This is a genomic window from Bradyrhizobium sp. A5, from assembly GCF_042076515.1.
GTDB classification, from domain to species: Bacteria; Pseudomonadota; Alphaproteobacteria; order Rhizobiales; family Xanthobacteraceae; genus Bradyrhizobium; species Bradyrhizobium cosmicum.
In genome coordinates this window covers 3,838,093-3,947,397 of sequence record NZ_CP148990.1, presented here as the reverse complement: position 1 = coordinate 3,947,397, position 109,305 = coordinate 3,838,093, and the positions used below count along the sequence as shown (strand labels likewise).

Genomic DNA, 109,305 nt, shown 5'->3' with positions numbered 1-109,305 from the left:
GAATTTCCCGCGTCAATCGTTGATCTCAAACATCCGCTGGACAATTTCCGAACCGCGCTGGCCGGAACGGGGCCCGTACGCATCATGGCGATGGGATCGTCTTCGACGGCCGGACTCGACAATGTCGTTGCCTATCCCGCGCGGCTCGAACTGTATTTGAGAAAACACTTCAAGGAACACGATCAGCGCCCGAACATCCGGATCGACGTACTCAACCGGGGCAAGGGCGGCGAAGAGGCGAACCTGGAAGTGCCTCGGTTCAACGACGACATCTTTGCTGACAATCCATCGCTGGTGCTTTGGCAAGTTGGGACCAACGCCGTTTTCCGCCAGAAGGAGTTCGACTTCGACGAGGTGGTCCGCAAAATCGCGGAGGGATTGAACCTCCTTCACGCTCATCCGACCATCGATGTCGTGCTGATCGATCCGCAATACACGACGGCCATGCTGTTCGGCGACAACGCCGAGCTGGCCGAAAAGATGGTTTCTGCGATCCGAGCCGCCGCGCAAGACGCCGAGGTCAACCTGTTCCAGCGCTGGGCGCTGATGCGGCACTGGCACGTCTACAACCAGGCGTCGTTCGAGCAGCTCGTTGCCCCGGACGATGGGCTGCTGCTGCACCAGAGTGACTGGAGCACAGTGCACGTCGCCCGTGCCCTTCGTTCGGCGATCCTCAAGGCAACTGGAGCCACGCAAAAATGCGGGTGCTGGATTACGACTGCAGATAACGCGCCTGCAGCGCCTCTCGCTCTTGCGGACCAATCTTGAGCCCGTCGCGCAAGTAGGTGTCGAGATCGCCATACTCGCCGTCGACGGCTGCGAAGGCCGCCTCAAGGTAGGAGGTCTCGACGCTGCCGATGGCACTGCGCACATCGTCCGGCAGATCGGTGGCAGCCGTCGCATCGCGCCGGTAAAACTGGTTGGTGAGGAGATAGTCCTCAGCAATGATCTCGTCGGGCACGCCCAGCGCATGCAGGATCAGCGCGCTGGCAAAGCCGGTGCGGTCCTTGCCGGCGGTACAGTGGATCACGAGCGGGGCACGATCTTCCAGCAGATGACTGAACAGCGCGCGGAAGCTATGCGTGTTGTGCCGGACGTAGTTGCGATAGGATTCGCGCATGATATCGAGCGCGACCGGCGCCGTCAGCCTGCCTGCGACGAGCTCGGCGCGCAACGCGGCCACGACCGTGGGCTCGATCGGCAGCGAATGCACGGCGATCTCGTTCACGACGCAGACCCCGGCCGCGCGCTCCTCGACGCCGCGAAAGTCGAATGCGCTGCGCACGCCCAGTGCACGGACGACCTCGATGTCTTCGGCGGTGAGCTGGCCGAGATGGTTGGAGCGGAAGATGTGCCGCCAGCGTGTGGTGCGGCCGTCGGCGGTCGGATAGCCGCCGAGGTCGCGAAAATTGCTGGCGCCTTGCAGGCTGAGATGGCGGGCAGGGGAGTCTGACATGGGTTCAGCTTGGGCTATGTTTCCACCGGACGCGCTTGATAGGCGTCCTTGAGTTCTATTACAGGGGGCGATCATGGGCCGGCACAAGGCCATTCTTTTGGCGATCACCATGCTTGCGGGGGGAGTTCTCAGTGCGCGCCAGGCGGACGCGCAGACGTTCCGGACCTACCGCTGCGCTGATGGTACGCAGTTCATCGTCGGATTTTATGACGACGACAAGCGCGCCTTCGTCCAGATCGACGGCGAGCCGGCGACTCGCGCTAAGCGGCTGACGGTCTCGGGCGCGCGCTATTCGGGGTCTGGGATCACGTTGAGAATCCCCAACAGCGGGGCGACCACGGTCAAGCATCTCAAGCGGCCCGTGACGGCCTGCGCGGTGATCGAAAAGGCCGGCCTGTAGGCGGGAGGGCTGCAAGAATCAAAAAGGGTCGAAACCTCGTTGTTTCGACCCTTTTTCAAACTGCCGCCGGGCGCTTGCGAGAGCGCGGCGGTATCTTACCAAACACTGGCATTAGCGTTCCCATTTGGGCTTGGCTTCATCGACCGCGTCCTGGTGGTACCAGCTGTCGCTGCAGATCGAGACGTTCGCGGGAAGCGAAGCGTGATCGGCGGGGAAGCGGGAATCGCCATAGCGGTGCCCGGCGAGAGCCGCGCGGCCCCCGACGGGGAATTGATAGATCTTCGCAGATCCGTGACTCAGTCCGTTGTTCATCATTTCAATTGCTCCTGGGTCGAAGCGCCTTGGCCTCCATGGTGCGCCCGACTCGTTCGATTGTGGTTACTGGAATCCCCATATCGGCCGCGCATCCGGGATTTGAAAGTGCTGAAAAGGAAATCAGTTTCAGCTCATTTTGTAGGCAGCTCGCCTTCTGCATCCACCAGGGCAGGCGATGGGTGACCAACGCTTGGGCCATTCCAAAGGTTGCTGAGCACGGTCGGAGACTTCGCGAAAATTGCTGGACGTTGATGCGCGTTTCATCGGCAACCTCCGGCGCCGGACCGGCTGCTCCGGAATCGGGCGTTTTCCTCGGGGTTTTTGCAGTGCAGCTTCACGCAACGGTGCGCGGCTATGACGCATGCCACTGTGGACGGTTTGCCGCCTCTGGGGACATCCCGGGCGCCGTGGAAAACCCAGCGCGCTGCGGCCTTTTGGCACGTTAAATGCTTGTAAAGGGCCGGCCGATGGTGGCCGGGTAAACAATCGTGCGGGGGCCCCCGGGCCCCCACCTTTCGCATCATCTACAGAGAGGCTCAATGACCAAGTATAAGCTCGAGTACATCTGGCTCGACGGATATACGCCGACTCCGAACTTGCGCGGCAAAACACAGATCAAGGAATTCGCGTCGTTCCCGACGCTCGAGCAGCTTCCGCTCTGGGGCTTCGATGGCTCCTCCACCCAGCAGGCCGAAGGCCACAGCTCCGATTGCGTGCTGAAGCCGGTCGCCGTCTTCCCGGACGCCGCGCGCACCAACGGCGTGCTCGTGATGTGCGAAGTCATGATGCCCGATGGCAAGACCCCGCACGCGACCAACAAGCGCGCCACCATTCTCGACGATGCCGGCGCCTGGTTCGGCTTCGAGCAGGAATATTTCTTCTACAAGGACGGGCGTCCGCTCGGCTTCCCGGTCTCCGGCTATCCGGCGCCGCAGGGCCCGTACTACACCGGTGTCGGCTTCTCGAACGTCGGCGACGTCGCCCGCAAGATCGTCGAAGAGCATCTCGACCTCTGCCTGGCTGCCGGAATCAACCATGAAGGCATCAACGCGGAAGTCGCGAAGGGCCAGTGGGAATTCCAGATCTTCGGCAAGGGCTCCAAGAAGGCCGCCGACGAAATGTGGATGGCCCGCTACCTGATGCTGCGCCTGACCGAGAAGTACGGCATCGACATCGAGTTCCACTGCAAGCCGCTCGGCGACACCGACTGGAACGGCTCCGGCATGCACGCCAACTTCTCGACCGAGTACATGCGTACGGTCGGCGGCAAGGAGTACTTCGAGGCGCTGATGGCGGCCTTCGACAAGAACCTGATGGACCACATCGCCGTCTACGGCCCGGACAATGACAAGCGTCTGACCGGCAAGCACGAGACCGCGCCGTGGAACAAGTTCAGCTACGGCATCGCCGATCGCGGCGCCTCGATCCGCGTTCCGCACTCCTTCGTCAACAACGGCTACAAGGGCTATCTGGAAGACCGCCGTCCGAACTCGCAGGGCGACCCATACCAGATCGCTTCGCAGATCCTGAAGACGATCGCGTCCGTCCCGGTCGACAAGAAGGCGGCCGCCTAAGATCCTCCCGGCCCGGGCTGGGGGGCTGGCCCGGGTTGGCTCTCAATCCGCCGGAGCGACAAGCTCCGGCGGATTTTTTGCATCCTGATGACAACCGTTGTTGTGGGTCTGCCGGCCATGCCGGCTTGAAATCTGTCCATCACCTCTGAAAGCAGGATAGACTGGCGCCGGATGCGCGCGGGGCCGGGGACACGGCTGGTGTTTGAAGGCTTCTACAAGGTCAGATTTCAGCTCGGCGACGCGGTCGGCCGGAGCGTGATGCATGCCGGCAACGGCAAGATGCTCGGTGGCAACTCGGCCTTCGCCCATATCGGCAGCTACGAGAAGACCGACGGCGGCGTCGAAATCGTCATCAAGACCGTGCGCCACAATCCCGACCCGGCCTATCGCGCCATGGCAGGCACCGACGACGCCACGTTGCTGGCGAAGGGTTTTGCCGACGGCGATCTCTATCATTTCAAGGGCGAGCTCAAGGAGCTGCCGGGCGTGCCGTTTCAGTCGGTGATGACACCGATCACGGAAGACGAGGTGCCGATCGCCGGCGGCGTCGGCGAGGCCGGCATTGCCGACGGCCTCTATTCGATCCACCTGCGCATGCTCGACGGCGTCGATGGCGGCCTCACCGGCGTGATGCTGCTGAATGGGGGGCGCATCCTCGGCGGGGATGCCTCGTTCTACTATCTCGGCAGCTACACCGCCGCGAACGGGCGCTGGAAGGGCCAGCTTCTCAACCAGGAGCACACGCCGGCCAAGGACGATCCGATCTTCGGCGGCCACGAGGTCGGCATCGGCTTCTCAGGCACATATGATGCGGAGCGGGCCGTACTCGAGGCCACCGCACTTGCCGGCAAGCGCAGCCTGCGCCTCACCGCCGCGCTCAAGCTGATGCACCGCGCCTGATCGCGCCAGGAAATGCACATGGACAAAATTCGCATGCTCTCGACGCTCGGCCTGATGGGCGCGATGCGCAGCCTGTCCTCCGCCTTCGAGAGCGCGACAGGCATTCATGTCGATGCCGACTTCGCGCCGACGCTGGCGCTGCTCAAGCGGCTGCGTGACGGCGAGGCCGCCGATCTCGTGATCCTCACGCGCGAGGGACTTGACGAGATGATCGGCGAGGGCCGCGTGGTCGCGGGCAGCGCGGCGGATCTCGCGCGCTCCTTCGTCGGCATCGCCGTGCAGGCGGGGCAGGCGCATCCCGATATCTCGACCGAGGCCGCGCTGCGCAGGACGCTGCTCGCGGCGCGGTCCGTCGCCTATTCGCGGCTGGGCGCCAGCGGGGTCTATTTCACCCAGTTGATCCAGCGCTGGGGCATCGCGGCCGAGATCAACGCCACAGCCACCATCGTGCAGCAGGGCTTCACGGCCGAGCGGCTCGTCAGCGGTGAGGCCGACCTCGCCGTGCAGCAGATCAGCGAGCTGAAGCAGGTCGAGGGCATCGAGGTGGTCGAGGCGATCCCGCACGATCTGCAAACCCCGGCCGTGTTCTCCGTCGGCCTCATGGCGAACGCGAAGCATGCCGAAGCCGCCGACCGGTTGCTGCGCTATCTGGCTTCGCCCGAAGTCGTTCCGGTTCTGCGCCAATCGGGACTCGAGCCTTGAATTTGCCGATGCGCGGAAGCAACGTGGTGCCCATGCGGACTTATCTCCTTGCCATCCTCTTCGCGCTTGCCGCGCCCCTTGCGGCGCAGGCGCAATCGGCCGACCTCGTGCTGTGCGACCGCCTCGCCGCCGATCCCAGCGATCCCGACAAGCCGGCCGATGTGAGGGGCGTGGCGGAACTCGCCGCCTCCGACGTCGCGACCGCGATCAAGTTCTGCAAGCAGGCCGCATCGTCGTCGCGGCGGGCGATGTTCGCGCTCGGCCGTGCCTATGCGGCCAACCGGCAGACCGGCGAGGCGATCACCGCCTGGCGCAAGGCCGCCGACAAGGGCTCGAGCGCCGCGATGGTCGAGCTTGGCGTCGCCTACGGAACGGGCGTGGGCGTCGCCAGGGACGAGGCGCAGGCGCGAAAACTGTTCGAGAAGGCGGCGCAATCAGGCAACCCCCGCGGCGTCAGCAATCTGGCCGCGCTCGGCGGCACTGGCGGCGGCGCGCCCGCCGATCCCGCGCAGGCGCGCGCCTTGCTCGGCCGGGCCGCCGAGACGAACGCCGAGGCGCAGTATCAGCTCGGCCTGATGCTAGCCAACGGCACCGGGGGCCAGCAGGACGATGTCGCGGCGCGCGCGCTGTTCGAGAAGGCGGCCGCGCAAAACCATCCCGGCGCGCTGGAGCGGATGGGCGCCTTCGCGCAGGATGGCCGCGGCGGGCCGAAGGACAAGGATGCCGCCAAGGCCTATTACGAGCGCGCTGCCGCGCTCGGCGACGACGACGCCAAGAAGGCGCTGGAGCGTATTCGCTGTCCCTATGCCATCAAGGACAAGGCGGGCAAGCTCGTCACCACGCTGTGCTTCTAGTTCACCTCACGTGACAGCCGTTTGCGTCGGCGAGGTCGACGCGGCCTTGATCGAGCGCAAGGCCGCCGGGCCGTGCAGGCCTACACTCCCTTTCTTGGGAATGGAGACTTGCAATGAAGCTTCGAGCATGGATGCTGGCGCTGGCCGCTGTGGGAGCGGCAACCGCCGTGGCGGCGCAGGATCTGAAGACGCCATCCTCGGACCAGTACGTGCCGCGCCTCGGCGATATCATGGGCGCCGCGCAGACCCGCCACCAGAAGCTCTGGATGGCCGGCAAGGCGCAGAACTGGGAGCTGGCTGCCTTCGAGCTGCGCCAGCTCAAGGCGAGCCTGGTCGAGGCGGCCGTATTCTATTCCGGCATTCCCATCGGCAATGTCGCGACGCTGGAGCCATCGCTGCAATCGCTGTCCGACGCGATCGATGCGAAGGACGGCCGCAAATTCGCAAAAGGCCTCGGCGAGCTGACTGAAGGCTGCAATGCCTGCCACCGGTCGCTGCAGCGCAGCTTCGTCGTCATCAAGGTTCCCAGCGAGCAGCAGCCGTTCGCCAATCAGCAGTTTGCGCCGACCGGCAAACCGTGACGACGCCGCGCGCGACGAAAAACGTCGAAAACAACCCCATGCACAGTAGCCAAGCCGTTGAAATCGCTTGTTTCGTATTTTACGAAATATCGATTGACCCGTCGGGCAAAACAGGGGCATGATGGCATCGTGCAATGACCGGCTTTCGCGAATGGCCCTGCGCGGAAAAGCCGGATGGCCTTGGTGCGGCGAGGGTGCTAGGTAGTCCGCAATTCCCTCTGATGTTGCGGGTCGACTGCGTTGCTGGACGGGCTCTACAAGGTTGAATACGGAATCCACGATGCGTTCGGCCGCAGCATCATGTGCCTGCACGACGGCAAGATGCTCGGCGGCAATTCGGCGTTCGCCCACCTTGGAACGTATCAGGAGCGCGACGGCGAGATCGTCGCCGAGGTGATCACCGAGCGGCATAATGACGACCCCCACTACAAGCCGCTGATGGGCGCCGATGTCGCCACGATCAGCGCACGCGGCCGACTGATCGGCGACCAGATCCGCCTCGAGGGCAGCGCGGACACCATGCCGGGCGGCAACTTCTGGGCGATCCTCACCCGGCTCGACGACGGGGCTCTGCCGCCGCGCGGCACGATCGGGCAGGGCGGCATCGCCAACGGGCTCTACGGCATGAGCCTGCGCGCGCTCGACGGCGTCGATGCCGGGCTGTCCGGCGTGATGCTGCTGATCGACGGCCGCATCCTCGGGGGCGATGCGTTCTTCTACTATCTCGGCTCCTATTCCTCGGTGGACGGCCGTTGGAAGGGCGAGATGCTCAACCAGGAGCACACGCCGGCGAAGGGTGAAAATCCCGTGTTCGGCGGCTACGAGGTCGGGATCGGTTTCTCCGGGAACTGCACGGCCGACAGCGGCGAACTCGAAGGCATCGCGCTCGCCGGCAAGCGCAGTTTGCGGCTGGCGGCTTCGCTCAAGCTGATGCGGCGGGCGTAGAAGGGCCCCTATTATTCGAGCATGATCTTTACGGAAAACCGCTTCACAATTTTCCCGATCATGCTCGAGGCGCTTGGCGGACGCCCGAGCGGCAGCGCTGCGGCTGCCGCTCAGACTCCAACACTCTCCTGATGCCGAAAATCAGGACTTCTTCATGAGCGGACACTTGCTCTGGTCGCGCGGAATGTTGGCGTCGTCGGCCGAAATGGTCGAGACGACGTCGTAGAAGTCCCACGGCCCCTTGGACTCCTCAAGCGTCTTTGCATGCAGCAGATAATAGTCGTGGATGTGCATGCCGTCCTCGCGGACATGGCCATTCTCGGAGAAGAAATCCTTCACCGGCATCGATCTGAACTTCGCCAGCACGGCAGCCGTGTCGAGCGTTCCGGCCGCTTCGACGGCCTTCAGATAGTGCAGGGTGGCCGAGTACATGCCGGCCTGGACCATCGTCGGCATGCGGCCGACCTTCTCGAAGAATCGCTTGCCGAATGCGCGCGAGGCGTCGTTGCGATTCCAATAGAAAGCTTCCGACGTGTACAGGCCCTGCATGTTTTTCAGACCGACCGACTTGGCATCCGTGATCTGGAACAGCAGCGCCGCCACCTTCATCTTGCTCTTGAGGCCGAGCAAGCCGAACTCATGAGCCTGCATCAGCGAGTTGGAGGTGTCACCGCTGGCATTGGCGAGCGCCAGCACGTTGGCGCCTGAGCTCTGGGCCTGCAGCAGGAACGACGAGAAGTCGCTGGTATTGAAGGGGTGCCTGACCGCCCCCACGACCTTGCCGCCGTTCGCCTTGACCACGGCCGACGCATCGGCTTCGAACGCGTGACCGAAGGCATAATCGGCGGTCAGGAAGAACCATTCGTTGCCGCCCTGGCCCAGCAACGCCTTCGCCGTGCTGCGCGCCAGCGTCGCGGTATTGTAGGTCCACTGGAAGGTGTTGGGAGAGCACTTCTCGTTGGTGATCGTCGAGGCGCCGGCCGACGACACGATCATCATCTTGTTCTTGTCGCGGACCAGATCGGACAGCGCGAGTGCGACCGCGGAGTTTCCAATGTCGAGAATGACGTCGACGTTCTCGGTGTCGATCCAGCGCCTGGCGATGCCCGAGGCGATGTCCGTCTTGTTCTGGTGATCGGCGACAACCAGCTCGATCGGCTGCCCCAGCAGCTTGCCGCCGAAATCGGCGATCGCCATCTTGGCGACCTCGACCGACGCAGGCCCCGCGGCATCCGCGTATTGGCCCGACTGATCGTTGAGCACGCCGAGCTTGACCGGCTTCGACGCAGGCGCCTGCGCGTGAGCCGAAGCAAGGCTCAGGAAAACCATCGACGCTGCCAGCACATGTCTCATTTTCTTTAAACTCCCCATGAAATTTCTTATCGATGCTCGAGGTTACGATTGATGTTGCGACGTCACGGCGCGATCCGAAAATTCTATTCGGCCGCCTCGCGATAGCGCTCCAACCCGTCCAGACTTTCTCCATTGGCGCGAAGGGCACCGCCCCACTTGGCAAGCCACCACGCGTATTGTTCGGGCCATTTTTCGAAATTGCCGGTCAATCCGAAATGCTCTGCGGCGTGGAGCGCCCAGAACGGATCGAACAGCATCTGGCGGGCCATGAAGATCATGTCGGCACGGCCGTCCTGCAGGATCTTCTCCGCAAAATCCGGGGTCCGGATCATGCCGACCGCGCCGGTCGCGATGTCGGCCTCGTGGCGAATGCGTTCGGCAAACGGCACCTGGTAGCCTGGACCGCGACCGAGATTGGCATTGGTCGACCCGGCGCGGAGATTGCCGCCCGTCGAACAGTCGACCAGATCGACGCCGAGTTCCTTCAGCCTGCGGGAGAAGACGATGCTGTCTTCGATTTCCCAGCCACCGTCGATCCAGTCCGTGGCAGAGATGCGCACGAAGAGTGGCGCGGCCGAAGGAAGTGCGGCCCTCACGGCACGCGTCACTTCGAGCGGGAATCGCATTCGGTTTTCGAGGCTGCCGCCATATTCGTCGGTGCGGAAATTGGCGAGCGGCGACAGGAACGATTGCAGGAGATAGCCGTGAGCCATGTGAAGCTCGATGACGTCGAAACCCGCGAGCACGGCCCGGCGCGCCGTCGCGACGAAGGCATCGCGCACGCCGGTGAGTCCGTCCTTGCTGAGAGGAATGGGAGTCTGGAAGCCATCGGAGAATGCGACATCGGACGGTCCCGTGGGCACCCAGGTTTCCTCTCCCATCTCGATATCGCGGTCCGTCAAATGGCTATTGCCCCGGAACGCGCGCTGCTGGCTCGATTTGCGTCCGCCGTGATTGATCTGGATCGCGGCTTTTGAGCCGTGCGACTTGATGACATGAACGATCTGGCGCATGCCGTCGATCTGGCCGTCCTCCCACAGCCCGGGATCACCGTTGGTGATGCGTCCCTTTCGGCTGACCGACGTCTGCTCGACGAAGACGAGCCCGGCCCCACCCATGGCGAACTTGCCATAGTGAACCAGGTGGAACGGCGTAACGTAGCCGTTCTCGGCCGAATACATTCCCATCGGCGAGACGACGATGCGGTTGCCGAGTTCGACGCCGCGGAATGCAATGCTTTCAAACAGCTTGACCATTGTGATCTTCCCCTGAATTGGCGGACCAGGACATTCGCCGCTCGACGTTCGTCATGCTTGTGCAATGGCGCCGGAGCGGCGTAGCGCATCGATCTCGCCGCTGGACAGGCCGAGATATTCCGACAGGACCTCGCCATTGTGCTGACCGAGACGCGCGGACGGAACGTACTCGGGCGTCGCCGTGTCGTGCAGCACCAGCGGACTGCGATGAACGAGGATGTCGCCATATTCCGGATGCGCGATCTCGCGCAGCATGCCGCGGGCGTTGAGGTGCTTGTCCTCGGTTACCTCACGCAGGTCGCGAACGGCGGCGCAGGGCACTCTGTTGACGCGGCAAAGCTCGACGATCTCATCGCGCGTAAGTCGAGAGGACCACTCGGACACGACCCGGTCCGTCAGATCGATGTGCTTCAAACGATCGAGCACCGTTTTGAACCTGACATCGTCGGCCAGCTCCGGCCGCCCCATCGCGCGCGTCAGTCCGGTCCAATGCGATTCGTTGACGCTGATGATCGCGACATAGCCGTCGGATGCGGGATAGACATTGTAGGGCGCCTCCGCGAGCCCGCCGTGACGGTTGCCGGTGCGGGGCGCCGCGGCCTTGCGGTTGAAGACATCGGCCAGATTCGAAGCCATCGCCGGATAGACGGTTTCGACCATGGCGATCTCGACCAGCCGGCCGCGGCCGCTCTTTTCGCGATCGTAGAGCGCGGTGAGGATGCCGGCATAGAGATGAACGCCGCTGATGAAGTCGGTGATGGCCGGACCCGCCTTGACGGGGGGACCATCGGCAAAGCCTGTTACGCTCATGATGCCCGACACGGCCTGGACGGTCAGGTCCATCGCCAGATTGTCCCGATCGGGACCCGACAGGCCGTAGCCGGTGGCCGAGCCATAGATCAGCCGTGGATTGATGGCGCTGAGTGCAGCGTAGCCGACGCCCAATCGATCGAGCACGCCCGGCGCGTAGTTCTCGATCAGCACGTCGGCCTTTGCCGCGAGCTCCTTCAGGACCTTGACCCCGTCCGGCGACTTCAGGTTCAGGCTGATGTTGCGCTTGTTGGCATTGAGCATCGCGAACGGGACCGCGTTGCCCTTGCTGATGCGGGCGCGGTGACGCACCGGCTCGCCATTGGGCGGCTCGACCTTGATGACGGTCGCGCCGGCCTGCGCCATCAGGAATCCGCAATACGGTCCCTGATAGACTTGGCCGAGATCGATGACGGTCACGCCGTCGAGCGGCAACCTTTTGTCGTTGTCCAATGTGTCCTCGGCTCAGGTCAGAAGTTGTAGAGGCGCGCCGGATTGGCGATCAGGATCTTGCGGCGGATGGCTTCGTCGGGGACGCATTCGTGCAGCAGGCGAAGCAGGTCCTGAAGATCAGGCATCGTCTCGGCGCTGTGGCCGACATGGGGCCAATCGCTGCCCCACACGACCTGATCGGGCGCAGCCTGAACGATGGCGCGCATGAAAGGTGCCGTATCGGCATAGGGACGGCCGACACGCGTGTTGCGGTCGGCGCCCGAGATCTTGGTCCAGTAGCGGCCCGTCTTCAGCCGGTCGGTGAAGGCGCGAAAATCCGGATGCTCGTGTCCCTTGTCGGCCATGGTCCGCGACATGTGGTCGATCACGTAGTTCAGTGGCAGCTTCTCGAGTTCGGCTGCGGCAGCCGCAAGATCCGAACTCTCGATCCAGAGCTGCGCATGCCAGCCTCGCTCGGCGATACGGGGAGCGAGCCTGACCAGATCGTCGTAGCTGGTGCCGAGCGTCGAAACCGGCTTGCCGTCCTGCCGGATCATGGTGACGCGCACCGCCTTGAAGCCAGCGTCGGTGAGTTCATCGAGCCGCCGATCCGAGACGTCGGGACGCAGGATCGCGACGGCACGAAGCCTGTCGGGGTAGCGACGCAGCGCGTCGTAAGTGACGGCGTTATCGTCTCCAGATCCCACCGCATGGACGATGACACCGCGCGTGATGCCGAGCTTGTCCCAGATGGCAAAGGCGTCTTCGATCGTGAACGGCCGCGCGGCGGTGAAGCGTCCCTCGTTTCCGGCCGGAAAGCGATCGAAGGGGCCGTAGATGTGAAAATGACAATCGCAGCTGCCTTCGGGTAATCGATAGTCCATGCAAGCAACTTCCTGTTGTTTTTCGGTGATGGCCGAGGAGGAGGCGCCAGATCTCGTTGTCGCTCTGCGAGCCTGGCCAAGATCGCAGATCACTCGTGATTGCGCTTGTTGATCTTCAAAAGAAGGATCGGGAGGGGCTCAGTTCAGCTGCGGTCGCCCGAGCAGCGCGCGGGTCGAACCGAGCACATCAGCCGGTCGTGGCAGACAGATGGAATCCTGGCCTCATGACGCCTCCCTGTAAGCGCGCGTCACCTTTGGTGGGGCGCCTTTTGTTTTTTGGACGGCTATGCGCCGCGGCCTTGCGGCCGCCGGGAAGAATAAAGGGGGGGCGATGGGGTGTCCATAGTTTACATATATGTAGTTCTATTTCTATATATGTGTAAAAGATGGGGCGTTGATGCCGGGCCTGCAGACTGCCTCCCGCCTGAAGTCGGGCGTATCAAACCGATCCCTCGCGATACTCTTTCCAGATGTGTGAAAATGACGAATGCCACCATCAAGTCCGCGCAGCGGATTTTCGAAGTCCTCGAGTACTTTGAGGAAGTGAAACGACCGATTTCGCTGAAGGAAGTTGCGGCGAAGTGCGACTACCCGACGTCCAGTGCCGCGGCCTTGCTGAAGAGCATGGCGATGCTGGGTTACCTGTTCTACGACAGCTACAATCGCACCTACATGCCGACGATGCGCATCGCCCAGATGGGCCGGTGGTTGGATGCCGGGCTGTTCGGCGACAGCGCAATTCTTGCGCTCGTCAACTTCGTCCATGAGGAGCTGGACGAACTCGTCAGCATCAGCACGCAGTCCGATCTGCATGCGCAATACATTCACTGTCTGCAAACCAGCAAGCGTCTGCGGTTCGAAGTCAGGTCTGGCGACGTCCGGCCGCTTGCGATCAGCGGCATCGGGCGCACGTTGCTCAGCGGTCACACCGACGTCGAGATTGCCCGGCTCCTGCGCCGCATCAATGCCGTCTGCCCGCCGGAAGAACACTTCGAACTGAAGGCCTTGATGAAGATCATCAACGGCATTCGTCGCAACGGCTACATGTTCTCCAAGCACATCATCGTCCAGGACGCCGGGGTGATTGCGGCTTTGCTGCCAAAACGCGATTTCGGACGCCAACTGGTCCTTGGCGTCGGCGGGCCGGTCTCCCGTCTCGAAGAGCGGCAGGGCGAAATCCTGGCCTGTATTCGCGAAGGCATCGCGCGGTTCCTGATGTGACGCCTGTCGCGGCCGAACCCCGCCCAATAGCGAGACTTTGAGCCGAGTCCCCGTCGGGTCCTGCACGAAATCCGTACCCCGCCGGGCTTCCCCTTAGGGGCGGCATGGCCTATTACGCTGCAACGCAAAAATCCCCCTGAAAAGACCCCATGATCCGCCTCGACAACGTCAGCAAGCAAGCCGGCCACCAGATCCTGTTCATCGAAGCCTCCGCCGCCCTCAACAAGGGCGAGAAGATCGGGCTTGTCGGCCCGAACGGCGCGGGCAAGACCACGCTGTTCCGGATGATCGCCGGTGAGGAACTGCCCGACGAGGGGCAGGTCTCGACCGATCGCGGCATCACCATCGGCTATTTCAACCAGGACGTCGGCGAGATGAGCGGCCGCAGCGCCGTGGCCGAGGTCATGGACGGGGCGGGGCCTGTGAGTGCGGTGGCAGCCGAACTGCACGAACTCGAGACCGCGATGGCCGACCCTGACAAGGCCGACCAGATGGACGAGATCATCGCGCGCTATGGCGAGGTCCAGCACGCGTTCGAGGAGCTCGACGGCTATGCGCTCGACGGCCGGGCGCGCGAGGCGCTCTCCGGCCTCGGCTTCAGCCAGGAGATGATGGACGGCGACGTCGGCAAGCTCTCGGGCGGCTGGAAGATGCGCGTGGCGCTGGCGCGCATTCTCCTGATGCGGCCTGACGTCATGCTGCTCGACGAGCCGAGCAACCATCTCGATCTCGAAAGCCTGATCTGGCTCGAGAAGTTCCTGCACGACTACGAAGGCACGCTGCTGATGACCTCGCATGACCGCGAGTTCATCAACCGCGTGATCTCCAAGGTGATCGAGATCGATAGCGGCTCGCTCACCACCTACACCGGCGATTACGAGTTCTACGAGCAGCAGCGCGCGCAGAACGAGAAGCAGCAGCAGGCGCAGTTCGAGCGCCAGCAGGCCATGCTCGCCAAGGAGATCAAGTTCATCGAGCGCTTCAAGGCGCGCGCCTCGCACGCAGCCCAGGTGCAGAGCCGGGTGAAGAAGCTCGACAAGATCGAGCGGGTCGAGCCGCCGCGCCGCCGCCAGACGGTGGCGTTCGACTTCCCGCCGGCGCCGCGCTCCGGCGAGGACGTCGTCGCGCTCAAGAACGTCTACAAGGGTTACGGCAGCAAGCGCATCTATGACGGTCTCGATTTCATTATCCGCCGCAGGGAGCGCTGGGCGGTGATGGGCGTCAACGGCGCCGGCAAATCGACGCTGCTCAAGCTGATCGCCGGTGCGAGCGAGCCGGATCAGGGCACCGTGGCGGTCGGCGGCAGCGTCAAGATGGGCTATTTCGCCCAGCACGCGATGGACCTGCTCGACGGCGAGCAGACTGTGTTCGAGTCGCTCGAATATGCGTTTCCGACCGCGGGGCAGGGAAGCCTGCGCGCGCTCGCCGGCTGCTTCGGCTTCTCCGGCGACGACGTCGAGAAGCGCTGCCGCGTATTGTCGGGCGGCGAGAAGGCGCGTCTGGTGATGGCGAAGATGCTGTTCGATCCGCCGAACTTCCTGGTGCTGGACGAGCCGACCAACCATCTCGACCTCGCCACCAAGGAAATGCTGATCGCGGCGCTGGCGGATTTCGAGGGCACCATGCTGTTCGTCTCGCATGACCGCCACTTCCTGGCGACGCTGTCGAACCGCGTGCTGGAGCTGACGCCGGACGGTATCCACCAGTTCGGCGGCGGCTACACGGAGTATGTCGCGCGGACCGGGCAGGAAGCGCCGGGGTTGCGGAGCTAGCATTCCGCGGCGTGCCTTGACGCGCTGACGTCTCTCGTTACGCTCCCTGAAAAAGGGAGCGAGACAACCATGAAGCAGCTGCGGATCGGCGACATCACCATCGATGCGGTGATCGAGCGGGAGGGGCCGTGGCGGCGGCCGCAGGATTTTTTCCCGGCTTATGACGAGGGCGTGTTCAAGCGCCATCTGCTCACCATGGAGCCGGAGGTGTTCGATGCCGCGCGCGGCATGATGGTGATCACCTACCAGACCTTCGTGGTGCGTACGCCGCGCTACACCATCTTGGTCGACACCTGCACCGGCGAGGACAAGGGGCATCCGCCGCCGTTCGACTTTCCCGGCAAGGAGCGCTGGCGCAACGAGCTGTTCGCGGTCGGCATCTCTTTCGAGCAGATCGACTATGTGTTCTGCACGCACCTGCATATCGATCACACCGGCTGGAATACGAGCTTGCGCGACGGACGCTGGGTGCCGACGTTTCCGAATGCGAAATACGTCTTCCACAAGGGCGAGTACGCAGCGTGGGAGGCTGAGAACGCCAAGGGCAATAACCCACCCGGGACCGTGTTTCGCGACAATTGCCTGCCGATCGTCGAGGCCGGACAGGCGCTGCTGGTGGATGACGATTACGCGCTCGACGACACCGTCACGCTGACGCCGACGCCGGGGCATTCGCCGTGCCATTGCTGCGTGAACATTTTTTCGAAGGGGCAGCGCGCGGTGGTCGCGGGCGACCTCATGCATCACCAGATCCAGTGCCGCGAGCCGGACTGGTCGGCCAAGCCCGATTGGGACCCGAAGCTATCGGCGGTGTCGCGGCGGAAGTTCTTCGCCTCGGTGGCCGACACCGACACGCTGATCCTGCCGATCCATTTCCCGGCGCCGACGGTCGGGCTGATCAAGCCGCTGGACGGGGCGTTCGATTATCGGTTCAGGCGGGGGTGATTCTTGCTTTCACCTCGCCCCGCGTGCGGGGAGAGGTCGAAGTTGCGCGAAGCGCAAATTCGGGTGAGGGGGACTCTCCGCGAGTCTAACTATCTCCGTCCCCGCGGAGAGTCCCCCTCACCCCAACCCTCTCCCCGCACGCGGGGCGAGGGAGTAGATCACAGCGCCTTACGCGCCGACTTCGCACTTCTTCATGAAGCTGTTCTTGGCGGCGCCCGCGAGCGGTTTGCCGTCGGCGCTGACGGCCTTCGGCGTGCAGGCGTCTTCCTTGCACTTCTTCATGAACGACGTCTTGGCCGCGCCAGCGAGCGGCTTGCCGTCCTTGCCGACCGCTTTGCTCGCGCAGGTGTCGTCCGCGAGGGCCGAGCCCGCTGCAAAGGTGGCGACGATCGCTGCGAGAATAATCCGCTTCATCATGGGTGTCTCCCTGGAAAAAAATTCGCGAGCGGATAGGAGCCGCGAATCGTGGCGCAATCAAGCAGGATCGCGATCCGCCATCAGGCCGATCGCAGATTTTTCCATTCAGCCGCAGTTCAGATTCCGCGCGCCAGCAACGCCTTGAAATCGGCCCGCGCGCGCTGCGCCTCGGCGCGCGCCACCTCGGACGCATCGCCAAGGCCGAAATAGCCGTGGATCAGGCCGGCGCCCTCATGATGCTTGACCTGCACGCCGGCCGCCTCCAGCGCCTTCGCATAGGCGGCGCCCTCGTCGCGCAGGGGATCGAACCAGGCGGTGGTCACGATCGCAGGCGCGACGCCTTCGAGCGATGCGGCGCGGAGCGGCGAGACGCGCCAGTCGGCGGCATGGCCGGGATCGGCGAGATAGTGGCCGGAAAACCACTCCATCACCGCGCGCGACAGGAAGTAGCCATCGGCATTCTCGCTGCGCGATGGAAAGCGCGCATTCTGGGCGGTGTCCGCGTAGCTGCCGACGACGTCGGTCACGGGATAGACCAGCAGTTGCGCGGCGAGCTTGATGCCGGCATCGCGGCAGGCGATCGCGGTGGTGGCCGCAAGATTGCCGCCGGCGCTGTCGCCGCCCACTCCAAGCCGTTTGGCATCGCCGCCAAATTCCGCGACGCGGGTGAAGACGTCACGCGTTGCAGCGAAGGCGTCCTCGAAGGCGCCGGGAAAGCGTGTTTCCGGCGGACGGCGATAATCGACGGAGACGACGACGGCGCCGGTCTCGATCGCAAGGTTGCGCGCCTGCCGGTCATGGGTTTCGAGATCGCCCGCGACCCAGCCGCCGCCATGGAAGAACACCACAGTCGGCGCGGGTGTGGTGCCGACCCGGTAGACGCGCGCATCGAGCGGCCCGGCGCCGCCTTTGACCTTGATATCCGCGATCGCGTTGACGGGCGGCGGCGGCACGGCGGCGCGCGAGGCAGCCAGTGCGCGCAAGGCATCGCGCGCGCTCTGTGGCGTCATCGTGGTGGGATCGCGCAGCGGCAGCAGCGGGATGATCTGGGCAATGACGGGATCGAGCGGCGCGGGCATGGGTCAAGTTCTCCCCGGGGGTTCTTGGTCTTGCTTGGGGGTTAGCATAGATTTTGCGCGTCGCATCGGCAACCGGCGGTCTGTCGCGGTGTCGCCGGGTGAACAGGCAGGGAGGTCTTGAAGTGGAATTCGAAACGCTGGTCCAGTCGCGCCGCAGCGTGCGCGGTTTCAAGCAGCAGCAGGTATCCCGCGACGTGGTCGAGGCGATCATCGAAAGCGGCAAGCGCGCGCCGTCGTCGATGAACACCCAGCCCTGGCATGTGCATGTGCTCACGGGCGGCCCGCTGGAGGAACTGCGCCGCCGCAACATGGAGGAGATGGTGGGCGGCGCCAAGGTCAAGCGCGACATCGTCAGCCATGGCGAATACCAGGGCGTCCACCGCAACAGGCAGGTCGACATCGCCAAGAAATTGTTTGGCGCGATGGGAATCGCGCGTGACGACAAGCCGATGCGGCAGGATTGGGTGCTGCGCGGTTTCCGCCAGTTCGACGCGCCGGTCTCGCTGGTGCTGACCTATGACCGCGTGCTCGATCCCGGCGCGGTGTGCCATTTCGATCTCGGCGCGCTCTGCTACGGAATCGTGCTGGCCGCCTGGGACCGCGGTCTCGGTTCCGTCATCAACGGGCAGGGCATCATGCGCTCCGACATCGTGCGCGAGGTCGCCAACATTCCGGAAGACGAGGTCATCATGACCTGCGTCGCGATGGGTTATCCCGACGACGGCTTCGCCGCGAACGCGGTGCGCTCGGATCGCGAGGGCAATGACGCGTTTGTGCGCTATGTCGGCTTCGCCGACTAGCAGATCATTCTCTCGCGAAAATTTTTGCTGCGGCAGAGTGGCAGCCTCTTGCAATCTCGGTCGCGCGGGAGGAACAATATGCAGAGTGAAAGGTTTGTTGCTGGCGCGAGGGAATTGACATGCGGCGGCTGGCTGGCCTGGTTCGACGGTTGTTCGGTCCGCGACTGCGGCACACGATTGATGATGATCCAAGTCTTCCCTTCACAGCTGAAGAGTTCGGCAGGCTGGTCCGCAGCGGCAGACGCGAGGACATGAAGCTGCTCGCGGAAGGCCTGGCCTGCCGGTCGATGCCGCGCCGCGCAAAATTCCGGGCGACGCATTAGGTCGTGTCGAGAGGGACGGCGTTCGAGATGTGCTGGCACGCTCACCGCGTGAGCGCGACCTGCTTGAACGAGGCAACCAGCGCCTTCTCCAGCTTTCCGTTCATTCCGCAGAGGATGTTGTAGGCCTCCGCGCGCGGCAGGGTCGGCTTGTAGTGCCGGTACTCGATCAGCGCGGCGAAAATGTCCGAGATGGTGAGAATGCGGACGATGTCGCCGATGCTCTCGGCACAGAGCGCATCCGGATAGCCGCTGCCGTCGAGATATTCGTGATGGTGGCGCACGGCGTCGAGGATCTCCGGCGAGATCTTGTCGTGGCCTTTCAGGAAATCGTAGCCCGCGGTGGGATGAGTCTCGATCATGGCGCGCTCCTCGGGATCGAGGCGGCCGGGCTTGTCGAGGATGGCGAGCGGAATCTGCGCCTTGCCGATGTCGTGGAACATGGCCGCGGAGTAGAGGCGCTCCAGGTCGGCGCGTCCGACGCCCAGGCTGAGGCCGAAGTCGATGGCGACGCCGGTCACCAGCAGGCAGTGTTGATAGGTTCCCTCATGGTGGCGCCGTACCGTCGTCAGCCACTCCGACAGGCCATGCTGGGTGATGCGATCGGCGATCTGGCGGCCGGCTTCTTTGGTGCCATCGACATCGAGCGGCTGGCCGAGGGTGACGGACGTGAACATCGAAGCGATCGCGGTTGCCGCGGTCTCGACGGCGTTGTCCGGCGGCGTTCCGCCCGACGGAGCGGAGGCCTCGTTGGGCGTATCGCTCAGCGCCGCCAGCAATTTGATCCGGTTGATGACGCCGGGCAGGACCAGCGTCGCGCCGAGCGCATAGGCCTGCGAGATGCCGACGTGAGAGGTGTGCTCGAGGATGAAGATGCGTTTCCCGGCCTTCGCCAGCCTGCCGGCCCGCTTCTTGATGGCCGCGATGTTGTCGACATCGCGCAGCTCCGCGCGGATGACGATCGCCGACGGCACCTGCGTGAGCCTGGCGTCGGCGTCGAGCCGCTCCCCCGCGACGGTGAATTTCTCTTCGAGGATCGAGCGGACGCCGGACAGCCGTTCGGACGTGTCGGCCAGCACTTGCACGAGGGGGCGGGCCGCTTCGGCTTCACGGATGCCGCCGTCGCGATTGGCGGGGCGGAGGATGGTTCGCGCGTTCTGCACGGTCTGACCTGGAGGTTAGTCTGCTGGACTTTCGATGCGTGGGTCGAATGTTCGGACCTACCTGCTCTGAACGGAGTTCTAGGCCGACGCGGCTTTTCCGCTCGCGGGCTTTTTCTTGCCGTCCGCGCTGATGAAGTGGACCCCGGCCATGGTGCCGTCGATCCAGACAAGCTCGCAGCGCCGGTAAGCGAGCCCGGTCGAGGACAGCAGCATGAAGAATTCCTTGGCCTGGAGCACGTCGAGCGTGCCTTCGACCTCGATCTTGGCGCCGCTCTGCGAGACGTCGAGCAGCACGCAGCTGCGGCGCCAGGTGCCGTCCGAGCCCATCAGATTGACGGACTGCTTGTGATCCATCCGCACGCGAAGCGCCTTGCGACCGTCGAACTTCATCGGTTAACCCCCATGTTGGCGCCGCGATGTCCTTGAACGCTTGTGTTGGCGCTTGCTGCGATTTCCCCCCAGCGCACTGTCCATTGGCTGGTCGACAGAAGCAGTGTCTCGAACATGTGCTGCGCGCGTTCGCGCTCGGCAAAGGAAAGACGGGCGCCGCTGCGGTTGCTCAGGATCGCGAGCGTGGTCGCCCAGTTCAGGCGCGAGGCCCGGCAGGCCATCACCAGGCCCTCGCAATCGTCGTCGATCATGACGTGCTCGACGATTTCGATAGGGGCTCCTGACAGCACCGACAGCGCCGTGAACAGATTGGCGGTCTCGCCGCGGATCGCGAAGCGGTTCACCGTGGAGTCGTTGAGCTTGCCGACGCGGCTGAGCGCGACGATCTCCGGCCGTGCGCTCGCATAGGCGGCCGGGGAGGGCGGCTTGGGAGGAGCCGGTGCGGGCGGCACGGCCGATGCGGTCGCCTTGGCCGGCGTCGTCTGGCCGGGCGAGGCGGTGAGCAGCTTCCGCACGACCAGGTCGGGCGTTCCGGGCCGCAGCACCAGCGCTTTGGCAATCTCGCCATCCCCGTCGGCCCTGGCGATCAGCGCGGCGTAGGCCGCCTCGGAGAATCTGGTTCCCGGGTTCTTGATCAGTGCAAGACAGACGGCAGGGGTGCCACTCTCGATCAGCACTTCGCTCACGGTCGGCTCGATGCAGGTGCGGGCACTGATGGCGAGTTGATGCCGCTCGCTGCACGAGGCCGCGACCGCGGCCAGATCGGCTGCGGAGAGTGCCTGTGACTTGAGCAGAACAGCACGTGCCACTTCCGGGTCGTCGTGCGAGGCGAGACGCCGCAATGTCTCAGGCGGCGCGACCTTGAGTTCAGCTACCGTCCTGCCGAGCTGAACCAGCGCACTGGGCTCGACCCGCCCCGTCAATCGCAGCAGAACGCCGTCGACGACACCGGCGAGCAATTCCTGGGATCTGTCGCGGTTGCCACTGAGCAACTGCACAATGCCGGACAGGATGCGCGTGCAGCGGTCCAACGGACACGTTGCGACCGCTTCCTCCAACTCAATCAGAACATCAGCAGGCGAATTTGCCATCATGGCAGGGGCCTGTACTCAAAATGAATTTCGACTATCCAACGACCTTCATTGCGCACCACAGACGTTAATTTGGATTTTACACTTCAGTCCACCGGGTATTATTGTACCGTTTAGTGCGCTGAAAACGGTATCGAAATCTGGCAGGGCACGATCCGCCGCTTGTCCTTTGCGCTCGACCCTCGCCAACTGTTTGGACGAGCGAGATTTGAGTCTTTCGGTCTGACGCGAAGCCGAAAGGGGGAATTGAAATCGGCATATCGCCGGACGAGCGTCGTTTCCCGACGCGGTTTTTCATTTGTCATGAACAGCACTGATCATGCGCCAGCGCTGGCGCCAAAGATATTTCGCTTCTCGGACGTCGACGAATTTCGAAATGCCATACGAGGCCTGGATTTCGAGTTCACGCCTTTCGTACGGAAGATTTCGGCTGAGCAGGTCATTCTGTCGCTGCCCGGCTGCGACGTGAATTTGACGCAGGCGTTTCCGCGCGTCGTTGACGCCCAGCTCGTCGAGAATTGCACGGCGATCGGGTTCACGATGGATGACCTCGATGTCCCCGTCCGGTTCAACGGCACGCAGCGCACGCGTCCTGTCGTCGTCATCGGCAGCGGCGGCGCGGCTTACACGACGATCGAGGAAGTCCAGCGGCAGATCGCCTCGGTGGTCTTCAGGCCGGAGGTGACGGACCGCGGCTGGCCGCGAGCTGCCCTGAGCTTCAAGATTTTTGAGACGACCGCCGCGGGCCTGGACCAGCTCCGCAGCGTGGTTCGGGAGGTGCTGGCGGCGGCATCGGAGCCGGTCGACCCGTTGGACGTGCCGTTGAAGGCTGCGGCCATGAAGGAAAGCCTGCTCGGAGCCGTCGACGACGCCTTCCAAAGCGTCGTTCCGGCACGATGGACCCTGCGCCCCAACGACGAGCGGAACTTCAGGATATTCCAGGACATCCACGCGCTTTTGTCCGACGACCTCTCGCAGCCGATCTACAGCGAGGAGATCGCGCGCAAGCTCGGCCTGTCCGTCCGCACCATGCATGATGTCGTGCGCCGCTATCGCGGCATGAGCCTGCATCGCTATCTGCGCCTGCGCCGGCTGTGGCTGGTGCGCAAGCGGCTGCTGGCCGGCGCCGACAGCGTGAAGGCCGTCGCGCTGACCTTCGGATTCTGGCATCTCAGCGATTTCTCCAGAAGCTATCGCGACCAGTTCGGCGAAGCGCCGTCGCAGACGTTGGAGCACGGCCGGCGACGATAGCGCGGCAGAATCGGTTGGGGCCGGCGGCGTCGATTTGTGCTAGGCTCTGCGGCATGAGCAATCGCATCCTCGTCCTCTACGGTTCCTACCGGTCCGACCGCATGGGTATCCGCCTTGCGAATTTCGTCATCGATCGCCTGCGCGCCCGCGGCGAGGACGTCGAGTTCATCGACGCCAAGGCCATCGGCCTGCCGATGCTCGACCGCATGTACAAGGAATATCCCAAGGGCGCCGCGCCGGAGGCGCTGGAGAAGCTCGCCGGGCAGATCCGCGGTGCCGACGGTTTCGTCTTCGTCACCGGGGAATACAATTGGGGCATTCAGCCCGGCCTGAAGAACCTCACCGACCATTTTCTCGAAGAGTGGTTCTGGCGCCCCGCCGCGATCGTGAGCTATTCCGCCGGCCGCCTGTCAGGCGCGCGCGCGTCCACCGCTTGGCACGGCACGCTGTCGGAGATGGGCATGGTGGTGGTGTCGAGCACGATCGGCGTCGGTCCGATCGCGCAGACGCTCTCGGCCGAGAGCGAGCCGATCGGCGAGGGCGGCAAGGCATTGGAGCGATCGTTCCCGCGCTTTGCCGATGATCTCTCGTGGTGGATCGAGGCCGCCAAGGCGCAGCGGGCGCGCAAGGCGCCGCCGTATTGATGTCCTTTTCTACGCCGCCCGGACCTCGCCGAGGAAGCGGTCGAACTGGCCGGCGAGATCGCGTGACTGCGTCGAGAGCTGCTCGGCTGCGCCCAGCACCTCGCGGGCGGCCGCACCGGTATCGTCGGCAGCGCGCTGCACGCCCGATATGTTGGTGTTGACCTCCTGGGTGCCGCGGGCGGCCTCCTGGACGCTGCGGGAAATCTCCTTGGTCGCCGAGCCCTGTTCCTCGATCGCAGCCGCAATGGCGGTGCCGATCTGGTCGATCTCGGCGATGACGTCGGCGACGTTGCGGATCGCGGTCACGGTCTCGTCGCTCGCGGCCTGGATCGCCGTGATCTGCTCGGAGATTTCGGTGGTGGCCTTGGCGGTCTGACCGGCCAGCGACTTCACTTCGGACGCCACCACGGCAAAGCCGCGGCCGGCTTCGCCGGCGCGGGCGGCTTCGATGGTCGCGTTCAGTGCGAGCAGATTGGTCTGCTCGGCGATGCTCTGGATCAGCGTGACGACGTCTCCGATCTTCTGTGCGCCTTCGGCGAGGGCGCGCGCGGTGTCGCCGGTGCGGCGGGCATTGTCGACGGCGCGGGCCGCGATCTCGGTGCTCTGCGCGACCTGACGGCCGATCTCCGAGATCGAGGAGGTCAGCTCTTCGGTCGCGCTGGCGACCGTCTGCACGTTGGTCGAGGTCTGCTGCGAGGCGGCGGCAACGATCGCGGCCTGGCTGTTGGTCTGGGCCGCCGTCGAGGTCATCGACTGCGCCGTGCTCTCCATGGTGGACGATGCGCGGGACAGGCCGCCGACCAGTTCGGTGACCTTGGCTTCGAAGGCGCGGGTGAGGCCGTCGAGCGCCTGGGCGCGGCGCATCTTGCCGTCATTCTCGGCCTGCTTCTCGGCCGCAAGCCGGTCGGCCCGGATCATGTTGTCCTTGAACACCTTCACGGCGGCAGCCATCGCCCCGATCTCGTCGGAGCGCTCGGCGCCGGGGATCTCTTCGGCGACGTCCCCGTCGGCAAGCCGCGACATCCGGGTCGTCAGGCTAACGATCGGAGCGCAGACACGGCGGCGAACCATCACGATAAGGCCGGCGCTGGCGACCAGTACGGCAAGGAGGCCGGCCAGCGCGATGGTGAAGCTGGTGCGCGCGGCGGCGGAGGCACCCGTGAGGATCTGCTCGGCGTTGTCGTAGAGCGCGTCGCGGACTCCGATGATCGAGCCGAGGCCCTTTTGCGACGCCGCGTAGTAGGCCTCGACGTCGTGGTCGTATTTGCCGCTGACGGCGCCGTCCTTGACCATCTTGAGCTCGCGGCCGAATTCGTCGACATAGACCGAGTTCATGTTCTCGAGCGCCGCCGCGACGTTGGCGGGCGTTGCCGGATTGCCGCGCAATTCCATCAGCGACATCACGATCTGATCGTTGCGGCCCTGCATACGGGCGACGTCGGCCTTCTCGGCATCGGTCGCGATCTTCTTGCCGCCGACGAGGTTCTTGTGCACGCTGGCATTGAGGCCGCCGATGTCGCGCAGCGTCATGGCGATGTTGGCGTAGTTGGCCTGGCGATAGGCATCGCCGTTCAGGATAGCCATGCGGCGGACCTGCTCGTTGAGCAGCGCAGTGACGCCGGCGTTGAGCACGGCATTGTCGGCAACAACCTTCCTGGCGGCGTCCTTGCGCGCATCCGCGGGTCCCGCGATCGCCTTGTCGATAGCGTCGCGAAGTGCGGTGAATTTCGAATTGATGGCGTCGATGTTGCTGCCGATGGTGTTGCCGTCATCGAAGGAGCCGGGCAGCTCCTTGCGCAGCGCGTTCATCTTGTCGCGGGCGCCGTCGGTCTGCTTGCGCAGCTTGTCATGCCCGGTGAGCTGGGCAGGGTCGACGGTTGCAGGTCCGTAGAGGATGTTGGTGGCAAAACCGCGCTCGGGGTTGAGATAGCGCGGGATGTCGCTGGCGGCGCGGACGATCGCGAGCCGGCCTTGCGCTTCGGCGATCCTGTCCATCGTCTGATATTTCGTCACGGCGACGTAGACGGCGAGGCCACCACCCACGGTCGAGAGCGAGACGATGGCGGTGGTCAGGAGCGTACCGATTTTCATGATCTGTCCGGCAATTGCGCTGGGAAGAAAGATATTCTCCGGACGATAGGGGGACCGTATTAATCGCGGGTTTACGCTGCCTGCCGCGACAGGCGCGGCCGCTAGGTCTTTCGATCAAGCGCAGCGAGGATCTCCAGCGTGGCGCCGTCGCGCTCGCCTGCGAAATACCGGGCGAGCGCCTCGCCAAAGATCGGATCATCGGACACCGCGCCGAACAGCGTCATCGCCGAGTGGAATTTGGCGTCGTCCGGCGCGCCAAGGATCGCGTTGATGGTTCGTCCCTCGACGGCGAGCACGAGCCGGGTGCATTCGATCAGTCGCGGGCCGAGGACGGGGTGGGCGAGGTAGGCCATGGCCTCCGCGCGCGAGGCGATGGCGTAGCGTTGGGACATGGCGCTGAAGCCGAGGCCTGCGATTTGCGGGAAGACGAACCACATCCAATGGCTTTGCTTCCGTCCCCGGGCCAGTTCCTCCCGGACGTCGCGATAGACCGGATTCTGGGCTTGGACGAAGCGCTCCAGATCGAAAGGGGTGGTCATTGGATACCTCCTGGTGCCTCGCCGGCCCCGATTATGCCTAACTTTTGGCTCCCAATGTGGTAGCTGGTATAGAGTCTTCGGGTGGGGGTGGGTCCCCCCGGGGGTCGATTTGGGGATCTGATGGTTTCCGACGCCGCACAAGCCGAGAGGCTGTTGTCGCGCCGCCGTATCGGGCGAGCCGAGACGATATTGCTGTCTTTGGCTGCCGTCGCGCTGGCGCTTGGCGCAGCTGCCTGGGTCGCGGACCTCGGCGGTTTGAATTTGGGTGATTCGAGTTTGGGCACTTCGAGCTCGCTGGTGTCTGCCGCGTTGCCGCCCGCCAATGCCCCTTCGTTCGACGACCGTTTTGCGTCGCTGTCGGGCAACCCACCCGCCCGCGATCTCGGCTTGCGAACGCTGGAGCGCTCCGCCCTGAATGCGGTCCAGCTCAAGCTGCGCGACGCCAAGGCGATGCTTGCCCAGAAGCTCCAGGGTGATGACTGGCGTTCGAGCCTGACCGATGGCGACCGGCCCGCGGTCGACGAGACGAGACCCTCGCAGCGTGCCGACGGCATCCCGATGCCGCGCTCGCGTCCGCCCCAGGCCGATCTCTCCGCCCAGATCGCCTCCAGCCAGGCCTATGCGGAGACCAACCCGAGGGTCGACAACCGCAACTTCTTCGAAAAATTCACCGACAAGATCAGGCTGGCCTCGCTGACGCCGGACAGCGGCTTGTTCGGCAAGGCGCCGGATCTGGCCGCCCTCGGCTACGATTCGCGGACGGCCGTTTATGACATCTCGGCCAAGGCCCTCTACCTGCCGAGCGGCGTCGCGTTGGAAGCACATTCGGGCATGGGCGCGCTGATGGACGACCCGGAGCATGTCGACCAGCGCATGGTGGGCGCGACCCCGCCTGCGACCTACGATCTGAAGCCGCGCGAAAGACTGTTTCACGGCGTCCGGGCGCTGCGCCTGACGCCGACTGAGGGCACCAGCGCGCTCGGCCGCGTCGGCCTTCTCACCCACAACTACATGCTGGGGCCGCGCGGCGATTCCAACGGCTGCGTTTCGATCAAGGACTATGATCGTTTCCTCAAGGCCTGGGACAACGGCGAATTCAACCGTCTGGTCGTAGTGCCGAGCCTGGGCAGATCGTCGATTGCCGCGCAGCGCGCGAGCACCGACTCCTGATATTCGCCGAACGGCGGGGCTGCCGTTTCCCCTTCGTTAAGCCGTCGTCGTCCAGAAGCAGCCCATGAGTGATCCCCAGAGTTCCGAGACCCCGCTGCGTACGACGTTCAAGATCAAGTTGAACGGTGACACGCTGGCGATCGCGACCGTCGGCCAGGCCTATCAATTTCTCACCAACTTCAAGTCGGTCGAGTGGATGGAATTCCGCTCCCTGCATCAAGACGCGGTCGCGGCGCTCGAAGGCGCCGCCGGTAACGCGATGCTCGCGGTGCAGGCGACCAACGCCGTGCGCGCGCTGCTCGTGAGCGCGAAGCTGCTCTGAAGCGGCTTTCTGCCAGCTTGAACTCCGCTATAGGAACAGGCAAACGGTCTCCGAAGACCGTGGCCCGAGGCCGGCTACAAGGCCGTTCATTTGAAACTTACTTCAAGGGAGAGACCCCATCATGAAACGCCGTACATTCCTCAAGGGCGGCGCGGTTGCCGGCGCGACGACGCTGGTTGCTGCACCTGCGATCGCGCAATCGGCGCCCGAGATAAAATGGCGCCTGACCTCGAGCTTCCCGAAGTCGCTCGACACCATCTACGGCACGGCGCAGACCTTCGCGAAATATGTCGCCGAGGCCACCGACAACAAATTCCAGATCCAGACCTTTGCGGCCGGCGAACTCGTCCCCGGCCTGCAGGCGCTCGATGCCGTCAGCGTCGCCACCGTCGAGATGGCGCAGACGCCGCTCTATTTCTACATCGGCAAGGAGCCGGCGCTGGCCTATGCCACCGGTGCGCCGTTCGGCATGAACCATCGCCATCAGGAATCCTGGTGGTATTTCGGCGGCGGCGCCGACCTTACCAACGAGGCGCTGAAGCCGTTCAAGACGCACGCCATCCTGTGCGGCAATTCCGGCACCCAGATGGGCGGCTGGTTCCGCAAGGAGATCAAGACGGTCGACGATCTCAAGGGCCTCAAATTCCGCATCGCCGGCATGGGCGGCCACGTTCTGGCGCGGCTCGGTGTGGTGCCGCAGCAACTCGCGGGCGGCGACATCTATGCGGCGCTGGAGAAAGGCTCGCTCGACGCGGTCGAGTTCGTCGGCCCGTATGACGACGAGAAGCTCGGTTTCCAGAAGGTCGCCAAGTACTATTACTTCCCCGGCTGGTGGGAGGGCGGCGCCATGCTGCACATGATCGTCAATGACGAGAAGTGGGCGAGCCTGCCAAAGCAATATCAGGCGGTCGTCAACCAGGCTGCGTCTGCGGCGGGCGCCTGGATGCTCGAGAAATACGACAGCGTGAACCCGGCGGCGCTGAAGCGGCTGATCGCCAACGGTGCGGAGCTGAAGGCGTTCCCGCAGCCGGTGATGGAAGCCTGCTACAACGCGACCCAGGAGCATCTGAACGAGCTCGCCGCCAAGAGCGACCTGTTCAAGCGCACCAAGGAAAGCCACGACGCCTATATGAAGGAACTGCTGTTCTACACGCAGATCGCGGAGAACTATTACGACAACTATCTTCTCAGCAAGATGCGCAAGGGCTGATCTCAGGCGACCATGGCGGGCGGCCGGATTGCTGTGAGCCAGCGTCCGGCCGCCCGTCATCGCGTCAGACTTATGACGATGCATTTCAGCAACATACCGTCGAAAACCGAAGGCGGGATGATGCCGTCCATGCGTCTTCAACCGAACGGTTGATGTGGGATTTTGGCCGTTCCTCCAGACCTTGCTGAAGCAGGGAATGGAGTCGAAAATGACCTTACCGAACGGCATCGGCGGAACCGCTGGCAGCAGGAAGCTTCGCCCGATCGCGTCCTGCCTGGCTATCCTCCTTGCGACCACATTCCTCCACGCCGGATCCGCGCTGGCCGCCGACTACGCAGCCGGCGATGGCGTGAACAACGCGCCATCCGGATTTGCGACAGCGGTGGGGCCGAGCGCGACGACAGAGGGGACCTTCGCCGCTGCCTATGGCTACTCAGCCACCGCAACCGGTGAGAACGCGGTGTCGATGGGCGCCTTGTCCACCGCGACCGGAAATAACGCAACCGCGATCGGCATTGGTACCACCGCAGCCGGATTATCGGCCAGCGCGTTTGGCGACAACGCCACAGCAACCGGCGCAACCGCCACGGCGGCTGGTACGCACTCCACCGCTTCTGGCGCCAGTGCATCCGCGTTCGGCGCAAATGCCTTCGCGAGCGGAGCGACCGCCACCGCAACGGGCGCAGGGAGTAGCGCATTCGGCGCCTCGGCAACTGCAACGGGCGCGAGCAGCAGCGCCCTTGGCAACAACGCGACCGCCACCGGCGCTAACAGCCTGGCGAACGGTGACTTTGCGACCGCGACAGGCCAGAACAGCAACGCCAGCGGCCAGTTTGCAACCGCGACCGGCGTCGGCAGCCACGCCAACGGAGCTGCCGCGACCGTCTACGGTCAGGGCAGCAACGCGACCGGCACCAACGCCGCGGCGATCGGCGCCAGCAGCACCGCCACAGGCAATTTCGCGACCGCGCTCGGCAACAACAGCAATGCCATTGGCAACGTCGCGGTGGCGGTCGGTGCTTTCAGCTCCGCCAACGGCGAGGGGACGGTCGCGGTCGGAAATTCGAGCAATGCAGGTGCGACCAACGCCACCGCGCTCGGCTCGGGTGCCACCGTATCGGGAGCCAATTCCGTCGCGATCGGCGCCGGCTCGGTCGCAACGCTCGCCAACACCGTGTCGTTCGGCACGGCCGGCAACGAGCGGCGTCTGACCAATGTCGCCGCCGGCGTCAACCCGACCGACGCCGTCAACGTGAGCCAGCTCTCCGGCATCACCTCCGGATTCCAGTCGCAGATCGGCTCGCTCCAGGCGCAGATCGGCAACAACCTGACCGAGGCGCGGCGTGGCATCGCCGCAGCGGTTGCCGCTGCCAGTGCGCCGATGCCGTCCGCGCCGGGCAAGACCACCTGGCAGGTGCGCGGCTCGGCGTTTCACGGCGAAGGCGGCTTCGGTGTCGGTTTCGCGCATCGGCTCAAGACCGCGATGCCTCTCACCGTCGTGGGCGGCTACGGCAATGGCGGCGGCACCGAACACACCGCCTATGTCGGCGTCGGCGGAGAGTTTTGAGAGGGCGCCTCAGGCCGCGCCCAGTCCGAGCTTCGCATAGATGCGCCGTGCATAGGCGCCGAACGCGTCGGTCGTCTTCAGCGGCAGGTCGCGCGGAAAGGGCAGGTCGATCGGGAAGTAGTCGGCCATCTTCGCAGGGCCCGCCGTCAGCACCGCGCAATGTGACGACAGGAACACCGCTTCCTGGATCGAGTGCGTGACGAAGATGATGGTCTTGCCGCTCTCGCGCCAGATCCGCAGCATCTCCAGATTCATCTGCTCGCGCGTCAGCGCATCCAGCGCGCCGAACGGCTCGTCCATCAGGATCAGCTTGGGGTCGTGAATGAAGGCGCGCGCGATCGCGGTGCGTTGCTGCATGCCGCCGGAGAGCTGCTGCGGATATTTCTGCTCGTAGCCGGCTAAGCCAACCAGGTTGAGCAGGTCGCGCGCCCGCTCGCGCGCGGCCTTCATCGGCAGGCCGACGATCTCGGCCGGCAGCAGCACGTTGTCCAGGATGGTGCGCCACTTCAAGAGCAGCGCCTGCTGGAACACCATGCCGATGTCGCGGGTGGGATCGAACGGACTTTCGGCGTTGCCGATCTTCACCGTGCCGCCGTCGGCGCCGTGCAGGCCGGCCAGGATCTTCATCACCGTGGTCTTGCCACAGCCGGACGGGCCGACCAGCGAGACCAGCTCACCTTCCTGCACGTCCATGGTGACGTCGGACACCGCCAGAAACTCGGCGCCGCCGCTGCGGTAGACCTTTCGGACGCCTTGCAGGCTGATGAAGGGTTTTGAGCTCATGCCAGCCATTTGTTCAAATTGGCGGCGACGAAGGAATCGTCGCTGAGGTCGGCGTGCTCGCGCGTGACACGGTCGATCTCCTCTCGCTGGCCGGGGCTGAGGCCTTCGTCCGGATCGAGGCACCACAGACCCTTCATCAGGCCCTGGCGCCGCAATACCTCGTGGCAGCCGGCGATGCAGCCGTGAAAGTTGTTGGCGACGTCGAAGAAGGCGCTGTTGCAATCGGTGACGCGGGCATCGAGCGCGAGCAGATCGGCCGGCACACTGTCCTGGTGCCGCGCCGCCTTGCAGCGCTCGAACTGCTTTATGGCACTCGCGGTCCAAACCGACCAATGGCCGAGCAGACCGCCCTTGAAGTAGGTGCGCGTCGTCACGCCTCTATCACGGAGATCGAACGGCAACATCAGGTCGAGCAGGATGTGGTCGTCATTGCCGGTGTAGAGCGCGACGCGGTCGAGCGCACCGGCAGCTGCGACGCCGCGCAACACATCGAGCGTCCGATAGCGGTTGAACGGTGCGATCTTGATTGCGATGACGTTGTCGATCGATGCGAAGCGCTGCCAGAACCGGCTGGACAGGATGACGCCGCCGACGGCCGGCTGGAGGTAGAAGCCGATCAGCGGAATCTCGGCGGCGACCGCCGTGCAATGCGCGATGATCTCGTCTTCGGACGCGCTCTTCATCGCGGCGAGGCTGAGCAGGCCGGCATGATAGCCGATGTCGCGGGCGGTGCGGGCTTCAGCCGCCGCCTGCCGGGTCGGGCCGGCAAGACCTGCGACCATCGCCAGCGGACGTTTGGTCCAGTTGGCCGCGGTCTCCGCGGCGAGCTCCAGCACCGGACGGTAGAGGCCGACATCCCGGATCGCGAACTGCGTGGTGTGGACGCCGACCGCAAGGCCGCCGGAACCTGCATCGATGTAGTAGCGCGTCAGCGCGCGCTGATGCGTCTTGTCGAGCTGGCGTTCGGGGGTGAGCGCGAGGGGATGCGCCGGCATCACAGTGCCCTCGGCAATCAGCTTGCGGATGTCGGCGTTGATCTGGCTGTGGTGCATGATGTTCTATCCGAATTCCGGGCCGGCGACGGCGAATGGCATTTCCTCGCCGGTAGTGGTGGCGGGGCCGAACCGCATGCGCTGGAACGGCCGTTCGATAGTCCAGCCAGATGCGGTCAATCCTTCCAGGAACGCGCCTTGCGAGGCGACCGCGTCGATCAGCAGCGGGCGGGTCTCGGATCGCGCGATCGCATGAACCAGCGCCAGCGCTTCGGCGGCGTTGTCGGCGAACACCGGGCCGATATGGCGCGCGGTTCGGCCGTCGCGGACCAGCGCGATGCATCCATGTGCCGCGACGATGCGCGAGCCGGAGCGCTGCGCGAAGGCGGTCAGGAGAGCGGTACGGTCGAAGCCGGTGGCCCGCCGGTCCCGCGCGCAAAGCGCGTCGAGGGTTGCGACCGCGGGTGGTCCCGAAGTTTCCTGTGCGGGGTTCGCCAGCTTCAGCCGGCGTAGTTGCAGCGTCGGCGTGAACCCGAGCGGGCCATAGACGGCGGCGCCGTCGGGCGTTGCGTCGAGCCAGCTCGTCAGGCCGTTCTTGCGTGCCGTCTCCAGGCAGGCATCGACGAGGCGCGTGGCAAGGCCGCGGCGGCGATGTGTGGCCGACACCAGCACCATGCTGATCCAGGCGTTGTTTCCGGAGTAGGGCAGCAAAGCGGCGGTGGCGACCAGGCGAGCGCCGTCGCGGATGCCGAACACGATGCCGTCGTGCAGGAAGACGTGCCAGTCCTCCTCGGTCTGGTTCCAGTGCGCTTCACTCGAGAGCACGAGTCCCGCGATCGCATCCTCGACGCCCAGCTTGATGACGGTCGGGCCGTCAGTAGCGTCCATCGCGCACCTCGTATTTGGTGGGCTTGCCGAGGCTCGGCATGGCACGGGACACCCAGTCCGCGGTCCAGGCGATCAGCTGCTCGGTGTCCACGACCGGCAGGCCGAACAGCTCGACCGCTTTCGATGTGTCGGTGAGCCACGCTGTCGGCTCTTCCTTGCCGGTCAGCACCGGAGCCCGGCCGAACCTGGCGCCGAACCTTGCCGCGAGATCGCGCACCGCGAGAATCTCGTGGCCGCTGACATTGATCGGCGAGGTCGGCGCCGTGCAATGCGCAAGACACCGCAGCGCCTGCGCGGAGGCATCGCCCTGCCAGATGAAATTGACGTGGCCGAGGCTGACGTCGATCGGCGTGCCCGTGAGCACTTTCGTGGCGATGTCGTGCAGCACGCCGTAGCGCATGTCGATCGCGTAGTTGAGGCGGAACAGCCGGCCCGGTGTTTCGAACTTGCGGGAGAAATATTCGAACATGCGTTCGCGGCCGACGCAGGACTGCGCGTATTCGCCGGGCGGGTTCGGCGCCATGTCCTCGGTCGAGCCTTTGCCGTCGACGGGTACGAACGGATAGATGCAGCCGGTCGAGAACGCCACGATTCGCGACGACGGGAAGGCCTGCGCGACCAGAGCGGGCACATGCGCGTTCATCGCCCATGTCAGGGACAGATCGCCCTCGGCGCCGAACTTGCGGCCGGCCATGAAGACGATGTTGGGCGCCTTCGGCAGTGCGTGAATCGCGCGCTCGTCCATCAAATCGCAGTTGGTGGTTTCGACGCCGCGCGCCTGCAGCCAGTCCTTGACGCCTGCATCGCTGAAGCGGGCGACGCCCATGACGCGGCGATCCGGCGCGGCAGCTTTCGCAAGCCCCGCCAGCGTCGGCCCCATCTTGCCGGCGACGCCGAGGATCATGATGTCGCCTTCCACCTTGGCGAGGTCGTCGATCAGCGCCTGGGTCGGCCGGCACAGGAGATCGTCGAGCGCCGCGATGTCAGGAATCGTCTTCGGCAGCGTCTGGCGGGTGAGCAGCATGGTTCTATCCTTCAAATCTGCCGTTCTCAGGTCTGTCTTGCATCGCCGACCACGAACATGCGTTCGAGGACGAGCACCAGGCCATAGAGGGCGACCCCGAGCAGGGTCAGCAGCACGACGGCCATCACCATCGCCGGCGTGTCGAGCGAGGACTGTACCTGGATCATGAGGTAGCCGAGCCCGCGCTCGGAAGCGATGAACTCGCCGACGATGGCGCCGGCGACCGCGAGGATGGCGCCGACCTTCATGCCGGAGAACACGTAAGGCAGCGATCCCGGCAGCTGGATCTTGCGGAACAGAATCCAGCGCGAACCGCGCAGCGATTTGACGAGATCGAGCAGGTCAGGCTCGACTTCGCGCAAGCCGCGCGCCGTGGTGAGCAGAATCGGGAAGAAGCAGATGCTGAACGCGATCAGGATGTTCGGCACGATGCCGTAGGAAAACCAGACGATCAGGAGCGGGCCGAGCGCGACCTTCGGAATCATGTTCAGCGTCACGAACAGTGGCAGCAGCACCATGCTGAGCAGTGGTGCCCAACTGAAGATCACCGCCAGCGCCACCCCGACGAAGGCGCCGAGCGCGAAGCCGCCGAGGATCTCGATCGCCGTCACCAGCGTGTTGGCGCCCCAGGCATAGCTCGCGGTTCCCAGCGTCTGAATTGTCGCGAGCGGAGAGGGCAGGATGAATTTCGGCACGTGGAAGGCATCGACCGCGACCTGCCACAGCACGAGCACGGCGAGGTGAACGACCAGGATGATCGCAAAGCTGCGCGTGGTGCGTGCTCCGTCTCCCGTCACCGAGTGCTCCCTGTTGCCGGCGGTCACCTTGCCGCTGGTCGCCAGCCTAACCGTCCCCGCGGCAAGTTTCAACCAATTGGTTGATTAGGGCCGGAGCGAATGCAGCACGAGGTCGGCGACGTGCCGGCGGCGGGCGCGCCGCTGCGCCCGGCTCGACAGGTCCTTGCCGAAGATCGCCGACAGCGTCGGCGTGTTGGAGAAGAAGAAATAGCTGAGGCCCGCAATCGAGATATAGAGCTGGACCGGGTCGATGCCCTTGCGGAACACGCCCGAGCGCACCCCCTCGTTGAGGATGTGGGAGACGCTCTTGACCAGTGGGGAATGCATCGCCTCCAGCCGCGTCGAGCCGCGGACGTGGCGGGCGCCGCCGCGGTTCTCGTCGTTCAGAAGCACGATGAAATCAGGATTTGCTGCCAGGTGATCGAACGAGGCCTCGATCAGCTTGCGGATCGCCTTTTCCGGCGGCAGGCCTTCGAGATTGAGCCTGCGCTCCTGATCGCGGATATCCTCATAGACCACTTCGAGCACGGCGAGGTAGAGCGCGTCCTTGTCGCCGAAATAGTGGTAGACCAGCTGCTTGTTGACGCCGGCGCGCATCGCGATCTCGTCGACGCGGGCGCCCGCAAAGCCGTGCCGGGCGAACTCCTGGCGCGCCGCGGTGAGCAGCTTCTTGCGGGTGGCGACGGGGTCGCGCCGCTGCGGCACGGTGTCGCCTGAACGTTTTGCGGGCATTTCCAACCAAACAGTTGACAAGTTGAGGGCGGCCTTGTTGCATTGGTATCCTCACAAGGGGAGAGCGACAAGCCGGGTCGCGGCAACGAGGAGAGATGCGATGAAGCGTTTGCAGGCGGCGGTCGTGACCCTGATGCTCGGCTTGCCGGCGGTGCCCGCCAACGCGGGCGAAGCGGTCAATCTGATCCTGAACTGGACGCCGACGGCCGACCATTCGCCGTTCTATTACGCCAAGGCGCAGGGCTGGTACGAAAAGGCCGGCATCGACCTGACCATCGAGGTCGGCAAGGGCTCCGGTGTCTCCGCCGCCAAGGTCGGCGCGGGCGGCTCGGCCTTCGGCATCGCCGATCTCGCCACGATGCTGGTCGCCAAGAGCAAGGGCGCCGACGACGTCGCGCTGATGAGCATCTACGCCAACACCGGGCAGACGTTCTATTGGCTGAAAAGCTACGGCGTGAACGGGGTGAAGGATTTTCCTGGCCATAAGATCGGCAACCCGCCCGGCGACGCCTCGCGCGTGATGTGGCCGGCCTTCGCCAAGGCCGCCGGCATCGCGCCGGATGCCGTCAGCTTCGTCAATATCGGGCCGACCGCGAAGATCGCGGGCCTCAAGAGCCACACGGTCGACATCATCAGCGACTTCTACAACGAGCACGATTTGAAGGTGATCGAGTTCGGCCCCGACCTCGGCTACGTCAACTGGAAGGACATCGGGCTCAACCCCTATGGCAATTCGCTGATCGTCAACGGCGCCTATCTGCAGAAAAATCCAAAGCTCGTCGAAGAGTTCGTGCGCATCTCGCAGAAGGCTTTTGCGACGTGCGTCGCCGACGTCGAACCCTGCCTGAAGGCGCTGCTCGACCAGGTCTCCGGCCTCGACAAGGCGAACCAGGAGCGCCAGTGGGAGCGCATCAAATATCTGATGACGGACGAGTTCACGACTACCAAGGGTCTCGGCTGGATCGACGGCGAGCGGATGAAGAAGGACTACGAACTGGTCCAGACCTATCTCGGCATGGAGAAGCCGTTCGACGTGACCACGGCGTTCACGACCAAGATGCTGGATCCGAGCGTCAAGATGGATGCGAGCAAGGTGAAAAAGTAGGGGGGGCGATCTCTCCTCGTCATTGCGCGCTACTCTATCCCCGTCACCCTGAGGCGGCCGCTTCTTCAGCGGCCCTCGAAGGGCGACGGCCCGGCTGCAGCTCGGCCGTGCATCCTTCGAGGCTTCCCATGCGCCGCTTCGCGTCGCATGGCGCGCACCTCAGGATGACGGTGCGGTCAATCATGCCGGCGGCCTGGGCCCATCCCCACCCATGTAACCCCACGGAGAAATTAACCGGCCGTTAACCATATCTGCCGCATCGTTAACCATTCAATAACAGGGAACGAGTCGGCCGCTATGGAGGCTGCAGCAAAAGTCCAACGCCAAATGGTACGCCTGCGCGGGCGCTCCTACGTGGCTTTCGTGTTCGTGCCGACGGTTCCGATCCAGGACTGGCTCCAGGAGATCGACGCTACCATCGCCCGCTCGCCCGGCTTCTTCGCCGGCCGGCCCGTCGTGATCGACCTGTCCTCGGTCGATCTCAGCCAGTCCGGCATCAGCCATCTGCTCACCAGCCTCCAGGACCGCAACATCCGCGTGCTCGGCATCGAGGGCGTGGAGGAGGCGCGGTTGACGCCGGCGATGCCGCCGCTGCTTTCGGGCGGGCGCGGCTGCGTGGTCGAGCCGAGCGCGCCGAAGAAGCCCGAGACGAAGGCCGAGGCCAAGCCGACCTCGCTGCTGCTTGAGAACCCCGTGCGCTCGGGCCAGACCGTGATCTTCCCCGACGGCGACGTCACCATTCTCGGCTCCGTCGGCTCCGGCGCGGAAGTCGTTGCCGGCGGCTCTATCCACATCTACGGCGCGCTGCGCGGCCGCGCCATGGCGGGCGTGAACGGTCACACGAGCGCGCGCATCTACTGCCAGAAGATCGAGGCCGAACTGCTTGCAATCGATGGGTTTTACCAGACCGCTGACGATATCGACGAGGCCCTGCGTGGCAAGCCGGCGCAAGCCTGGCTGCAAGGCAACACCATGCGAATTACCGCGCTGAACTGACCAGAAGGAGATTTTCGAGATGGCCAAGGTACTGGTCGTGACATCAGGCAAGGGCGGCGTCGGCAAGACGACCACGACCGCCGCACTGGGGGCTGCGCTGGCGCAACGCGGCGAAAAGGTCGTCGTCGTCGATTTCGACGTCGGCCTGCGCAACCTCGACCTCGTAATGGGCGCCGAACGCCGCGTCGTGTTCGACCTCATCAACGTGGTGCAGGGCGTCGCGAAACTCCCGCAGGCGCTGATCAAGGACAAGCGGCTGGAGAATCTATGGCTGCTGCCGGCCTCGCAGACCCGCGACAAGGACGCGCTGACGGAAGAGGGCGTCGGCAAGGTCATCGCCGATCTGCGCAGCCGCTTCGACTGGGTGATCTGCGACAGCCCGGCCGGCATCGAGCGCGGCGCCTCCATGGCGATGCGCTTTGCCGACGAGGCCGTGATCGTCACCAATCCGGAAGTGTCCTCGGTGCGCGATTCCGACCGCATCATCGGCATGCTCGATTCCAAGACGGTGCGGGCCGAGAAGGGCGAGCGCGTCGAGAAGCACATTCTCATCACGCGTTACGATCCCTCCCGCGCCGCGCGCGGCGAGATGCTGACCATCGAGGACATCCTCGAAATTCTCGCGACGCCTCTGCTCGGCATCATCCCGGAGAGCCAGGACGTGCTGCGCGCCTCCAATGTCGGCACGCCGGTGACGCTGTCGAACGCCGAAGGCGCACCCGCGCGGGCCTATATCGACGCGGCGCGGCGGCTATGCGGCGAGACCGTCGCCATGCAGGTGCCGACCGAGCGCAAGGGTTTCATGGATCGGCTGCTGCGACGGAGGGCTGCATGAGCATGGGTCTGCTCCGGCTTCTCCGCGGCAACAAGGCCTCTGCACCGGTCGCTCGCGAACGTTTGCAGATCCTGCTTGCCCATGAACGCGGACTGCGCGGCCAGCCCGATCTGCTCGGCGTGCTGCGTGAGGAAATTCTCGCCGTCGTATCCAGGCACGTGACGCTGGATCCGACCAAGGTCATCGTCCGGCTCGAGCGCGGCGACGAGGTGTCGACCCTGGAGGTCGATATCGAGGTGCCCAACGACTTCGAGCGCAAGAACAAGAAAGTGGCGGTCGCGTAAGGGAACGCGGCTGCATAACATCCGGTTTGGGGTGGGTGAAAAGGCGGTCCGCTGGGCACAGCGGGCCGCCTTTGTTTTTGTGGGGGTGCGGCGGCACCGGGCTCGATCTCGATCGATGTGATCGGCGAAGGACGGAACGGGAGTTGCGGCGAAACCGTTGTCGGAGGTCCGCGGACCGCCGAGCCGGGCGCCGCGGTTTCCTCAAGCGGGAGAGCGCCCATGATGTCCGAGGTCCAGGTCCACACCGTCGCGCGGCAGATGCTGGAACAGCATGGTCTTGGTGCAATCGCGAAAGCCGCAGAACAGGCGCAGGCCTGCGAGGGCCGCGGCGAGGCCGACGAGGCCAGGGAATGGCGTCATATCGTCGATGCCATGAAGGTCATGCGCGGGCCGCACCAGAGCTGATCGGTATCAGTTGCGCCCGGTTCCATCCTTGATCATGTCGAGGCTGCGGCTCGCCGGCGCCTCGACGACGAACGGCTTTGTCAGCACCTGCATATCAGGGGCGAGGTGGCCGTTGCCGATGATGGCGTTCTCAGCGCGGCCTATCGTTCGCCCTGATCGCCGCCTTGCGTGCCGGACTTGTGCTGGGTCCGCGGCTGGCTGCGCTCACCGGTCTCCTTGCAGGGAAGCGGCTCCCACGATCCGTCCGGCGCCTGCTGATAGGCGCTGCAGGACGAGGACGAGGCCGACTTGTCCTCGCTCTTCTGGGCGTCGGAATTCTTTGCCAGCACAGGGGCGGTCAGCGCTGCGCTGGCCACGAGCGCACCGGCGAAAACGAAATGGGCAATCCGCATGGGGGTCTCCTGTTCAAGAGCCCGCATGCTGGCGAGGAATGTGACGATTATTTGCCGCGGCGGCGGTTCCGTCGCGGCGTGCTTGACCGCGATAGGAACTAGCCGCCCTTGGCGCGGATCAGGCCGGCGAGGTTGGTCTTCTGGGCCTCGCACCAGCTGGGCATGCCGAGGCGGCGCTGGTTGAGATCGGTCGCCTGCGTGGCCACCGCGACCTCGGCCATCAGATCGTCGTCCTGCTTCTCGCCCATCTTGCCGCCGGTGTGCATCCAGGCAATCGCCTTGCGCACCTTCTCGGTGGTGCCATCGGGCAGGTGCATCTGCTCCGCCTTCTGCACCAGGTCCTGGTAGACCACATCCGTGCCCGGGCATTCGACCTTGGCCGCGAAGGCCTGCAAGACCAGCGTCACATAGGTCGAGCGTGCATGGTCGTCGGCCGCTTGGGTCGGCGCGGCGATCAGCAACAGGCCCGCGATCAGGAAACCGGTGCGCATCCTTAGGTCCTCCTCCATTTTTTTGAGAGGCTAGCGTCCGGCGGGCTACTCCGCAATGGTGCCGGGGCGCATTTGTCGCTTCGCGCTGCGATGCGCTATCGTGGCCGCCATCCCTGTTACGGAGAGCGAGATGAGCCTGTTCAGCACGCCGTTCGATCCTGCACGCGACACGGCGCTCGTCACCGGCGCCGGCAATGGCATCGGCCGCGCGATCGCACAGGCGCTGATCGGCGAGGGGGTGCGGACCGTGTTCGCCGATGTCAATGCGGAGCGCGTGAGGGCCGCGATCAGCGCGAGCAGCAAGCCTGAATTGGCGGTGCCGTGGGTTGGCGATCTGGCGAGGCTCGAGGCATGCGATGAGCTGCTGGTTGCCGCACATGCCGCGCTGGGCGAGGTCTCGCATTTCGTGCACAGCGCGTCTCCGCCGCGGCGCGAAGCCGATCACGCGCTCGCGGTGGATCGCAAGACCTGGCAGGAGATGCACGCCGTCAATCTCGAGGCCGGCTTTCACCTGGCGCGCGAGATCGCAAAACGGCTGATCGCGGCAAAGCAGCCCGGCTCGTTCCTGTTTCTCACCTCGCTGCATGCGGGCACGCCGCGCAACCTGCCGCATTATTCGACGGCGAAGGCGGCAATGGCGATGCTGGTGAAGGAGCTCGCGAAGACGTTTGGTCGTCACGGCATTCGCGTCAACGCGCTGGTGCCGGGTGCGATCGCGGCGGGCGGGTTCGTTGCGGACGCTTCGCTGGCGCGGCACATTCCGCTCGGACGCCTCGGCGCGGCCGGTGATCTCGCGCCGATGGCGCTCACGGTGCTGTCAAACAAGCTCTCGGCTTACGTCACCGGCGCGGCGTTCGTGGTCGACGGCGGCCTGTCGCTGACGAACTGGTTCGAAGCGCCTACGCTAGACTGGTAGTTAGCGCTGCCAGGCCGGCACGGGATCGAGCGGCGTGCGATAGACCTCGTTGTGATCGCGATCGGTGACGCGCACCGCGCAGCCCTTCCGCTGCAACTCCGGCTTCACCTGCGACAGCTCGTTGGCCAGCTGGATAGCACGATCGGAGGCGACCTCGATGTCTTCGAGGATGATTTCGCCCTGGTTCTTGAACTCTTCACCGACCACGAGATCGAAGGAATAGTAAGGCATCCGAATTCTCCGGTGTGACGACCAAAATTTCCAAGAGAAGCCTGCAACGGAAGGCTTTAAAACATGCTGGATCGTACCACTGAGTCGATGTCTATCGGGTGAACGGACCGCGCAATCTCTGTGCGTATGGCGCAGAAATGATGTGCAGTGCGCCCGTGCATTAAGATTTTATTAAACATATCGGCGCGATCATTAGGCATGGAATTGCAGCAGAACCGGCTCCAGGAACCGGCAGCTGCAAGAGAAGGCCGCCGGCATAGATCCCGACGGCCTTTTCTCTTGCGAAGACGATCGAAGCATCGCGTCCCGTAGTAATCCGGATTCAACGCATCACACCGACCAGGACAGCGTGCGCGAGGTCGCGACAGCGCCGTTCTGTCGTTGCTCTAGCGCAGCGGCATCGGCGGCCGCACGACAGGGCCGTCGTCATCTGCGACGGCTTGCGTCGTGGCGACGGGTGCGACCGGCGGCGCGGCCACAGCTGCCTGCGAAGGCGGCGGAGGCGCGAGCGGTGCGGGCGGGTAAGCCGGCGTGTAGGTGCGCGACACGACCGGCTTCGGCTTGCGAACCGGCGGCGGTGTCGGGGCCGGAACTCGCGGCGGGAGCGCAGACAAGCGCGCACGCGGATCGATCGGCGGTCTGGCCTCGGTCACGGGCTTTGCTGCAGGCGGTTTTGCCATCTCGCGTGCCATCTGCTCCTGTCCGGCCTTCAACTCGGCGATGCTGGCCTTGAGCGCTTCGATCTGCTGCGCCATCAAGCCGAGATCACGCGTCATCGCTTGCACAGACTGCGTTGGATCGGGCTGCGTCGCCGCGGGCGCGGCTGCTGCAATTTGAGCTGCGGGTGCGGGCGCCGTAGATTGATCGCCGGTTTGATCGGTCGCCGCGGCTTGCGCTGCGGCGACCGGCGCGGTCTGCGATGTCGCAGGCAGCAGCGCTGCCAGGGCCGGCGTCCATTGCGCGAGCATCGGCTTGACGGTGTCGCCGTGTTTCTCCCAGGCGATGGTGGCGGCCGCGCTGCCGCCCGCAAACAGAAACGTGAGGAACGCGCCGCGCAGCCATTTGCTCGCGGCGGATCGCTTGCGCGGGCCGTGACCATCGCTCGCCGCGACGCGCACGGCGGTGTCGACGGAGGGAACGGCCGCTTGGGGCTCGGCCGCAGGACTGAACTTCGGCTCCGGATTGATTTTTGGTTCCGGTGTGAATGTCGGCTCCGGACGGCTCACGATCTCCGGTGCCAGCGAAGGAGCGACGCTGACGGGACGCGAGGCCCGCACGATGTCGGGCGAAATCTGCACGGCGTCGTGCGGGTCGTTGTCCCTGACCGCGTCCTTCACGATCGCATCGACGATTTGACTGCTGTTCAGCGTCGCGAGCATCGCAGCTCCTTGCACTTTGGTCGTCCGCATTGGCGCGAGCCGATCTGTTGACGTGGCCCATCCCAAGCCCAGGGGGCACGAGTCCAGCCGGGTTTGACCAAAGCAAGGCGAGGGGATGGAGACTGTGCGACGCTTGTCTGCCGTTTGTGGTGATGGAACCCGTTCCGCCCAACACGCGGAATTGTTCCGGATTGCCTTGCATTCAGCACGATTTGGGCAACATGTTGCGTTGCTGGGGGTTGCCATTCGCTATCGGGGGCCGGTGGTGCCAAGATCTTTATTCGCCTTGTTCGTCCTTGCCGTGCTGCCGCTCGGCGGCTGCATGCAGACGACGCTTTCGCCATCGACGGATGCGAGCATGACGGCCCGCGACCGTCAGTTGCTTGCGCACGCGCCTTACGCGAAGGCCGATGTGCCCGAGCAGTTTCTCCGCCACGTCGTCGATTATCCGCGCAAGGAGCAGCCGGGCACGATCCTGGTCGATACCGATGCGCGCTATCTGTATTTCGTGCTGCCGGACGGCAAGGCGATCCGCTACGGCGTCGCGGTCGGCGAGGAGGCGATGGCCTTCTCGGGCGTCGCGCGCGTCGGTCGCCTGGCGGAATGGCCGGACTGGGTTCCGACCGCGGACATCCAGGCGCGGCTCGGACCGTATCCAGCGCGCGTTGCCGGTGGCCCGGCCAATCCGCTGGGCGCGCGGGGCATCTATCTCTATGCTGGCAACAAGGACACGCTCTACCGCATCCACGGCACCAACCAGCCCGAATATATCGGGCAGGCGATCTCGTCCGGCTGTATCCGCATGCGCAACGAGGACGTGATCGATCTCTACGACCGGGTGAAGCTCAACTCGATGGTGGTGGTGCTGCCGCCCGGGCAGAACGCACGGGTCGAAACCGGCACCAGCTGGCGCGGGTAAGCGCTTCGCGCGCTACTCCACGGGCCGCGCGATGCGCCATTGCAGCGTCGTGGCGATACCGTTGACGTCGCCCGGTGCCTTGTCAGCGGGCGAGGTGTAGAGCGGGCGATAGCGGTATGCCCACATCTTGCTGCCGTCGTCGCGGTTGATCACGGTGAAGTCGCCGACGGCCCTGGCGTCTGCCGTTGCGGGAAGCGGTACCCAGCTTTCAGCGCATTTGTCGTTGCAGGTGGACGTCCTGCCGGTGGTGTCGCGCTCGTAATGGTACAGCGTCATGCCCTTGAGATCGACGAGCTTGGGGCCCTGTTTGGTCAGGATCACCTTTGCCGGTACGGGCGGCGATTCGGCCTTTGGCGTAGGCGGAGGGGAACCACCGCCGCCGCCATGGCCGCTGTTTGCGAGCGCATGGCCGGCCGAAAGCGCAATGGCCGCGGCCGCAATGAAACACCTGAACATCGGAAAGCTCCCGAACGGCAAAGTTAATCGCGCGTTAAGCGCCGAATGGGGCAGACCGTAGCAGCCGAAAGTTAGCTCCGGGTTTCATGGCGCTGCGACATTTGCGGACAGGAGTACCGCCTATACCTGCGCCTCGCGCAGGGGCGCGCGGCTGAGCTCATTGCCGGCGGCAATCGCCTTGCGCAACAACCGCATCAGTTCATCGCCTTCCCTCGCGCTCAGGCCACGCAACATGATGCGCTGGGCGGATTCCACCGCGGGCGTGATCTTGCGCAGCGTGCGTTTGCCTGCATCGGTAATCTCGAGCTCGCGCGCGCGGCGGTCCCGGCTCGAGGCGCGGCGCTCAATGAGGCCCTTCTGCACGAGGCGGTCGATCACGCCGGTGATGGTGGTGCGGTCGTAGGCGATCAGTCCCGCGAGCGTGACCTGGTCGAGCGCCGGATTGGCCTTGATGGTCGCGAGCGCCGCGTATTGCACCGGCGTCAGGTCGAAGCCGGTTTCGCCGACCTCGGCCAGAAACACCGCGACCGCGATCTGCTGGAACCGGCGCGCCAGATGTCCGGGCATGTCGTTGTTGTCTTTCACCGAATTCTCCTCGGGGCAGAGAGGCGTGCCATTATTGACAAGTATACTGATAGTCAGCATACTGAGCAATATCGAAGAAGACGTCGACGGGAGAGGTGCGCATGCAATTCCATCTCAATGGATTTCTGCCGGGCGATCCCGAGATCGCCGATCCCGCCGACCGCATTCAGGCGTCCGGCGCAGCGGGCGCCGTGCCCGAAGAGGTCGATGTCCTCATCGTCGGCTGTGGCCCCGCGGGCCTGACGCTCGCCGCGCAGCTTGCGCAGTTCCCCGACATCAAGACCTCCATCGTCGAGCAGAAGCCGGACCGCCTGCTGGTCGGGCAGGCCGATGGCGTTGCCTGCCGCACCATGGAGATGTTCCACGCCTACGGCTTCAGCGAGCGCGTGCTGAAGGAGGCCTATTGGGTCAACGAGACGACGTTCTGGAAGCCCGACGAGCGCGCGCCGGAGACGATCGTCCGCAGCGGACGGGTGCAGGACGTCGAGGACGGGCTGTCCGAATTCCCGCACGTGATTCTCAACCAGGCGCGAATCCATGACGGCTTTCTCGACGTCATGCGCAAATCGCCGGCGAGGCTCGAGCCTTATTACAGTCGCCACCTGGTCGACATACAGGCCGATCCGACCGCAGGTCCCGCCGATCACGCCGTGACCGTGCGTCTCGAGCGCGTCGATGCCGGAAGCGAGGGCAAGGTCGAGACCATCAAGGCGCGCTATGTGGTCGGCTGCGACGGTGCGCGCAGCATCGTGCGCAAATCAATCGGCCGCGAGCTGCACGGCGATTCCGCCAACCATGCCTGGGGTGTGATGGACGTGCTGGCGGTGACCGATTTTCCGGACATCCGGTTCAAGTCGCTGATCCAGTCGGCCAAGAACGGCAGCCTGCTCATCATTCCCCGCGAAGGCGGCTACATGGTCCGCCTCTATGTCGAGCTTGCAAAACTCGACGTCGGCGAGCGCGTTGCCAACCGCAACATCAGCGCCGATGACGTGATTGCGAAGGCGCGGCGGATCCTGAAGCCGCATACGCTCGAGGTGAAGGAGATTGCGTGGTGGTCGGTCTACGAGATCGGCCAGCGCCTAACCGACAAGTTCGACGACGTGCCGGAGGCCGAGATCGCCACGCGTCTGCCGCGCATCTTCATCGCCGGCGATGCCTGCCATACCCACAGCCCGAAGGCGGGGCAGGGCATGAACGTATCGATGCAGGATGCTTTCAATCTCGGCTGGAAACTCGCCGCCGTGCTGCGCAAGCAGTGCGGGCCGAGCCTTTTGCATTCCTATTCGGCCGAGCGGCAGGCGGTTGCGAAGGAGCTGATCGATTTCGACCGCGAATGGGCGGGGATTTTGGCGTCCGCAGCGAAAGCGGGCGGCGCTGATTCTGCCAAGACGCAGGACTATTTTGTCAGGCACGGCCGCTATACGGCGGGCACGGCGACGCATTACCGGCCGTCGGTCCTTACGGGCGCTGCGTCGCATCAGCATCTCGCAGAAGGTTTTGTGATCGGAAAGCGCTTCCATTCCGCGCCGGTTATTCGGCTTGGCGATGCCAAGCCGGTCCATCTTGGCCATGCAGGGCAGGCGGACGGCCGCTTCCGGGTTTATGCGTTTTCGCCTGCAGAAGATCCTGCGGCTGCCGGCTCGGCGATTCGCGCCTTGTGCAGTTTTCTGAGCGAAGCCCGGGAATCGCCCGTGAGGCGCTACACGCCTGCGGGCGCAGACATAGACAGCGTGATCGACCTGCGCACTGTCTTCCAGCAGGAACATCGCGAGCTCACCCTCGAGTCAATGCCGGCACTGCTGCTCCCCCGCAAGGGCCGCTATGGTTTGCTCGACTACGAGAAGATGTTCTGTCCCGACCTCAAGAACGGCCATGACGTTTTCGCCATACGCGGGATCGATCGCAAGGCCGGATGCATGGTCGTCGTACGGCCGGATCAGTATGTGGGACACGTGCTGCCGCTCGACGACTTTGCCGGGCTCGCCGCATATTTCGACGGGATCATGCTGCCTGCACGCTGAGGCGATTACAATTTAAGATAGATCGTCACAGGCGGATTTCATCGATCGTAATATCTGTACCGAAAGCTGTAAGCATCCACTCGGGGCAGCGGGGCAACGGGAGGATGACGATGAGACAGAGCCAGGCGGAGACGCGTCGCCAGAGTGTCGCGAAGCGGTCGATGACCAAAGAGGCCAAGCAACTGACTAGCCTGATCGACGGGTTGCGCAAATCCCTCGATGACATTCACAAGCAGCGTGTGAGCATGAAGCTCTCCGGTGCCGAGATGGGCGTGCTCGACGAGCGCCGCAACAATCTGCTGCTCACCATCGCAGCCCTGGACGATCGCCTCTCGGCGGTGCAGGGACTGATTGATCTCGGCCGCCCGCACGTCATTCGCGTGCACTGAGCGGATCACGGGCGCTAGCGGTTCCGTCGCGGCGGCGATGGACCCAGGCCCGGCTGGCGGCCCTGCACGGCATAGGGATTGGCGTAGCACTGCGCGGATTGCCCGGAGGCGGTCGCAGCGCACTGCGCGATCGACGTGAAGCTGCAATCGATGCTGCTGCCGTCGATGGTGTAGACCTCCATGCAAACTGGATAGCGCGGATCGTAGGTTTGCGCGGCTGCCGGCCCGGTGCCAATCAAGGCCACGCCAGGCAAGCCCGCGACAAGCAGAATCGCATTCATGATGGGTCGCACGATCAACCTCCGGCGCTCGGTTGGAACCAAGCACAATGCTGCCGCGGATGGCACCAAATTGCCATGCTCCCGGCAAATTGCCGCCAACTCCCGCTGCCACGAGAGGAACGGGTGCAGGGCAACGCCAGGGGACGCGAATTGGCCTACAAGATGGTCGCAGAACGCGACAATGAGAAGTGCAGTTTCGACCGCGAGAGCCGATTGCTCATCGTGGCGAAGGCGAAGGTGTGGGCGAGCGAGGGATGGCGGGTGGTCATCACCGACCAGGATGGCAAGGCCTACGCGCCGCCCGAATTCGACCAGCTATCGGCGGCGTGACCGCGCGAGGGAACGACATTTGACGACGCTGTTTCGGCCGGGGCGCGATATCTTCTATCCGCGCCGACGGGTCTGCGCGATCAGCCGGTCGCGCACGGCGCGGAAATCCGCGCTCATGCGTGTCTGCCCCGTCGTGACATAGGACAGCCAGGCGCCGTCGGCGGTGAGGCGGACGATCTGCAGATCGGGCGTGCCGTCGGTCGCGCGGTGCCGCTTCAGGCGTGCCTTCAGCCAGTCGTTCCAGAGCCGGCGGAGAGACGGATCGGTGACGACGACCATGCTCAGCGCCGCCCATGGCGTCGCAAAGCCGAAGGCCTTGCCGGTGAACACCGCATTGACATAAGCGCGCGTAAAGCTGCCATGCGGCCTGGGGTCGGCCTCGATGGCGGCGTCGATCTCGGCATCGACGCGGACCAGCAGATCGGCGAACAGGCCCTCAATCAGCGCCTGCTTGCTGCCGAAATGATGAAACAGTCCGCCCTTGGTGACACCGGCCGCCGCTGCGACCGCCTGCACCGTGACGCCGGAGACGCCGTGGTCCATGGCGATCGACGCGGCGTGGTCGAGCAGGGCGCGCCGCACCTGCTCGGGCTGCTTGGTGCGGGTGTAGGCGCTCGCCGGCATCACTGCGCCGTCGTCTGCGAGAACAGGTTGATGATCACGACCCCGGATACGATCAGGGCGATACCGACGAAGGCTGCGGCGTCCAGCATCTGGCGGAACAGCACGAAGGAGACCGTGGCGGTCAGGATAATGCCGACCCCGCCCCAGATCGCATAGGCGATGCTTAGCGGGATGACCCGGATCGCGACCGACAGTGCATAGAACGAGGCGACGTAGAACAGCACCATGGCCAGCGTCGGCCACGGCCGGGTGAACTGGGCGGATTGCTGGAGGAAGGCGGATGCCGTCACCTCGAGGACGATGGCGAGGGCGAGCGCTGCGTAGGCGTTGAAGGCGGACGTCATGGCGGACCCGGAAGAGCGCGAAAGATACCGCTCGGTAGGTATGTTCAGAACGTGGCTTTTGCCAGACGCTGCTATCACGCGTGCGTGACGAGCCTGCGACAGGAAGGAACTCTCATGAAGCCGCCGTGCGATGGATCGCGCAGCGGCTCCGGAGTGGCGCGGTTCCGAGTTGCGCTAGTTGATCCGCACGGAGAGCTCGACGTCTTCAGCGAAGGGCGTGGACATGTAGCCACTTCCGGGCTTGCGGACGCGTGCGAGATAGTCGGGGCTGTCGTCGGCGTTGTCCGCGATGATGATCGCGCCCGGTTTGAGATGGCTTTCGACCAGATCCAGGATCTCCGGGTAGAGCGCCTTGGCGCCGTCGAGCAGCACGAGATCGATCGTATCGGGCAGATCAGCGCCGAGCGTCTTCAGCGCATCGCCCTCGCGGATCTCGACGAGATCGAGCAGCCCGCCGGCCGAGAGATTCTCCCGCGCACGCGCCGCCTTGGACGGCTCGAACTCGCTGGTGATGAGACGCCCGCCGCCATTGTCGCGCAAGCCTGCGGCGAGATGCAGAGTCGAGATGCCGAACGAGGTACCGAACTCGACGATCGCTTTGGCGCGGGAGCTGCGCGCGAGCATGTAAAGCAGCGCGCCGGTCTCGCGGGATACCGCGAGCGGAGCGTCCTTCAGCCGTCCATAGAGGTTGCGGTAATCGGTCTTGCTCCGCATCATCCGCACGCGGTCGGCGTCGGTCACATCGGCAAAGGCAGCTCGCGTTGCGCCGCGTGCTGCTTCGTCCTGGTCGAACAGGCGATCCAGCAAGGGCGCTAGCAAGGTGATCGTTGGGCTGGTCATTTTGTGTCTCCAGAGGTCGCCGCAAAGCGCGTGCTTGCGTGGAGACCGAAATACGACTATTTCGTCGCATTCGCTATTCGCGTTGCACGGGGGCGCCATGGCCGACCGCCGAAGCCGTTCAGTTTCCTCACGAAAACAGCCGCAGCAGGCACGTTCCAGCGGCTTGGTGGCGGCCATTTTGGATGCCGCTGTTCAGGTCCTGGCGAAGGAGGGCGCACAGCGTTTCACCACGGCGCGGGTGGCCGAGCGGGCTGGTGTGAGCGTGGGATCGCTCTACCAATATTTTCCGAACAAGGCCGCGATCCTGTTCCGCCTCCAGAGCGACGAATGGCGGCGTACGAGCGAGCTGTTGCGCGACATTCTTGCGGACCGGGTAAAGCCGCCGCTGGAGCGGCTGCGTGCGCTTGTCCATGCGTTCATTCGGTCCGAATGCGAGGAGGCTGTGATCCGTGGCGCGCTCGATGACGCCGCGCCGCTCTATCGCGATGCGCCCGAGGCGCGGGACGCGCGGTCGGCCGGCGAAGGCATCGTTGCGGCCTTCATGCGGGAGGCGCTGCCAAAAGCCTCGGATGCGACGCGAGAGCTCGCCGGCGAATTGATCAAGACGACGTTGAGCGAGGTCGGCAAGCGGTTCTCGGAGAAGCCGCGCAGCGAGGTGGAGATCGTACGTCATGCCGACGCGCTTGCCGACATGTTCTGCGCCTATCTCGGGGAGCTTGCGCGTCGTCGAGATCATTCCTGACATCTGCGTTTGCGGCCCAATATCGCTTCGGGTTTCGCCCGATGATGGGGTAGCTTCGAATCGTCCTTTATCCAGATCGAGTGTCGCGCCATGCATGTCCTTCGCCCGCAGTTTCGCATCGACGAGCAGCGTGCGCTGGAGTTTGCCAGGCAACGCGGCTTCGGCATGATAGTGGCGGCCGACGAGCGCGGGCCGCGCGCCTCGCATGTGCCGTTCGTGCTGGATCAACGCGACGGCCGAACGATCGTGCAGATCCATTTCACAGCGAGGAATCCGCTCGTTCCGCTGGCGGACGGCACGCGGCGCTTCCTGCTGATCGTCGCCGGCGACGATGCTTACATCTCCAACGACTGGTATTCGTCGCTCGACAACGTCTCGACCTGGCTGTATGAGGCCGTTCACCTGTCCGGGGTGGCGCATCTGCGCGAGCTCGACGAGAATCGCGGCCATGGCGATTCACTGCTCGCCGTCTCCGAGGCGCGGCTGACGAAACAGCCCTGGGACCTCGCGCAGATGGAGCCGGCCAAGCGGGAGAGCATGCTGGCGGCGATCCGCGTCGTCGATCTCGTGGTGGATCAAGTCGAGGGGCAGGCCAAGCTCAATCAGCACAAGAGCGATGCGGACCATATCGCGGTGGCGGGCCGTCTGGCGCAGTCGGAGGAGAGCGGACACCGGCGGCTGGCGCGGAAGATGCAGGCGCTACGACCGGGGCTTGGATACGATTTCTTGTGATCCGGGCGACGCTTGCCTTGCATCGCGATTGATCCTACGGACCTCTGCATGCTCGTCATCTCCATTCAAAGCCAGGTCGTTCACGGCCATGTCGGCAACAGCGCCGCCGCCTATGCGATGCAGGCGGAAGGCGTGAACGTCGCGGCGGTGCCGACGACGCTGCTGTCGAACCATCCGCGCTATCCGACCTTGCGTGGACGTGTGCTGGAGACCGAGCTCGTCGCCGATCTCTTGAGAGGCGTGGAGGAGCGCGATCTCGTCGACGAGGCCGCAGTGCTCGTCACCGGGTATCTCGGCTCGCCCGGCAACGCCGAGGCGATCGCCGATTTCTCCGAGCGGGCGCTGACGCGCAATTCGAAGCTGGTCTATGTCTGCGACCCCGTGATCGGCGACGACGGCCGCGTCTATGTTGCCGATGGCATTCTGGACGTGGTTCGCCATCGCCTGCTGCCGGCAGCGAATCTGATCACACCGAACCAGTTCGAACTCGAGCTGCTCTCGGGCACCACCATCTCGGACGCGCAAGGCTTGCGCGCGGCGTGCGCGGCGCTTGAGGGCCAGCGCCGCATCGACGTCGTCGCCACCGGCTGCACGCTCGCGGACACACCAGTCGGACAGGTGGAGACGATCCTGTGCGCGGACGGGCAATTGTCGCGCTTTGCGACGCCGCACCTGCCGATCCGTCCCTCAGGCACCGGCGACCTGCTGACCGGCCTGATCGCGGCGCATCTGGCCAAGGGCAGGGCGATGGAGGCGGCAGTCCGGCTTGCGGTCGAGACCGTCTTTGCGGTGCTGGTGCGCACGCAGGAAGCCGGCACCACCGAGATGCGCCTGGTGCCGCTGCCGACGCCGGGGCGGGCGTAACCGCTCAGGTCGCGCGCTTGGCGGCCGATTGCGCCGATTTCTGCGGCTTGGCCAAAACCTTCTGCTCGCGCGCGGCCTGCGCCTTCGGCGGCCTGACACTGGCAACCGCCCGCACCTTCTTCGACTTGATGCTGGCGGCTTCCTTGCGGTCCGCGGAGCCACGCTTGGAGATGTATTCCAGACCGTCGACGGGGCCGACATGCGGCGGATCGCGGCCCAGATAGGGCCGGCCGATGCCGAGCGCCTTGCCGTTGGCGTCGACCCACTTCCACAGGATTTCGGTCGAAACCCAGCGTTGGGCGCGGTTGTTGCCCTGGGTGCTGACGATGTCGGCCGCCATGCCGTGGCCGTAGCCGCCGCGCGTGCTGCCGCCGTGATAGGAACGGTCCGAGGCGGCCTTTAGACCGCTTGCGATCGACTGGCGATAGTCGTCGCGGAACGCGCTGGTGATGCCCGGCGAGAGGCCGGCGGCCTCAGCCGCGAGCAGCGTGCGGAACAGCTTCCGCTTGAAGCTCTTGTCCATGCCGCCGATCACGTAATCCATCATCGCCATGCCGGCGTGCTCGGCCGCCTTCGGATCCTTCCAGCCGAAATCCTCGTCGACCAGCTTGGTGAAGCTGCGCATCACCGTGACCATCTTGCCCTTGCGCTTGACGGTGACGGCACGGCGCTCCTCGACCTTGACCGAGTCTTCCTTGGGGGTGCGCTGATAGAGCGCCCAGAGATAGCGGTCGATGCAGGCGTCCATGACGAAGCATTCGTCGAGCACGGCGACGGTGTCGGCGGGCGGTGATGCCTTGCTCGCGGCGGGCGCAGGACCCGTCGCGATCGCTGCCGCCGACAGCGCGTCCGTCGTCACGATCTCGGTGGGATCGGCGGATGCGAGCTTGATCGCGGGCTCCTGCGCCGGCGCCGTTTCGCTGACGACGGGGGCAAGGTCCGGCAAAATCTGCGGTGCGGGCGGCGCTTCCATCGGCAAGACCAATGCCGGATCGGCCGAGGCGAGCTTGATGGCGGGGGCGGGCGCTTCGAGCGGTGCGGCCTCGGCGATCGCGAGGACGGGCGTCGCTGCGACAGCGGCCGCGATGTCGGCGGTCAACGCGATGCCATCCTCGATCGTCGCAGCGCGCGGGACGTCGGCGAGCTCGAGCCGGCTAACGTCTTTCGCGCGGGAGACGGCCGCCGCATTGGCGCCGCTGTTCTCGATGAGGGCAGGTGCGTAGGCAGACAAAGAGAGTGCCAGCCAGCCGGCCATCACGGCCGAAGGGCACGAGACTGCCACCAGAAGAGACCGCCGATCGTTCATGATCCCTGCCTCCAGAAGGTCCTGTCGAACCTTCGTTGTCGGAACAGATTTGCACAGCCAGGCACGCGGTACGTCAATTGTTCGGAGGACGGTGTGGCGGCGCAATGGCGCAATTCGTCGAGACCCGGGCTTTTCGCGCAGGTGTTGCGTATCTGCAACGTGAGTTCCCAGCAGTTCCGTGGCGCTCCAGGGGCCAGGAAGGCCTGGAAAAGCGGTGCTGATTGTCGTCAAATTGAGGAATCCGAATTAACTCAATCTTGGATTGCGCCGTGGCATTTCTCGTGCGCCGGCAACGTCCGGTAGAGTTGGGAAGGACACGGACTGTGAAATTGAAATGCCTGTTGGCCGAATTTGCCGCCGATGAATCCGGCGCCACCGCGATCGAATACGGCCTGATTGCAGCGGCGATCGCGCTTGCGATCATCGAAGTGATCTATGCGCTCGGCACCAATCTCGTCGCCAAGCTGCAAGCGCTGGCGACGGCGCTGAAGTAGGGCGGCTCCGCTCGCCTGCTTGGGGCGCGAGAGGCGGGACACGCTCCCGCGCAACTCGTTGTGAAAGTTAACGATTACCCCATGCGCGGGACGCGTTGTTGCGATGCAGCAATGCATGTCGCAATGCAGCAAATCAGGATTACATTTGCTCCGAGCTATTCCTTTGGAGCATCACCAATGAACAAGAAGATCCTTTCGATCGCAGCCGCCGCCCTCGTCATCGCGGGCACGACTGCCACCTTCGCCGCCGAGCTGCCGGCTTATGAGGCCAACGGCATCACTGCTTCGCCCCTGCAGGTCCGCGTGCTCGGTGCCAACGGTGTCGAGCAGCAGGTGACGGCGCCGGCCGCCAGCGTGACGGCGCTGCAGGCCAGCGTTCTGACGCCGCGCAAGCTGAAGACCGCGACGGTCACCACGGGCTCCGCCCGCTAAACCCAAGCGACAGGCACGGTGCAGGCGTATCGTGCCTACCGCAAGATTCGGGTTTTTAGAAGGCGCTGTTTCCGCATCAGACCGCGTTCCCTTCGGGGAGCGCGGTTTTTTGTTGCCGGTGCGCGGATCGAGAAGCCGGTGCTGAAAAAGATCAGCTTGGAGCCTTCATTGTGTACGGCGGTTCAAGACCAGTGTGATCTCTTTAATAGTTGCTTTGCAGATCGCCGCGCCTGATGCGGGCGCCGCTGATTGGCGGCCAAGAATCGTTTTCATAATGGAGGCCGTCATGCCCGTTGCGCAAAGAGTCGTTGTTGCAACCACCCCGCTGCGTGAAGTCATCGTCAGGCACCTGGCGCTGTTCGCCGGCGCCGCGCTGTTCGTGTTCGTGCTGAGCCTCACCTATGGGCTCGATCTCAGCCCCGGATTCTTCTGAGCATTTGCTCGCTCCCTCCGCGCACACCTTCAACACGACCGCCGCGTGCCGGCCTTCGCGTGCCAGCCTTGCAGGCGCGTGGGTTGAGCCAGAAGCCTTGCCGCCGTAACGCTTGATCCATGGATCAGCGGACGAGCGGCGCTGACGCTCTCACGGAGAACAACGAGACGGCACCTGCGCTGCTTGGCGTCGTCTGCGGGCTGTCGGCTGCATTGTTCTGGGCACTCGGCTTTGCCGGCACCCGGCATGGCCTCAAGGTCGGCTTCACGCCGACCGATCTGCTGATGCACCGCTTTGTCTGGTCTGGCATCGTCTTCCTGCCGCTGGTGCTGCGCGCTGGCATCTCCGATCTCTGCGGCATCGGCTGGGGCAGGGGCCTCGTGCTGATGGTGCTTGGCGGCCCCGTGATGTCGCTGATCTCCTACATCGGGTTCCTGTTCGTGCCGCTCGGTCATGGCAGCGTGATCCAGCCGTCTTCCGCGACGCTCGGCGGATTGTTCCTCGCCGCGATGTTCCTGAAGGAAAGGATCTCGCCCTCGCGCCTTGCCGGCGCCATCGTCATCGTCGGCGGCCTCGGGGTGATCGGCGCCGAGTCGATCGGCCATATCGGCGCCGACGGCGTGCTGGGCGATCTGATCTTCGTGATCACCGGATTCATGTTCGCCGGCTTCGGCACGCTGCTGCGGCACTGGCGTGTCTCCGCGGTATCGGCCGCGCTGGTCATCAACGTGCTGTCGCTGCTGTTGCTGCCGATCTACCTGCTCAGCGGCGGGCCCGCCCGCATTGAGGCGATTGGCCTCAGTGAGAACGCCATCCAGGCGCTGGCGCAGGGCGTGCTCGCAGGCCCCGCCGCGCTCTATCTGTTCGTCGTCTCGGTCCAGCGCCTCGGCGTCGCCCGCGCGGCGGTGTTCCCGGCCTGCGTGCCGGCGCTGACGCTGCTCACCGGCTGGCTGCTGCTCGGCGAGCCGCCGACGGCGTTGCAGGCGGCGGGCCTGGTGACCGTGCTGTGCGGATTTTACCTAGCGCAAAGGCAGCCGTGACCCGGCCTCCGGGGCAGCGGTCTGCCAAGGGGCCGGGAGAATGACCCGGATGGGGCGGGCTTCGCCGGCAGTTTCCGTCCTCGGCGCCTGCGAGGATTGCTCCTGCGCGCCGTCCGCGGCTGCGACGGCGATCGACGCCAGGATAAAACTCGCCGCGATCACGACCGTCCGCAAATCAAACATTCTCGCCATCCTCTGTTGACACAGAGAACGGCCGAGCCATCGAAAAGTTCAGATCGCGCAGCGCGCCTCAGGCCTTCTTCACGAACTCCGATTTCAGGTTCATTGCGCCGATGCCGTCGATCTTGCAGGCGATGTTGTGGCCGTCGGTGGCGTCCTGGAGGCGGATGTTGCGGACCTTGGTGCCGCCCTTGACCACCGAGGAGGAGCCCTTGACCTTGAGGTCCTTCATCACGATGACGCTGTCGCCGTCGGTGAGCACATTGCCGTGGGCATCGCGCACGCCGGCCTCTTGCGTGGCTTCCGCCGCCGCATCACCCGCGGCGCTCCATTCATGGGCGCATTCCGGGCAGATCCAGAGATCGCGATCCTGATAGGCATGCTCCGAATTGCATTTCGGGCATTTGGTGGCGTCGGTCATGGCAGGTCTCGTCTTTCGTAAGTCAACAAGGGGAAGAGGGCGCCGCGTCAGGCTGACGCGCGCGAGGCGTCATCGAAACAGCGCGACGAAGATCACGTAGAGCCAGCCCAGGATGCCGTGGATGATCGCCCACAGGATCGAATGGTTGTTGGTGTAGGAGATCGCGATGGCGAGCGCCGAGCCGAAGCCGACGCCGTATTTCGCGCCCTCGACGCGGACGCCGTAATATCGATTCTCGTTCATGACGATCCTTCCGCGAGATAGCGCGCCGTTGCTGGCGCGCGCCTTGTCCTACGAGCGTTGCGCCGATCGCTTGATGCAGATCAATCCTGGCCCGGGCGCGCGGCCTTACGCTTATCAGGCCAGCGAAGCGAAGGCGAGGGTGGGTGATGTCGCGCAGCGTTCGAATCTATCTCGGCCTTGCCGTCCTGATCGGATTGTCGGTGCTGTTTCTCATCAGCGTCATCCACACCGCCGCGGGTGCCTCGCGCGCGGCCGCGGAGGGCCATCGCCTCGCGCAGGCCTGGTGCCAGACCTGTCACACCGTCGAGCCCGGCATGCCCGGGCTGTTCGACCGCGCCCCGAGCTTCCAGGCCATCGCCGACCGCAACGGCACCACCGCGCTGTCGCTGAAAGTGTTCTGGAAGACCAGCCACCAGACCATGCCGAACCTGGTGATCTCGCCGCAGCAGGCCGATGCGCTCTCGAGCTACATCCTGAGCTTGCGGGGCGATTGAGAGGGGCGTCCGACAAAAAACTGCAAAAACAACCCCATGCACAGTAGAAATCGCCAACGATTTCAGTTGTTCGGGAATACCGAATGAAAACTTGACCCGTCGGGCAAAACAGGGGCATGATGGCATGGTGGGGGCTGAGGGCTCGTAGCCCGGATGGAGCGCAGCGAAATCCGGGGCAGTGTGGCTTGGGGCAACATGCCGGATTGCGCTGCGCTCCATCCGGGCTTCTGTAACGGGCCCTGGTTAGTCAATCCCTTTTTGCGCGATCCTGTTGCCGGGCACTTGCTTCTGTACGGGATCGGCGCGAAGGCCGTCGCCTGATGGGGTGCATTTGAGGAGCCGGCCGGCCAATCTACGGAAGCGTGGTTATGACCCACTTCCCGGATGGCGGCCTGACCGGATCCATCGTCCCGGCTAGGGACCTCGCTCAGGGAGAGCCTGATGTCGTGACTCCCCCAGAACCGATTGATGCTTCCTTGTTTAAGTTGCGGCCATGGCGATGACCTTGGCCTTGTTTTTGACCTCGGGGTTGAAGGGTTTGGCATCGGCGAGCATGCGATGCAGGATGACGGCAAGCTTGCGTGCCAGGGCGACCTTGGCCTTGCGCATGCCGGCCCGATTGGCGATCCGCATGGCCCAGCTCTTGAGCGCCGAACAATTCTTCAGCGGCTTGGTCAGCATGACGTGAGCCGCCTGGTAGAGCGCCTCGCGTACGGAGGCGTCGCCGATCTTGCTGATGCGGCCGGTATAGTCGGTTTCTCCTGATTGGTATTTCCTTGGGGTCAGACCAAAGTGTGCGCCAGTGGCCTTCGAGGAACGGAAGCGCTTCGGATCGTCGATCGCCGCAGCATAGGTGAGCGCCACGATCGGACCGACGGAAGGCGTCGTCATCAGGAGCTTGGCGGAGGGCTGCGCTCTGGCGAGCTTCTGGGTGTGCCTGTCCAGGCTCTTGAACTCCTGGAGTAGCACGGCATGGGCCTGGAGGAGCGCCTTGGCGACCAGCTCAAGTCCGGGGTGACCGGCGACGAGTTCCCGGATACGTTCGGCGAAGGTGCGCTCGGTGGTCTTACCGACCTTCAGGCCGAAGCCCCGCAGCACGCCGCGCAGACTGTTCTCGACATCCTGCAGCTTCGACTGCAGCAGCTTGCGGGCCGTCAGAATGGCCCGCGTCTCCTGCGATGCAACGGATTTGCAGTGCACCGGCCGGAACCAGCCCAGCCGCATCAGCTGGGCGATCCCGCGCGCATCGTTGCGGTCTGACTTCACCGGCATTGCCTTGAAGGCATCGCGCACGTGCCGCGTCTCCAAGAGCTCGACCGCAAGTCCTGCATCCCGCATCGCCGCGTACAGCCATTGCGACAACGGACCTGCCTCCAGACCGATCCGCTCGCACGTCAGCCCCAGCGACCCGAACCACCCGATCAGAGCCTCCGGCTCGCTCAAAACCTTCGTCTCGCGCAAAATCTTGCCCGCTCCATCCACCAGGCAAACGCTCGAGCATTCCAAAGACACGTCAATTCCTGCATAGTGGTACACGGTCGTCCCTCATGATGCTTGGAGCGGGCTTGCCCGACTCCGTTAAACACCATCAATTTGAGGGACGACCGCCTTCCATCCAACAGGCCGCTCGCGAGCGCGCTTCCAAATCGCGCCGTAGCGAGCGGGCGGCCGGCCCGTTACCCCATCTACGCAGCCGCTCCTGGGCAGATGTAGGAATCCCAAAAAGATATGCGCGCGCGGCCTCGCGGCCATCTGGTCATGTTCGGAACCGCGGTCGTCGCATAGCCGTTGACCCCTCGATATCGACATCGGAGGAGGCGACGTTGGCGCGAAATCGGGCCCGTCAGAGGCAGGTCGAGCAAAGGCGGACCGAGAGACCTGTGCTCGTTCAGGCCCCTGCGCCCGTCCAGAGCGCGCCGGCCGCCGAGGCCGGCGTCGTCGCCGCGAGCGTCTATGCCGGGGGACGCAGGATCTGCGACATCGCTATCGAGGAGGCCGGCAAGTGGGCCAAGAAGCAGGGACACGTGGTCTGGATCGGCCTGCACGAGCCCGGCCTCGAGCTGCTGCAGCGCGTCGCCGCGCAGCTCGACCTGCATCCGCTCGCGATCGAGGACGCCTCGAACGCGCATCAGCAGCCCAAGGTCGAGCAATATGGCGATGCGCTGTTCGTCGTGGCCCGCACCGCGCAGCTGGAGGGCGAGCACATCGCCTCTGGCGAGTGCGGACATATCGCCTTCGGCGAGACGCACATCTTCGTCGGCAAGGGCTATGTGGTCACGGTTCGCCACGGCGCCTCGACCTCCTACAAGGCGGTGCGGGAGCGCTGCGAATCCTGCCCGTCGGCGCTGACGCAGGGCGAGGACTACATCCTCTATGCCGTGCTCGATTTCATCGTCGACAACTACCGGCCCGTCACCGAGAACATCCAGGCAGAGGTCGAAGCGCTGGAAGAGCAGGTGCTGCACACATCGCTGCATCGGCGCGATTTCGACCGCCTGTACCGGCTGCGGCGCGACCTGTTGCGGCTGCGCCGTGCCGTCGGTCCCGTCGTCGACGTCTGCAAGCGGCTGGGCCATGCCAATCTGATTGCGATGGACGACGAGATGAAGCCGCTGTTTCGCGACGTGCTCGACCATGCCAAGCGGGCCGAGGAGGACATCGACGCCTTGCGCGAGGTGCTGGCCTTCGTCTTCGAGGCCAACATGATGGCCGGGCAGGCGCAGCAGACCGACATCGCCCGCCAGCTCGCCGCCTGGGCCGCGATCCTCGCGGTGCCGACCGCGGTCGCCGGCATCTACGGCATGAATTTCGAGCACATGCCGGAGCTGAAATGGGAATACGGCTACTACGCGGTGCTCGGCGCGATCGCCGGCATCTGTGGCGTGCTTTATCTGCGCTTCAGGCGGAACGGCTGGCTCTAGACCATGAAACGCGCCGTCCCCGAGACACGGATCGAACTGCCGGCGGCCTCGCCGATCTCGGCACGGATCAGCGACCGCGCGCCCATGTCCTCGCCCTGCACGATGTCGATGGCGCCGCCATGCGGCCAGCCGACGTCGCGCAAATAGCCTGCAAGCGCGGCGGCGGCCGCGCCCGTCGCGGGATCCTCGACGACACCGCCGGCGGCAAAGGCATTTCGCACATGGAACAGTTGCGGCCTCTCCACGGTGACGAGCGCGACCGTGACCAGCCCCGCTTCGTCCATCAGGGCGCGGCCCCGTTCGAGGTCATACGCCATGCGCGCCAGCGCCTCGCGCGATCCCAGCGCAAGCAAGGCATGATCGGCCCCGCCGTGAATTTTTCCGGGCGGCAGTGCCGGGTCGAGATCGGACGGGATGTAGCCGAACAGGTCCAGAAGCGCATCCCGCAGCGAGGGCTCGAGCGCAGCGCTGCGCGTCGGCGGGGATTGCAGCGCCGCCGCGATGGTGTTGCCGTCGCGGCGCCCCGACACGGAAATGACGGCCTTGTTCAGATGCAGCTCGAAGCTGCGATCGCCGTGCCGGTGCGCCAGCGCCGCGCCGAGCGCGATGGTGGCGTGCCCGCAGAACGGCACCTCCATCGCCGGCGAGAAGTAGCGGACGCGCCATGCCTCGCCTTCGGGCGCCGCAAAGGCCGTCTCGGAGAAACCGACCTCCGCCGCGATCGCCTGCATCCTGGGTGCATCCGGCAGGGCGTCGCCGATCCAGACGCCGGCGGGATTGCCGCCTGAATTGCCGTCCGAGAAGGCGGCGATGCGGAGCACTGTCGTCATGGATGTGATCCCGGTCGTTGGCGAATTAGCTTGCCTTGCTTTGCGTCCTTTTGCACTCTCTTGCCAAGGAGACCAACGCATGAAGATCATAACTGTCGCGTGCGCGCTCGGAACAGCGCTGGTGCTGGGCAACCTCGGACCGTCGGATGCCGAAGCCCGGACGCGGAGGGCGCAAGTTGCTTCCGAGCCGCGGCTCAGGGTGGATGCCCCCGTGCTCAGGCCGACGCCGTGGGATTACAACGTCGTTCCACGCTATCGCTATCGTCCCGAAGACGACCGCGTCGATCCCTACGGCCCGCCGCTGGTGCCGTCGTATGTGCGCTATGAGGGATGGCGGTGGCCGTATTGGTGGTGACCGGGCCCGTAGTCCATATCCCGGGTTCACCATGAGGCGAGGGGGCCGGTTGAGGCTTTCTCCGAATGGCCTCATAGTGCGGGGATGTTGAAAGAGGCATTCGATAACCTGACGGCCGCCGTGACGACGATCAACACGCCGATGCCTGCCTGCATCGACGAGGGGACCCTGCTGGCCTGTCTGAAGGGGGAGATCTCCGAGCGCAAATGGCGCGTGTACGTGCAGGCGTTGTTCGACGAGGTCGACGTATCCGTCATCCACAATCTCGTCATTGACCATATCGTGACGTTCGACGAGTTATCGAAGGCCATCGACGCCTGGCAGGTCACGGAGTCCGACAATGAAAGATGGGTCAGGGAGATGGCTTCCTTCGAGGTGGGAAGATCTCCTGCAGAAGGCGCTGATCGCCCTCGATAGTCTGGAGGGCGGCGCCGGAGCGTGGACGTTCGGCGGCGGCACTGCTCTGGCGCAGATCCTGAATCATCGGATCAGCTACGACATCGATATCTTCCTGGATTCAAGCGCCGTCCTGAAGAACCTCGCGCCGAACATGAACCCGGTGACGAAGTCGCTTTGCGACAGTTGGCAATGGCCGGGCAAGTATCTGAAGCTCATCCTGCGCGACGTCGGCGAGATCGATTTCCTGAACGCCCCGTCTTACATCGACAACCCCACATATCAGCTGAGATTTGGCGAGCGTTCCATTGCGGCGGAGCGGCCTGCGGAAATCGCGACCAAGAAGCTGGTCTATCGGGCATCGACATTCACGGCGCGCGACGCGTTCGATCTTGCCGCGATCCATTCGTATGATCATTCCGCTCTGGGCGAGATCGCGCAATGTCCGGCCATCACCCATCATGTCGTGGCTTCCGCGCTGAACCGCTTGAATCTCGCGAAGGGCCAGTATCAAGCGGAGATGAGAAGACTGATCAACGCGACGCCGCGGGGCGAGGAAGTCATCGACAGAGCTTGCGAGATTGCTTTGGAGGCGCTGGTGGAGATCCGGAATTTGATCCCTTAGAGGTAGGCCAAGGCAGAGAGTTGAGTGCACCGTCGTTCAAGACTTGAGGCGCATCAATATCATCGCGCGTGCGACTGGATAGTCTTCTTGAGAGGGCGATATCTAGAGGCGCACGATGGACAATCTGATCAGACAAAAGATCCAGACCTTGCTGGACCAGCACCGCACCATGCGGATTGCGACCTTGCGGGCGGACGGTTGGCCGCAGGTGACGACCGTCGGCTATGCCAACGAAGGTTTCACCATCTACTTCCTGTGCGGCATCGACAGCCAGAAGGCGCAAAACCTGTCCCGGGACGATCGGGTCTCGCTCGCGATCGATGACGACCCGGCGCAGGTGATGGAAATCACCGGCGTCTCCATGGCGGCGCGGGCGCGAACCCTGACCGATCCGGCCGAAATCGAGAAGGCGATCGGCCTGTTGATGTCGCGTTATCCAGAGCAGAAGGCCGCCGGCCTGTCGATGCCGAACCCGTCCGAGGTTCGCCTGATCGCTCTAACGCCCACCGTGATCTCACTGCTCGACTATTCCAAGGGGTTCGGCCACACCGACCTCGTGGTGTGCTGAGGCGGTTGGTTCACTGGCGCGGGCGCTCGCGGGTACGTCGGCCTGACCCTGTCGCGGATGACGTCAACGATCACTCAGGCGTCGCCTGGCCGCCTCGGTCACGGGTGTATAAAGGGCGACGCGGGTGCCCTCGGGGTCGGCGAACTGGACCGTGCGATTTCCCCATGGCAGATCCTTGGGCTCATGCACCACCTCGACCTGGTCTTTGAGCCGTGCGAATTCCGCATCGACGTCTGACACCATGAACTCGAGGATGGCTGTTCTATTGGCGCCGGGCTCCGCACTGCCTTCCTTGAAGATGGCGACCGTCTCCACGCTCCCGATTGCCAAAGTTGCGCCCGGTGTGACGATCTCGGCGAAGACGGGAGCAAGCCAGTCCGCGCGATAGCCTGTCACCAGCTCGTAGAAGGCCACCATGCTTTTGATGTCCGAGGCGACGAGACGGGTGGATGTAAATTTCATAGTTCTTCCTTCGGTCGTAGCGATCTGTTTCCCTGCTTGGTGCCCCAGTCGTGCTGACAGCGTTGTGGCAGCAGCAGCCATACGAAAAGCGGAATGGGAGGACGGCAGCGTATAATTTCGTGCACTGTCAAATCCGGGCGCGGGAGTAGGGGCGCATCACCCCAAGTTCCAACGTCGCGCTCTTGCATGTCGGCGCGCCATGCGCATCCGCGCGGTTAATACATTGGTCATGTCTTTGCGGTCATTTTCACGACCTCAGTCAGCAAAGAGGCACCATGTCCGACATCACCATTCCCGGCGGCAAGATCCGTTCCTTCGTCGAGCGGATCGAGAACCTCGACAGCGAAATGCAGGAGTTGAGCGAGCAGAAGAAGGAAGTCTTCGCGGAAGCCAAGGGCGACGGCTTCGACGTGAAGATCCTCAAGGAGATCATCAAGCTGCGCAAGGAAGACAAGAACGAGCGCGACGAGCGCGAAAGCCTGCTCGACCTCTACATGCGCGCAATGGAAACGGCCTCGCCGGAGCAGGCGAAGGCGGCGTGAGACCAGCGGGTTGATCCCGTGAGGGAGAGACGGCCGCGAACCAAGGGTTCGCGGCTGTCATGCGGCTGCAACGACGCAAGGTGGCGCGCAGCGGAACTCACCGTCATTCCGGGGCGCGCGAAGCGCGAACCCGGAATCCATTGCGCCACCTGTCATGCCGCCCAATGGATTCCGGGCTCGCGCCCAAACGGGCGCGCCCCGGAATGACGGCGCCCCGCCATCAATAGCGGCTGCCGCTGCCCTTTTGCTGCGTGATCCAGGCCGACAATGATTTCGGTGCCGATTTCGCAGTCCGGCCCGGTGATGCCTTCGGATTGTCGCGGACGCCTTTGGTCGGACGGGTGCGCGACGCTTCCGTTGCGCCAGCGCCCTTCGAGGCAGACGTCGATGCCTCTGCGGCTTCCTTTTCCAGGCGCAACTGTTTCAATCGCGCCATCTTGATGCGCTCGGCCTCGACTTCGGGTCGCTCGGCGAGCAGCGGCTTGTGTTGAGCAAGCTCGGCCGGGACCATGACACCGAGAATGGTGGTCTCGCCGAGCGCCTTGCAGGCCTCTAACCGATGCAGTCCCTCGACCAGAACCAGGCGGTCTCCCTCGCGCCGAACGGAAATGGGCTCCTGCTGTCCGATGTCCAGCATACTTTCCGCGATCTCCGCGACGGTCTCCGGCTTGATGGCCTTCTTCATTCTCGTGGGAACGAAAATCTTCTCGATCTGGAAGCTTTCCGGTTTGGGCATAACTCGACTCCGCTTCTACCGGGCCCGTCGGAACTCATGCCGGTGGGGATGTGAGTTTAGGAGGGAAGGGTTCGACCGCAAAGGCAATTCGGCGGCAGGGTGTTGATGAGCAACGGAGCTGGAACCAGTCTCGATGACGGTGACAGTGCTGGACTGCAGCGGCGAGTCTTTCATGTTGAGGTAGTGCAGATTCTAGCCAAGCCTCTTGGTTTTGGCGTCCCTTCATCGTTTTCCCCTGATTGTGAGGGGATACTGTCACTACCCCGCTTTGGTGTAAAAGGATCAGGCGCTTAAGATTGCGAAGGGCAGCCTTTTGGCCGCCCTTCGAGGATGCTCGGGGGAAGTGCGTAGGATGAGGTGAGCCCTTGTGAAGCCATCATGCTTGGCGATCGGCGGAAGGATGATGGGGGCCGCTCCGCTCTACCCACGCTGCGAGCTTAGTTCACTATACCAATATTTGTGACAGTCAGGCGGCTCGCGGAAATCTTAGCGCCGATGATCGCTACGAGATCATGCTCGTTCTCGGCGATCCTCAGGAGACGGTCTGTTTCTATAGATAACTTAGTGACCAAGGAATCGTCCTGCAGCAAACAGTGCACGGGGTCGCTCGAAGTCGCATTTTCGAAGTGCTTTTGTTGCGCTGGCGGAGGCATTGATAGTGCGTCGAGAAGAGTTTTGATCCGATTATCAATATCCCCGCCTTCTCCGATTAATTGACCTGGTGCCTGCCTTCGCAAAAAAATGATGTCGAGTTCGCACATCAAGTCTAAGCGCTTCGAAACCAGAGGTGCAAAGAGAGTCGTGCCGCGCGTTTCTAGAATACCGATTTGACTTTTGGGGATGTCATACTGCTCCTTTAGCATCCTTTCTGCGTCACTTCTCAAAGGTGAATGCTGCCACAGCTCCCGGACTTGAGGAGCGATAGCGGTCCGGATGGCATGGATGTCGACAAGGTTGGCCCGCTGCCTTGGTGGGATCGGACCTTCGTACAGAAGTCGAAACTTCATTGTTTGCTCGCCCGCGGACGGGCGCCTTGGAATTGAAGTTTTCCTAGAGAGAAATCGCAAAAGACCCGCTGAGTCGATCAGCGGGTCTCGTCAAGCCTGCGATTTATAGTGTGGTGCTCACGAACACCCCGTCGTGCTTCCGCAAGTATCGCACTTCATACAGGTCCCATTCCGCACCAGCGTGAAGTTGCCGCACTCGCTGCACATCTCGCCCTCATAGCCCTTGGCCTTGGCTTCCGCGCGGCGCTCGGCCTTGCTGGGGGCTGCGGTCTGGGCGGAGCCCGACTTGCTCCACTGGAGGGCTTCGAGCTTCTCGGTGGGAGACAGGTCGTGCTGGACTTCCTGCTTCAGCGCGACCGCGCCTTCCAGGACGTCGCCGACCCGGGCGCTGGCGCCGTGTCCGGCCAGCGCGGTGACCTTGCTGCCGCCGGTCGGGGCGCTGTCGTTGCTGGATACCACCGCGGCGGAGCCGCCGCGCATCACCACGAGGTTGTCGGTGCGGGAGCGGGTGAGGCCGCGCGACACCAGCCTGTTGGCCTGGTGGGGCTCGCCCGGCTCCTTGCCTTCATCGACGCCCTTGCCGAGCGCGTCGAAGTGCGACTCGGTCGGATCGACATGGGCGAGGTCGAAGCGCGACATGTAGCTCACCGCGAGCTCGCGGAAGACGTAGTCGAGGATCGAGGTCGCGTACTTGATGCTGTCGTTGCCCTGCACGGGGCCCGCCGGCTCGAAGCGGGTGAAGGTGAAGGCATCGACATATTCGTCGAGCGGCACGCCGTACTGCAGACCCAGCGACACCGCGATGGCGAAGTTGTTGATGAAGGAGCGCAGCGCCGCGCCTTCCTTGTGCATGTCGATGAAGATCTCGCCGAGACGGCCGTCGTCATACTCGCCGGTGCGCAGGTAGACCTTGTGGCCGCCGACGACCGCCTTCTGGGTGTAGCCCTTGCGGCGATCCGGCATCTTCTCGCGCTCGCGCATCACGATGATGCGCTCGACCAGCTTCTCGACGATCTTTTCCGAGACCTGGGCGGTGCGTGCCGCCATCGGCTTGTCGTGGAAGGCCTCGACCGCATCGTCCTCGTCCTCATCGTCGGCGATGAGCTGCGAGTTGAGCGGCTGGGACAGTTTCGAGCCGTCGCGATAGAGCGCGTTGGCCTTCAGCGCGAGCTTCCACGACAGCATGTAGGCGGACTTGCAGTCCTCCACCGTGGCGTCGTTCGGCATGTTGATGGTCTTGGAGATCGCGCCCGAGATGAAGGGCTGCGCCGCCGACATCATGCGGATGTGGCTCTCGACCGACAGATAGCGCTTGCCGATCTTGCCGCAGGGATTGGCGCAGTCGAACACCGGATAGTGCTCGGCCTTCAGGTGCGGGGCACCTTCCACCGTCATCGCGCCGCAGATGTGGACGTTGGCCGCCTCGATCTCGCGCTTGGTGAAGCCGACGGCCTGGAGCAGGTCGAAGCCAGGGGCCGCGATCGCCTCGGCACCGATGCCGAGCTGGTCGCGGATGAAGTCTTCGCCAAAGGTCCACTTGTTGAAGGCGAACTTGATGTCGAAGGCGGTCGGCAGGGCTTTTTCGACCTTGGCGATCGCTTCATCGGTGAAGCCCTTGGACTTCAGCGTCGAGGCGTTGATGCCGGGCGCGTTGGAGAGCGAGCCGTGGCCGACGGCGTAGGCTTCGATCTCCGCGATCTCGCTCTCGCGATAGCCGAGCGCGCGCAGCGCGGCGGGCACCGCGCGGTTGATGATCTTGAAGTAGCCGCCGCCGGCGAGCTTCTTGAACTTCACCAGCGCAAAGTCAGGCTCGATGCCGGTGGTGTCGCAATCCATGACGAGGCCGATCGTGCCCGTGGGCGCGATCACCGTGGTCTGGGCGTTGCGATAGCCGTGCTTCTCGCCGAGCTCGAGCGCCGCATCCCAGGCGGCTTGGGCGTGGGTGACGAGATCGGTCTGCGGGCAGGACACCAGGTCCATCGGCACCGGGTTGACCGAGAGCGCCTCGTAGCCGTTGGACTGCCCGTGGGCGGCGCGGCGGTGGTTGCGGATCACGCGCAGCATGTGCGCGGCGTTCTTCTTGTAGCCGGGGAAGGTGCCGAGCTCGGATGCCATCTCCGCCGAGGTCTTGTAGGTGATGCCGGTCATGATCGCGGTCAGCGCGCCGGCGATCGCACGGCCTTCCTTGCTGTCATAGGGCAGGCCCATGGTCATCAGGAGGCCGCCGATGTTGGCATAGCCGAGGCCGAGGGTGCGGAACTCGTAGGAGAGCTCGGCGATCGCCTTGGACGGGAACTGCGCCATCATCACCGAGATTTCGAGCACGATGGTCCAGAGCCGGCAGAGATGCTCGTAGCCCTCGACGTCGAAGCGCTTGGCCTCGATGTCGTAGAACGTCAGCAGATTGGCGGAGGCGAGGTTGCAGGCCGTGTCGTCCAGGAACATGTATTCCGAGCACGGATTGGAGGCGCGGATGTCGCCGGACGCCTTGCAGGTGTGCCAGTCGTTCATGGTGGTGTTGAAGTGCAGGCCCGGGTCGGCCGACGCCCAGGCGGCGTAACCGATTTTTTCCCAGAGGTCGCGCGCCTTCAGCGTCTTGGTGATCTTCTTGGTCGTGCGTCCGACGAGATTCCAGTCGCCGTCGGTTTCGACCGCGCGCAGGAAGTCGTCCTTCAGCGAGACCGAGTTGTTGGAGTTCTGGCCGGAGACAGTGAGATAGGCTTCCGAATCCCAGTCGGTGTCGTAGACGTCGAACTGGATGTCCTTGTAGCCCTGCTTGGCAAACTGGATGACGCGCTTGATGTAATTGTCGGGCACGAGGCTGCGGCGCGCCAGCTTGATCTCGCGGCGGAGCGCCGGATTCTTCTCGGGATCGAAGCAATCGTCGCCCGAGCCTTCGCAGTTGACGCAGGCCTTCAGCACCGCCTTGAGGTGCTTCTGGTTGATCTTGGAGCCGGTGACCAGCGCGGCGACCTTCTGCTCCTCCTTCACCTTCCAGTCGATATAGGTCTCGATATCGGGATGATCGACGTCGACGACGACCATCTTGGCCGCGCGGCGCGTGGTGCCGCCCGACTTGATCGCACCCGCGGCGCGGTCGCCGATCTTGAGGAAGCTCATCAGGCCCGACGAGCGGCCGCCGCCGGAGAGCTTTTCGCCTTCGCCGCGCAGGCGCGAGAAGTTGGAGCCGGTGCCGGAGCCGTACTTGAACAGGCGGGCTTCGCGGACCCAGAGATCCATGATGCCGCCCTCGTTGACGAGGTCGTCACCGACGCCCTGGATGAAGCAGGCGTGCGGCTGCGGATGCTCGTAGGCCGATTTGGACTTGGTCAGCTTGCCGGTGAAGGGGTCGACGTAATAATGGCCCTGGCCGGGGCCGTCGATGCCGTAGGCCCAATGAAGGCCGGTGTTGAACCATTGCGGCGAGTTCGGCGCGACCATCTGCATGGTCAGCATGTAGCGGAGCTCGTCGTAGAAGGTCTGGGCGTCCGCGTCGGAGGTGAAGTAGCCGCCCTTCCAGCCCCAATAGGTCCAGCAGCCGGCGAGGCGGTCGAACACCTGCTTGGCGCTGAGCTCGCTGACATAGCGCTCCTTCTCGGGGAGAGCCGCGAGCGCTTCGGTGTCGGGCACGGAGCGCCACAGGAAGGAGGGGACGGATTCCTCCTCGACCTTCTTCAGGCGCGCGGCAACGCCGGCTTTACGGAAATACTTCTGGGCCAGCACGTCGGAGGCGACCTGCGACCACGCGGTCGGCACCTCGACGTTTTCCAGCTTGAACACAACCGAGCCGTCGGGATTCCTGATCTCCGACGTGGTCTGCCGGAATTCGATCCCGGCGTAAGGTGACTGTCCCTGGGTGGTGTGGCGCCGCTCAATCCGCATTGTATTGCCCCGTCCTTATTTTTAGCCGGCGCGCCTCCGCAAGGCGACCGGGTCGATATTTCGGTTCGCGAGTCCTCCAGCGGCCGTGCCGGCCCAAAGGCTTCGCAGTTCAGCCGGTGGTTCCGGCCCAGTTTCTCCCGGCGCGATGGGTCGGTGCGTGCACCTTTCATCGGCCGGCATGCCAACACCCATCCGCCCCCAAGGGGATGTGCGTGACATGCGTTCAACGCCCCACAACATCACAACGTCTACCGTGCCATTCGAGCCTGTTGCCGGCCCGTTCTGGCGCCCGAAAAGTCCGCTTCGCCGGGCAGACAAGCCCTCATCCCGCTGCCTTTGGCTGGCGTGGCGGAGTGGCGATTTGCGAGACCCTTTGGGGGAGTGCCGGCGGGACGCAAACTCACTCGCGCCGAACGGTTCGAAAGCTAGGACTCTCCGTTGCGCCCGTCAAGAACTAGTGCGAGTTCCTGAATCAAATACTAAATATGGTGGATTGTGGGGGATAACAGGGGGCAAGGCCGCGCCTGATGTGGAGGCAAGTATCAGTGAGTCCTCAGGGATTCCCAACCGAAAAAATTTGCATCCCGTGGTGTTCCGGACGCTTCCTCCCGCTCTTCACAGGGCAGGTATATTTTTGGCCGACGGGGTTGCGCAGGGGGGACTCACGTAGGGCTACGGACGGTGAGGGCAGGCATGCCCGCCGAGGTGGTGGTGGAGCCGGCGAATCCGCGCCAAGCTGGCCTCGTTTTCCGCCGGGGTCCCCACATGCTTGATTCGACTCGCCGGGATGCGCGGCCGCGCATCGCCCCGGCCGGCCTGATGTTCCTCGCCATCACCTCGATCGGCTGGGGCTTCAACTGGCCGGTGACGAAATTCCTGCTCTCCGAGCTGCCGCCGCTGACCCTGCGCGGGGTCACCGGCGTGCTGGGCGCGTTGCTGCTCGCCGCGCTCGCTCTGGTCCGCCGCGACAGCCTGAAGGTGCCGCGCGAGATCTGGCCGCGGCTGATCACGGCCGCGATGCTCAACGTCACCGGCTGGATGGTGCTGATGGGGCTGGCGCTGCTCTGGCTGCCGGCGAGCGAGGCGGCGCTGATCGCCTACACCATGCCGGTCTGGGCCTCGATCATCGCCTGGCCGGTGCTGGGCGAGCGGCCGACCCTGCTGCGCACGCTGTCGCTGGTGATGGCCTTTGTCGGGCTTGCCTCGATCATGGGCGGCAACGGCATTGCCGCCAGTGCCGAGAAGCTGCCGGGCATCATCATGGCGCTGTGCGGCGCGGCCGGCTTTGCGCTGGGGACGGTGTTCTCGAAGAAGTACCCGATCCATCTGCCGCCGATCACGGCTGCGGCCTGGCAGATTGGGATCGGCTGCCTGCCGATCTCGATCATCGGCCTTCTGGTCGAGACCACCCATCTGGACAAGGTGACGCCGGCCGGCTGGTGGCTGCTGGTCTATTCGGTCGTGGTGCAGTTCTGCATCGCCTATGTCAGCTGGTTCGCCGCGCTGTCGCGCCTGCCGGCGTCGGTGGCGGCGATCGGCACCATGGCCGTGCCTGTCATCGGCGTGGTCGCCTCGGCAATCGCGCTGCACGAGCCGCTGGGGCCGGGGCAGATCGCGGCGCTGATCTTCACGCTGGCGGCCGTGGTGCTGGCGACGCGCTAGTTTCTGGGTCGTGCGTCCTCGTTGGGCGCGTCGATCTGCCGTTTGATCTGCGCGATCACCGCCGCCAGATTTCGGTCCTCCGGCGTGATGATCGCGAGCCTTTCGGCGTAGCCCAGCGCCGCCCTTGCGTCGCCAGTTGCGCGGCTGAACGCGAACAAGGCTGACAGTACGTCTCTATCGCCCGGATGGCCTTCCAGAGCCTTGTTCAGGATCTTCATGGCCTCGTCGGCTTGCCCCCCGGAATGCAGCGCCACCGCGTAGACATAGACGTAGCGCGGGCGATCGGGGTCGAGTTCGGTTGCCCTCCGCAACTCGGCGAGCGCCTCGTCAGGCCGCTTCAGCCGGGTCAACGCCAGGCCGAGCGCGTGATGCGCGGCCGCGTCACCCGGCGACGCCGCGATTGCTCCGCGTAGAACGATTTCTCCATCGCTTTCGCGGCCGCTTCTGCGATAGAGGTCCGCCAGGTTGATCGCCGCCGTCGCATATTGCGGGCTCAGCCTGAGCGCGGCCCGGTACTCTCTCTCCGCATCCCCGGTCTGTCCGCGACGCGCGAGGAAATCTGCAAGCGCGGTGCGCGCCTCGGGGCGTTCGGCATTGGCGCGTTGCGCCGCGATAAATTCCCTGGCCGCCTGATCAAAGCTGGCGCGATCGCCTGACGGCTGGCTTGCAGTCGGGACCGACGCGAGCAGGGAGGCCGCCCTGATGCGGATCCCTCGCACGGGATCTGCGAGCAGCGGCGAGGCCAGCGGCCAAATCTGGCCGGCGGCCTCGTTTTCCAGCATGTCTAGGCCGCCGATCCGCACCATCGGATCGGGATCGACCAGCGCGGTGCGCGCCGTCGCGATATTCGCCGGCGTCACGCGCGCGGCAAGTTCGACGAGCGCGCTGGCGCGCGCCACGGCCGGCGCGTGGCGATCCGCGGCAACGACGGAAAGCAGCGCTGCGGCATCGGCCTGCTCGGTGCGGGCGGCATGGAAAGCCGGTGCGTAAGTCTGGAAGCCCTTGCGGGCCGGGCCGAACCAGCGTTCGATGGCCGCAGCGGACCACTGCGGAGACTTGTCACGGTGGCAATCGTTGCAGGCGTTCGGCGTTCCCAGCGAGACGGACAGGTCGGGCCGCGGCACCCTGAAAGCATGATCGTGCCTGACATCGACCACCATGTAGGTCCGGGCCGGCATGTGGCACGAGATACAGGTCGGTGCCGGATCGGCCTCGGCGTGGTGGCGATGCTTCACATCGGCATATTTGTCGGACGCATGGCACTGCAGACAGGTGCCTTCGCCCGGCAGGCGAAGCCTGGCGCTGTGCGGCTCGTGGCAGTCGCTGCAGGTGACGCCGGCCGCAAACATTCTGCCTTGCTTGAATGGCACATAGTTATAGGGCTCCTCGACATCACGGATCTGCCCGTCGGCATGATAGGTATTACGCGCCAGCGGCTCCACCGCATGGGTCTGCGACAGCCATTCGCCGGGTATCCAGTCCTCGCGGAAGCCGGCCCGGCGTGCGTGACAGAGGCCACAGGTCTCGACTTCCTTGCGCAGCGTGGCCGGCGCCGCGGAGCGCCGCGCGTTCCCGGTCTGAGGATCGATTGGCCAGGCGATGCCCTGTCGCTCGTCGAAACGCACCAGCAATCCTTTGACTGGGTCCTCGTGCTTGCCGAACGGCCACCAGTTCTGCTGCTCGCGCGCCCAGTCGGCGTGGCGCGAGCCCTGTCCATGACAGGCCTCGCAGCCGACACTGATTTCCGCCCATGTCGTGGCAAAGCGATCGGTCGCGGCATCGTAGTTCTTGCGCAGGCCGGTGGAGTGGCACTCCGCGCACATGAAATTCCAGTTCTGGTTCAGCTTGGTCCAGTGAAGAATATCGTCGTGCTTGATGGCTTCATCGGGCGAAAGAGACAGCCATCGCTGGCCGCCCTTGTCGTGCGGCCGGCTATCCCATGCAATCGGCAGCGCCTGAATGCGCCCATCTGGAAATTCGACGAGATATTGCTGCAGCGGATCGATGCCGAACGTATATTTCACTTCGAACACGGCAAGCTTGCCGTCGGCGCCGTCCGTCTCGACCAGGAATTTGCCGTCCTTGCGGAAGAAGCGGGAATGCACGCTGTAATAGTCGAAGCTCGCGTCGTTGAAATTGCCGAGCACGGTCTGGTCGGCGGCGTGCTGCATCGCCGCCTTGTGCTGCGAGGCGTTCCAAAGTTTCGTTTGGGCCTGGTGGCAGCCGGCGCAGGTCTCGCTGCCGACATAGGTCGCGGCCGGCTGAAAGGGGCTCTGCGAGACCGGTCCATGATTGAGAAACTGGAAGGCGATGCCGAAAGCGACGACGGCGACTGCAGCGACCGCAATCCAGATGCGCCGCGTCGGCAACCGGGCGGCGCTCTGCCCGGCGCGCCTCGGCGACTGCGAAGCCGGCAATGGCGCTTGAGCAGCTACCCGCGGTGTATCCCGGCCCGATTTGCGGCGCTTGCGTGCCAATTGCGGCCTTTCTTGCGATCAGCGAACGGCGTCAAGCATCGATCAAGATGGCCACACCAATCTTCAGCCTCAGTTCTATCGAGTCAAGGATCGACGGATCTCGGGTAGATCCCGAACCGGCGGCGACCCCGGCGCAATTACAGCCAGGGAAGCGGAGCCCGCTTTTATCGTCACTGCAACTCGATCTCTCCTGGCCTCCAGGTCTTGTCGAACCACGGTTCGAGCGGCCCGTAGAGACGCAGAAGGGTATTCCAGCCTTTGCCGGGAACTGTCTGCACCCAATTGTGCTCCTTGCCCGCCGGGGCCTTCGGTCCGAAGTAAACATCCACCGAACCGTCGGCGTTGGTCAGGATGGCCTTGTCCTGGCTGCTCACCATCGGAAAGCGCTGGTCGGTCTGAAGCATCGAACGTGTCTGGTTGTCGTATAGGATCACCGACCAGAACTCCTTCGCTGGAATGTTCGGGGGCAGATGCAGCTTGTAGTCTTTGCCCCCATCCAGGGGGGCGCCGTTGGAATCCACCAAACCAACTGCGTATTGGGAGCCCTGACCGACCATTTTTGCTTCCATCGCGGGTGTCACGCCGGTCGCATAGAAATAGAAGAACGACGCGGCATCGAGGAAGCGCACGCCGGGTTGCGATTCAAACTTGTAGCCACCAAGCCACTGACGCCAGGTGCTATTCGGATAGTAGAACGCTTCCGGAATCCGGCTTCTGAAGAGCAGGGCGCGCACTGTGGCATCGCCGACTGCTGCCGCTTCCGTCAGAATCTTCTTCATGCGAGCATCGGGAGCGAACGGCTTGCCCTTCTCAATGCCGATGGAAGCGAAGTAGCCAAGCGTAACCGGGTCGAGCGACTCGATCGGCTCGCTCTGAACGACCTGATTGAGATACTGCCAGACCTTGTCGTCGGCCGGTGCAACCGTATTGAAAGCCCTGCCGGACACGTTGACGAATGTATTGGCCGGAGGATTGGTCGCTTTCGACAAGGGATAGATGCGCGTAAGCTTCTTCAGGCTTTCGATGGCCGGGGTCATGTCCCCTTTCACGGAAAAATTGCGCCAGACAAGAATTGATTCATAGGTCGGAACACGGACGACGAGATATCCTTCGGGCACTTCTCCCTTGTAGCCGGGCGGCAACAGCAGATACTTGCCCCCTTTGCCCTTGTCGGGGCCGACCACGCCTATGTCGGTGACATAGCGAAACCAGAAGTCGTCGATCATGCCCAACACCATGGGTGGAATCTCAGCCACCAACGGGCCGTCGTGCAAGTTGATCCATATCCACGTGTAGGCAACGTTGGCGTTGGCGGTCAGAAACAGCGAACGGGCATCCATCAGCGTTTCGAAGGTCGGGATCGTGGAGTTGGCAGGCCCAACCTGGAGCAATCCTTCACGTAATCCGGCCATGTTCACCGCCGGGAGCGCCAGTAGATAAGCTTGCACCGCGCGCTGGAAGTCGAGATTCTCGTAGAGCTTTTCGACGGTGGCTTTGTCGGGGAAGCCGTCGAAGAATTTCAGCGTGCCGAGGCGCGTCTCCACTTTATCTGGCGAGGCGATGCCCGGCGGAATTGGAGTTTGCATCTTGTATTGCTGCGCGTGTGCCGGCGCCGCGGAACACACCATCAATGTCAGAGCTGAAATCGCCGCCGCTATTCGCTTCATCACCTGATCCCCCGAAGTCGAAGCATTAGGCTATGACCGCCCGCCGAGGGGATTGATTTGCGTCAAGCCGCCGATGGCGCGACCGGGTAAATTAGGTAATCAATAATGGAGGATGCCGGGATGAAGCTCTCAATTGGATTATCTGCGCTGTTGACGGCTGGATTGGTCGCCGGCTTCGTCGCGGCAAGCACCGAACAAGCCAGTGCCGTGGTGTATTGCCAATATGTCGAATATCCCGTCGGGTGCATCGTCAGGCCCGGAGTCGTGCTGCGGCCGCGGCCGGTGGCGCGCGCGGTCGTCACACCCCGTGTCGGGGTGGCGGGGAGGCCGATGAATCGCGGCGGTCCCGTCAATCGCGTCGGGCGCCGCTGATCCGGCGTCGAATTGCTGTCCCAGCTACGGGATGCGCCCTGTTCGCATCCCGGCATCTCATCAATGAATTTGCTGTTTTTGCTTTCGCTGAGGTAGCCGACATGAGACGTATGACAACGGCCGTCACCGCGCTGTCCTTGATCGCCCTGCTGCCAATTTCTGCGAATGCCCAACAGGCCGCTCCGCCCGCGGTCGTGCTGCCGACCGATCGCACCGTGCTGCCCATTCCCGAGCCGGCATACCCGCACAGCACCGTGTTCGACGCACGCAATGCGACGCCGCCGCCGCGCTTCGAGGTCAAGGCGCCTGCCAGTGCACCCAACGTCCTGATCGTCCTCATCGATGACATGGGTTTCGGTCAGTCGGGCGCGTTCGGAGGGCCGATCCACATGCCGACGGTGGAAAAGCTGGCGAACGAAGGTCTGCGCTATAACGAATTCCATACCACGGCGCTTTGTTCTCCGACCCGGTCGGCACTGCTGAGCGGTCGCAACCATCACATGAACAATTTCGGATCGATCGCGGAAACCGCGACGACCTTCCCGGGGCAGACCGGACAGCGTCCCAACAGCGTAGCCACCGTAGCGGAAATGCTGAGGTTGAATGGCTACAGCACCGCCCATTTCGGCAAGAACCACGAGACCGCCGCGTGGGAGGTGAGCCCCTCAGGTCCAACCGATCGCTGGCCGACCCGCCAGGGCTTCGACAAGTTCTACGGTTTCATGGGCGGCGAGACCAACCAATGGGCTCCGCTGATCTATGACGGCATGACCCAGGTCGAGCCGTCGAAGGATCCGAACTACAACTTCATGACTGATATGACCAACAAGGCGATCGACTGGATGCAATACCAGAAGTCGCTGACGCCCGATAAGCCGTTCTTCATGTACTTCGCGCCAGGCGCAACCCACGCGCCGCACCACGTGCCGAAGGAATGGATCGCCAAATACAAGGGAAGGTTCGACCTAGGCTGGGACAAGCTCCGCGAGGAGACGCTGGCCCGCCAAATCAAGCTTGGGGTGGTGCCACCCGGTACGAAGCTCGCTCCCAAGCCGGAAGCCATCAAGGATTGGGCTGCGCTGAATCCTGATGAAAAGAAGCTGTTCGCGCGTCAGATGGAGGTCTTCGCCGGCTTTGGCGAGTACGCCGACACCGAGATTGGCCGGCTGATCGATGCCGTCAAGGCTACCGGCCAACTCGATAACACGCTGGTCTTCTACATCGTCGGCGACAACGGCGCGAGTGCAGAGGGCGGCATGAACGGGCTGTTCAACGAGATGACTTACTTCAACGGCGTGCAGGAGAGCGTGCAGGATATTCTCAAGCATTACGATGAACTCGGCAGCCCGATGACATACAGCCATTATGCGGCCGGTTGGGCGGTCGCAGGCGATACGCCCTTCACATGGACCAAGCAGGTGGCTTCGAGCTATGGCGGCACCCGCAACGGCATGGTGATCCATTGGCCGAAAGGTGTCGCGGCAAGGGGTGAGGTGCGCTCGCAGTGGCATCACGTCATCGACATCGTCCCGACCATCCTCGAAGCCGCGAAGATTCCTGAGCCGAAGAGCGTCAATGGAACGCCACAGACGCCCATCGAGGGTGTCAGCATGGCCTATAGTTTTGTCGACGCCAAAGCCCCGAGCCCGCACAAGACGCAGTATTTCGAGATATTCGGCAACCGTGCGATCTATAGCGACGGTTGGCTGGCCGGTACGATTCACCGTGCGGCGTGGGAAACCACCAATCGCAGGCCGCTGGACCAGGACATCTGGGAACTCTACGACACGCGATCCGACTTCAGCCTGACGAACGATCTTGCCGCAAAGAGCCCGGACAAGCTGAAGGAGCTTCAGGATCTCTTTCTCAATGAAGCGGTCAAGTATTCCGTATTGCCGCTCGACGATCGGACCTTGGAACGGCTGAACGCGGCCATGGTCGGTCGGCCCGACTTGATGGCCGGCCGCACTTCACTGACGGTTCACGAGGGCATGATCGGCATGTCCGAGAACGTCTTCATCAATACGAAGAACCGCTCGCATGCGATCACCGCCGATGTGGAAATTCCCAGCGCAGGGGCGAGCGGGGCGATCCTTGCCCAGGCCGGCAGGTTCGGCGGCTGGAGTTTGTATCTGAAGGACGGCAAACCGACCTACACCTACAATTTCCTCGGTCTGCAGCGATTTACAATAGCCGCGAAGCAGGCGTTGCCTGCCGGAAAGTCCACGATCCGCTTCGAGTTCGCCTATGACGGCGGTGGGATCGGCAAGGGGGCCGTCGGCACGCTGTTTGTCAATGGCAGGAATGTTGCCACGGGCCGGATAGATCGCACCCAATGTTGTGGCTTCTCGGCGGACGAGGGGGCGGATGTCGGAGCGGACGAGGGCACTCCGGTCACAGAGGCCTATAAGGTGCCATTCAAGTTCTCCGGCAAGATCAGCCAGGTGACGGTCGAGCTGAAAGACATGAAGAAGGCGGACAGCGAGGAAGCAGCAGAGGGTCGCAAGGCGGCGATGTTGAAGAGAGGGTTGTCCGATTGAACAACCGAAGGACGAAGCGTAGGGTTTGTTCCAAGGTCGTGCGATCAAAACGACAGCAACAGTTTGAACGGGGGGCAGCAGTCATGACGGGTTACATCATGCGCGGACGAAGGTTGAGTGGCGCTCTCGCTGCCGCGGCACTTGCCGTGCTTTCTCCGCAAATTGCCCTTGCTGACGAAAGCGGCATTTCATTCTGGCTGCCAGGCCTCTACGGCAGCCTCTCCGCGACTCCGAGCACCCCCGGCTGGTCGATCGCCGCGATCTATTACCACACGAGCGTGAGCGCTTCGGGCGCGGCTGCCGCGTCGCGCGAATTCCAGGTCGGGCGGTTTTCGCCGAACGTCAACCTCGATCTCAATTTGTCCGTGCACGGCCAGGCCGACCTGATGCTCATTGCGCCGACCTACACCTTTGCGACGCCCGTGCTCGGAGGCCAATTGTCGGCGACGCTGGCCAGCGTCTACGGCAGAAATTCAGCAAGCCTTGCCGGGACATTGACGACGGCGGCGGGGCCAATCGTCACCACGCGTAACGGCTTCCTCGAGGACGCGCTCGTCTCTTATGGCGACCTGTATCCGACTTTCAGGCTGAAATGGAATAGCGGCGTCCACAACTACATGGTTTACGGCGCGGGCGACATACCGGTCGGCGACTACAATCCGAGCCGGCTGGCCAACGTCGGTCTCGGCCACGGCGCCATCGATCTAGGTGGTGGCTATACTTACCTGAATCCCGCGACCGGCACGGAGCTCTCGGGCGTCGCTGGCCTTACTTATAATTTCAAGAATTCCGATACACAGTATCGAAGCGGGATCGATTTCCATTTCGACGGGGGCGTGTCGCAATTCCTGTCGAAGCAGGTCTTCGTCGGCTTCGTCGGCTATGCCTATCAGCAGGTCACGGATGATTCCGGCCAGCCGGCCGTTCTCGGCGGCTTCCGCTCGCGCGTTTTCGGTGTCGGCCCCCAGATCGGATATATCTTCCCGATTGGAAGCAACCATGCCTTTCTCGGCTTGAAGGGTTATGGCGAGTTTGCCGCTGCCAACCGGCCGTCAGGCTGGAACACCTGGCTGACATTCTCGATCTCCGAGGCCGTGCCCACCAGCACGGTGACGCCGACGCGGCACGGCGTGTCTAAATGAGATAGAGAATCGCGCTCCAGGACCCGGATTTAGGAGCACGATTGCTGGTTCGCTCGCGGCGCGTTAGCCCGTGGCCATCCCGTCGCCGTTCAGCGCCTTCCTGATCGTCTCGGCGAGCTGGTTGCGGCGATAGGGCTTGGTCAGCAGCATCACGCCGTCGTCGAGCTTGCCGTGGTGGACGATGGCGTTGTCGGTGTAGCCGGAGGTGTAGAGCACCTTCACGCCCGGCCGGCGTCTGGCCACTTCGTCGGCGAGCTCGCGCCCGCTCATGCCGCCGGGGATGACGACGTCGGTGAAGAGGAGATCGAAGGCCTGGCCGGCTTCGATCAGTCGCAGCGCAGCCTTGCTGTCGGCGGCGGCGACCGTCTTGTAGCCGAGGCTCTGCAATTGCGCGGTGACGAAGTTGCGCACCAGCGCGTCGTCCTCCACCACGAAGATGGTCTCGGCGCCGCCTTCGGCCGGCGTCGTCACGGGAGCGGCCGCTTCGATCATGCCTTCGCCCGGCGGCAGATAGAGCTTGATCGTGGTGCCGTGGCCTTGCTCGCTGTAGATCTTGATGTGGCCGCCGGATTGCTTGACGAAGCCGTAGACCATGGACAGGCCGAGGCCACTTCCCTTGCCGACCTCCTTGGTGGTGAAGAACGGCTCGAACGCCTTCTGCTGGATATCGGCCGACATGCCGGTGCCGGTGTCGCTGACCGCGAGCATCACGTAGGGGCCGGGCCGCACCTCCGCATTGGCCTGCGCATAGGCCTCGTCCAGCACGACGCGGTGGGTCTCCATCAGCAGCTTGCCGCCGTTCGGCATCGCGTCGCGGGCGTTGATCGCCATGTTGAGCACGGCATTGGTCAGCCGCGACGGATCGATATGCGCCGTCATCGGGCCCTGTTCCAGCACGGTCTCGATCTGGAACTGCTCGCCGAGGGTGGGGCGGAGCAGTTTTGCGATGTCGGCGATCGCGCCGTTGATCTCGACATTGCGCGGCTGCAGCGGCTGCCGGCGCGCAAAGGCGAGCAGGTGCTGGATCAGCTCGGCGCAGCGCTCGGCGGCATCGTCGATCAGGCGCGCCACGCGCTGCAGCTCGGGCTGCTGCTTCAGGCTCGCGACAAGCGTCTCGGTGTTGCCGGAGATCACGGTCAGCATGTTGTTGAAGTCGTGCGCGACGCCGCCGGTCAGCTTGCCGATGGCATCCAGCCTCTGGGATTGATGCAGTTGCCGCTCGATCTCGCGCGAGGTCGTCGCATCGTGATAGACCAGCACCGCTCCGGTGACGTTGCCTTGCCCGTCACGCATCGGCCGGCCGCTGATCATCAGATGGCGCGGAGGGTTGCCGCTATGCGGGCGGACGAACATCTCCAGCTCTTCGAACTGCTCGCCGCGCAGCACGCGCGCCGACGGGAGCTCGTCGGGCCTGAGCGGCGTGACGCCGTCGCCATGATAGACGTCCGACATCGCGCGCAAATTGCCGAGGCCCATGCCGGTGCGATGCAGCAGCATGCGCTCCGCCGCCGGATTGGACAAAAGGACGGTGCTTTCGGCGTCGATCACCAGCACCGCCTCCGCCATGCTGTGGAACGTGCTCTGGAGCACATTGACCGACAGGCGCAGCTCGTCATGTGCGGTGACGAGGTGCGCGGTCCGCTCGGCGACCGCCGCCTCGAGCGCCGCCTTGGCGGCCTGCGTCTCGTGCAGCGAGCTCCGGAGCTCCCCGGTGGTGCGCCTGCTCTCGCGCAGCAGCATGGTGACCAGCAGCAGGATCACCAGCGCGCCCACGACGTCGATGCCGAGCAGCACGATGCCGGTCCGGCGCGAGGCCGCTTCGCGGGCGGCCAGCAGCTTCTCTTCGCCGGCGGCCAGGCGCTCCAGATTTCCCGCGAGCGTGTCCATCAGGCCGCGTCCCTCGGCGCGCCCTTTCAGCGCGTTGAAGGCCCCATCGTCGCCATCCGCACGCAGCCGCATCGCTTCGGATGCGACCTCGATACGGCGAAGGATGAGAGGCTCCGTGGCCTCCATCAGCGTCACCTGATCGGCGTTGTCGCGGATGGCAAGCTTGAGGTCGCCGAGCGCCGGTGCAATCTGGCTGCGGGCCGCCTGGAACTCGTCGACGAAGCCAGCCGTGCGGTAGATTTCATAGCCGCGCACCGCGCTCTCGGCGCGGCGAACCAGCAAGTGCACATCCGAGATCTTCTTCAACACCTCGACGGTGTGGTTGACGCGGGCGGCGTCCGACCGCGACTTGACGTCGAGTCCGATCGAGGCGGCGGTGATGATCAGGAGGATGGCAAGTCCAGCACCGAGAATGACACGCTGCGAGGGGATCAAGGTGCTTCTTTCTGGTCCTTCGGCTGTGCGGCCCCGCCGGAGCCGCCGAGGCATTCCCGGATCGTGGTCAGCAGCGCGTCCGGTGTGAACGGCTTGCGCAGGCAGCGCGCAGCCCCGAGTTCCAGCGCCATGCGGAGGAAGTCGGGAGAGGGCGAGGCGGATGATGCGAACGCGTAGCCTGACATCGCGATCAGCGGAATTGCGGGCGCGCGCTCGTGAAAGATGCGGATGGATTCGAAGCCGCGCATATGCGGCATGAAAATATCGACCAGCATCACATCGAACGTCTGCGCTTCGAGCGCAGCCAGCCCCGTTTCTCCGCCGTCGGCCAGCGTGACGTCGAAGCCCTGACGTTGGAGCAGGACCTCGATGGTCGCGCCGACCATCGGATCGTCATCTACCACGAGGATACGCGGCATGACATTTCCCAGTAGATCGAAGTCCCCATACCTGTCTCGGTGATATAGGCGAATCAAGCAATGGGTCAATTTGGGATTGGGTCATTGTAGATATGCACGGTGTGGTGAATACAGGTCCATCCGTGATCAAATGTACCGAACGCCGCAACGCGCGCGCGAGGCGCGAAATGGGCGATGGGCGCGCGACAAACGAAAGAGGCGCCGCATCAGTGCGACGCCTCTTCCTCTAGACGTTGTCGATCCGCTTACGGGCAGGGATGGCGCAGGCCGTCATAGCCGAGATACGTGCCCGAGGCCGGGTCGTAAGACCGGTAGCGCTGCGCGCAATAGGCCGAGGAATCTCCGCCGCTGTCGGGGACCACCGCAACTGACGGCTCGTCATAGTAGCTGTCTTCGCCGTAGTAGTAGGGGTCGTTGTAGTAGCCGCTGCCGTAATAGGCGTACGAGCCGATGCCGCCGATCGCGGCACCCGCCACGACGCCGGGCCAGAAGCCCCCGCCGCCATGGCGACGCCAGCCGCCGCCATGATGCCAGTTACCGCCGCCGCCATGCCAATTGTTGCCCGCGGTCGCGACCGGACGGCTACCGCCACCGAAGCCCGGTCCGGCGCTCGGGCGCATCGCCGGGCCGGCCGCGAAATTGCCACCGCCACCGATCCGCGCACCGCCACCGAAGCTGCCGCCGCCCATGCGCGGGCCGCCGCCGCCGCCGCCGAAGTGGGCGCCACCGCCGCCACCGCCGAAATGGGCGCCGCCACCACCGCCACCGCCACGGCCGGGGCCCTGGGCGAAGCTCGGCGTCGCCAACGGAAGAACCAGCGCCAGCACTACAGCGGCGCTTAAAACCTTCAGACTGTTCATGTTCAAACTCCTTTTCCCGGAAGCAAACCCATTGAATGGGCTGGAGTTCCTGGGTTCACGCGGCTGTGCGCGTGTGAGGGGGGAGATTTTCACGCCGTCGCTGTACCCGGCATGAACGGATCGCGTCCGATTTGGGGCAGGGCACGCGTTTGCGTGGTGCAAGGCCGCTCGGGCCGAACTGGACATTTCGCCGCCCGGATGGCATCAGGGCCAGACGAAGCAGGGCCCTTGCCGCATGAAACAGTTCTTTCTCAAGTTCTTCACCTGGTGGAGTGGCCAGACGTTTGGCACCCAGCTCTGGACCAAGCGGTACGGAGAGCTGGTCGGCCAGGACGAGCAGGGCAACCTCTACTATCGCACCCGTGGCGGGGTGGTCGATCCGACGCTCGGCTTCGAGCGGCGCTGGGTGATCTATAACGGCTACGCCGAAGCGAGCCGCATTCCGCCGTCCTGGCACGGCTGGATGCATCATACCGTCGACGTGCCGCCGACCGAGGACAATTACCAGCCGCGCGAGTGGGAAAAGCCGCACCAGCCGAATCTCACCGGCACCGCCAACGCCTACCGCCCCTCGGGCTCGACGCTCGCCAGCGGCAAGCGTCCGAAGGCGACCGGCGACTATCAGCCCTGGACCCCCGGCTAGGCTTCCGGTCTCCGCCGGCCCGTCATCGGCTGATTCGATGCAGTGGTCGCCGATCAGCTGCCTTAAGACAGGCCGCCTGGGAAACCGGCGGCCTCTTTCTGTTGGGGCGGGCACCACTGGAGTAGCGCTGCACCGCGTCCGGGACAGGAGAGCGGAGGCTACATCACCCGCTCGGCCGCGCGCTTCACCGCCTCGAGGCGGCGCGCCTGGTTTTGCGCGCCGCGTTCCCTGAGCAGCGCCAGCACCTCGGCCGGCGCCGTGTCTGGCGAGCCGGAATTGAACGGCGGTGCGGGGTTGTACTCGATCTGGAGCTGGATCGCTTCCGCCGTGGTGCGGTCGACCAGGATCGACACCAGCGTCAACGCGAAATCGATTCCCGCGGTGACGCCGCCGCCGGTGATGCGGTTGCGGTCGACGCAGACGCGCGTCTTGGTCGGCGTCGCGCCGAACTGGCTGAGCATCTCCATTGCGCTCCAATGGGTCGCTGCGCGGTAGCCCTTCAACAGGCCGGCGGCGCCGAGCGCCAGCGATCCCGTGCAGACCGAGGTGACGTACTTCGCGCCCTCGGCTTGCTTGCGCAGGAAATCCAGCACCTCCTCGTCATTGAGCAGATCGTTGGTGCCGCCGCCGCCGGGCACGCAGATCACATCGAGCTGCGGGCAGTCGGCGAACGTCGTGGTCGGCGTCAGCGTCATCACGGAATCGCTCGGCACCGGTTCGATCCGTTTCCAGATCAGGTGCAGCTTTGCCCCCGGAACCATCGCGAAGACCTGCAACGGCCCGGTGAAGTCGAGCTGGGTGACGCGCGGAAACACCAAAAGTCCGATCTGGAGCGGTGACGACATGAGAGCCTCCAACTATGAGCTTGACGGGTGCAGCCTGTCATGATGCCATTCTGTCCAAAATGGCGTAATTCCCTCACTTTCGGACATGACCATGATCGGCATCCTGATCTTCCCCGATTTCCAGTTGCTCGATGCGGCAGGTCCCATCTCGGTGTTCGAGATCGCGGCGCGCGCCAGCGGCAAGACGACGACCGGGATCAAGGTGCTGGCGCTGAACGCGGGACTGGTGCGCAGCTCGTCCGGCGTCGAGATGATGGCGCGGGATTTCAAGTCGGCGAATGCGATCACGACACTCGTCATCGCGGGTGGCGCGGGCGTGGCGGATGCGGCCCGCTGCGAGGTCACGCGCGCCTTCGTGCAGCGGCTGGCGAAGCGCGGCGTGCGGGTCGCCAGCGTCTGTTCGGGCGCCTATGTGCTGGCCGAGGCGGGCCTGCTCGACGGCCGCCGCGCCACCACGCATTGGGGACGCACGCGCGATTTCGTCGCGCGCTACCCGAAGGTGAAGTTCGAGCCGGACCAGATCTTCACGCACGACGGCAATGTCTGGACGTCGGCGGGCATCACCGCCGGCATCGACCTCGCGCTGGCGATGGTCACCGAGGACCATGGCGAGGAGATCGCGCGGCAGGCTGCGCGGCAGCTCGTGCTGTATCACCGCCGCAGCGGCGGCCAGTCGCAATTCTCCTCGCTGCTGGAATTGAAGACGCCGAACGGCCGCTTCGGCGCGCTGCTGTCCTGGGCGCGCGAGAATCTCGATGCCCGGTTGACGGTGGAAGATCTCGCCGACCGCGCCGGCATGAGTGCACGACATTTCGCCCGCGCCTTCGCCGCGGAGACCGGCACGACGCCTTCGAAGGCGATCGAGCGCTTAAGGATCGAGGTCGCACGCGAGCGCGTGCAGTCCTCGCGCGAGGCGATCGAGCTCGTTGCAGAGGCGACCGGCTTCGGCGATCCCGAGCGCATGCGCCGCGCTTTCATCCGCGCGTTTGGTCAGCCGCCGCAGGCGCTGAGGCGCGCGGCGCGGGCGGGGTAGGGCGCATTCGTCGAGCTTCGGTGGACGCGCATGAAGACGATCGAACTTGACGCCCGCAATTGGGCAAGCCCTCACGATTTCGTTTGGCGCTCAAAGCTGCGTTGGGGGCACCGGCATGGCACGGGGATGTCGTAGGTGCATTCTTGGACTCGATTTTTGGCGCTGGGACGAATGCGCTCAGGCCGCCCTATTTGATACGGGTCGTGAATGCAGCCGACCTTGCACCCGAGATCCGAGACTTGATCAACGACTTCTCGAAAGCGATTAATGAGACGCGAACTCGTAGACGTACGAGAACCGGGGAGGACGTGGCGGTTAGGTCTCGAGATTGAGAGTGGCCTTACGTAAAGGTGGGGCCATTCCCAGTTGTGACAACTCGGGCCGTCTACAAGGCCGAGCCGCCAGCCGCCGCCACAGGCGCGTCGGCCCGCGCCGTCAGCCGCCGCGCGATCGGCATCAGCATGTATGGCGCCAGATGAATCGGAAACTGTGTCATCGCGAAATAGAGCCAGGTGGTCGGCGGCAGCGCGCCGGCGGTCGCGGCCAGCATCAGGCCGAGATTGCGCTGTGACACCATCAGCCCGAGCGCAAGGGCGCGCTCGTAGCCGATGCGGCGGAACAGCAGCGTGGTCACGGCGAGCAGCGTGAAATAGATCGCGAAGGACAGCGCCGCGAGGCCGATCGTGAACAGTGGCTGAGCCACGAGGTCGCTTGCGACATCGCCCATGATCGCGGCCGCGAAGACCAGGAGGATGATGATGTTGAAGCCGTCGATTGGCTTCTTGTGACGCTGGATCGCCTCCGCGCCGAATGTCCATCGGGTCAAGGTCGCGGCCAGCAGCGATGCGGCGAGGATGCCCGATAGTTTCAGGCCGAGCGCCGGCGGCGAGATGCTGAGCATGTCGCCGAGGAAGAGGCCTGCGAACAGCGAGGCCGTGAATGGCACCAGCGCGGTTGAAGCCACCAGCGTGACCAGCACGAGCGTGGCATCGAGGCCCATCAGCGCGGCCAGCGCTGGAGCGGCCATCATCGGCGAGGCCATGCCCTGCAGCATCAGCGCGAGGAACAGGTCGGGCGAGCGGCTGGTGAGCCCGGTGGCATGGGCGATCAGTCCGACGATCAGCGGCACGCCGATCGTGGTCCAGACCGTGGCGGTCGCCACCAGCGCCGGCCGGCGCAGATGGTGGTGGAGCGCGGCCAGATCGACCCGCATGAAGGAGATGCAGAGCAGAACGAAGATGGCTTCGGTGATGTAGGGCCGCAGCAGCACGCCCAGCGGCGGGACCGCCATGGCGACGAACACGACGGCGGCCACCGCACGCGTGCCCTGGCTGCCGAGCCAGGTCAGTGCGCGCAGGGGGAGGGCGAAGATGGTTTGAAGAACGGACGACATGCGGGACGGCGGCGTCAGCCCAATCCCTTCAGCCACGCGCCGATCTCGCTGACGGCGACATTGGCCTGCTGGAGCAATTTGCCCATCGTGAAGAAGCCGTGGAACTGGCCGGGATAGTGCTTGTACGCGACGGGCACGCCGGCCTGCTTGAGGCGCGCGGCATATTCGTCGCCTTCGTCGCGCAGGGGATCGGCGCCGGCGGTCAGCACATAGGCCGGCGGCAGGCCGGCAAGGTTTGTCGCGCGCGCCGGCGAGGCACGCCAATCGTGGATGTCGGCGGCGCCGTTGAGGTAGTGATCGCGGAACCAGCGGATCACCGAATGCGTCAACAGTACGCTGGTCTCGGGCTCGCTGTGCGAGCCGTGCGTCATGGCGAAATCGGTGGCCGGATAGATCAGGACCTGGCCGGCGATTTTTGGACCATTACCGTCGCGCGCGGCGAGCGCGACGACGGCCGCAAGGTTGCCGCCGGCGCTGTCGCCGCCGATCGAGAGGCGCGCGGCGTCGATGCCGAGCTCGCGCGCGTTGGCGGCGATCCATTTCGTAGCGGCGATCGCGTCATCGGCGGCGGCCGGAAATTTGTGCTCGGGCGCGAGGCGATAGTCGATCGATATGACGATCAACGCGCCAGCGTCGGCGAGCTGGCGGCAGACGACGTCGTGGGAATCGAGATCGCCGATCACCCAGCCGCCGCCGTGGAAGAACACCAGCGCGGGCGACAGGCCATGCTGCAGACGTGGCTGCTTCGGCACATAGATGCGTGCCGGGATCGTGCCGTGCGGCGCCGGGATCGCAAGCGGCGCGACGCGCGCCAGCTCCGGGGCGTCAGGATTGGTGGCAAAGCGCGCCTGCGCGTAATAGGCGCGCGCTTCGTCCGCGGTCAGGCTCTCATAGGCGGGCCGGCCGGCCTCCTGGAAGGCCTTGTAGACGGCGGCGGCATCGGGATCGAGCACGACGGGCATGGGGAGGGACCCTTGAGGTTCTGGTTATCGTTGGACGCAATTTTCGGGGGCGATGCCCGCCTCGGCCCCGGGGAGGAGCTTGCCGACTATCCCATTCGGCCGCCGCTCTGGCCAGATGGCGGCGGGCAGGGCAGGAATGCCGCCCTTTCCCCGCCGTATTCGCCGTGTTAACCGGATGGCCTGCGAGCGGCGGTATCCCCTGTAGAATGTCCAGCAAGCCCGATTCGCTGTTGAAGCCGCGCGAGACAATGGTTCGAACCTTTACCCTGACAGGTCTTGCGGCGCTTCTGGCCGCCACCGCATTGACGGTTGCGACGCCCGCGCAGGCGCAGATCGGTACGATCTTCTCCGATCCGCCGCCGCGGCCGCCCGGCGCGATTCCGCGTGGTCAGCCGCAGCCGCAGATGCCCGATGAGGACGACGAGGAGGTCCCCGCGCTGCCGCCGCAGGGCCGCGTGTTGCCGTCGCGCCCGATGGCGCCGCCCCCGGGACGGCAGGGTAACGTGATGCCGGGGCCGGTCGAGTCCCAGCCGCTGGCGCCGCCGCCGGGCTCCACTGCCGCGCCGCCGAACCAGGTGCCGCCCGTCGCGGTCGCGCCGCCGCAGGGCGCCCCGGGTGGGCCCGGTCAGCGCCAGCCCCAGCAGAAGGGCGGGCCGGTGCCGCAGACGCCCGCGAGCCTGCAGCCGGGCGATGAGGTCGTGACCGAGCCGCCGGCCCAGAAGATCGTGAACAAGAAGGCGACCTTCTCCGGCCTCGACAAGATCACCGGGCGCATCATCAATTTCGACGAGGATATCGGCGAGACGGTCCAGTTCGGTGCGCTCAGGGTCAAGACCAATGCCTGCTACACGCGGCCGGCGACGGAAGCCGCCAATACCGACGCCTTCGTCGAGGTCGACGAGATCACCTTGCAGGGCGAAGTGAAGCGCATCTTCTCGGGCTGGATGTATGCGGCAAGCCCGGGCCTGCACGGCGTCGAGCACCCGATCTACGACATCTGGCTGACCGACTGCAAAGAGCCGCAGCAGACCATTGCGACCGCGGCGCCAGATCCCGCGAACAAGCCGGCCATGGCACCGCCGCCGCCCGCGCAGAAGAAGGCCGCGCCCAGGCAGGCCGTGCAGCAGCGTCCGCCGCAGCCCTTGCCGCCGATCCAGCAGCAGCAACCGGCGCCGCCGCCGCCTCCGCCGCCGGAGCAGCGTCCGGGTCTGTTCGGTATTCCCGGGTTCGGCCGCTAGGCTCTCTGACTTATTGCCGTGAAGCGATGATCTCGAGCGCGCGTGCGCCCGGGATCGCGGCGCCGTCCGCGAGCCTGAGGAAATCGCCGGGCTCGCCGGCGAGCGCCTTGTCGAGCAGCGCTGTGTAGCGCCGCCGCGGAATCTCGACCGCGCCAAAACTCTTCAAATGCTCGGTGACGTATTGCGTGTCGAGCAGCTCGAAGCCGCCATGAATGAGCCGCGCGACCAGGTGCACCAGAGCGACCTTCGAGGCATCGCGCGCGGTGTGAAACATGCTCTCGCCGAAGAAGGCGCGTCCGAGGCTGACGCCGTAGAGCCCGCCCACGAGATCGTCGCCCTGCCAGGCCTCGACGCTGTGGCAATGGCCGAGGTCGTAGAGGCCGCCATAGAGGTCACGGATGCGCTTGTTGATCCAGGTGTCCTCGCGTCCGGCCTGCGGCGCGGCGCAGCCGGCGATGGTCGCCTTGAAGGCGGTGTTGACGGTCACGCGAAACAGATCCGAACGCACGGTGCGCGCGAGCCGCGAGGCGACGCGAAATCCCGCGAGCGGGATAACGCCGCGCAATTCTGGCTCGACCCAGAACAGGGTCGGATCGTCGGCGCTTTCGGCCATCGGAAAGATGCCGCAGGCATAGGCCCGCAGCAGCACGGCCGGCGTGATTTCAGACGAAGCGGAGTCGCGCGAAGTCATGGTTCGTAACAATAGCAGGATCGCGGTGGGGTTGCGATGGTGAGGAACCCCGTGCAATCGCGGGTCAGCTCGCCGCGGCGCTGCTCGCCCGGTCGGGCGTCGTTGGCACGCGGCGGAACTTGAGGAGAATGCGGGTGCCGGAATGGGCGGGGTCGCGCTCGACGGTGGCATCCAGCTTGGTGGCCATCGCCGCGACGATGCGCTGGCCCATGCCGGTGGAGCGCGGATCGGCCTTGACCTTGTCGCCGACGCCGTCGTCGGCGATCGACAGCAGCAGATCGTCGCCCTGCGAGGTCAGCTCGACATGGATCGGGCCGGCGCCGTCGGGATAGGCGTATTTCACCGCGTTCATCACCAGCTCGTTGACGATGATGCCGACGGCGACGGCGCGGTCCGGATCGATCTCGATCGCCTCGGCCTTCACCGTCAGGCGCGACATCCGGTTGCCTTCGGCCGAGCGGCGCAAATCCTCGAGCAGGGAGTCCAGATATTGATTGAGGACGACGCTCTTGAGATCCTGCGAGGTGTAGAGGCGGCGGTGCACCTGCGCCACCGCGGCGACGCGGCCCATCGCATTGGTGAGCGCCGCCTTGACCTCGTCCTGGCCGGCGGAGCTTGCCTGCAGATGCAGCAGCGAGGCGATGATCTGGAGCGAGTTGCCGACGCGGTGGTTGACCTCGCGCAGCAAGAGCTCGCGTTCGGCGGCGAGCGCCGCGTAGCGGTCGCGCGAGGCGTGGATCTCGGCTTCGGCTTCCTCGCGCGCCTTCTGCAATTCGGCCTGGCGCAGCGCGCCGTCGGCGGCGACGTGGAGCAGCGGGATGAAGTCGCCCCTGACGTCCTTGACGAGATAGTCGGACGCGCCCGCCTTCAGCGCGGTGACCGCGATGCTGGAATCCTGCGAGGCGGTGACGAACACCACGGGCGGCGCGCCCGCGATCGCCATGATCTGCTCGAGTGTCTCCAGCCCGTCGAGGCCGGGCATGTACTGGTCGAGCGCCACGACATCGATGCCGCCCTCGATCTGCGCGCGGCGGATCTGCTCGAGGCCTTCCTCGCCGCTGGCGGCATGGACGACCTTGTAGCCGCGCCGCGTCAGGCCGCGATCGACCAGGCGTGCCAGCGCCGCGTCGTCGTCGATGTAGAGCAATGTGGGCGTGCGCTGGTTCATGAGGCGGCGGGCGGGACCTGGATGACCGAGAAGAACAGACCGAGCTGCCGGATGGCGTTGGCGAAATTCTCGTAATTGACCGGCTTGGTGATGTAGACGTTGCAGCCGAGCTCGTAGCAGCGCTTGATTTCCTGGGAATCGTCGGTCGTGGTCAGCACCACCACGGGCGAGGCCTTCAGATATTTGTTTTCCTTGATCTGCTTGAGGATATCGATCCCGGTCATGTCGGGAAGATTGAGGTCGAGCAGGATCAGCAGCGCGTTGCCCTTCTGCGCGAGCCCGCTGCCGTCGGCGCCGAACAGGTGCTTCATCGCATCGGTGCCGTTGGTGAAGGGGATGATCTCGTTGTTGACGCCGGAGCGGCGGATGTTGCGCTCGATCAGCCGCGCATGTCCCTCGTCGTCCTCGATCATGATGATGCTGACAGGCAGAGTCATTGGTCCGAGTTCCGGTTGCTGGCGTTCCAGTTGATCGGCAGCGTAATGGTGAAGGTGCTGCCCGTATTCAGTTCCGACGATACCGACATGGTGCCCCCGAGGCGGCGCACAAGTGCACGCACATGCGCAAGACCGATGCCCTGACCGGGTTTGTCCTGGGTTCCCGCACGCCGGAACAGGTCGAAGATCCGCTGATGATCCTTCGGGTCGATGCCGCGGCCGTTATCGCTGATCTCGAAGATAGCGTATCCGAGCTTGGTGCGCCCCCGGATTCCGATCTCGCCGGGAACGCCGTTCTTGAGATACTTAATCCCGTTGTCGATCAGATTGGAGAAAATCTGCTCCAGCGCAAGGCGGTCGCTGACGATATTCGGCAGCGGTTCGACATGGATTTCGGCCTGGGCCTCGGAGGCCTGATGCGCCAACGTCGACACGATCGCCTCGATCAGCTCGCGCGTGTCGATCTTCACCGGCTCGAATTCGCGCCGGCCCTCGCGGGTGAGATTGAGAATTGCCGAGATCAGGCGGTCCATCTTGGCGATCGACGACTTGATGAAGCCGAGCGCTTCGGAGAAATCCGTCGAAAGCTGCTTGTCGGGGCCTTCGAGCGCGATCTCGCCGGCAGCCGGCGGCGGCGGCCCGCCGGTCGCGGCCTGGGTGAGCCCGCCGATGCGGCGGAAGATGTCGCCGCTGAGCTCCTCGAGTTCGCTGGTAAAGCCCATGATGTTGACCAGAGGCGAGCGCAGATCGTGGCTGACGATATAGGCAAAGCGCTGGATCTCGTTGTTGGCTTCGCGCAAGTCAGCCGTGCGCTCGTCGACGATGGCCTCCAGGTTGAGATTGGCGTCGCGCAGCCGCGTCTCGGCCTCGTCGCGGGCCTGCGCAGAACGTCGTACCAGCCAGGTCGAAATCAGCGCCAGCAGCACGACCAGGGCGGAGCCGATGGCCGTCATCGACGCAGCGAACGTCTGGCTACGGTCGGCGTTCGTCGAGCGAAGGCGGAACAGCCGCTCCTCTTCCTGGATCATTGCGCCCGCGGCGCGGCGGATCGCGGACGTGGTGTCCACAGCGGCGGCCTCGCGGACAAGCGCCGTAGCCCGGTCGGGCTGTCCCTGCCGGATGAAGTCCATTTCCTGTGCGAATTGGCCGAGACGGGTATCGATGGCCGTGTGCAGCTTCTCCATGCTGTCACGTTGCACCGGATTGTCGCTGGTCAGGCGCGTGACCCGGTCGAGGACAGGAGGGATGGCCGCGACGGCCTTCTCGTGGTCGGTCTTGAAAGTCTCCCCCTGCGTCAGCAGAAAGCCGCGAGCGCCGCTTTCGGCCCGGCGGATTTCAAGCAACAGAGTGTTGAGCTGGTTCTCCACCTCGATGGTGTGAATGACCCGCTTGTTGTCGTCTCTCGCCTTGTTGACGAGATAGACCGAGCCGGCGCTGATCCCGGTCAACACCAAAAGCCCCGCTGTCACCAGCAGGACATGCCACAACGCGCGCCGCCGCTGCGCCTCAGCCGTCACGACGGTCTCGCCTCGTTACGCTCGTGGAGTTCAACACGCCCCCTTGGAACCGTCCCAACGATCGAGAACGCGATTCAGGCCACCGAGTTCCATGGGCAGCTGAAGTTATTTCGCGGCGGGGTCAGCCTTGCCGGCGAGGTACTGCTCCAGCCAGTGGATGTGGTAGTCGCCGTTGATGATGTCGTCTTCGCGAACCAGGTCGCGGAACAGCGGCAGCGTCGTCTCGATGCCCTCGACCACCATCTCGTCCAGCGCCCTGCGCAGCCGCATCAGGCATTCGGCGCGGGTCTTGCCGTGCACGATCAGCTTGCCGACCAGGGAGTCGTAATAGGGCGGGATAGTGTAGCCCTGATAGACCGCGGAATCGATGCGGACACCGAGCCCGCCCGGCGGGTGGTATTGCGTAATGCGGCCCGGCGAAGGCCGGAAGGTCTGCGGGTTCTCGGCGTTGATGCGGCACTCGATCGCGTGGCCGATGATCTGGATCTCGTTCTGCTTCGCCGGCAGATCGCCGCCGGCGGCGATGCGGATCTGCTCCAGCACGAGGTCGATGTCGGTGATGCTCTCGGTGACGGGATGCTCGACCTGGATGCGGGTGTTCATTTCAATGAAGTAGAACTCGCCGTCCTCATAGAGGAACTCGATGGTGCCGACGCCGAGATATTTCATCTCGCGCATCGCCTTGGCGCAGGTCTCGCCGATCTTGGCGCGCGCCGCCGCGGCCAGCACGGGCGAGGGGCCTTCCTCCCAGACCTTCTGGTGACGGCGCTGCAGCGAGCAATCGCGCTCGCCGAGATGGATCGCGCCGCCGCGGCCGTCGCCGAGGATCTGGATTTCGATGTGGCGCGGCTTCTGGAGATATTTCTCGAGATAGACGGATGCATCGCCAAAGGCGGATTTGGCTTCGTTGGCCGCCGTCGACAATGCCACCTGAAGGTCGGCCTCGCTCTGCGCGACCTTCATGCCGCGCCCGCCGCCGCCGGCTGCCGCCTTCACCAGCACGGGAAAGCCGATCTTCCTTGCGATCGCCATCGCGTCGTCGTCGGGGCCGACCGCGCCGTCGGAGCCGGGCACCACGGGGATGCCGAGCTTCCTGGCGGTCTTCTTGGCCTCGATCTTGTCGCCCATCAGGCGGATATGCTCGGCCTTGGGGCCGATGAAATGCAGATTGTGCTCGCCGAGGATTTCGGCGAAGCGCGCGTTCTCGGACAGGAATCCGTAGCCGGGATGCACGGCATCCGCGCCGGTGATCTCGCAGGCCGCGAGCAGCGCGGGCACGTTGAGATAGCTGTCCTTGGACGGCGGAGGGCCGATGCACACGCTTTCGTCCGACAGGCGCACATGCATGGCGTCGGCGTCGGCGGTCGAATGCACGGCGACGGTCGCGATCCCGAGCTCCTTGCAGGCGCGCAGGATGCGAAGGGCGATCTCGCCGCGATTGGCTATGAGGATCTTGTCGAACATTTTGCCTCAGGGGGCGAATGGGGAATAGCGAATGGCGAATGGGGCGGAGCAGCTATTCGCTACTCGCTATTCGCCACTCCCTCACTCAATAATAACGAGCGGCTCGCCGTACTCGACCGGCTGGCCGTCCTCGACCAGGATCTGCGTCACCGTGCCGGCGCGCGGCGAGGGGATCTGGTTCATCGTCTTCATGGCTTCGATGATGAGCAGTGTCTGGCCGACCGAGACCTTGCTGCCGACCTCGATGAATGGTTTCGCGCCGGGCTCCGGCGCCCAATAGGCGGTGCCGACCATCGGGGATGTCACGGCGCCCGGATGCTTCGACAGGTCGGGCGCGGTAGCCGCAGGTGCGGCGGCTGTGGCGACCGCCACGGGCGCTGCGTGCGCCATCGGCGCCGGCATCGTCGCCGCGACGCTGATGTTGCGGGCGACGCGCAGGCGCAGGCCGGCGCGTTCGATCTCGATCTCGGTGAGGCTGGTCTCGTCGAGCAGGAGTGCGAGCTCGCGGACGAGCGCGGAATCATCGCTGGAAAATTTTGCGGCTGCTTTGTCGTCTGGCTGGCGCGCCATGTTCTTTATCCGAATGTTCTGTGTGAGGAGGGAGCGTCAGGCTTTGGGCTTGATGCCGAGCTTGGCGGCAAGGCCCTGGATGGCGAGGCGGTAGCCCTCGATTCCGAAGCCGCAGAGCGAGGCGAACGCCGCGCGTGCGGTGTAGGAGTGGTGGCGGAAACTCTCGCGGGCATGGATATTGGTTACGTGCACTTCGACGGTCGGGATCTGCACCGCGAGCAGCGCGTCGTGCAGCGCGATCGAGGTGTGCGAATAGCCGCCGGCGTTGATGATGATACCCTTCATTTTGCGGGCATGCGCCTCGTGGATGGAGTCGATCAACTCGCCCTCGCGGTTGGACTGCCGGCAGTCGGCCTTGAGGCCGAACGCCGCGGCCGTCTCCCGGCACAGCGTCTCGACGTCGGCCAGCGTGGCATGGCCGTACTTCTCGGGCTCGCGCGTCCCCAGCATGTTGAGGTTCGGCCCGTTGAGAACGAGGATCGTGTCGGTTGCAGGTTCAGCCATTCAAATCCCGGCGGAGGTGCTTCGGCGTGGCGGGGTTATAGGTAACAAAGCGCGTCAGGGGAAGCCTTGAAGGGCCTCCCGGGGGCCTTCAGGCACCTCATCCAGGGTGCAAAAACCTGTGCGGAAGCTACGGAAATTGCTTGTTAACCAGTTCGAAGCATGGCCCGCCGGGCGGGGGGGCTCCCCCATGTGCCAAAAGCCCCTGCCGATCTCTCGGCAAGGGCTCATGGGAGCGTCAGCCCAAAGGCTTAGCCTTCGATGATGTAGACGATCTCGCGCGTCTGCGGACGAACGATGATGTACTGGCCGCGGACGTAGATCACGTCATAGCCGCGCCACTCCGGATAGATTTCGACGATCCGGGGCGGGAGCGGGTGGAAGCGAACGGACGCCGGGATCGCGGCACCCACCGAGATGTTGAAGTTGACGTTGGTGGTCTCTTCAATCTTGGTCGACTTGATCGCGGTGGAAATTTCGGTCCGCTTCTCGGGCGGCGGAGCGGAAGCGGTCGCCGAGGCGGTGCCGGTCGTGGTCTGGGACTTGGTGTCGGCAGCCTTGCTGTCCGCGCCCTTGGTCTGGGCGTTCATGTTGCCGCTCTTGGTGTCGGTCTCCGTGCTCTTGGACTTGTCCATCTGGGACTTGTCCATCGTGCTCTTCGACTTGTCCTGCGCACCCTGGGCGTGCTCGCCCTTCGTCGCGCCGGCCTTCTCGTCAGCCGCGTTCTTGTTCATCGGGCCGGACTTTTCCATCCCGCCGGACTTCTCCATGGCGCCGGATTTCTCCATTGCGCCAGACGACTTCTCCTCGGCCGCTCCGCCGGGCTTCATGGCGCCGCCAGCCTGGCCGACGGTGCCCTTCTCGGGAGCAGCTTCCTTGCCCATGGCGCCACGTTCAGCCGCGCCGCCCGAAGGCTGCGAATGCTGCGTCGGCTGCGCACCGGCGCCGCCGCCGCTGTCGCGGTTCATGGTGCCCTGTGCGTTCGCCAGACCGGTGCCGGCGACCAGCGCGAGCGCGGCAACCGAGATCATAAAGCGGTTCGACATTGAATTCTCCTCACGTGTTTATTTGCGTCATTGCCCGCGCCAACAACGAAAGGAGGTATCAGGAGTTCCGGAACATCTGCGGTTCCGCGGTATTTGTTTCTTGAACGCCAGATGAATGCGCGCGCCAGATTTCGGCGCAATGAAAAGGCCGGCTTTTCAGCCGGCCTTGCGTGAGGGTCGATGTCGCGAATGCGATCGGCAGGTCGCCTTGTTAGCAAGTCGCCTTGCCGCAGCGGGCGACCCCGATCTTTTCCTTGAGGCCCTCGAGGCCGACGGCGCCGATCACGATCTGCTTGCCGATCACGTAGCTCGGCGTGCCGTTCATGCCCATCGCCTCGGCGAGCTTGAAATTCTCCTCGATGGTGGCGCGCACCTCGGGGCTACCGAGGTCCTTCTCGATCTTCGCGGTGTCGAGGCCGGCCTCCTTGGCCGCCTGGATCGCGCGCGCCTTGTCGGCGGCACCGCGGCCGCCGAGCAGCTTCTGGTGGAAGTCGAGATATTTCTTGCCGGAGGGATCCTGCATGCGGACGGCGACGGCGACCTGCGCCGCTTCGACCGAGCCCTGGCTCAACACCGGAAACTCCTTGAGCACGACCTTCAGCTTGGGATCGCCCTTCATGAGGTTGAGCATGTCGTCCATCGCGCGCTTGCAGTAGCCGCAATTGTAATCGAAGAACTCGACGAAGGTGACGTCGCCGTCCTTGTTGCCGAGCACGACCTGGTGCGTCGAGTTGAAGATCGCGTCGGCGTTCTGCGCGATGCTGGCCTCGTGCTTCTGCGTCTCGGCCGCGGCCTGGCGCTTGGTGAGCTCGGCCATCGCTTCCTCGAGCACCTCGGGATGGGTGACGAGGTAGTTCTTGACGATCGCCTCGATGTCGTTGCGCTGGGTATCGGAGAAGCTGTCGGCCGACGCGGGCACGGTCGCACCGAACATGGCGAGCGCAAACAGCGCGGGAGCAAGCAGGCGCAGCGAAGGCATAGGCAAATCCTCTTATCCAAAGCAGGTTTCGGAAAACGTCCCGACGGACTTAGGCTTGGGTCGTGACGTCGTGGTGTCAGGCGTCGTGATGTCGGGCGTCGTTCGGGTCGAGCTAGTTTCGGGACGGCTTGGCCGCCACGATGTCGTCGGCCTTGACCCATCCGGGCGTGCCGACGGCGAAACGGGTCTTTGCGCGCGTGGCGAGCTCGCGGGCGGTCTTGTTGTCGCCGCGCAAGTAAGCGGCCTGCGCGGACGCCAGATCGGCCTCGGCATAGTCGCCCTTGCGGCCATAGGCCATCGCGAGCTGGGTATAGCCGAGCACGGCCTCGGGCTCCCGTGCCACCGCGGCGCGGAGAATCCGAACGGCGTCGTCCGTGTAGGCCTTATTATCGGTTCCAACCAGAGCCTGCCCAAGTAACATCTCGATGAGGGGCGAATTGTTCGACAATTGCACCGCCTTGCGCAGGGCAGGGATCGCCTCGGCAGGCTTGCCGCTCTCCAGCAGGGCCTGGCCGCGCACCTCGTAGAAGTACGGGTTGTTGGGCTGGACCTGGATCAGCGCGTCGATCTGGGCGAGCGCGCTGCGCAGATCGCCGTGCAGATAGGTGCTGATGGCACGGGCATAGCGCGCCGGCATGCTGTCGTTGGTCTGCGGATAGCGGCGATACACCGTCTCCGGCCGTTCCATGAAGGCCGAGATCTTGGCGCGCACCATGTCGTGGCGCAGCTGCAGCGCCGGGTCGTCCTTCTTGTCCCAATAGGGGCTCGAACTGGCGAACTCCTGAAGCGAGGCGACGCGCTCGGCGGGCATCGGGTGCGACTGCAGATAGGGATCGGCGCCGCGCGCGGCGAACAGGCTCTCGCTGGTGAAGCGCTTGAAGGTCTCGTACATGCCCTTCGGCGACTGCTGGGTCGCGGTCAGGAATTTGACGCCGGCGCGGTCGGCGTTCTCCTCCTGCTGGCGCTGGTAGGACAGCAGCGTCCGGCGGATCATCTCCTGAGGTCCCGCGATCGCAGCGGCGCCGGCATTGGCAAGCCCGTTGTTGCCCGCGCTGCTGCCACGTGTGGTGCCAGCGACCATCGCGCCGGCGCCGAGCAGCATCGCGATGATCATCTGGGTCTGGGCGGTGGCGAGTTGTTCGCGCAGCTTGGACAGATGACCACCGGCCAGATGCCCGGTTTCGTGCGCGAGCACGCCGATGATCTGGTTCGGCGTCTCCGACTGCAGGATCGCGCCGTAATTGACGAAGATGCGGCGGCCGTCGGCAACGAAGGCGTTGAACGAGCCCTCGTTGACGATCACCATCTGGATGTTCTGCTTCTCCAGGCCGGCGGCGCGCAGGATCGGTCGGGTATATTCGCGCAGCAGCTGCTCGGTCTCGGTGTCGCGCAGGACCGGTGGCCCCTTGCCCTGCGCCTGCGCCGCCGGCATCGGCAAGAGCGCGATCGCCGCCGCGGTGACGAGGGCGGTGAGGGCAGTGGCCTTCTTGCGCAAAGCGATCTGGAGCAACATCAGGCGGTCTGGGTCAAACGGTCTTGAAAAGTGGTTTGGTGACTGGTTTTGGCGATTGGCGGCAGACCGGATACGCGATATGCCCTTCCAAGCCGTATCCCTTATGAGCCGTACAATGCGGCCAGTCTGGGGCGCAAGCGCCCCGTTTCCCGGACCGGAACCGACCGGTTCTCCAGCGAAATAGCAGAATTCGATGCACGATGCGACATTGAGGAACCGGTTGGGGCAGTGGCTCGAGCCCTCCCGCCGCAGCGACGTCCCCCCGTTCATGGTGATGGACGTGATGGCCGCGGCAGCCCGAATCGAGGCGGCCGGAGGCCATGTCATTCACATGGAGGTCGGCCAGCCCGCGACGGGTGCTCCGAAGACCGCGATTGCGGCCGCCCATGCGGCGCTCGAGTCGGGGCGGATCGATTATACCTCTGCGCTCGGCATCCCCAGCCTGCGCGCGCGCATCGCGCGGCATTATCGCGATGCCTATGGCTGCGATGTCAGCCCCGAGCGGATCGTGGTGACCACAGGCTCGTCCGGCGGGTTCGTCCTCGCCTTCCTGTCGATGTTAGAGCCCGGAGATCGCGTCGCCGTGACGGTGCCGGGTTATCCGCCTTACCGTCATATCCTGACCGCGCTCGGCTGCGAGCCGGTGCTGATCGAGACCACCAACGAGACGCGCCACGCGCTGACCGGCGAGGCGCTGCTGGCGGCCCATCGGAAAGCGCCACTGAAGGGCGTGCTGGTCGGAAGCCCGGCCAACCCGACGGGCACGATGATGTCCCGCGAGGCGCTCGCCGGCCTGATCGCGGCGTCAGAGGACGCCGGCATTCGCTTCATCTCCGACGAGATCTATCACGGGCTCGACTACGCGTTTCCGGCGGTGACGGCGGCCTCGCTGTCCGAGCACGCACTCGTGATCAACTCGTTCTCGAAGTATTTCTGCATGACGGGCTGGCGCGTCGGCTGGATGGTCGTGCCTGACGTGCTGGTGCGGCCGATTGAACGGCTCCAGCAGAACCTGTCGATCTCGGTACCGTCGCTGTCGCAGATCGCGGCCGAAGCCGCCTTCGACGGTGCGGCCGAGATGGAGGAGATCAAGCACGGCTATCAGGAAAACCGGCGGATTCTGATCGAGGGACTGCCCAAGGCGGGCCTCAGCAAGTTCCTGCCTGCAGACGGCGCTTTCTATCTCTATGCCGACGTCTCCGACTTCACCTCGGACAGTTTCGAGTTCGCCAAGCAGATGCTGGAGCAGGCCCATGTTGCGGCAACGCCAGGGCTCGATTTCGACCCCATCCATGGCCGCTCGTTCATAAGACTGTCCTATGCACGCTCGGCTGATGAGATGCGGGAGGCGGTTGACCGGATCGCCCACTGGCTTAAATAGCCGCCAGTTTCGATAGCCTTCTGGAGTGCATCTTGTCTGACCGTTCCGTGCCCACCGCCGCCGTACATTCTTCTCTCGCCGCCTTGATGTGGCCGACCCGTCCGGGCGAAACCGTAGGCGCCTTGCGCGCCGTGGTGCTGATCGCGCTCGGCACCGCCTTAATGACGCTGTCGGCCAAGGTGAACCTGCCGCTGCCTTATGTGCCCATGACATTGCAGACGCTGGTGGTGCTGATGATCGGCGCCGCCTATGGCTGGCGCCTCGGCAGCGCGACCATGATCGCCTACCTCGGCGAGGGCGCGATGGGGCTGCCGGTGTTCGCCGGCCCGGTCGGTGGAATTGCACCGCTGGTCGGCCCGACCGCCGGCTACCTGTTCGGCTTCATCGGCGCAGCCTTCGTCACCGGCTGGCTCGCCGAGCGCGGCTGGGATCGCAGCGTCGTGCGGTTGTTTGCGGCGATGGCCGTCGGCCACGTCGTCATTCTCGCCGCGGGTTTCGGCTGGCTGGCCTTTGGTCTCGGTCTTGGCGTTGCCAAGGCCTGGCAGGTCGGCTTGCTGCCGTTCATCGCCGGCTCGCTGGTCAAGAACGCGCTTGGCGCGACGCTGATGCCGGCGGCGCGCCGGATCGTCGATCGCCGGTAAGGCGACGATTCCGACCAGTTCCAATTGACAGGGCCGGCCAAGTTGATCTTGGCTGGCCTCTGAGTTTGAGGGGGGGAGTGAGACGATGACGACGACAACGATGACGGCGGGAACGCCGGTTGTGCCAAGCGCGGCCAAGCCGTGGTACAAAGTCCTCTATGTCCAGGTGCTGATCGCCATCGTGCTCGGCGCCATCGTCGGCTGGCTCTGGCCCTCGGTCGCCACCAACGAGTGGATCAAGGCGCTCGGCGACGGCTTCATCAAGCTGATCAAGATGGTGATCGCCCCGATCATCTTCTGCACCGTGGTCTCGGGCATCGCCCACATCCAGGACGCCAAGAAGGTTGGACGCATCGGCGTCAAGGCACTGGTCTATTTCGAGGTCGTCTCGACATTCGCCCTGATGATCGGACTCATCATCGGCAATCTGGTGAAGCCTGGCGCAGGCTTCGGCAATGCGGCGGCCAACGAGGCGGCGGTCGCAAATTACGCCAAGCAGGCCGCCGGTCAGAAGTCTGTCGACTTCGTGCTGCACATCATTCCGGACACCGTGGTCGGCGCCTTCGCGCAGGGCGAGATCCTGCAGGTGCTGCTGTTCTCGGTGCTGTTCGGCTTCGCGATCATGAGCCTCGGCGAGCGTGGCCACACGATCCGCAGCTTCATCGACGACGCCGCGCATGCGGTGTTCGGCGTCATCTCCATCGTGATGCGTGCGGCGCCGATCGGCGCATTCGGCGCGATGGCTTACACGATCGGCAAGTTCGGCACCGGCGCGATCCTCAACCTGATCGGATTGATCGCCACGTTCTACGTCACCGCCGCGCTGTTCGTCTTCGTCGTGCTCGGCACCATCGCGCGCTTGGCGGGATTCTCGATCTTCCGGTTCCTGGCCTACATCAAGGACGAGCTCCTGATCGTGCTCGGCACCTCGTCGTCGGAAAGCGCGCTGCCGTCCCTGATGGAAAAGCTCGAACGGCTCGGCTGCTCCAAGTCGGTGGTTGGGCTCGTGGTGCCCACGGGTTATTCGTTCAATCTCGACGGCACCAACATCTACATGACGCTGGCGACGCTCTTCATCGCGCAGGCGCTCGGCTACGATCTCTCCTTCAGCCAGCAGCTCACCATCCTGGTCGTGGCGATGCTGACCTCGAAGGGCGCCTCCGGCATCACCGGCGCCGGCTTCATCACGCTGGCCGCGACGCTGGCGGTGGTTGATCCGCGCCTCGTGCCGGGCATGGCGATCGTGCTCGGCATCGACAAGTTCATGAGCGAGTGCCGCGCGCTGACCAATCTCTGCGGCAACGGCGTGGCCTGCGTGATCGTCGCCTGGTGGGAGGGTGAGCTCGATCGCGACAAGCTCAACGCCAACCTCTCCAGGCAGATCGATCCGACGGACATGGAAACCGCGATCACGACGGACTGATCGGCATCTGACGGGGTAACGCGCCGTCAGACCTTGAAGTAACAGGGCTGGTCGAGATCCTCGATCAGCCCTTTTTCTTTGGGCTCCCAGCCGAGCAGGGCGCGTGTCTTTGCGCTCGAGGTCGGAACGTCGATGGATGCGAACCGCGCGAACCAGCCGAAATGCGCCTCGGCTTCATCAGCGGATTTCGAGACCACGGGCACCCCGAGCCGCCGGCCGATCACTTCTGCGATCGCCTTGAACGGCACGCCTTCCTCGGCGATCGCATGATAGTGCTTCGCGGTGGCGCCTTGCTCCAGCGCGAGGCGGTAGACGCGCGCGGCATCGATGCGATGCGCGGCCGGCCAGCGGTTGCCGCCATCGCCGATATAGGCGGCCACGCCTTTCTCGCGCGCGAGATTGATGAGGATCGGAACGAAGCCGTGATCGCCCTCGCCATGCGTGGACGGTGGAAGCCGAACTGCGGCGGCGCGTACGCCGGCGAGCGACAGCGCCGCCGATTCCGACACGCGCGGGAAATGTTTCGCGGCCTCGTCTTCCTCGGTCGCGAGCCGTCCGGGCGCGAGCAGGGCGACGCCTGAGGTGACGATGAGCGGCCGTTCGGAGCCCCTCAGCTCCTCGCCGAGCGCCAGGATGGCGCGACGGTCCAGCTCGCAATTGTCGAGGAATTTCGAGAAGTCATGATTGAAGCCGAGGTGCAGGACACCATCGGACGCGGCCGCGCCGCTGCGCAACGAGGCGTGGTCCTCCAGGGAGCCGCGATGGACCTCGGCGCCCATGGCCGTGAGCGTCGCGGCGCCGGCGTCCGAGCGGGCAAGGCCGGTAACCCGATGGCCGGCGGCGATCAGGTCCCGCACGACGGCGGAGCCGACGAAGCCGGTGGCGCCGGTGACGAATACACGCATGAGGCAATCTCCAGAGGGTTGGTGGCGGCAACCATCTGCGCTACCATTATCCGGGTAAAGTAGTGACCTTATCAGGGTATAATGGCTAACAGGATGAGCGAGACCACGACCGCTGAAAACCTGCTCGGGACCTACCTGAAGGACCGCCGCACCCGGCTTGATGCTGCCGCGTTCGGCCTCGGTGGCAGCCGCAGGCGCACGCCCGGGCTGCGCCGCGAGGAGGTGGCCCAGCGCGCCAATATCAGCTCGACCTGGTACACATGGCTGGAGCAAGGCCGTGGCGGGGCGCCGTCGGCCGACGTGCTCGATCGCATCGCCCGTGCGCTGATGCTGACCGACGTCGAGCGGGAGCACCTGTTCCTGATTGGCCTCGGCCGGCCGCCCGAGGTGGTGCGCTACCAGGCCGCCGAAGGCGTGTCACCGCGACTGCAACGCGTGCTCGATGCGCTCGCATTCAGCCCCGCGCTGGTCCGGACCGCGACCTGGGACGTCGTCGCCTGGAACCGGGCCGCGAGCGCGGTGCTGACGGACTATGGCGCGATCCCGCCGGGACAGCGCAACATCCTGCGCTTCATCTTCTGCGATCCGCGCGTGCGCGCCGCGCAATATGACTGGGACAGTGTCGCCCGCTTCGTGGTGGCGGCGTTTCGGGCCGACGCCGCCCGTGCGGGCGCCGTCTCGCATGTCGCAGACTTCGTCGATGAGCTCTGCCGCACCAGCCCGGAATTCGCGGCGCTCTGGCGCGACAACGACGTGCGCCATCATGGCGACGGCACCAAGCGGCTGAGGCACCCCGTCCACGGCACCATGTCGTTCGAATATTCGAGCTTCAACGTCGAGGGCCGCTCCGACCTCAGCATGATCGTCTACAACCCGGCGACGCCGGAGGACGCCGAGCGGATCAAAAAGCTGCTGGCCGAGCGCGCCGACTGACGGATTTTGCCAGCTCGCGCGTTTAACCCGCATCTGACCTCGAAGGGGCGAGCGGCGTGGTGGGCAAGGCGACGGTTGATCAGATTGTGCTGCAGGCGGCGGAGCATTTTTCGGCGGGCCGGCCGAATGAGGCCGACGCGCTCTGCGCCGAAGTGTTGAAGGGCGAGCCGGATCATGTGCCGGCGCTGCATCTTGCGGCCGTAGCCGCCTTCGTCACCGACCGCGCGTCCGATGGTGCCGCGCTGCTCGGCCGCGTCTTCGCCGTCGATCCCGGGCACGCGCCGGCACTCGTCACGCTCGGCGATGCGCTTGCGGTGAAGGGCGAGCAGGAGGGTGCGGTGGCCGCATTCCGGCGCGCGCTGGTCAGGCGTCCGGACGATGCGGGTCTGCACAACAAGCTCGGCGTGGCGCTTGGTGAGCTCGCCCGTTTCGACGAGGCCGAAGCCGCCTATCGCCGCGCGCTTGCGCTCGACGCGCACCTGACGCGCGCCTGCTTCAATCTCGCCGTCGTGCTTGCGGAGCAGGGACGGTTGACCGAAGCGGAGGACGCCTATCGCGCGGTGATCGCGCGGGAGCCGGCCTTTCGCGGCGTCTGGCTCAATCTCGGCAATCTCCTGATGACACAGATGCGGCTGAGCGAAGCGGAGAGCGCTTACCGTCACGCCCTCGACACCGATCCCGATGATCCCGGGCTGCTCGGCAATCTCGGCGCCGCGCTCTATCGGCAAGGATTGCTCGAGGACGCCATCGTCCAGTACCGGCGCGCCGTTGCCCTCCAGCCGGACAACGCTCCGGCGCTGCGTCTGCTCGGGTTGGTGCTGCATGAGGCCGGTCACCTGCCGGAAGCGGCCGAAATGTACAGGCAGTCCTTCGCGCTCGATCCTGCGGATCATTTGATCGCAAACAATCTCGGCGCCTGCCTGTCGGAGCTCGGCACACTGGACGAGGCGATCGCCGCCTGCGAGCACGCGCTGCTGCTGAAGCCTGATTACGCGCCGGCCTGGACCAATCTCGGCATCATCTTCGAGAAGCAGGAGCGCGTCGCGGATGCCGTGGCGGCGCATCGCTGCGCGGTCGTGGCCGATCCCGCCTATGCCAAGGGCCAGGCCAATCTCGCGGTCGCGCTGCGCAACGCCGGCGAGATCGACGAGGCGCTCGCCGTCTCGCATCGCGCCATCGCGCTCGATCCGGAGCGGCCGCTGGCGCAGTACAATCACGCGCATTTCCTGCTGATGAACGGCGACTTCGTGAACGGGTTCGAGGCCTATCGCTGGCGGCGCAAATGCAAGACGCTGTCGGACGGCGATCCTTCATTCATCGAGCCGGAATGGCAGGGCGAGCCGCTGAACGGCCGCACGCTGCTGCTGTTTGCCGAATACGGTCTCGGCGATGCCCTGCATTTCGTGCGCTATGTGCCGATGGTGGCTGCGCGCGGCGGAAGGATCATCCTGCAGGTTCAGCCCGCGCTGGCCGCGCTGTTGCGGCAGCTTCCCGGTGCCACCGTCATCGCGCGCGGCGAGAAGCTGCCGCCGTTCGACCTGCAACTGCCGCTGATGAGCCTGCCGCGCGTGTTCGGCACGACGCTCGACAACATCCCTGCCGAGATTCCGTATCTGCACGCCGATCCCGGAAGACTGTCGCGCTGGCGTGCTGCGTTGGCCGATGTCACAGCCCTGAAAGTTGGCGTGGCCTGGGCCGGCAATCCCAGGCACAAGGGCGACCGGCAACGCTCGCTGCCTGCCGCAGCCGTGCTGCCGCGCCTCGTGATGCCGGGGGTGCAGCTCTACAGCCTGCAAAAGGAACCGCGGCCCGAGGATGGCGAGGTGCTGGCGGCGCTTGGCGACGACGTCGTCGATCTTGCGCCGGCGCTCGGCGATTTCGCCGATACGGCGGCTGCCGTCGCAGCGCTCGATCTCGTCATCGCGGTCGACACGTCGGTCGCTCATCTCGCCGGCGCGCTCGGACGTCCGGTGTGGATGCTGACGCCTTACGCGCTCGACTGGCGCTGGCTGCGCGATCGCGAGGACAGTCCCTGGTATCCGACCATGCGGCTGTTCCGCCAGCGCAGGCCCCGCGAATGGGACGACCCGCTGCTGCGCGTCTCGGCCGCGCTCGCGGTGCTCGCGGCGAAGACCGAAATCTAGAACCGCTCCGGCCGGTATGGCGCCAGATCGATCGCCGGCGTCTCGCCGTTCATCATCTCCGCGAGCAGGCGTCCCGTTGCGGGCCCGAGCGTAAAGCCCTGGTGGCCGTGGCCGAAATTCATCCAGAGGCCGGGGTGGCGTGGGGCGGGGCCGAGCACGGGGAGCATGTCGGGCGTGCAGGGACGGGTGCCGAACCACGGGTCCGGCTCGACGCGTTTGCCAAGGTCGATCAGCTCGCGGGCGGAGGCTTCGGCGCTGGTGAGCTGCACCGGCGTTGCGAGCGCGTCCTGCCCCGTCAGCTCGGCGCCGGTGGTGATGCGGATGCCCTTGGCCATCGGGCCCATGGCGTAGCCGCGGGCGGTATCGACCAGCGGCAGGTCGAGCGATGTGCCGCCGCTGTAATGCATGTGGTAGCCGCGCTTGCGCACCAACGGAATGCGATAGCCGAACTTCTGCAACAGATCAGGCGACCACGGCCCGAGCGTCACGACGGCTGCGGCGGCATCGATGCGCCCCCTGTCCGTGTCGACGGACCAGCCGCTCGCGGTCTGCAGCAAGGTCTGGGCATCGCCGACCAGGATGGTGCCGCCGAGGCGTTCGAACAGATCGGCATAGGCCGTGACCAGCGCGCCGGGATCGGACACGGTCCAGGTGTCGAGCCAGTGAATGGCGCCGGGGAGATCGTCGCGCAGGATCGGCTCGGCCTTGGTGAGTTCGCTGCCCGAGAGCACGCGAAAATTCACGCCGAAATCCCGGCGGTTTTCCTCCGCCGTCTGGATCGCGAGATCGAATGCGGCGGGGTCCCGATGCAGCATGCGGTAGCCGGCGCGGCGGATGAGATTGTCGGCATGGGCTTCGCGGATGAGAACGTCGTGCTCGCCGGTTGCATAGCCGATCAGGCGTGCCCACGCCGCGATCGCTTCGCGGTGGCGCTTCGGCGCCGAATGCCACCAATAGCGGAGCAGGGGCTCGATATGGAGGTGAAGCGAGGACAGGCTGTAGCGCACGTCGTTGGTGCGGCCGGTTGCGATCTTCAACAGCGTGGCAAGGTCGCGCGGCATCGGATAGGGCCGCACGGCTTCCGCCTGGATCATGCCGGCATTGCCGTAGCTGGTCTCGCGGCCCGGCTCCCTGCGATCGACCAGCGTTACCGACCAGCCGCGCCGTTGCAAATGGAGCGCGGCCCCCACGCCCACCATGCCGCCACCGAGAACGATTGCACTTTTCATTCGAATGACCTCGCCAAATCAAAACCGCCCGGCTTGGCCGGGCGGTTTCGTCTGGATTTCCTTTTTATTCGCCGCCGCCGAACCGGCGGGACCACCAGCCGGCGCGACGCGGTGCGGTCGACGTTTCAGCCGCCGCTGCCGGTGCGGGTTCGGGTGCAGGCGGAGCAGCCGGCTCCGGCGCCGATGCAACCGGCGCTGCGGGCTCGCTCGGGCTGCTCGACAGGAAGCTCACCTTTTCCCGGACCGTTGAACGGCGCCGTGCGGCCTTGTCGTCGGCGGGCTCCTCCTCTGCGACCGCGGGCTGAGGTTGGGCCGGCGCTTCGGTTTGCGGCTCGAAACGTAGCTCGGGCTGAGCGACCTGCGGCTCGACAATGTCGACGTGCTCGGAATGCGCGATCGAGGGCGCAGCCTCGCCGCTCGCCCCGTCGAAATCGGCGACGGCATCGGTCGCTTCCGGCGGCGCATTGCCGCCGAGTTCGTCACCGATCGAGCCGGCGAGACCTTCCTCGTTGCCACCGCGCCGACGGCGTCCGCCACGGCGACCGCGCCGGCGGCGGCGATCGCCGTTGCCTTGCTGATCGCCACGGGCTGCCTGCTCCTCGCCGTCCTCGCCGCCATCCTGCTCAGACTCGGTGTCCTCTTCGCCTTCGCCGGCCGCGAGTGCCGGTTCGGGAAGGGTGGGCGGGCTGTCTTCGCGAAGCTCACCATCGCGCGGGCCACGGCCGCGGCGGCGGCGGCGGCGCTTGCGGCGCTGTCCGTCCTGCTCAGTCGCCGTGTCACCGGCAGCCTGCTCCTCGGTGAGACCTTCGGTCTCCTCGGTCTCGACCTCGGATTCGGTCTCCAGATCGAACTCCTCGTCGTCATAGGGCTCTTCAACGAGCGGCGGCGGGCTCGCGGCCACCTGCGCTGCGAGCAGCGCCTTGGCGGCCTCGAGCGTGTGCACCTGCTCGCCGCGGTCGATGAGATAGGCCTGCGGGCCGCTGACGCTGGGGTCGGCGATGACCGCCAGGGAGACCTTGAAGCCGTTTTCGAGATCGCGCAGATGACCGCGCTTGTGGTTCAGCACGTAGAGCGCGACGTCAGTGCGGGTACGGACCACCAGATTGTGGGTCGCGCCCTTCATCAGGATCTCTTCGAGGCCGCGCAGCAGCTGGAGCGCCACCGAGGACACCGAGCGGACATGGCCGGTGCCGCCGCAATGCGGGCAGGGATCGGTCGACGATTCCAGCACGCTGGCGCGGATGCGCTGGCGCGACATCTCGAGCAGGCCGAAATGCGAGATGCGGCCGACCTGGATGCGCGCGCGATCCTGCCTGAGGCAATCGGACAGCTTGCGCTCGACGGCGCGGTTGTTGCGCTTCTCGTCCATGTCGATGAAGTCGATGACGATCAGGCCGGCGAGGTCGCGCAGGCGAAGCTGGCGGGCGACCTCTTCGGACGCCTCCAGATTGGTCTTGAGCGCGGTGTCCTCGATGTGATGCTCGCGGGTCGATCGGCCGGAGTTGACGTCGATCGAGACCAGCGCCTCGGTCTGGTTGATCACGATATAGCCGCCGGAGCGCAGCTGCACCGTCGGAGAGAACATCGCGTCCAGCTGACTCTCGACGCCCATCCGCGAGAACAGCGGCTGGCCGTCGCGATACTGCTTCACCGCGCTGACATTGGCGGGCATCAGCATCTTCATGAAGTCGCGCGCCTCGCGGTAGCCGGATTCGCCGGCCACCGAGATCTCGTCGATCTCCTTGTTGTAGAGATCGCGCAGCGACCGCTTGATGAGCGAGCCTTCCTCGTAGACGAGGGTCGGGGCCTGCGACTTCAGCGTCAGGTCGCGCACCGTCTCCCACATCCGGATCAGATATTCGAAGTCGCGCTTGATCTCGGGCTTGGTGCGGGCGGCGCCCGCGGTGCGCAGGATGATCCCCATGCCCTCGGGCACGTCGAGGTCCTGCACCACTTCCTTCAGGCGGGAACGGTCCTGCGCGCTGGT

General features: G+C 64.7%; 114 protein-coding genes and 1 pseudogene (2 of these 115 cut by a window edge). 56 read left to right on the top strand and 59 right to left on the bottom strand.

What is annotated here, in order from left to right; genetic code table 11:
• On the top strand, positions 1–768 hold the 3' portion of the coding sequence (locus WHZ77_RS18990; protein ID WP_375309326.1) for an SGNH/GDSL hydrolase family protein. 24 nt of this gene lie to the left of the window's left edge; only the last 768 of its 792 coding nucleotides appear in the window; the start codon falls outside the window, past its left edge; the stop codon is at positions 766–768.
• Here WHZ77_RS18990 and WHZ77_RS18985 read toward each other — a convergent pair.
• Complete coding sequence (locus WHZ77_RS18985; RefSeq protein WP_375309325.1) at positions 713–1,456, bottom strand: tyrosine-protein phosphatase; 744 nt, start codon at positions 1,454–1,456, stop codon at positions 713–715. The genes WHZ77_RS18990 and WHZ77_RS18985 overlap by 56 nt on opposite strands.
• Before the next feature lie 73 nt (positions 1,457–1,529).
• Between WHZ77_RS18985 and WHZ77_RS18980 the strand changes: the two genes are divergently transcribed.
• Positions 1,530–1,856, top strand: coding sequence for an MliC family protein (locus tag WHZ77_RS18980; protein ID WP_375309324.1), 327 nt, complete (start codon positions 1,530–1,532; stop codon positions 1,854–1,856).
• A 111-nt stretch (positions 1,857–1,967) separates the two neighbouring features.
• On the opposite strand, the gene WHZ77_RS18975 is transcribed toward WHZ77_RS18980, so the two are convergent.
• Positions 1,968–2,171 carry a DUF2735 domain-containing protein gene (locus WHZ77_RS18975; RefSeq protein WP_375309323.1) on the bottom strand — a complete coding sequence of 68 codons (204 nt, stop codon included), beginning with the start codon at positions 2,169–2,171 and terminating at the stop codon, positions 1,968–1,970.
• A gap of 539 nt (positions 2,172–2,710) precedes the next feature.
• Between WHZ77_RS18975 and WHZ77_RS18970 the strand changes: the two genes are divergently transcribed.
• The 6 genes from WHZ77_RS18970 to WHZ77_RS18945 all read left to right on the top strand — a co-directional run bounded on the left by WHZ77_RS18970 (position 2,711) and on the right by WHZ77_RS18945 (position 7,727).
• On the top strand, positions 2,711–3,745 hold the full coding sequence (locus tag WHZ77_RS18970) for a glutamine synthetase beta-grasp domain-containing protein (protein ID WP_375309322.1): 1,035 nt from the start codon (positions 2,711–2,713) through the stop codon (positions 3,743–3,745).
• A gap of 198 nt (positions 3,746–3,943) precedes the next feature.
• A complete protein-coding gene (locus tag WHZ77_RS18965) occupies positions 3,944–4,645 on the top strand; it encodes a GrlR family regulatory protein (protein WP_375314766.1) in 702 nt (233 codons plus the stop codon).
• Positions 4,646–4,663: 18 nt separating this feature from the next.
• Entirely contained in the window at positions 4,664–5,347 is a 684-nt protein-coding gene (locus WHZ77_RS18960; RefSeq protein WP_375309321.1) for a substrate-binding domain-containing protein, read from the top strand.
• Positions 5,348–5,379: 32 nt separating this feature from the next.
• A complete protein-coding gene (locus WHZ77_RS18955) occupies positions 5,380–6,201 on the top strand; it encodes a tetratricopeptide repeat protein (RefSeq protein WP_375314765.1) in 822 nt (273 codons plus the stop codon).
• 113 nt (positions 6,202–6,314) lie between these two features.
• Entirely contained in the window at positions 6,315–6,782 is a 468-nt protein-coding gene (locus tag WHZ77_RS18950; RefSeq protein WP_375309320.1) for a hypothetical protein, read from the top strand.
• Positions 6,783–7,022: 240 nt separating this feature from the next.
• Positions 7,023–7,727, top strand: a complete 705-nt coding sequence (locus WHZ77_RS18945; protein WP_375309319.1) for a GrlR family regulatory protein — start codon at positions 7,023–7,025, stop codon at positions 7,725–7,727.
• Positions 7,728–7,868: 141 nt separating this feature from the next.
• Here WHZ77_RS18945 and WHZ77_RS18940 read toward each other — a convergent pair whose 3' ends face one another.
• The 4 genes from WHZ77_RS18940 to WHZ77_RS18925 form a co-directional block, all read right to left on the bottom strand.
• A complete protein-coding gene (locus WHZ77_RS18940; RefSeq protein WP_375309318.1) occupies positions 7,869–9,080 on the bottom strand; it encodes an ABC transporter substrate-binding protein in 1,212 nt (403 codons plus the stop codon).
• A gap of 83 nt (positions 9,081–9,163) precedes the next feature.
• Entirely contained in the window at positions 9,164–10,336 is a 1,173-nt protein-coding gene (locus tag WHZ77_RS18935; protein ID WP_375309317.1) for an NADH:flavin oxidoreductase/NADH oxidase, read from the bottom strand.
• 51 nt (positions 10,337–10,387) lie between these two features.
• Entirely contained in the window at positions 10,388–11,599 is a 1,212-nt protein-coding gene (locus WHZ77_RS18930) for a CaiB/BaiF CoA transferase family protein (protein ID WP_375309316.1), read from the bottom strand.
• A gap of 17 nt (positions 11,600–11,616) precedes the next feature.
• Positions 11,617–12,462 (bottom strand): amidohydrolase family protein, encoded by an 846-nt coding sequence (locus WHZ77_RS18925; protein ID WP_375309315.1) that lies wholly within the window; start codon positions 12,460–12,462, stop codon positions 11,617–11,619.
• 480 nt (positions 12,463–12,942) lie between these two features.
• On the opposite strand from WHZ77_RS18925, the gene WHZ77_RS18920 reads away from it, so the two are divergent.
• The 3 genes from WHZ77_RS18920 (at position 12,943) to WHZ77_RS18910 (ending at position 16,400) form a co-directional block, all read left to right on the top strand.
• The gene (locus WHZ77_RS18920; protein ID WP_375309314.1) at positions 12,943–13,683 is read left to right on the top strand and encodes an IclR family transcriptional regulator; all 741 of its coding nucleotides are present in this window, start codon (positions 12,943–12,945) and stop codon (positions 13,681–13,683) included.
• Between the two features lie 149 nt (positions 13,684–13,832).
• Positions 13,833–15,455 carry an ABC-F family ATP-binding cassette domain-containing protein gene (locus WHZ77_RS18915; RefSeq protein WP_375309313.1) on the top strand — a complete coding sequence of 541 codons (1,623 nt, stop codon included), beginning with the start codon at positions 13,833–13,835 and terminating at the stop codon, positions 15,453–15,455.
• A gap of 69 nt (positions 15,456–15,524) precedes the next feature.
• Positions 15,525–16,400: an MBL fold metallo-hydrolase gene (locus WHZ77_RS18910; protein ID WP_375309312.1), complete on the top strand. Its 876-nt coding sequence runs from the start codon at positions 15,525–15,527 to the stop codon at positions 16,398–16,400.
• A gap of 168 nt (positions 16,401–16,568) precedes the next feature.
• On the opposite strand, the gene WHZ77_RS18905 is transcribed toward WHZ77_RS18910, so the two are convergent.
• Positions 16,569–16,817 carry a hypothetical protein gene (locus tag WHZ77_RS18905; RefSeq protein ID WP_375309311.1) on the bottom strand — a complete coding sequence of 83 codons (249 nt, stop codon included), beginning with the start codon at positions 16,815–16,817 and terminating at the stop codon, positions 16,569–16,571.
• A gap of 116 nt (positions 16,818–16,933) precedes the next feature.
• On the bottom strand, positions 16,934–17,896 hold the full coding sequence (locus WHZ77_RS18900; RefSeq protein WP_375309310.1) for an alpha/beta hydrolase: 963 nt from the start codon (positions 17,894–17,896) through the stop codon (positions 16,934–16,936).
• Between the two features lie 122 nt (positions 17,897–18,018).
• Here WHZ77_RS18900 and WHZ77_RS18895 point away from each other — a divergent pair, with 122 nt between their 5' ends.
• Positions 18,019–18,696, top strand: a complete 678-nt coding sequence (locus tag WHZ77_RS18895; protein ID WP_375309309.1) for a nitroreductase — start codon at positions 18,019–18,021, stop codon at positions 18,694–18,696.
• Positions 18,697–18,815: 119 nt separating this feature from the next.
• On the top strand, positions 18,816–19,019 hold the full coding sequence (locus WHZ77_RS18890; RefSeq protein WP_375309308.1) for a hypothetical protein: 204 nt from the start codon (positions 18,816–18,818) through the stop codon (positions 19,017–19,019).
• Positions 19,020–19,060: 41 nt separating this feature from the next.
• Here the strand turns inward: WHZ77_RS18890 and WHZ77_RS18885 are convergent, their stop codons facing one another.
• From WHZ77_RS18885 to WHZ77_RS18875, 3 genes are all read right to left on the bottom strand, one after another.
• Positions 19,061–20,179, bottom strand: a complete 1,119-nt coding sequence (locus WHZ77_RS18885) for an HD-GYP domain-containing protein (protein ID WP_375309307.1) — start codon at positions 20,177–20,179, stop codon at positions 19,061–19,063.
• A 78-nt stretch (positions 20,180–20,257) separates the two neighbouring features.
• Positions 20,258–20,569, bottom strand: coding sequence for a PilZ domain-containing protein (locus tag WHZ77_RS18880; protein ID WP_375309306.1), 312 nt, complete (start codon positions 20,567–20,569; stop codon positions 20,258–20,260).
• Entirely contained in the window at positions 20,566–21,663 is a 1,098-nt protein-coding gene (locus tag WHZ77_RS18875; protein ID WP_375309305.1) for a DUF2336 domain-containing protein, read from the bottom strand. The genes WHZ77_RS18880 and WHZ77_RS18875 overlap by 4 nt, the downstream gene beginning before the upstream one ends.
• 300 nt (positions 21,664–21,963) lie before the next feature.
• Here WHZ77_RS18875 and WHZ77_RS18870 point away from each other — a divergent pair, with 300 nt between their 5' ends.
• Both WHZ77_RS18870 and WHZ77_RS18865 read left to right on the top strand, forming a co-directional pair.
• The gene (locus tag WHZ77_RS18870) at positions 21,964–22,911 is read left to right on the top strand and encodes a helix-turn-helix domain-containing protein (RefSeq protein ID WP_375309304.1); all 948 of its coding nucleotides are present in this window, start codon (positions 21,964–21,966) and stop codon (positions 22,909–22,911) included.
• Positions 22,912–22,964: 53 nt separating this feature from the next.
• The gene (locus tag WHZ77_RS18865) at positions 22,965–23,555 is read left to right on the top strand and encodes an NADPH-dependent FMN reductase (protein WP_375309303.1); all 591 of its coding nucleotides are present in this window, start codon (positions 22,965–22,967) and stop codon (positions 23,553–23,555) included.
• Positions 23,556–23,564: 9 nt separating this feature from the next.
• On the opposite strand, the gene WHZ77_RS18860 is transcribed toward WHZ77_RS18865, so the two are convergent.
• Entirely contained in the window at positions 23,565–25,646 is a 2,082-nt protein-coding gene (locus tag WHZ77_RS18860) for a methyl-accepting chemotaxis protein (protein WP_375309302.1), read from the bottom strand.
• A gap of 101 nt (positions 25,647–25,747) precedes the next feature.
• Complete coding sequence (locus WHZ77_RS18855; RefSeq protein WP_375309301.1) at positions 25,748–26,185, bottom strand: DUF1810 domain-containing protein; 438 nt, start codon at positions 26,183–26,185, stop codon at positions 25,748–25,750.
• Between the two features lie 189 nt (positions 26,186–26,374).
• Here WHZ77_RS18855 and WHZ77_RS18850 point away from each other — a divergent pair, with 189 nt between their 5' ends.
• The 4 genes from WHZ77_RS18850 (at position 26,375) to WHZ77_RS18835 (ending at position 30,454) form a co-directional block, all read left to right on the top strand.
• The gene (locus WHZ77_RS18850; RefSeq protein ID WP_375314764.1) at positions 26,375–27,355 is read left to right on the top strand and encodes a DUF2778 domain-containing protein; all 981 of its coding nucleotides are present in this window, start codon (positions 26,375–26,377) and stop codon (positions 27,353–27,355) included.
• Between the two features lie 64 nt (positions 27,356–27,419).
• Complete coding sequence (locus tag WHZ77_RS18845; RefSeq protein WP_375309300.1) at positions 27,420–27,677, top strand: hypothetical protein; 258 nt, start codon at positions 27,420–27,422, stop codon at positions 27,675–27,677.
• 121 nt (positions 27,678–27,798) lie between these two features.
• Complete coding sequence (locus tag WHZ77_RS18840) at positions 27,799–28,887, top strand: TRAP transporter substrate-binding protein (RefSeq protein WP_375309299.1); 1,089 nt, start codon at positions 27,799–27,801, stop codon at positions 28,885–28,887.
• Positions 28,888–29,095: 208 nt separating this feature from the next.
• Complete coding sequence (locus tag WHZ77_RS18835) at positions 29,096–30,454, top strand: YadA family autotransporter adhesin (RefSeq protein WP_375309298.1); 1,359 nt, start codon at positions 29,096–29,098, stop codon at positions 30,452–30,454.
• Positions 30,455–30,463: 9 nt separating this feature from the next.
• On the opposite strand, the gene WHZ77_RS18830 is transcribed toward WHZ77_RS18835, so the two are convergent.
• The 6 genes from WHZ77_RS18830 to WHZ77_RS18805 form a co-directional block, all read right to left on the bottom strand.
• Positions 30,464–31,246, bottom strand: coding sequence for an ABC transporter ATP-binding protein (locus tag WHZ77_RS18830; protein ID WP_375309297.1), 783 nt, complete (start codon positions 31,244–31,246; stop codon positions 30,464–30,466).
• Positions 31,234–32,289, bottom strand: coding sequence for a dihydrodipicolinate synthase family protein (locus WHZ77_RS18825; protein WP_375309296.1), 1,056 nt, complete (start codon positions 32,287–32,289; stop codon positions 31,234–31,236). Before WHZ77_RS18825 ends, WHZ77_RS18830 begins: the two co-directional genes overlap by 13 nt.
• 6 nt (positions 32,290–32,295) lie before the next feature.
• Positions 32,296–33,117, bottom strand: a complete 822-nt coding sequence (locus tag WHZ77_RS18820) for a GNAT family N-acetyltransferase (protein ID WP_375309295.1) — start codon at positions 33,115–33,117, stop codon at positions 32,296–32,298.
• A complete protein-coding gene (locus WHZ77_RS18815) occupies positions 33,104–34,141 on the bottom strand; it encodes an NAD-dependent epimerase/dehydratase family protein (RefSeq protein WP_375309294.1) in 1,038 nt (345 codons plus the stop codon). Before WHZ77_RS18815 ends, WHZ77_RS18820 begins: the two co-directional genes overlap by 14 nt.
• A gap of 26 nt (positions 34,142–34,167) precedes the next feature.
• Positions 34,168–34,938, bottom strand: a complete 771-nt coding sequence (locus tag WHZ77_RS18810) for an ABC transporter permease (protein ID WP_375309293.1) — start codon at positions 34,936–34,938, stop codon at positions 34,168–34,170.
• A gap of 84 nt (positions 34,939–35,022) precedes the next feature.
• Positions 35,023–35,670 (bottom strand): TetR/AcrR family transcriptional regulator, encoded by a 648-nt coding sequence (locus WHZ77_RS18805; protein ID WP_375309292.1) that lies wholly within the window; start codon positions 35,668–35,670, stop codon positions 35,023–35,025.
• 100 nt (positions 35,671–35,770) lie between these two features.
• On the opposite strand from WHZ77_RS18805, the gene WHZ77_RS18800 reads away from it, so the two are divergent.
• The 5 genes from WHZ77_RS18800 (at position 35,771) to WHZ77_RS18780 (ending at position 39,295) form a co-directional block, all read left to right on the top strand.
• The gene (locus WHZ77_RS18800) at positions 35,771–36,775 is read left to right on the top strand and encodes an ABC transporter substrate-binding protein (RefSeq protein WP_375309291.1); all 1,005 of its coding nucleotides are present in this window, start codon (positions 35,771–35,773) and stop codon (positions 36,773–36,775) included.
• A 297-nt stretch (positions 36,776–37,072) separates the two neighbouring features.
• Positions 37,073–37,771 (top strand): septum site-determining protein MinC, encoded by a 699-nt coding sequence (gene minC / locus WHZ77_RS18795; RefSeq protein WP_375309290.1) that lies wholly within the window; start codon positions 37,073–37,075, stop codon positions 37,769–37,771.
• A gap of 19 nt (positions 37,772–37,790) precedes the next feature.
• Positions 37,791–38,606 carry a septum site-determining protein MinD gene (gene minD / locus WHZ77_RS18790; RefSeq protein ID WP_015686533.1) on the top strand — a complete coding sequence of 272 codons (816 nt, stop codon included), beginning with the start codon at positions 37,791–37,793 and terminating at the stop codon, positions 38,604–38,606.
• On the top strand, positions 38,603–38,890 hold the full coding sequence (gene minE, locus WHZ77_RS18785; protein WP_015686532.1) for a cell division topological specificity factor MinE: 288 nt from the start codon (positions 38,603–38,605) through the stop codon (positions 38,888–38,890). Before minD ends, minE begins: the two co-directional genes overlap by 4 nt.
• 219 nt (positions 38,891–39,109) lie before the next feature.
• Entirely contained in the window at positions 39,110–39,295 is a 186-nt protein-coding gene (locus WHZ77_RS18780) for a hypothetical protein (protein ID WP_015686531.1), read from the top strand.
• Positions 39,296–39,435: 140 nt separating this feature from the next.
• On the opposite strand, the gene WHZ77_RS18775 is transcribed toward WHZ77_RS18780, so the two are convergent.
• Together WHZ77_RS18775 and WHZ77_RS18770 are read right to left on the bottom strand one after the other, a co-directional pair.
• Positions 39,436–39,687, bottom strand: a complete 252-nt coding sequence (locus tag WHZ77_RS18775) for a hypothetical protein (RefSeq protein WP_375309289.1) — start codon at positions 39,685–39,687, stop codon at positions 39,436–39,438.
• A 98-nt stretch (positions 39,688–39,785) separates the two neighbouring features.
• A complete protein-coding gene (locus WHZ77_RS18770) occupies positions 39,786–40,178 on the bottom strand; it encodes a hypothetical protein (protein WP_375309288.1) in 393 nt (130 codons plus the stop codon).
• A 130-nt stretch (positions 40,179–40,308) separates the two neighbouring features.
• Here WHZ77_RS18770 and WHZ77_RS18765 point away from each other — a divergent pair, with 130 nt between their 5' ends.
• Positions 40,309–41,094 carry an SDR family NAD(P)-dependent oxidoreductase gene (locus WHZ77_RS18765; protein WP_375309287.1) on the top strand — a complete coding sequence of 262 codons (786 nt, stop codon included), beginning with the start codon at positions 40,309–40,311 and terminating at the stop codon, positions 41,092–41,094.
• Here the strand turns inward: WHZ77_RS18765 and WHZ77_RS18760 are convergent, their stop codons facing one another.
• Both WHZ77_RS18760 and WHZ77_RS18755 read right to left on the bottom strand, forming a co-directional pair.
• On the bottom strand, positions 41,095–41,325 hold the full coding sequence (locus WHZ77_RS18760) for a hypothetical protein (RefSeq protein ID WP_375309286.1): 231 nt from the start codon (positions 41,323–41,325) through the stop codon (positions 41,095–41,097).
• A 386-nt stretch (positions 41,326–41,711) separates the two neighbouring features.
• Positions 41,712–42,704, bottom strand: a complete 993-nt coding sequence (locus WHZ77_RS18755; RefSeq protein ID WP_375309285.1) for a hypothetical protein — start codon at positions 42,702–42,704, stop codon at positions 41,712–41,714.
• A gap of 322 nt (positions 42,705–43,026) precedes the next feature.
• Between WHZ77_RS18755 and WHZ77_RS18750 the strand changes: the two genes are divergently transcribed.
• The gene (locus WHZ77_RS18750; protein WP_375314763.1) at positions 43,027–43,623 is read left to right on the top strand and encodes a L,D-transpeptidase; all 597 of its coding nucleotides are present in this window, start codon (positions 43,027–43,029) and stop codon (positions 43,621–43,623) included.
• 12 nt (positions 43,624–43,635) lie between these two features.
• Here the strand turns inward: WHZ77_RS18750 and WHZ77_RS18745 are convergent, their stop codons facing one another.
• A complete protein-coding gene (locus tag WHZ77_RS18745) occupies positions 43,636–44,079 on the bottom strand; it encodes a hypothetical protein (RefSeq protein WP_375309284.1) in 444 nt (147 codons plus the stop codon).
• A 120-nt stretch (positions 44,080–44,199) separates the two neighbouring features.
• Positions 44,200–44,664, bottom strand: a complete 465-nt coding sequence (locus WHZ77_RS18740; protein WP_375309283.1) for a MarR family winged helix-turn-helix transcriptional regulator — start codon at positions 44,662–44,664, stop codon at positions 44,200–44,202.
• 101 nt (positions 44,665–44,765) lie between these two features.
• On the opposite strand from WHZ77_RS18740, the gene WHZ77_RS18735 reads away from it, so the two are divergent.
• Together WHZ77_RS18735 and WHZ77_RS18730 are read left to right on the top strand one after the other, a co-directional pair.
• Positions 44,766–46,688 carry an FAD-binding monooxygenase gene (locus WHZ77_RS18735; protein ID WP_375309282.1) on the top strand — a complete coding sequence of 641 codons (1,923 nt, stop codon included), beginning with the start codon at positions 44,766–44,768 and terminating at the stop codon, positions 46,686–46,688.
• A gap of 110 nt (positions 46,689–46,798) precedes the next feature.
• On the top strand, positions 46,799–47,077 hold the full coding sequence (locus tag WHZ77_RS18730) for a hypothetical protein (protein ID WP_015686520.1): 279 nt from the start codon (positions 46,799–46,801) through the stop codon (positions 47,075–47,077).
• Between the two features lie 14 nt (positions 47,078–47,091).
• On the opposite strand, the gene WHZ77_RS18725 is transcribed toward WHZ77_RS18730, so the two are convergent.
• Entirely contained in the window at positions 47,092–47,370 is a 279-nt protein-coding gene (locus tag WHZ77_RS18725; protein WP_375309281.1) for a DUF3551 domain-containing protein, read from the bottom strand.
• Positions 47,371–47,481: 111 nt separating this feature from the next.
• Between WHZ77_RS18725 and WHZ77_RS18720 the strand changes: the two genes are divergently transcribed.
• A complete protein-coding gene (locus WHZ77_RS18720; protein ID WP_375309280.1) occupies positions 47,482–47,688 on the top strand; it encodes a hypothetical protein in 207 nt (68 codons plus the stop codon).
• 54 nt (positions 47,689–47,742) lie between these two features.
• On the opposite strand, the gene WHZ77_RS18715 is transcribed toward WHZ77_RS18720, so the two are convergent.
• From WHZ77_RS18715 to WHZ77_RS18705, 3 genes are all read right to left on the bottom strand, one after another.
• Entirely contained in the window at positions 47,743–48,312 is a 570-nt protein-coding gene (locus WHZ77_RS18715; protein WP_375314762.1) for a TetR family transcriptional regulator, read from the bottom strand.
• Complete coding sequence (locus tag WHZ77_RS18710; protein WP_375309279.1) at positions 48,312–48,656, bottom strand: DMT family transporter; 345 nt, start codon at positions 48,654–48,656, stop codon at positions 48,312–48,314. Before WHZ77_RS18710 ends, WHZ77_RS18715 begins: the two co-directional genes overlap by 1 nt.
• A gap of 174 nt (positions 48,657–48,830) precedes the next feature.
• Positions 48,831–49,496, bottom strand: coding sequence for an O-methyltransferase (locus WHZ77_RS18705; RefSeq protein ID WP_375309278.1), 666 nt, complete (start codon positions 49,494–49,496; stop codon positions 48,831–48,833).
• Positions 49,497–49,593: 97 nt separating this feature from the next.
• Here WHZ77_RS18705 and WHZ77_RS18700 point away from each other — a divergent pair, with 97 nt between their 5' ends.
• From WHZ77_RS18700 to pdxY, 3 genes are all read left to right on the top strand, one after another.
• Entirely contained in the window at positions 49,594–50,238 is a 645-nt protein-coding gene (locus WHZ77_RS18700) for a TetR family transcriptional regulator (RefSeq protein ID WP_375314761.1), read from the top strand.
• Between the two features lie 90 nt (positions 50,239–50,328).
• Positions 50,329–50,970, top strand: a complete 642-nt coding sequence (locus WHZ77_RS18695) for an FMN-binding negative transcriptional regulator (RefSeq protein ID WP_375309277.1) — start codon at positions 50,329–50,331, stop codon at positions 50,968–50,970.
• Between the two features lie 48 nt (positions 50,971–51,018).
• Complete coding sequence (gene pdxY / locus WHZ77_RS18690; RefSeq protein WP_375309276.1) at positions 51,019–51,834, top strand: pyridoxal kinase; 816 nt, start codon at positions 51,019–51,021, stop codon at positions 51,832–51,834.
• 4 nt (positions 51,835–51,838) lie between these two features.
• On the opposite strand, the gene WHZ77_RS18685 is transcribed toward pdxY, so the two are convergent.
• Positions 51,839–53,140 (bottom strand): hypothetical protein, encoded by a 1,302-nt coding sequence (locus tag WHZ77_RS18685; protein ID WP_375309275.1) that lies wholly within the window; start codon positions 53,138–53,140, stop codon positions 51,839–51,841.
• Positions 53,141–53,469: 329 nt separating this feature from the next.
• Between WHZ77_RS18685 and WHZ77_RS18680 the strand changes: the two genes are divergently transcribed.
• From WHZ77_RS18680 to WHZ77_RS18665, 4 genes are all read left to right on the top strand, one after another.
• Positions 53,470–53,634: a Flp family type IVb pilin gene (locus WHZ77_RS18680; RefSeq protein WP_041748933.1), complete on the top strand. Its 165-nt coding sequence runs from the start codon at positions 53,470–53,472 to the stop codon at positions 53,632–53,634.
• A gap of 177 nt (positions 53,635–53,811) precedes the next feature.
• On the top strand, positions 53,812–54,066 hold the full coding sequence (locus WHZ77_RS18675) for a hypothetical protein (RefSeq protein ID WP_375309274.1): 255 nt from the start codon (positions 53,812–53,814) through the stop codon (positions 54,064–54,066).
• A gap of 286 nt (positions 54,067–54,352) precedes the next feature.
• Positions 54,353–54,499, top strand: coding sequence for a hypothetical protein (locus WHZ77_RS18670; protein ID WP_375309273.1), 147 nt, complete (start codon positions 54,353–54,355; stop codon positions 54,497–54,499).
• A gap of 119 nt (positions 54,500–54,618) precedes the next feature.
• On the top strand, positions 54,619–55,539 hold the full coding sequence (locus WHZ77_RS18665) for a DMT family transporter (protein ID WP_375309272.1): 921 nt from the start codon (positions 54,619–54,621) through the stop codon (positions 55,537–55,539).
• Between the two features lie 250 nt (positions 55,540–55,789).
• Here WHZ77_RS18665 and WHZ77_RS18660 read toward each other — a convergent pair whose 3' ends face one another.
• Positions 55,790–56,140 carry a zinc ribbon domain-containing protein YjdM gene (locus WHZ77_RS18660; RefSeq protein WP_015686505.1) on the bottom strand — a complete coding sequence of 117 codons (351 nt, stop codon included), beginning with the start codon at positions 56,138–56,140 and terminating at the stop codon, positions 55,790–55,792.
• 69 nt (positions 56,141–56,209) lie between these two features.
• Entirely contained in the window at positions 56,210–56,383 is a 174-nt protein-coding gene (locus WHZ77_RS18655) for a hypothetical protein (RefSeq protein WP_015686504.1), read from the bottom strand.
• A 146-nt stretch (positions 56,384–56,529) separates the two neighbouring features.
• On the opposite strand from WHZ77_RS18655, the gene WHZ77_RS18650 reads away from it, so the two are divergent.
• Positions 56,530–56,877 carry a c-type cytochrome gene (locus WHZ77_RS18650; protein WP_375309271.1) on the top strand — a complete coding sequence of 116 codons (348 nt, stop codon included), beginning with the start codon at positions 56,530–56,532 and terminating at the stop codon, positions 56,875–56,877.
• 480 nt (positions 56,878–57,357) lie between these two features.
• Here WHZ77_RS18650 and WHZ77_RS18645 read toward each other — a convergent pair whose 3' ends face one another.
• Positions 57,358–58,413: an IS110 family transposase gene (locus tag WHZ77_RS18645; protein ID WP_375309069.1), complete on the bottom strand. Its 1,056-nt coding sequence runs from the start codon at positions 58,411–58,413 to the stop codon at positions 57,358–57,360.
• A 344-nt stretch (positions 58,414–58,757) separates the two neighbouring features.
• Here WHZ77_RS18645 and corA point away from each other — a divergent pair, with 344 nt between their 5' ends.
• Positions 58,758–59,798: a magnesium/cobalt transporter CorA gene (gene corA, locus WHZ77_RS18640; RefSeq protein WP_375309270.1), complete on the top strand. Its 1,041-nt coding sequence runs from the start codon at positions 58,758–58,760 to the stop codon at positions 59,796–59,798.
• On the opposite strand, the gene WHZ77_RS18635 is transcribed toward corA, so the two are convergent.
• The gene (locus WHZ77_RS18635) at positions 59,795–60,628 is read right to left on the bottom strand and encodes a PhzF family phenazine biosynthesis protein (RefSeq protein WP_375309269.1); all 834 of its coding nucleotides are present in this window, start codon (positions 60,626–60,628) and stop codon (positions 59,795–59,797) included. The two genes, corA and WHZ77_RS18635, sit on opposite strands and share 4 nt — an antisense overlap.
• A 79-nt stretch (positions 60,629–60,707) precedes the next feature.
• Between WHZ77_RS18635 and WHZ77_RS18630 the strand changes: the two genes are divergently transcribed.
• The 5 genes and pseudogenes from WHZ77_RS18630 (at position 60,708) to WHZ77_RS18610 (ending at position 62,572) form a co-directional block, all read left to right on the top strand.
• Positions 60,708–60,983: a hypothetical protein gene (locus WHZ77_RS18630; protein ID WP_375309268.1), complete on the top strand. Its 276-nt coding sequence runs from the start codon at positions 60,708–60,710 to the stop codon at positions 60,981–60,983.
• An 84-nt stretch (positions 60,984–61,067) separates the two neighbouring features.
• A complete protein-coding gene (locus WHZ77_RS18625) occupies positions 61,068–61,400 on the top strand; it encodes a hypothetical protein (RefSeq protein ID WP_375309267.1) in 333 nt (110 codons plus the stop codon).
• A pseudogene (locus WHZ77_RS18620) lies at positions 61,324–61,479 on the top strand (hypothetical protein); the annotation flags it as partial. The gene WHZ77_RS18625 and the pseudogene WHZ77_RS18620, both read left to right, overlap by 77 nt.
• Positions 61,480–61,533: 54 nt before the next feature.
• Positions 61,534–62,004 (top strand): hypothetical protein, encoded by a 471-nt coding sequence (locus tag WHZ77_RS18615; protein ID WP_375314883.1) that lies wholly within the window; start codon positions 61,534–61,536, stop codon positions 62,002–62,004.
• A 115-nt stretch (positions 62,005–62,119) separates the two neighbouring features.
• On the top strand, positions 62,120–62,572 hold the full coding sequence (locus WHZ77_RS18610; protein ID WP_375309266.1) for a pyridoxamine 5'-phosphate oxidase family protein: 453 nt from the start codon (positions 62,120–62,122) through the stop codon (positions 62,570–62,572).
• A gap of 63 nt (positions 62,573–62,635) precedes the next feature.
• Here the strand turns inward: WHZ77_RS18610 and WHZ77_RS18605 are convergent, their stop codons facing one another.
• The gene (locus tag WHZ77_RS18605) at positions 62,636–63,034 is read right to left on the bottom strand and encodes a VOC family protein (protein WP_143844870.1); all 399 of its coding nucleotides are present in this window, start codon (positions 63,032–63,034) and stop codon (positions 62,636–62,638) included.
• A gap of 275 nt (positions 63,035–63,309) precedes the next feature.
• Between WHZ77_RS18605 and WHZ77_RS18600 the strand changes: the two genes are divergently transcribed.
• Positions 63,310–63,576 carry a DUF2312 domain-containing protein gene (locus WHZ77_RS18600; RefSeq protein ID WP_246927820.1) on the top strand — a complete coding sequence of 89 codons (267 nt, stop codon included), beginning with the start codon at positions 63,310–63,312 and terminating at the stop codon, positions 63,574–63,576.
• A 220-nt stretch (positions 63,577–63,796) separates the two neighbouring features.
• Here the strand turns inward: WHZ77_RS18600 and WHZ77_RS18595 are convergent, their stop codons facing one another.
• From WHZ77_RS18595 to WHZ77_RS18585, 3 genes are all read right to left on the bottom strand, one after another.
• On the bottom strand, positions 63,797–64,312 hold the full coding sequence (locus WHZ77_RS18595; RefSeq protein WP_375309265.1) for a ParB N-terminal domain-containing protein: 516 nt from the start codon (positions 64,310–64,312) through the stop codon (positions 63,797–63,799).
• A gap of 437 nt (positions 64,313–64,749) precedes the next feature.
• Complete coding sequence (locus WHZ77_RS18590) at positions 64,750–65,319, bottom strand: hypothetical protein (RefSeq protein ID WP_375309264.1); 570 nt, start codon at positions 65,317–65,319, stop codon at positions 64,750–64,752.
• Between the two features lie 117 nt (positions 65,320–65,436).
• Complete coding sequence (locus WHZ77_RS18585) at positions 65,437–69,201, bottom strand: vitamin B12-dependent ribonucleotide reductase (protein WP_375309263.1); 3,765 nt, start codon at positions 69,199–69,201, stop codon at positions 65,437–65,439.
• Positions 69,202–69,966: 765 nt separating this feature from the next.
• On the opposite strand from WHZ77_RS18585, the gene WHZ77_RS18580 reads away from it, so the two are divergent.
• On the top strand, positions 69,967–70,863 hold the full coding sequence (locus tag WHZ77_RS18580; protein ID WP_375309262.1) for a DMT family transporter: 897 nt from the start codon (positions 69,967–69,969) through the stop codon (positions 70,861–70,863).
• On the opposite strand, the gene WHZ77_RS18575 is transcribed toward WHZ77_RS18580, so the two are convergent.
• Positions 70,860–73,232 (bottom strand): tetratricopeptide repeat protein, encoded by a 2,373-nt coding sequence (locus tag WHZ77_RS18575; protein WP_375309261.1) that lies wholly within the window; start codon positions 73,230–73,232, stop codon positions 70,860–70,862. The two genes, WHZ77_RS18580 and WHZ77_RS18575, sit on opposite strands and share 4 nt — an antisense overlap.
• A gap of 278 nt (positions 73,233–73,510) precedes the next feature.
• On the bottom strand, positions 73,511–75,007 hold the full coding sequence (locus WHZ77_RS18570) for a DUF1254 domain-containing protein (RefSeq protein WP_375309260.1): 1,497 nt from the start codon (positions 75,005–75,007) through the stop codon (positions 73,511–73,513).
• A 120-nt stretch (positions 75,008–75,127) separates the two neighbouring features.
• Here WHZ77_RS18570 and WHZ77_RS18565 point away from each other — a divergent pair, with 120 nt between their 5' ends.
• The 3 genes from WHZ77_RS18565 to WHZ77_RS18555 all read left to right on the top strand — a co-directional run bounded on the left by WHZ77_RS18565 (position 75,128) and on the right by WHZ77_RS18555 (position 79,061).
• The gene (locus WHZ77_RS18565) at positions 75,128–75,379 is read left to right on the top strand and encodes a hypothetical protein (protein WP_375309259.1); all 252 of its coding nucleotides are present in this window, start codon (positions 75,128–75,130) and stop codon (positions 75,377–75,379) included.
• Positions 75,380–75,489: 110 nt separating this feature from the next.
• The gene (locus WHZ77_RS18560) at positions 75,490–77,919 is read left to right on the top strand and encodes an arylsulfatase (protein ID WP_375309258.1); all 2,430 of its coding nucleotides are present in this window, start codon (positions 75,490–75,492) and stop codon (positions 77,917–77,919) included.
• A gap of 83 nt (positions 77,920–78,002) precedes the next feature.
• Positions 78,003–79,061, top strand: coding sequence for a transporter (locus WHZ77_RS18555; protein WP_375309257.1), 1,059 nt, complete (start codon positions 78,003–78,005; stop codon positions 79,059–79,061).
• Between the two features lie 63 nt (positions 79,062–79,124).
• On the opposite strand, the gene WHZ77_RS18550 is transcribed toward WHZ77_RS18555, so the two are convergent.
• The 3 genes from WHZ77_RS18550 to WHZ77_RS18540 all read right to left on the bottom strand — a co-directional run bounded on the left by WHZ77_RS18550 (position 79,125) and on the right by WHZ77_RS18540 (position 82,662).
• Positions 79,125–81,383 carry a CHASE3 domain-containing protein gene (locus WHZ77_RS18550; protein ID WP_375309256.1) on the bottom strand — a complete coding sequence of 753 codons (2,259 nt, stop codon included), beginning with the start codon at positions 81,381–81,383 and terminating at the stop codon, positions 79,125–79,127.
• Positions 81,380–81,802, bottom strand: coding sequence for a response regulator (locus WHZ77_RS18545; RefSeq protein WP_375309255.1), 423 nt, complete (start codon positions 81,800–81,802; stop codon positions 81,380–81,382). The genes WHZ77_RS18550 and WHZ77_RS18545 overlap by 4 nt, the downstream gene beginning before the upstream one ends.
• Positions 81,803–82,047: 245 nt before the next feature.
• Entirely contained in the window at positions 82,048–82,662 is a 615-nt protein-coding gene (locus tag WHZ77_RS18540; protein WP_375309254.1) for a BA14K family protein, read from the bottom strand.
• A gap of 235 nt (positions 82,663–82,897) precedes the next feature.
• On the opposite strand from WHZ77_RS18540, the gene WHZ77_RS18535 reads away from it, so the two are divergent.
• Entirely contained in the window at positions 82,898–83,305 is a 408-nt protein-coding gene (locus WHZ77_RS18535) for an NADH:ubiquinone oxidoreductase subunit NDUFA12 (protein ID WP_375309253.1), read from the top strand.
• A 158-nt stretch (positions 83,306–83,463) separates the two neighbouring features.
• On the opposite strand, the gene WHZ77_RS18530 is transcribed toward WHZ77_RS18535, so the two are convergent.
• The gene (locus WHZ77_RS18530) at positions 83,464–84,150 is read right to left on the bottom strand and encodes a DJ-1/PfpI family protein (RefSeq protein ID WP_375309252.1); all 687 of its coding nucleotides are present in this window, start codon (positions 84,148–84,150) and stop codon (positions 83,464–83,466) included.
• 91 nt (positions 84,151–84,241) lie between these two features.
• Between WHZ77_RS18530 and WHZ77_RS18525 the strand changes: the two genes are divergently transcribed.
• Entirely contained in the window at positions 84,242–85,183 is a 942-nt protein-coding gene (locus WHZ77_RS18525) for a GlxA family transcriptional regulator (protein ID WP_375309251.1), read from the top strand.
• Positions 85,184–85,568: 385 nt separating this feature from the next.
• Here the strand turns inward: WHZ77_RS18525 and WHZ77_RS18520 are convergent, their stop codons facing one another.
• Together WHZ77_RS18520 and WHZ77_RS18515 are read right to left on the bottom strand one after the other, a co-directional pair.
• Entirely contained in the window at positions 85,569–86,576 is a 1,008-nt protein-coding gene (locus tag WHZ77_RS18520) for a Na+-dependent transporter (protein ID WP_375314760.1), read from the bottom strand.
• 14 nt (positions 86,577–86,590) lie between these two features.
• Positions 86,591–87,538, bottom strand: coding sequence for an alpha/beta hydrolase (locus WHZ77_RS18515; protein ID WP_375309250.1), 948 nt, complete (start codon positions 87,536–87,538; stop codon positions 86,591–86,593).
• A 206-nt stretch (positions 87,539–87,744) separates the two neighbouring features.
• On the opposite strand from WHZ77_RS18515, the gene WHZ77_RS18510 reads away from it, so the two are divergent.
• Positions 87,745–88,776 (top strand): DUF2155 domain-containing protein, encoded by a 1,032-nt coding sequence (locus WHZ77_RS18510; RefSeq protein WP_375309249.1) that lies wholly within the window; start codon positions 87,745–87,747, stop codon positions 88,774–88,776.
• A 10-nt stretch (positions 88,777–88,786) separates the two neighbouring features.
• Here the strand turns inward: WHZ77_RS18510 and aat are convergent, their stop codons facing one another.
• The 10 genes from aat to WHZ77_RS18460 form a co-directional block, all read right to left on the bottom strand.
• On the bottom strand, positions 88,787–89,467 hold the full coding sequence (aat, locus tag WHZ77_RS18505) for a leucyl/phenylalanyl-tRNA--protein transferase (protein ID WP_375309248.1): 681 nt from the start codon (positions 89,465–89,467) through the stop codon (positions 88,787–88,789).
• Positions 89,468–89,531: 64 nt separating this feature from the next.
• Positions 89,532–90,635, bottom strand: a complete 1,104-nt coding sequence (locus tag WHZ77_RS18500) for a sensor histidine kinase (RefSeq protein ID WP_375309247.1) — start codon at positions 90,633–90,635, stop codon at positions 89,532–89,534.
• Positions 90,632–91,072, bottom strand: a complete 441-nt coding sequence (locus WHZ77_RS18495; RefSeq protein WP_151641869.1) for a response regulator — start codon at positions 91,070–91,072, stop codon at positions 90,632–90,634. The genes WHZ77_RS18500 and WHZ77_RS18495 overlap by 4 nt, the downstream gene beginning before the upstream one ends.
• Positions 91,069–92,589 carry a CHASE3 domain-containing protein gene (locus WHZ77_RS18490; RefSeq protein ID WP_375309246.1) on the bottom strand — a complete coding sequence of 507 codons (1,521 nt, stop codon included), beginning with the start codon at positions 92,587–92,589 and terminating at the stop codon, positions 91,069–91,071. Before WHZ77_RS18490 ends, WHZ77_RS18495 begins: the two co-directional genes overlap by 4 nt.
• A gap of 105 nt (positions 92,590–92,694) precedes the next feature.
• A complete protein-coding gene (accC, locus tag WHZ77_RS18485; protein ID WP_375309245.1) occupies positions 92,695–94,053 on the bottom strand; it encodes an acetyl-CoA carboxylase biotin carboxylase subunit in 1,359 nt (452 codons plus the stop codon).
• A gap of 81 nt (positions 94,054–94,134) precedes the next feature.
• Positions 94,135–94,623 (bottom strand): acetyl-CoA carboxylase biotin carboxyl carrier protein, encoded by a 489-nt coding sequence (gene accB / locus WHZ77_RS18480; protein ID WP_375309244.1) that lies wholly within the window; start codon positions 94,621–94,623, stop codon positions 94,135–94,137.
• Between the two features lie 36 nt (positions 94,624–94,659).
• On the bottom strand, positions 94,660–95,127 hold the full coding sequence (gene aroQ / locus WHZ77_RS18475; RefSeq protein ID WP_375309243.1) for a type II 3-dehydroquinate dehydratase: 468 nt from the start codon (positions 95,125–95,127) through the stop codon (positions 94,660–94,662).
• Between the two features lie 248 nt (positions 95,128–95,375).
• Entirely contained in the window at positions 95,376–96,170 is a 795-nt protein-coding gene (locus tag WHZ77_RS18470; protein WP_375309242.1) for a DUF1236 domain-containing protein, read from the bottom strand.
• A 211-nt stretch (positions 96,171–96,381) separates the two neighbouring features.
• Complete coding sequence (locus tag WHZ77_RS18465) at positions 96,382–97,149, bottom strand: DsbA family protein (protein ID WP_375309241.1); 768 nt, start codon at positions 97,147–97,149, stop codon at positions 96,382–96,384.
• 112 nt (positions 97,150–97,261) lie between these two features.
• Complete coding sequence (locus WHZ77_RS18460) at positions 97,262–98,662, bottom strand: M48 family metalloprotease (protein WP_375309240.1); 1,401 nt, start codon at positions 98,660–98,662, stop codon at positions 97,262–97,264.
• Between the two features lie 193 nt (positions 98,663–98,855).
• Between WHZ77_RS18460 and WHZ77_RS18455 the strand changes: the two genes are divergently transcribed.
• From WHZ77_RS18455 to WHZ77_RS18445, 3 genes are all read left to right on the top strand, one after another.
• Positions 98,856–100,043, top strand: a complete 1,188-nt coding sequence (locus WHZ77_RS18455) for a pyridoxal phosphate-dependent aminotransferase (RefSeq protein ID WP_375309239.1) — start codon at positions 98,856–98,858, stop codon at positions 100,041–100,043.
• An 86-nt stretch (positions 100,044–100,129) separates the two neighbouring features.
• Entirely contained in the window at positions 100,130–100,684 is a 555-nt protein-coding gene (locus WHZ77_RS18450) for a biotin transporter BioY (protein WP_375314759.1), read from the top strand.
• Between the two features lie 85 nt (positions 100,685–100,769).
• Entirely contained in the window at positions 100,770–102,107 is a 1,338-nt protein-coding gene (locus tag WHZ77_RS18445) for a dicarboxylate/amino acid:cation symporter (RefSeq protein WP_375309238.1), read from the top strand.
• A 26-nt stretch (positions 102,108–102,133) separates the two neighbouring features.
• Here the strand turns inward: WHZ77_RS18445 and WHZ77_RS18440 are convergent, their stop codons facing one another.
• Positions 102,134–103,012: an SDR family oxidoreductase gene (locus WHZ77_RS18440; protein ID WP_375309237.1), complete on the bottom strand. Its 879-nt coding sequence runs from the start codon at positions 103,010–103,012 to the stop codon at positions 102,134–102,136.
• Positions 103,013–103,105: 93 nt separating this feature from the next.
• Here WHZ77_RS18440 and WHZ77_RS18435 point away from each other — a divergent pair, with 93 nt between their 5' ends.
• The gene (locus WHZ77_RS18435; protein WP_375309236.1) at positions 103,106–103,945 is read left to right on the top strand and encodes a helix-turn-helix transcriptional regulator; all 840 of its coding nucleotides are present in this window, start codon (positions 103,106–103,108) and stop codon (positions 103,943–103,945) included.
• A 56-nt stretch (positions 103,946–104,001) separates the two neighbouring features.
• Complete coding sequence (locus WHZ77_RS18430; RefSeq protein WP_375309235.1) at positions 104,002–106,089, top strand: tetratricopeptide repeat protein; 2,088 nt, start codon at positions 104,002–104,004, stop codon at positions 106,087–106,089.
• On the opposite strand, the gene WHZ77_RS18425 is transcribed toward WHZ77_RS18430, so the two are convergent.
• Positions 106,086–107,318, bottom strand: a complete 1,233-nt coding sequence (locus WHZ77_RS18425) for an NAD(P)/FAD-dependent oxidoreductase (protein WP_375309234.1) — start codon at positions 107,316–107,318, stop codon at positions 106,086–106,088. The two genes, WHZ77_RS18430 and WHZ77_RS18425, sit on opposite strands and share 4 nt — an antisense overlap.
• A 64-nt stretch (positions 107,319–107,382) precedes the next feature.
• A protein-coding gene (locus WHZ77_RS18420) for an Rne/Rng family ribonuclease (protein WP_375309233.1) crosses the window boundary here: on the bottom strand, positions 107,383–109,305 show its 3' portion. Its footprint extends 1,146 nt past the window's final position; 1,923 of the gene's 3,069 nt are visible here — the last part of the coding sequence; its start codon lies off the right edge, out of view; it ends in the stop codon at positions 107,383–107,385.

Excerpts from the sequence above, each read along its gene's own strand:
- WHZ77_RS18985 (WP_375309325.1), bottom strand. The coding sequence starts at position 1,456 with ATGTCAGACTCCCCTGCCCGCCATCTCAGCCTGCAAGGCGCCAGCAAT.
- WHZ77_RS18980 (WP_375309324.1), top strand. The coding sequence starts at position 1,530 with ATGGGCCGGCACAAGGCCATTCTTTTGGCGATCACCATGCTTGCGGGG.
- WHZ77_RS18975 (WP_375309323.1), bottom strand. The coding sequence starts at position 2,171 with ATGATGAACAACGGACTGAGTCACGGATCTGCGAAGATCTATCAATTC.
- WHZ77_RS18970 (WP_375309322.1), top strand. The coding sequence starts at position 2,711 with ATGACCAAGTATAAGCTCGAGTACATCTGGCTCGACGGATATACGCCG.
- WHZ77_RS18960 (WP_375309321.1), top strand. The coding sequence starts at position 4,664 with ATGGACAAAATTCGCATGCTCTCGACGCTCGGCCTGATGGGCGCGATG.
- WHZ77_RS18955 (WP_375314765.1), top strand. The coding sequence starts at position 5,380 with ATGCGGACTTATCTCCTTGCCATCCTCTTCGCGCTTGCCGCGCCCCTT.
- WHZ77_RS18950 (WP_375309320.1), top strand. The coding sequence starts at position 6,315 with ATGAAGCTTCGAGCATGGATGCTGGCGCTGGCCGCTGTGGGAGCGGCA.
- WHZ77_RS18940 (WP_375309318.1), bottom strand. The coding sequence starts at position 9,080 with ATGAGACATGTGCTGGCAGCGTCGATGGTTTTCCTGAGCCTTGCTTCG.
- WHZ77_RS18935 (WP_375309317.1), bottom strand. The coding sequence starts at position 10,336 with ATGGTCAAGCTGTTTGAAAGCATTGCATTCCGCGGCGTCGAACTCGGC.
- WHZ77_RS18925 (WP_375309315.1), bottom strand. The coding sequence starts at position 12,462 with ATGGACTATCGATTACCCGAAGGCAGCTGCGATTGTCATTTTCACATC.
- WHZ77_RS18920 (WP_375309314.1), top strand. The coding sequence starts at position 12,943 with ATGACGAATGCCACCATCAAGTCCGCGCAGCGGATTTTCGAAGTCCTC.
- WHZ77_RS18915 (WP_375309313.1), top strand. The coding sequence starts at position 13,833 with ATGATCCGCCTCGACAACGTCAGCAAGCAAGCCGGCCACCAGATCCTG.
- WHZ77_RS18910 (WP_375309312.1), top strand. The coding sequence starts at position 15,525 with ATGAAGCAGCTGCGGATCGGCGACATCACCATCGATGCGGTGATCGAG.
- WHZ77_RS18905 (WP_375309311.1), bottom strand. The coding sequence starts at position 16,817 with ATGATGAAGCGGATTATTCTCGCAGCGATCGTCGCCACCTTTGCAGCG.
- WHZ77_RS18900 (WP_375309310.1), bottom strand. The coding sequence starts at position 17,896 with ATGCCCGCGCCGCTCGATCCCGTCATTGCCCAGATCATCCCGCTGCTG.
- WHZ77_RS18890 (WP_375309308.1), top strand. The coding sequence starts at position 18,816 with ATGCGGCGGCTGGCTGGCCTGGTTCGACGGTTGTTCGGTCCGCGACTG.
- WHZ77_RS18880 (WP_375309306.1), bottom strand. The coding sequence starts at position 20,569 with ATGAAGTTCGACGGTCGCAAGGCGCTTCGCGTGCGGATGGATCACAAG.
- WHZ77_RS18875 (WP_375309305.1), bottom strand. The coding sequence starts at position 21,663 with ATGATGGCAAATTCGCCTGCTGATGTTCTGATTGAGTTGGAGGAAGCG.
- WHZ77_RS18870 (WP_375309304.1), top strand. The coding sequence starts at position 21,964 with ATGAACAGCACTGATCATGCGCCAGCGCTGGCGCCAAAGATATTTCGC.
- WHZ77_RS18865 (WP_375309303.1), top strand. The coding sequence starts at position 22,965 with ATGAGCAATCGCATCCTCGTCCTCTACGGTTCCTACCGGTCCGACCGC.
- WHZ77_RS18860 (WP_375309302.1), bottom strand. The coding sequence starts at position 25,646 with ATGAAAATCGGTACGCTCCTGACCACCGCCATCGTCTCGCTCTCGACC.
- WHZ77_RS18855 (WP_375309301.1), bottom strand. The coding sequence starts at position 26,185 with ATGACCACCCCTTTCGATCTGGAGCGCTTCGTCCAAGCCCAGAATCCG.
- WHZ77_RS18845 (WP_375309300.1), top strand. The coding sequence starts at position 27,420 with ATGAGTGATCCCCAGAGTTCCGAGACCCCGCTGCGTACGACGTTCAAG.
- WHZ77_RS18840 (WP_375309299.1), top strand. The coding sequence starts at position 27,799 with ATGAAACGCCGTACATTCCTCAAGGGCGGCGCGGTTGCCGGCGCGACG.
- WHZ77_RS18835 (WP_375309298.1), top strand. The coding sequence starts at position 29,096 with ATGACCTTACCGAACGGCATCGGCGGAACCGCTGGCAGCAGGAAGCTT.
- WHZ77_RS18830 (WP_375309297.1), bottom strand. The coding sequence starts at position 31,246 with ATGGCTGGCATGAGCTCAAAACCCTTCATCAGCCTGCAAGGCGTCCGA.
- WHZ77_RS18825 (WP_375309296.1), bottom strand. The coding sequence starts at position 32,289 with ATGCACCACAGCCAGATCAACGCCGACATCCGCAAGCTGATTGCCGAG.
- WHZ77_RS18820 (WP_375309295.1), bottom strand. The coding sequence starts at position 33,117 with ATGGACGCTACTGACGGCCCGACCGTCATCAAGCTGGGCGTCGAGGAT.
- WHZ77_RS18815 (WP_375309294.1), bottom strand. The coding sequence starts at position 34,141 with ATGCTGCTCACCCGCCAGACGCTGCCGAAGACGATTCCTGACATCGCG.
- WHZ77_RS18805 (WP_375309292.1), bottom strand. The coding sequence starts at position 35,670 with ATGCCCGCAAAACGTTCAGGCGACACCGTGCCGCAGCGGCGCGACCCC.
- WHZ77_RS18800 (WP_375309291.1), top strand. The coding sequence starts at position 35,771 with ATGAAGCGTTTGCAGGCGGCGGTCGTGACCCTGATGCTCGGCTTGCCG.
- minC (WP_375309290.1), top strand. The coding sequence starts at position 37,073 with ATGGAGGCTGCAGCAAAAGTCCAACGCCAAATGGTACGCCTGCGCGGG.
- minD (WP_015686533.1), top strand. The coding sequence starts at position 37,791 with ATGGCCAAGGTACTGGTCGTGACATCAGGCAAGGGCGGCGTCGGCAAG.
- minE (WP_015686532.1), top strand. The coding sequence starts at position 38,603 with ATGAGCATGGGTCTGCTCCGGCTTCTCCGCGGCAACAAGGCCTCTGCA.
- WHZ77_RS18780 (WP_015686531.1), top strand. The coding sequence starts at position 39,110 with ATGATGTCCGAGGTCCAGGTCCACACCGTCGCGCGGCAGATGCTGGAA.
- WHZ77_RS18775 (WP_375309289.1), bottom strand. The coding sequence starts at position 39,687 with ATGCGGATTGCCCATTTCGTTTTCGCCGGTGCGCTCGTGGCCAGCGCA.
- WHZ77_RS18770 (WP_375309288.1), bottom strand. The coding sequence starts at position 40,178 with ATGCGCACCGGTTTCCTGATCGCGGGCCTGTTGCTGATCGCCGCGCCG.
- WHZ77_RS18765 (WP_375309287.1), top strand. The coding sequence starts at position 40,309 with ATGAGCCTGTTCAGCACGCCGTTCGATCCTGCACGCGACACGGCGCTC.
- WHZ77_RS18760 (WP_375309286.1), bottom strand. The coding sequence starts at position 41,325 with ATGCCTTACTATTCCTTCGATCTCGTGGTCGGTGAAGAGTTCAAGAAC.
- WHZ77_RS18755 (WP_375309285.1), bottom strand. The coding sequence starts at position 42,704 with ATGCTCGCGACGCTGAACAGCAGTCAAATCGTCGATGCGATCGTGAAG.
- WHZ77_RS18750 (WP_375314763.1), top strand. The coding sequence starts at position 43,027 with ATGCAGACGACGCTTTCGCCATCGACGGATGCGAGCATGACGGCCCGC.
- WHZ77_RS18745 (WP_375309284.1), bottom strand. The coding sequence starts at position 44,079 with ATGTTCAGGTGTTTCATTGCGGCCGCGGCCATTGCGCTTTCGGCCGGC.
- WHZ77_RS18735 (WP_375309282.1), top strand. The coding sequence starts at position 44,766 with ATGCAATTCCATCTCAATGGATTTCTGCCGGGCGATCCCGAGATCGCC.
- WHZ77_RS18730 (WP_015686520.1), top strand. The coding sequence starts at position 46,799 with ATGAGACAGAGCCAGGCGGAGACGCGTCGCCAGAGTGTCGCGAAGCGG.
- WHZ77_RS18715 (WP_375314762.1), bottom strand. The coding sequence starts at position 48,312 with ATGCCGGCGAGCGCCTACACCCGCACCAAGCAGCCCGAGCAGGTGCGG.
- WHZ77_RS18710 (WP_375309279.1), bottom strand. The coding sequence starts at position 48,656 with ATGACGTCCGCCTTCAACGCCTACGCAGCGCTCGCCCTCGCCATCGTC.
- WHZ77_RS18705 (WP_375309278.1), bottom strand. The coding sequence starts at position 49,496 with ATGACCAGCCCAACGATCACCTTGCTAGCGCCCTTGCTGGATCGCCTG.
- WHZ77_RS18700 (WP_375314761.1), top strand. The coding sequence starts at position 49,594 with ATGGCCGACCGCCGAAGCCGTTCAGTTTCCTCACGAAAACAGCCGCAG.
- WHZ77_RS18695 (WP_375309277.1), top strand. The coding sequence starts at position 50,329 with ATGCATGTCCTTCGCCCGCAGTTTCGCATCGACGAGCAGCGTGCGCTG.
- pdxY (WP_375309276.1), top strand. The coding sequence starts at position 51,019 with ATGCTCGTCATCTCCATTCAAAGCCAGGTCGTTCACGGCCATGTCGGC.
- WHZ77_RS18685 (WP_375309275.1), bottom strand. The coding sequence starts at position 53,140 with ATGAACGATCGGCGGTCTCTTCTGGTGGCAGTCTCGTGCCCTTCGGCC.
- WHZ77_RS18675 (WP_375309274.1), top strand. The coding sequence starts at position 53,812 with ATGAACAAGAAGATCCTTTCGATCGCAGCCGCCGCCCTCGTCATCGCG.
- WHZ77_RS18670 (WP_375309273.1), top strand. The coding sequence starts at position 54,353 with ATGCCCGTTGCGCAAAGAGTCGTTGTTGCAACCACCCCGCTGCGTGAA.
- WHZ77_RS18665 (WP_375309272.1), top strand. The coding sequence starts at position 54,619 with ATGGATCAGCGGACGAGCGGCGCTGACGCTCTCACGGAGAACAACGAG.
- WHZ77_RS18660 (WP_015686505.1), bottom strand. The coding sequence starts at position 56,140 with ATGACCGACGCCACCAAATGCCCGAAATGCAATTCGGAGCATGCCTAT.
- WHZ77_RS18655 (WP_015686504.1), bottom strand. The coding sequence starts at position 56,383 with ATGAACGAGAATCGATATTACGGCGTCCGCGTCGAGGGCGCGAAATAC.
- WHZ77_RS18650 (WP_375309271.1), top strand. The coding sequence starts at position 56,530 with ATGTCGCGCAGCGTTCGAATCTATCTCGGCCTTGCCGTCCTGATCGGA.
- WHZ77_RS18635 (WP_375309269.1), bottom strand. The coding sequence starts at position 60,628 with ATGACGACAGTGCTCCGCATCGCCGCCTTCTCGGACGGCAATTCAGGC.
- WHZ77_RS18630 (WP_375309268.1), top strand. The coding sequence starts at position 60,708 with ATGAAGATCATAACTGTCGCGTGCGCGCTCGGAACAGCGCTGGTGCTG.
- WHZ77_RS18625 (WP_375309267.1), top strand. The coding sequence starts at position 61,068 with ATGTTGAAAGAGGCATTCGATAACCTGACGGCCGCCGTGACGACGATC.
- WHZ77_RS18615 (WP_375314883.1), top strand. The coding sequence starts at position 61,534 with ATGAACCCGGTGACGAAGTCGCTTTGCGACAGTTGGCAATGGCCGGGC.
- WHZ77_RS18610 (WP_375309266.1), top strand. The coding sequence starts at position 62,120 with ATGGACAATCTGATCAGACAAAAGATCCAGACCTTGCTGGACCAGCAC.
- WHZ77_RS18605 (WP_143844870.1), bottom strand. The coding sequence starts at position 63,034 with ATGAAATTTACATCCACCCGTCTCGTCGCCTCGGACATCAAAAGCATG.
- WHZ77_RS18600 (WP_246927820.1), top strand. The coding sequence starts at position 63,310 with ATGTCCGACATCACCATTCCCGGCGGCAAGATCCGTTCCTTCGTCGAG.
- WHZ77_RS18595 (WP_375309265.1), bottom strand. The coding sequence starts at position 64,312 with ATGCCCAAACCGGAAAGCTTCCAGATCGAGAAGATTTTCGTTCCCACG.
- WHZ77_RS18590 (WP_375309264.1), bottom strand. The coding sequence starts at position 65,319 with ATGAAGTTTCGACTTCTGTACGAAGGTCCGATCCCACCAAGGCAGCGG.
- WHZ77_RS18585 (WP_375309263.1), bottom strand. The coding sequence starts at position 69,201 with ATGCGGATTGAGCGGCGCCACACCACCCAGGGACAGTCACCTTACGCC.
- WHZ77_RS18580 (WP_375309262.1), top strand. The coding sequence starts at position 69,967 with ATGCTTGATTCGACTCGCCGGGATGCGCGGCCGCGCATCGCCCCGGCC.
- WHZ77_RS18570 (WP_375309260.1), bottom strand. The coding sequence starts at position 75,007 with ATGAAGCGAATAGCGGCGGCGATTTCAGCTCTGACATTGATGGTGTGT.
- WHZ77_RS18565 (WP_375309259.1), top strand. The coding sequence starts at position 75,128 with ATGAAGCTCTCAATTGGATTATCTGCGCTGTTGACGGCTGGATTGGTC.
- WHZ77_RS18560 (WP_375309258.1), top strand. The coding sequence starts at position 75,490 with ATGACAACGGCCGTCACCGCGCTGTCCTTGATCGCCCTGCTGCCAATT.
- WHZ77_RS18555 (WP_375309257.1), top strand. The coding sequence starts at position 78,003 with ATGACGGGTTACATCATGCGCGGACGAAGGTTGAGTGGCGCTCTCGCT.
- WHZ77_RS18545 (WP_375309255.1), bottom strand. The coding sequence starts at position 81,802 with ATGCCGCGTATCCTCGTGGTAGATGACGATCCGATGGTCGGCGCGACC.
- WHZ77_RS18540 (WP_375309254.1), bottom strand. The coding sequence starts at position 82,662 with ATGAACAGTCTGAAGGTTTTAAGCGCCGCTGTAGTGCTGGCGCTGGTT.
- WHZ77_RS18535 (WP_375309253.1), top strand. The coding sequence starts at position 82,898 with ATGAAACAGTTCTTTCTCAAGTTCTTCACCTGGTGGAGTGGCCAGACG.
- WHZ77_RS18530 (WP_375309252.1), bottom strand. The coding sequence starts at position 84,150 with ATGTCGTCACCGCTCCAGATCGGACTTTTGGTGTTTCCGCGCGTCACC.
- WHZ77_RS18525 (WP_375309251.1), top strand. The coding sequence starts at position 84,242 with ATGATCGGCATCCTGATCTTCCCCGATTTCCAGTTGCTCGATGCGGCA.
- WHZ77_RS18520 (WP_375314760.1), bottom strand. The coding sequence starts at position 86,576 with ATGTCGTCCGTTCTTCAAACCATCTTCGCCCTCCCCCTGCGCGCACTG.
- WHZ77_RS18515 (WP_375309250.1), bottom strand. The coding sequence starts at position 87,538 with ATGCCCGTCGTGCTCGATCCCGATGCCGCCGCCGTCTACAAGGCCTTC.
- WHZ77_RS18510 (WP_375309249.1), top strand. The coding sequence starts at position 87,745 with ATGTCCAGCAAGCCCGATTCGCTGTTGAAGCCGCGCGAGACAATGGTT.
- aat (WP_375309248.1), bottom strand. The coding sequence starts at position 89,467 with ATGACTTCGCGCGACTCCGCTTCGTCTGAAATCACGCCGGCCGTGCTG.
- WHZ77_RS18500 (WP_375309247.1), bottom strand. The coding sequence starts at position 90,635 with ATGAACCAGCGCACGCCCACATTGCTCTACATCGACGACGACGCGGCG.
- WHZ77_RS18495 (WP_151641869.1), bottom strand. The coding sequence starts at position 91,072 with ATGACTCTGCCTGTCAGCATCATCATGATCGAGGACGACGAGGGACAT.
- accC (WP_375309245.1), bottom strand. The coding sequence starts at position 94,053 with ATGTTCGACAAGATCCTCATAGCCAATCGCGGCGAGATCGCCCTTCGC.
- accB (WP_375309244.1), bottom strand. The coding sequence starts at position 94,623 with ATGGCGCGCCAGCCAGACGACAAAGCAGCCGCAAAATTTTCCAGCGAT.
- aroQ (WP_375309243.1), bottom strand. The coding sequence starts at position 95,127 with ATGGCTGAACCTGCAACCGACACGATCCTCGTTCTCAACGGGCCGAAC.
- WHZ77_RS18470 (WP_375309242.1), bottom strand. The coding sequence starts at position 96,170 with ATGTCGAACCGCTTTATGATCTCGGTTGCCGCGCTCGCGCTGGTCGCC.
- WHZ77_RS18465 (WP_375309241.1), bottom strand. The coding sequence starts at position 97,149 with ATGCCTTCGCTGCGCCTGCTTGCTCCCGCGCTGTTTGCGCTCGCCATG.
- WHZ77_RS18460 (WP_375309240.1), bottom strand. The coding sequence starts at position 98,662 with ATGTTGCTCCAGATCGCTTTGCGCAAGAAGGCCACTGCCCTCACCGCC.
- WHZ77_RS18455 (WP_375309239.1), top strand. The coding sequence starts at position 98,856 with ATGCACGATGCGACATTGAGGAACCGGTTGGGGCAGTGGCTCGAGCCC.
- WHZ77_RS18450 (WP_375314759.1), top strand. The coding sequence starts at position 100,130 with ATGTGGCCGACCCGTCCGGGCGAAACCGTAGGCGCCTTGCGCGCCGTG.
- WHZ77_RS18445 (WP_375309238.1), top strand. The coding sequence starts at position 100,770 with ATGACGACGACAACGATGACGGCGGGAACGCCGGTTGTGCCAAGCGCG.
- WHZ77_RS18440 (WP_375309237.1), bottom strand. The coding sequence starts at position 103,012 with ATGCGTGTATTCGTCACCGGCGCCACCGGCTTCGTCGGCTCCGCCGTC.
- WHZ77_RS18435 (WP_375309236.1), top strand. The coding sequence starts at position 103,106 with ATGAGCGAGACCACGACCGCTGAAAACCTGCTCGGGACCTACCTGAAG.
- WHZ77_RS18425 (WP_375309234.1), bottom strand. The coding sequence starts at position 107,318 with ATGAAAAGTGCAATCGTTCTCGGTGGCGGCATGGTGGGCGTGGGGGCC.